Source organism: Myxococcus eversor, from assembly GCF_010894455.1.
Taxonomy (GTDB): domain Bacteria; phylum Myxococcota; class Myxococcia; order Myxococcales; family Myxococcaceae; genus Myxococcus; species Myxococcus eversor.
In genome coordinates this window covers 1-115,343 of the sequence record NZ_JAAIXY010000013.1, presented here as the reverse complement: position 1 = coordinate 115,343, position 115,343 = coordinate 1, and the positions used below count along the sequence as shown (strand labels likewise).

Here is a 115,343-nt window from a genome sequence, read left to right as displayed (position 1 = left end):
TTCTGGGCGAAGAGCAGGACGCTGTGCAAGCCCCGAGGCTCCAGCATCGACTCGCTCCTGAGCGAGTTCAAACCCACACAGGAAGCGCTCTGCGACACCTTCACGGACGCGGAGCTTCGCTCGCAATGCAAGTCGAAGCCGCCCTACGTCTTCGCCCCCGCCGGCGACAGCGCCAACCCGAGCATCTGGGTGCAGCGCACGGAGGAGGTCCAGGGCTACTTCCGGATGTCCATCGGCGCGTCCATGGCCATCTACGAGACGAGCCTGGAGAAGATGGAGAGTGTCGGTGAGGACATGGTGGGGCCGTCGCAGAGGGAGCTCGACGGCAGGAACAAGCGCCGCGCCGATGCCCGCGCTCGCGTGGGTGACGGCTTGAAGGCACGGGCCACGGCCGAACAGCGCGCCGCCAGCGCGGACCTGGCCACCCAGCGGGAGACGCTGGAGGAGTACAAGCACCACTTCGCGTCCTACCAGTTCGCCCTGGAGGCGCTGGAGCCGCAGGTCACCACCACCCTCGCCGCCTTCGTCACGTACCGCGACGGCGAGGCCGCCGTCTTCACGCAGCTCGAGGACATCTCGACCCGCGCCTCCGCCGCGACGCTCGCTCAGTTGGGCGCGCTCCAGGGGGAGCTGGTGGACCTGAGCCGCACGGAGAGCCAGCGCCCGCAGCAGCTCCAGATGGACGCTCGGCGACTGGTCCACTCGATGGGACAGATTCACGCCCGGCACCTGCTTGCCACCGAGCCCTTCTCGTCCTTCCTCGCGCGGAACAACCTGCCTCGGGTCAACCTCACCGAGCGCTCCGCCATCGTCCTCAACAACATCTCCAGCTACGCGGATGCACGGTATGCCCGCGTCGCCACGGCCGTGGCGAAGCTGCTGGAGGGAATGCGACTGCGCCGGGGCGCGCTCGTGACGTCCCAGGCGAACGCGGCCACCCGCCAGACACTCGCCACCGCGGCGACGCTCAAGGCCTCCGAGGCCTTCCTCGCCAATGCCAACCAGCGGACCACCGCGCTGTGGCAACTGCCTCCTCGCAGCACCAAACTGAAATACTTCTTCCTGGCGAGCAAGCACGTCGACTTCGAGAGCATCCTCCAGCTCGAGCCGCTGTGCGCCAACGTCTCCACCACCTCCACGCCTTGGATGGAGACGGGCTGCATCGCCCTGCGCCGGCAGTTCACCAGCGCTCGCAACTACCTGAACACGACTCTTCCCAACATGGTGCGGCTGAACGTCACCAACATGCGGAGGGCCGGTGTCTCCGAGGCGCTCCTCGTGGACGTGGAGACCCACCTCAACAACGCCAATCTCCGCCAGGCCGTGCTCGCGCATGACGTCGCGCTGCGCGCCTCGGACCTGTGAGGCCCGTCATGACTTCATCCATCCTTCGAGCACTCGCCCTGCTGTTGTCCTGCGCGGTCCTCGCGCCCGCCACCGCGCTCGCCACCACCTATCGCGACTACGTGATTGCCTGGCGGTCCACGTCCTACCGCAGCGAAGGCAGCTGTCAGGACACGAGCCGGCTCTATCAAGAGGGGCAGGCCAACTTCTCCATCAACTCGATGCCGCTGCCGACCCGGACGGTTGCCGGCAACTACCGGGTCGACGCCCACGGCAACGACTCCAACCTCTTCGCAGCCCCCTTCAACGCCACCCTGCTGCGCTGGGGTGCCAACCAGTTCTACTTCAACGTCATGCTCGCGCAGCCCGACCAGAGCTGCGTCATCACCGATGACGTCGTGCAACTGGAGACCGGTGGGCTGACGGCCCGGCCCCTCTTCCTCGTCAAGCGCCGTGGCACCGCCTACTCGGGCACCACGTCCGTGGCGCTGGACTTGAAGGAGATCAACCCCCGCCTGTCGGAGAACCTGGCCAACCTCGAGAAGGTGCTGGAGGACCGCAAGTGGCAGTTGTTGAGCATCCACGGGGACCTCGCGCTGGCCCAGGCGGAGCTCGACCTGCTCGCCGAGCTGAAGGGCGAAATCGACGAGCTGTCCAAGCGCCCGCTCGACTCCATCACCGAGGCGGACCTCAGCGACATCCTGTCGCGCTATGGGGGCGTGGACCCGCGCGTCCTCAGCCAGCTCCAGCAGTTGCTGCGGGACTTGAAGGAAGACCTGGCGGCGCTCCGCACGGAGATCAACCGCATCATGTCCGACTTCCGAGGGCAGATGGGCGGCCTGGATGACTGGCTCGCCGGGACACCTCCCACGGGCTCCCCGGACCTGGGCGACTCAGGGACGTATGACCCGGACCTGGACCCCGGCTCCATCCCCGAGGTGGAAGCGCCGGACCTGGACGTGGGTGACGACTTCGACCCGGACAACGACCCCTACCTCGCCTATGCGACGCAGGTGCTGCAGCAGTTGGAGACCACGCGGAGCGCCGGCGTGGTGGTCAACCGCGGCGGCTTCATGACCATCGTCCGGAGCTGGCGGCAGAACCAGGACATCTTCGAGAAGGCCATCCAGAGCCGCGCCAGCGTGTCGATGGAGGAGGTCGGTGCCTTCATCAACGCCCGCGACATGGTGTGGAACGTCGTGCGCGAGTACATGGACGAGGCCGGCTGGTTCCTGGACACCCCGGTGCGCCCGTCGACGAAGTCGCTCATCGCCTACCTGCGCAAGCGCCCCGAGGCAGCGCATCAGGCGGACGGCCTCCAGTCCAACCTCAACCTCTGGCAGGGCGACGCGCCGACGGCGCAGCAGAACGAAATCCTCAACACGCTCGACGGGCTCCACGGCGGCTGGCAGTCCGTGGAGGACGGCGCGGCGGCGGAGGACCCGAGCATCATCTCCACGCTCTTGAGCATCGGCGACTCGGCCCAGGTCATCATCAAGGAGGTGGCGCTCTTCGGCGTCGGCATGACGCCCGTCGGTGACTTCATCGACTTCTGCGAGGTCATCACCGGCTGGGAGACGTGCATGCCCAACGGGACGCAGCTGTCCACGGGCGAGCGCGTGTTCACCGCCATGGGCATGGTCGTCGGCACCGGCCGGTTCTGGCGCGCCGTCGGCAACGCGGTGACGCCGGTGGGCAAGGTCGTGGCGGACCGCTGCGAGGCCCTCATCAAGCGCTGGTACGACATCCCCGACAAGGTGAAGCGCGAGGAGCTGGTGGAGCGGCTGGGGCAGGAAGCCATCGACCACGTGGACGGCCTGTCCGGCAAGGACGTGGAGCGACTCCTCAATGGCCTGGGAGACTCCGCCGTCCAGCGCCTGGCCAAGCACCTCAAGAAGGCGGGACTGCTCCAGTTGGAGAAGCTGTCGATGCTCCAGATTCCCGCCGCGAAGAGGAGTCACGCGGTGGCCAATGGCGGGCACGTCAAGAGCATGGGCACCATGAAGGGCAAGACGGTGGCCCAGTTGGAGGCCGAACTCCAGGCCAGGGGCTTCACCAAGAACGCGGACGGAAACTGGGTGCACGACGACTTCTCCGTGGTCCGCATCTCCCCGGGGACGTCGACGAAGCCGCCGTACTTCCGGCGGGAAATCACCAGCGTGAAGGGAAACACCAACCGGGATGCCATCACGGTCAAGGTGACCGGCGTCACCATCGAGGATGACCTCGGGAGTGTCGAGTACGTCTTCAGCCTGCCTGAGTGGGCGGACGACACCATCGGCGTGAGCAAGCAGATACGCAACTGGTTCGCGTCCATGGTGAATCGCAACCCCAATGACCTGGACGAGTTCGGCCAGGAGCTGCTGGAGCTGGAGAAGTACTGGGGCAAGCAGACGCACTTCGACCTGTTGCCGTAGTGCATGATGACCCACCTCGAGGCCACCCCGGACCATGCGGGTGGCCTCGGGGTTTCGATGCGAGGTGGTGTGGTGATGAAGCAGGTGCTGCGTCCCGACAATGGCAACCGCTGGTCGCTCCTGGGTCGCTGGGGTACTCCCAGCCAACAGCGGGCCGAGTACCAGAAGGTCGGCTTCTCTCCGAGCGGCCACCTGCTGGTGACCCTGGAGCACCGGGGAGATGAGCGGCTGCGCTGGTGGCACTGGCAGGAGGGACGACGGGAGTCCCTGGCCGGAGAGGTTGTCGTTCCCAAAGGCGTCGCGATGCAGGCGCTGCCCGCGCTCGGGGGCATCGCGGTGACGAACACCCGCTTCGAGCTGGGCCTGTACGCCGAGTCCTGCGGCGCGCTCCTGCGTCAGGCGAAGCTCCCCGACCATGAGTCCTGGGGCCTCGTCGCCAGCGCGGATGGCACCCGGCTGGCCATGCATGACCAGGGGAGCGGCGTGCTCCTCTGGGACACCGGGACCTGGACGGCCCTGGGCAGGCTCGCGGGGCCACAGCAGGAGGTCGTGGGGCTCGCCTTCTCTCCCGACGGGCAGTGGCTCGCCGCCGCCTGTCTCCGGGGGCGGGTCGTCCTCTGGAACGCCAGGACGGGCCAGCTCGCGCACGTCCACGCGGAAGAGGAAGAACAGTTCGTGAATGTCGCCTTCGACCCCTCGGGCGAGCAGCTCGTCGCGACGACGACGGGTCCCCGCATCCAGCGCTTCCACGTGGGCGACTGGAGCCTGGGCGGAACGCTGTCGGGCCCCGTGCCGGGCTCACGCCACGCGGCCTTCAGTCCGGATGGCGGGCTGCTCGCGGTGACGAAGTTCGGCTTCCTCGTGCTCGGTGTGGACGAGGGCGCCCGGGTGTTCCGCTACGAGGTCGACAACGACTTCTATGGCAGCAACGCGGTCTTCAGCCCGGACGGGACGACGGTGGCGTGGGGCGAGCCCGACGGCACCGTGGGCTTGTGGGGCATCGCCTCCCCTTCCTGAGCGCTGACTGTCAAGGCAAGGCCTGGGCATCGCGGTGCTCGCGCAAGGCGCGCACGAGGGCCCACAGTCCCGCCTCGGCCGAGACCTGGCTGTCATTGAAGACGACGGACACGAAGACATCGTCCTCCACGACATAGGCCACCACCGAGGAGAAGCCCTTGATGCCTCCGCTGTGGCCAAGCATGAGGCCAGGGCCCGTCGGCACGTCGTAGAGCTGGACGCCTCGCCCGTAGAACATCGTGCTGCCCGGCTGCGTCGGCGGGTACATGACGTCCATGGAGTGCATGTCCTGGAACAGGCCTCGAACCGTCGCGGGCGCCAACACCTCGCCGGGCAGCAGCGCGTGCCAGAAGCGCACGAGGTCCTCCGCCGTCGAGGCCAGCCCGCCCGCGCTGTATGGGGTGGCGTAGTCGAGGTCGGTGACGGGAGCCCCCGCCACATGACCGACGACGACCTGGGTGAGGGGGAGGCCCGCTGCCCTGAACTCCGTGTGCGCCAATCCGAGCGGACGAAGGAGTCGGTCCTGGAGGAGGACGCTGAAAGGCTTGCCCTCCACCTGCTCCAGGATGCGTCCGAGCATGACGTAGCCCGTGTTGCTGTATGCCCAGTTCCCGCCCGGACAGAACTGGGGAGGCTGCTCGGCGGAGAGACGAATCAACTCCTCGGGGGAGCGGTAAGGGCCGTCCTCGAAACCGGGCAGGGCATTGAAGCTCACCAGGCCGTGGGTGTGTTCGAGCAGGTCCTCCAGGGTCATCAACTCAGTGCCGGGCACCTCGGGGAACCAGGTGGAGACCGGAGTGTCCCAGCGAAGGCGCCCCTCTTGAACGAGCTGGCCCGCGAGCATCGCCGTGAAGCTCTTCGTCACGCTGGCGACCTGGAACAGGGAGGCGGAGTCCACTGGTTCCTGCGTGTCGGTCCGCGACTTCCCACGAGTCGCGGTCCACAGTCCCTGTCCCGGCACGGCGACCGCGACGCTGGCGGCGGGGACCTGCCGGAGGACGGCGTCCAACGCGGTGTCCAGGGCCTGGGTGAGCCCCGCATCGAGGACTCCGGTGATGGGTCGCCGTGGAGCGAGCGTCGGCCAGATGGACTCAGGCGCGGTGCGCAGCGCCGGCCCCTGATAGGGCGACCGCTCGGAACAACGCTGAGGTCCTGGCGAGGAACTGGCGCAGCCCATGAAGAGGAAGCCCAGGAGGAAGGTCCAGCGTGCTTTCGAGTGCATGAGTGCGCGCGGTCTGGTCCCGTACGAGGACGCATGTCGAGAGAGCGGTGAGGGTCGACCTCATCGTACGTGAGGCTCCAGGGAGGAGAACGGGCGCCGGGCGCGAATGTCTCGCGTCACACCGGAGTCGGGCCATGGACCGCCAGGCGAGCGGGCGTCACCCCACGGTCCGAGGCGATCGCTCTTCGCGGCTCACCGCCTGAATCGCGCGGCTCACCGATGCCGGGTGGGGCTTCGCAGATATGCCCTGCTCGTCGCTGGAGGCTCGGGAATCCTTTCGCTCACGACGGGCGCCTCCGCGCCCTGCTCGAGGAGCCTCTTTCGCATGCGACTTCCCCGTTCCCTTCTTCTGCTGGCGCTCGTCACTCAGTGGCTCGTGCCAGGAACCATCGCCAGTGCCCAGACACCACGAGGCTCGCGGTCACAGCGTCACACCCGCGTCGACGCCATCTTCTCGCCCTGGAGCGGCAAGGCCTCGCCCGGCTGCGCGGTGGGAGTCTCTCGCAACGGCGTGCTGGACTACGCGCGGGGCTACGGCATGGCGAATCTGGAGTACGACGTCCCCATCACGCCGGGCTCCGTCTTCAACATGGCCTCCATCTCCAAGCAGTTCACCGCGTTCTCCATCGGGCTGCTGGCACAGGAGGGCAAGCTGTCGCTGGACGACGACCTCCGCCAATACGTGCCGGAGATACCCGCCTACGGCAAGACCATCACCCTCGCGCACCTGATGCACCACACCAACGGGTTGCGCGAGCAGGGCCAGCTGATGAGCCTCGCCGGCTGGCGCGGCGACGACCTGAGCACCGAGGCGGACGTCCTCTGGGCGCTGCCCCGGCAACGCGGTGTGAACTTCGAGCCGGGGACGGAGATTCTGTACGGCAATGCCGCGTACACGTTGCTGGCGGTCATCGTGCGACGCGTCTCCGGCAAGTCCCTCCGGGCCTTCGCCGATGAGCGGTTCTTCAAGCCGCTCGGCATGAACGACACCGGGTTCCAGGACGACCACAATGCCATCGTTCCCAGGCGCGCCACGGGCTACGAGCCCCGTGAGGGTGGCTGGCGAATCAGCATGCCCAACACCGACAACTACGGCCCCGGCAATCTGCTCTCCACCGTCGGTGATGTGCTGAAGTGGGAGCAGAACCTGATGGACGGGCGCGTCGGCGGGCCGGCCTTGACGGCGTTGATGCGGACCTCCGGCAAGCTGAACAACGGCATCGAGACGGGTTACGGCGGTGGCTTGCATCTGGGGGAGCATCGCGGCCTGCGCACGGTGCGACATGACGGCATGGCATCCGGCTTCCGCACGGAGGCCGTCCTCTTCCCCGACCAACGACTGGCCATCGTCGTGCTCTGCAACGGCAGCTCGATTTCATCCACGGACCTCTCGTGGAAGGTGGCCGAGGTGTATCTGGGTGACCTCCTGAAGGACACGATGCCGCCCGCCGTCGCGCTGCCGGAGGCGGAGTTGTCGGCGCTCGCCGGCAACTACTGGAGTCCCTTGACGGACGAGGTCGTGCGCCTGGAGTTCAAGGACGGAGCGCTGCGCGAAGTCGGCTCGACCAAGCCCTTCGTCCACATTGGAGAGGGCGCGTTCCGCCCCGGCGAGTCGAAGCATGTGTGGCGCTTCGCGACGCCGAAGCCCCAGGCCCCGCGCGAGCTGAGCATCAAGGACTCCTGGCCCACGACGAGGGACTTCATCCGCTTGAGCGCGCCCATGCCCACGGACCTGGCGGTGTTCGCCGGACAGTACCGGAGCGAGGAGGTCGACATGACGTACACGGTGCGCGTCACGGACGGAAAGCTGGCGGTGCGCTGGCCGCGACGGGACGAAGTCATGCTGGAGCCCGTGGGCGGGGACCGGTTCGTCGGCTCGCTCGGCGCCATGACTTTCACGCGGGCGGCGTCAGGGAGCGTCGATGGGTTGCTGGTCAGCAGCCGTCGCCTGCGTCGGTTTCGCGCGGAGCGGATGGAGCCGTCCGCGAACAAGGCGCCCTCCGTGGACCGGTCCGGCCCTTAGCTCCACCCCTTTAGACATCTTCGGCATCGGCTCCCTGTGAGGTCGTCAGCACGCGCACCACGCCCGAGTTCAACCTGGTCTCGGTGAAGACCACCGCCACGGCCACCCGGGCGCGCGTCACCTGCATTTGCTCCGCGGGGAAGAGCAAGACCCAGACCTGCACCCTCTCTCCGGAGCTCGGCTGCGAATGCAAGGAGGGCGTGCCCACGCTCCTCTCCTGCCCGAAGAAGTGACGCGCGGGTGCTCAACGCTGGACGGCGAGGATTCTCGCGCCAGGGACGTCCACTGCGTAGGTCGCGCCCATGTCGAGGACGATTTCCCGCTCGTGCTCGGCGCAGTTGCTCGGGCTGAAGGAAAAGCGAACGAACATGATGCCGCCTGGGCCTGGGGCGGTGGAGACGTTGAAGGCTTCACGCCTGTAGAGACATTGCTCCAGCGGTGTGGCTCCGCGATGTGGCTTGGCTCCCAACGGGCGGAAGTCCTCCGTCGCCAGGGCAATGGCCGCGGCGAGGGTGCCCGACAATTCGTGAAGCCCCTGGGCCGGCAGGTCGCGAGGAAACACCACCCGCGCCGCTTCCTCCGGTGGCGCCTGAACCGGGCGGGGCCCCGGGCGAAAGAGGGCACATCCAGGCAGGACCATCAGGAGCAGGAGCGTGCGCTTCATGCAGTCACCTCGCCAACGTCACTCGCTGCCGACGTCCGTGATTCGCCCATACCGCTTGTCCTCATTCTTGATAGGGCCGATCAGCACCCACCGCATTCCTCGCCTCACGTACGCCTCACCAGGACGAGACTCGTTGACGCAGGGAACCAGCTTCATGATGGTGCAGTCCGTGTCCGAACTGGACGCGGATCAGGAACCGCTGGAGGCCCGCCTGCCGGTCCTCGGGCGACATCTCGGAGGGGGCCCACGGATGGCTGTGGTAGTCCGCGATGGGAACCACTCGCCCGCGCTCGTCCACCACATATCGAGGTGGAATGCACCGCTTGCGGTTGCTGGGCCCGACCAGGACGGTGGCCCCCAAGGGGGAACCATAGGTCGCGTAGTAGATTCCATCCCCGGGCGACTGCTGCAGGCCGTCATCAATCCCAGCCGAATCCCAAGTCGAGCCCTCATCCGTTCCCCCTCAGGCGCGGGGTCTCTGGAACGGCTCCATCTGCGCCTCCAGTGCCCGCTGGAACGCGGGCCGGGCCTCGCATCGCTCCTTGTACGCCTTCAACGTGGGAAACCCGTCGAGCACGTCCGTGTGACGGAGGATGCGCAGCACCGTCACCATCATCAGGTCGCCCACCGTGAAGCGGTCCTCCAGGTACTCGCGCGTCCCCAGCCGTGCCGCGAGCTCACCCAACCGCTCCTGGAGCGCCTCCACCAGCGCGGGCCTGCGCAGCTTCGCCCACTCCTCGTTGGGGAAGAACAGGTCCACCTCCGCGAGCGGCTGAATCGCGATTTCAACGGAGTTGAGCGCCGCGAAGAGCCACGTCACCGCATGGGCCCTGCCCACCGCATCCGTCGGCAGGAGCACTTCGCACTTGTGCGCGATGTGCAACGCGATGGCCCCCGACTCGAAGAGGACGAGGCCGTCCTCCTCGAACACTGGCACCTGCCCGAAGGGTTGGAGCCCGCGATAGTCCGCCGAGGCCTGGACGGCGCTGTCGATGAGCTTCACCTGGTACGGCAATCCAGCCTCTTCGAGCGCCCACCTCACCCGAAGGTCCCGCACCAGACCTTGAGCGAACGGCGGGACCCACTTGAATGCGCTGACAGTCCTCATGCCCCAGAATCTCCTCGGCTCGGTGAGCGTCCATCAAACACGCCACACCGACACCGTCAACGCGCCCAGAGTCCTCGCTCCTCGGCGCCGCCGCTCACACCCCGGCCACGGGCACCTGGAGCAGCTCCGCGCCCCTGTACCCTCGTCGACACGTCGGGCGCGCGGCCCCACGAACGACGCGGACACGAGCGCCCCATCGTCACTCAGGCCGCAGTCGTGTCATCAGCCGGGTTGAGCCCGTGTTCAAGTCATGCTCTAGGCCCCGCACCATGCGCACGGAGAAGCTCCTTCCCCTCATCGGCTTGTTGCTCGTCGCTCCCTTCCGCACCGTGGAGGCCCGGCCCGTCCAGTCGGAAGTCCAGCTCTGGTACACCGTGTCGGCCCAGGGCGGCATCGGAGAGCACTTCCTCTACTATCTGGAGGCGCAGCCGCGCTTCAGCAAGGACGATGGCCGCGCCATCCTCCGCTCGGCGGGGGGCGTGCGGCTGCTCCAGGACATGTCCCTGTGGCTGGGACAGGCCTGGATTCCGCTCTGGGTCTGGGATGGAGACCCGGCCCTGCGGCAGGGAGAGAGCCGCCTCTTCCAGCAGTACCTCTACACCCCGAAGCTGGGTTCGGTGCGAGGCACGCTCCGGGCCCGCTTCGAGCAGCGCTTCCTGGCCGGGACGACGGAGGTCTCCCTCCGCGCGCGCGTCATGCTCCGAGGCGCACAGCCGGTGGCCGCGGAGGGGCGGCTGTCCCTGATTGCCTGGGACGAGGTCTTCTACCACCTCAACTCGGTGGCGGGCGGCCCCAGCGCGGGCTTCGACATGAACCGCGCGTTCGTGGGCGTGGGCTGGAAGTATGGAGACCACGCTTCGCTGGAGGTGGGCTACCTCAACGTCTTCACCCGCCGGCCCACCGCGCAGAGCGATCAGCTCATCCACACGCTCGCCGTCTCCATGCCCTTCAACTTCATGTAACAGTTCGACAGGGGTGAATCCCCGGGGACCCGCCGAGCCCTCAACCTGGGGTGGTATTGCCCCATGGGGCAGGTGCCCGATAACCAGACATCACTGTGTGGTTTCGAAACGCTTCGAAATACTCCGAAAATCCCCTGGAGCCACACGGGCTTAGGCCCAACGGCGTCAACGTTGTTTACACATCCGCCTCGGATGCCTGGAGCACGGATACTCCACGTTATACATCGTTTGCGGGTTTCTCGCCCTGCGAGACTCAATGGCCCATCAATTGCTCAAGGCCGGGAGCGCGTCAGGCCGCTGCTGGTGGACACCAGGCGGATGACGCGTCCCCCCGTAGTCTGAATGGACGAGGAATCTCCGATGCCCGTGTTCCAGAAGATGTTCAAGGGAGCTGCTGTCCTCGCGATGACCGGTAGCGCGCTGCTGACTGGCTGCGGCACCGACGTGCAGGTTGATGAGTCGCAGGTCGAGCAGGAAATCATCGCCAACCTGGTCGAGGCCGGCTTCCCGGCGAACGACATCATGGTGGCGGACGGCAACGTGTACGTCGGCCGCGACGCCCACGTGACGCTCGAGGCGTCCCGCGAGATGCTGCAGCAGCCCGTGGAGACGATGGAGCAGTACCGCACGACCAACCTGGTCAGCTCCAGCATCACCCGCATCTGCGTCGTCCCGACGTCCACGTTCAACAGCTACACCCGCCTGAGCCAGGGCCTGGACCTGGCCATCGCGAACTACAACGCGCTGGGTCTGTCCTTCTCCATGGTGCGTGGCAACGCGGGCGGCTGCAGCGCGACCATCACCGCGCAGACCACGTCCGGCGCTGGCGGCTCGGCGGGCTTCCCCTCCGGCGGCCGTCCCTACGGCACCATCAACATCGGCACCAGCCTCAACACCTACAGCGTGGGCGTGAACGAGCACGTCATCACCCACGAGCTGGGCCACACGGTCGGCTTCCGTCACTCTGACTACTACAACCGCGCCATCAGCTGCGGCGGCGCCGCCTCCAACGAGGGCACCGCGGGCGTGGGCGCCATCCACATCGCTGGCACGCCGACCACGGCCTCCACCGGTGGCTCGCTCATGAACTCCTGCTTCCGCTCGACGGAGACCGGTAACTTCACGGCCTCCGACCGCACGGCGCTGACCACCCTCTACTAGTCAGCCCTGGCGACCACCCCGCGGCGTCATTCTTGATGCCATGGGAGTCGACACCCGAGCCTCCGGTCCGCGACTCACGTCGGGCCGGGGGTTCGTGTTTTTTGACGGTCTCGGGTCAGCCCTCTTCGGAGCTCTGGGAAGTCACAAGCCAGCGCTCGGACTTCCCGCATCAGCCCTGCGCGAGTCGTGTATCGCGCGTGTTCCAGCCCGCGCGGCGAGGTGGTTGACGGCCCCCGCTTCATGACGGAGGACAGGGGAATGATTGAACTGCCCCCTGACGCCTCCATGAAGGACTACCAGCGCTACATCCACGAGCTGGAGGCCCTGCACGGCTGGCTGAAGCTGGACCTGGTCCACAACTGCTTCCTCATGGGCGAGGAGGTGGGCGAGGTCTTCAAGGCGGTGCGCCGCCACGAGAAGCTCTATGACGAGGGGCGCGGCACGCCCACCGAGCAGGCCCGTGCCCACGTCGGCGAGGAGCTGGTGGATGTCTTCAACTACCTGCTGGCCATCGCCAACCGCGTCGGCGTGGACCTGGAGCAGGCCTTCCGCGAGAAGAACGCGCGCAACCAGCAGCGCACCTGGACCTGATGCCCCGCCTGTCGGGAGAGGTCGGCCCGTCGGAGCCCACCCTCCCTGGTACGAGGCAGTCCACGCCGGGGATGAACCGACGTCCCGGGTGCTCGTAACGCAGCGAGCGACTCACATACCTTCGAGCGACGGTTTCCAGGTCCGGAAGGGACGGCGTCCATGGGTGTCTTCCCCCCCAAGCTCGACACAGACGAGAAGCATGCCCCCGTCGTGGAGAGTTCGCGAGAGATGACAGGCCGGCCCCCCGCGCCGTCCTTCGAGCAGCCCGCGCCCGACGTCTCCCGCTACGTCCAGCTCCAGGCCCGGGCCGCGCTCAGCCCCCGTGTCCAGGCCCAGCTCGGATTGCAGCGGATGATGGACAGCAGCCCCCGCGTGGTGGCCCAGGCTCGGACGGCGGAAGCCCTCTCCACGCCACCAGGCCGCGCCACCGGACTGCCCGGACCGCTGAAGGCGGGCGTGGAGCGACTCTCCGGGCTCCCCATGAATGGAGTGAAGGTCCACTACGACTCCGACAAGCCCGCGCAGCTCCAGGCCCTGGCCTATACCCAGGGCTCCGACATCCACGTGGGCCCAGGGCAGGAGCGCCACCTGCCCCATGAGGCCTGGCATGTCGTGCAGCAGATGCAGGGGCGCGTGAAGGCCACCACCCAGACCCAGGGCGCCGCCATCAATGACGACGCCGGACTGGAGCGGGAGGCAGACGTCCAGGGGCGGGCCGCCACCCAACGGATGCCCATCCACGAGGGAGGCACGCGCCCCGAGCCGGGGCCGTTCCAGGCGCCGCACCCCACGTCACGACCGCCCATCCAGGGCGTCCACGGACGGCCGGAGTCGGGAGGCAATCGACTCAACCTGAGGACCCTCAAGGACCGACGCCACGACGGCGAACAGCTCTACCTCTACGGCAAGACGAACACCTACTACGCCCGGGTCAGCGGCTCGGCCGAGACCGGCGACCTCCTCGTCAAGGAGGTCGAGGCCGCCGCGCTCCAGGGCGCCAAGGGCATCGGCGAGAAGCGGAAACTCTCGGAGACACGACCTCCCGTGGCGCCCGTTCTGGAGGAGCAAGACGACATGCTCCTCCAGGAGGAAGAACAGAAACAGGAAGCCAGTCCGGACGAGGGCGATGAGAACGCCCCGAGAAAACGCCAGAAGCTCGACAACAACGTCGCGGGTCAGCAATTGCTCGGCCTGTCCCGAGGTCTCACCCGCTTCGCGGAGGTCGGCTTCGAGGACGCGCTGACCCAACACCTCGCGAATGACACCGAGAACATGGACATCGCCCGCCAGGCCATCCAAGACGCCTGGCAGCTCCCGAAGCCCGACGACTCGGAGCGGGTCTGGACCACGTCCAGGCGTGAGCAGACCTTCGACTTCGATCTGAACATCAAGAACGCGAACAAGCTGTACGGCGGCTCCATCAACAAGACGAAGAAGAAGCAGCAACGTCACCGCCGCCTGGAGGAGAAGGCGGTCGACACGGATGGGTTCCAGCTCGATTCGCTCTATGCCGAGTCGAGTCGTGCCCACCAGAACCGCGTGGCCTCGGGGCTGGACTCCCGTGTCGCCACGGCCTTCTCCCTGGCGACCAATGGCATCGGAGACGAAGAGCAGGCCCGGCTGTTCGTCTTCGCGGGACTGCACGCCGACAAGCAGATGAGCCTCTTCGAGGCCTTCAAGTCCGGAGGTGTCCAGACACCCCAGCAGGGCGTCCACCTCTACCGGCAGGCCGTCCCCCCCGAGGTCGTCGAGGACATGCAGTGGAGGTATCCGGACGAGCTTCAGGCGCCAGGCTTCCAGTCCGTGCTCGAGGGGCTTGTCGCCCAAGAGGACGAGAGCACCTGGGGCCCGGGCCTGGGCGCGTTCCCCAGCGTGCTCCAGGACACGACGAAGAAGCAGGTCGAAGCGCTGCGGAGCAAGGGAGGACTGGTCAGCGCGGAGGAGTCAGCCCCCCAGGTTCCCGGCGTCCTCTGGGATGAGGTCTCCGCCAGGAACCAGCGGCTCATCCTCGGCATCCAGGACAAGCAGACCTACAACAGGCTCAAGGCGCGCTTCAGGTCCGCCGGGGATGTGGCCGCGTATGTGTCCACCCTGCTCACGAAAGGCGAGGACCACGACGCGGCCAAGACCGTGGACTGGTACAAGAACCTGGCCCTGGCCCTGATTCCACCCGAGGCGCGCCCGCGGAAGCTGCCCGGCGCGGACAAGAAGCTCGCCTCCAAGAAACGGACGACGCTGGCGGACAATGTCACGAAGGTCGCGGAGTACCTGGGCGCGTATGACTTCGGACTCCCGATTGAAGACAAACAGGCCGCCGCCAATCACCTGGTGGAGTCCGACCCCACCGGGGCTCACGGCATCAGCAAGTACATCTCCGGCGACTTTGGACAGCTCAGCGACGCGCTCGACGCCCCCTGGGACCTGGAGAACAACCAGGTGGTCCTGCGGCAGGTCCACGACGTGGTGCGAGGCGTGGAGGGGCTCCCCGTCCACGAGGGCTGGGTCTACCGCCGCGAGGAGGTAGCCGACCAGGAGGAGGACAAGAAGGTCATCGGCGAGGTCGTCTCCCCCGGGGTGCTCTGGAGCTCGTCCCTCTCTCCCAGGTTCAACACCCAGTTCGACCGCGCGGGGAAAGGCGTCATCTATGCCATCCACAGCCTGTTCACCGGCCGCGACGTCCAGCTCCTGGCGGGCCAGCTCAAATGGTTTCAACGGGAGGTCGTCTTCCCTCCCTATGCGCGCTTCGTCGTGGAGGACGTCCAACCCCATGGCAACGCCACCGTCTACACCCTGCGGGAGATCGCGCCGGATGCCCGCGTCGGCGAGTTGGACGAGCGGCCCCTCGACGTCGACGAGTCGCGCCGCGAGGACTCGGAGGTCCGCAGCTACATCGACCAACGCCACCATCAGCAGGCGGTGGAGAAGTTCCAGTCGCTGGAGCCCTGGACGCAGCAAGAGGCCGAGCACCTGGGCATCGAGGGGCTGACGACGGGCATCCACGCGCCTCGCGAGCTGTATGGCCTGCGGGGCTTCCGGCGCTGGCAGAAGTTGCTGCGCCGCTCCCTGGCGGATGAGTCACTGGCGCGCTTCTGGACCTCCGCGGGGTTGCTGGAGACCGCATCCGAACTCGCCGGAGAACCCGTGGCCCTCCGGGACAACTGGAGAGGCTGGGGACAGGACGACGACGAATACTCGCTGGCACCCGAGGGCGCCGACAATGCCACCACCCTGGGACTGCGCATCGGACGGTGGTTCGGCGCGGATGACCTGGCCGCCGGCTGGAAGGGGGCATTGAAGAACCTCCCCGCGGGCGACTACGTGGGCGCGGACACCTTCGCGCCGCTGGCCTCCGCGAAGTACCAGCAGGAGAAGCTCCGGGAGCATGGGAAGCAGAAGGCCCTCTGGATATGGCGACAGGATGTCCAGGCACTGGTCGACGCGGGGGTCCTGAAGAACGCGAAGGGACTGGTGAGCCCTGGCAAGGGAAAGGCCCAGGACTACAAGTACTCGGTGACGTATGGCATTCAATCCGCCGGGGAGCTGGAGGGGGCACTGACACACCTGCTGGACTCGACGCGCGTGGAGCTGGAGGGAGCTCTGACAAAGGCTCCCGCGGAGAGCGCGGAGGCGGTGACGCGAATCGCCGCGCGGCTCCAGCAACAGCTCGTCGCCATCCACCCCTTCGACGACGGCAACGGCCGCATCAGCCGGCTGTACATGTACAACGTCCTCAAGACCTACCTGCCTGACGACGAAGCCTATGGCAGCCTCCCCATCATCCCCGACACCGGCAAGGACCTGACCACCTCCGAGTCACAATGGGGTGACCAGCTCTGGAACGAGGTCCGCAAGGGCCGGTAACCCTCCGAGCATCTCCCTCGTCTGGAGACCTCGCGCCTCCGGACGCGAATGCGTCCCGGCGCGACGCAACGGCGTTACGACTGGACGCACCAGGTCGGCTCACCCCGAGCCCGCGCCACTACCTGACCGGGCGAGAACAGGGGAATGCGCGGTCTGGCGCATCCCTTGCTCTGCCCTTGTTGCATGAGACCCATGTATCAGTACGGTGCCGCGGACGTGCGTTATGGACAGAGCATCTCACTTGGCACGTCGAGCCCTGTCGACCTGAGCGGCAGCAGCTCCTACTCCATCGGGTTCTGGCTGAACCCGCGAGCCCCCGCCTACGACGGATTCCTGCTGCTGTCCGGCACGTCCTATTACATCGGGCAGCACGGGATGCTGCTCACCCTCAGCATCCCGGGCATGAGCACGCCGCAGCGCTCTGAAATCGAGCTGCTGCAGAACCAATGGCAGTACGTCCTGCTCGTCTTCGAGACCCAAGGCACCAACCAGGGCACCTACTCGTTGTCGGTGAATGGCACGCCGTTCATCGAAGGCACCCTCTCCCGGGTCACCGCGACCAACAGCCTGTTCAGCCTGGGCCACACGTCGGACGCGCAGTTCATCAATGTCGCGTTCTGGTCCACGGCGCTGCCCGAGGGTGAGCGCCTCCCCCTGTGGGACATCCCCTCGCCGAGCACGAACCTCGCCGCGTGTTACAGCTTCGCGGATGGCTCCAGCAATGACGTCTCCGGCAAGAACCGGAACGCGGCCACCTTCGCGGGCGGCGCGCAGGTCGTGATGGTCGCCCCGGCGCTGCGGTTGCTCAACACGGGAGTCCAACCGTCTCCTCGCGACGCGCTCACGGTGGTGGCGGACGGAGGCCCCTTCAGCGTGCAGGCCTGGTTCAACTGCGACGCGCCCTCCGAGTTCCAGGCGGCGTCCCGGACCCTGTTCTCGTGCAGGGACCGCGACACCGGCTACGGCTTCTCGTTGGGGGTGATGTGGAACGGCGGTGGGTTCAACCTCGAGCTCAAACAGGACACGGCGGGGGGCTCCAGCGGCTGGGGGGACAGCATCCAACTGCCCCCGGGCTCCTGGCATCACCTGGCGGCCACGTATGACGGGACCATGGTCTACATCTACCTCGATGGGACCCTGACCTTGACCATCGTGTGCACCATGCCGGTGCTCGCGAACCCGGTATGGATGTTCGGCGCCACGTACACCCCTGATACCGCGGGGTCCGCCGAAAACGAACTCCAGGGCTACCTCCAGGCGGCGGCGCTCTGGTCCCGCGTGATTTCAGCCAACGAAGTCCAGCAGTACATGTCGGAAGACCCCTCCGACTCCGACGGCTGCGTCGCGTTCTATGCCTGGAGCAGCCTCATGCTCGCCAACCAGGTGACAGGCAATCCGCCGGTGCTCCTCAACACGGCCTTTCCCGCCACCGTGGTCACCCCGCCGTCCGAGTCGCCGCCCCCGTCCGGAGGCTCCTATACCCAGGTGGAGATGGTGCAGCCCTCGGCGCGGCTGGAGCCCGCCGTCCGCTGGTCCCCGGACGAGGTGCCCTACCCCGCCAACAGCCCGCTTCCGCCCGACCAGGTCGAAGCCATCATCGCCGCCTATGAGCCGGTGCTCGCCTCCGTTCCTGGAGCGATGAAGGACCGCCTGCGCTCCCTGTTCCGCAACAACCTCTACCTCGGCCTGGCGAAAGGCAACGGCCCCGGAGGCATGCCGGTGGGCTCCATCGCCGGAAAGGTGGAGGGCGCCGCGTACGTCTTCTACCACCACACCGCCCAGGGGCCCGTGGAGTGCGGACGGATGGAGTTGACCGTCAACACGGAGTGCGTCGGCTGGGTCATCTCCGTGGCCGCGACTTCGCTCTGCCTGCTTCTGACGGTGGTGGGGCTGGGGTTCTCGGCGACCAGGGCCGTCTCCTCCTTGAGCAAGGTCATCGGAGAGAGCACGGCGCTGCTCAAGGATATCGGCGAAGCGGCCAAGGGCGCCACCAGCGGCAGCACCGTCATCAAGGTCATCAAGGCGCTCTACGTCGCGGGGACGCTTGGCAAGGTGGTGGGTGACATGTTGACCGGAAACTGGGTCTCCATCGCCCTCAACTGCGCGTCGCTCATCCTCATGGTCGTGGGCCTCTTCACCACCGGGGGCGCCTACCTCGCCGTCGTGCTGGCGCAGCTCGTCATCAACATCGCCGTCCTCATCGCCGTCATCGCGCAGAAGCCGAGCAACTGCTGCTGAGCCTTGATGAAACCCGGGCATGGGTCATTCATGCCCGGTTGACGCCGTGTGCGACGTCTCTGCTACACGGCGTGCATGCCCCTGAACCCAAGACATCTCGCGGGAAGGCTGTCATCCGCCTTCCTGCTCCTGCTGATACTCCATATCGCCTGTGACACGGCGCCCGCGGCGCCGGCGGTTTTGGCCCCCGGGGCTGTCGGCACACAGCAGGCGCCGCTGGACCCGCCCACCTGGTTCACGGATGTGGCCATGGTGGGCACCAGCGCTTGCTCCACCGGCCTCAACAACTACGGCGTCATCGACAACTGTTACAACGTGGAGAACCCGCAGCGGCCGAGCATCTTCCGGGAGCTGTCCCCCGCGTGGCGGCCCTATCGCTCCACCTATGCGTCGCCACTGACGCTGCGCCCGGCCGCGCTCTCCGGGGTGATGCAGCCCTTTCCGCCGAACGAGTACGACAACGGGTGGTCCACGCCCCGGATGCCGGAGAATGGCGACGCGGCGAATGCCATCCAGGTGCTGCCTTTCAACCGAGGCACCAACGACGGCCGCCTCTTCGTGCGCGGCGGCTGCCGTGGCTGCGCGGAAGGCTCCATCCTGTACTCGTTCCGTCCGGAGACGCTGGGCCAGGACTTCCGCTACGACTTCGCCAGCAAGGGCATCCGGTACGTGCAACCTCCGCACACGGTGGGCCTGCACCCCTTCACCTATTTCAACCCCATGGCCACCGGACTCACGGCGAAGAACAACGGTGACTTTCCCGACGCGCTCCACAGCACCACCTGTGAGAACTCGATGTCCGCCCAGCTCCAGGGCAGCCATGGGCGCAACCCCGTGGCGTGCACGGCCCGCTATGACGTGAGCACCGCCCCCGTCCCAGGCGACTGTTATGAGATGTCGCTCGTCTACGGAATGGTTGCCTCCGACGGCAAACGCTGGGAGCTTCGCTCGGTGGACCTCACCGTCTTCGTGCGCACGCCGAAGTCCACGGATGCGGGCAAGCCCGTCGACGGGGCGGGCACCGCGGGCTGGGGCCTCTGGGTCTACCCTCGCAACCCGGAGGGCGAGGTGAAGTCCCTGCCCACCTGGAACCTGCCGCCGTACCGCCCCTTCAACATCCATGACTCGCCATGGGGCGACATGAGCGCGGGCTCCACGTACAGCGTTCCCGGCACGCCGGACACCATCGACTGGCGGCGCCTGTTCACCGCCAACCCTGGCTTCCAGTGCTACATCGCGGTGCCGGTGTGGCCGCTCCCCACGCCCGTCTACGTGCGCAACACGTCCGCCTCCGCGCCCAAGTGGTGCCAGTTCTTCGACCGGCAGAGCTACCGCTCCTCGTTCCAGGTCGAGGACGACGAGGACGGCGTCATCGGCAACGGTGGGACGTGGAATGGCGTGACGGGCTGGGGCACGAACGAGCGGCCCTATGCGTTGTTCGAGCCCGCGACGAGCGGTGACGGACGGCTGTTCGTCGTCAACATGAATGGCCTGTACTACGCGGCCTCCGACGACGTGTGTCGCGCCTCGAGCTGGGGGCACTTCAAGCCCATCAGCATGATGCCCATGGACCCGCTGGTGAACAGCCGCTACGAGCTGGCGAAGTCCCAGGTGGTCAACGGCCGGCCGCAGCCCTTCCGGGACACGCTGGGCAATGCCATGCCCTTCGGCGTGCGAAACCAGTGGGCCTACCCGTGGTTGGACCGCGAGGGGAAGAACCTGTTCTTCGCCGCGAAGAACAATCCCCATGACGGCTACTACGCGCGGCAGGTGCTGCGCGAGGACCGCTACAGCACCATCTCCCAGACGGATGTCACCTGGGGCCCGCCGTCGGATGCGACCCGAGCGACCTTCAATCCGGACCGGGCGCCCGCGCAGGCCGTCAGCGTGCTCGGCGCGTGGACTCGCGGCAAGGCGGTCATCCTCGACAACGGGCTGAGCATCACCGACCTGGCGGGCCACACCGACGACCAGTACCAGCGAACCTATGATCTGCGCCTGTACTCGGGCGCGGACGTGTCACTGACGCCCCGGGGAAGCTCCCAGATCTTCTCCTTCGAGAACCAGCTCAACCACTTCGACGGGATGCGGCCCACCCTGCCCTTCGACGTGGTGTGGAACGTCCAGTCGAACACGCAGCGCAACACCGAGGTGGCCTTCGACGACTACCTCAACAAGCGCGCCTTCGTCGTCGCGCACATGAACGCGGCCATGCGCATGGACGTGTCTCCGTATGGGCCCTGGCGCGCGGAGACCTTCGCCCAGGACGGCTTCATGCCCGTCAAGGACGCCTGGGCCTATGTGCGCGGCGGCCAGCTCGCCGACTTCCGCTTCAAGCGCAACCCGCTGGCGCAGAACGCCGCCACGGGCAGCCCGCTGCTCGGCACGGATGGACCGCAGGCCCCCACCTCCGTGCGCCTGCGCGGCGGCGCGCGCATCGAGCCCGTGGCCCTGGGCGGCGTCAGCGGCAAGGGTGTCTGGCTGGATGGCCTGAATGACCTCATGGACATGGGCTATCCGGTCAACGGCGCCCAGCGTGACTGGCTGCTCGGCATCTGGCTCGACTCACGTCAGGACAACGTGCTCAGGCCCGGCGCGACGCTCGTGCGGAGCCTGCCACGCACCCTCTTCTACTTCTCCGACAACTCGTGGGTCGGGCTGGTCCAGGTGAAGGACAACACCGGCAATGTCTGGCACGAGCTCTCCGTGTACAACGGCGCGACGGGCGCTTCGTACACCGTCAACCTGGGCTCGTTGGTGCAGGCGGGGCGCTACTTCCACTTCGGCATGAAGATTCACACCGTCGGAGGCCAGCGGACCCTGGCGTTCTACATCGATGGGACGTGGCACTCGACGCTGACCGTCGCGCCGGGGGACGTGGGCTTCGACCCGATGTTCAACTCGATGAATGGTTGGACGTGGATGACGGTGAGCGACCCGGGACCGGCCTTCGTACCGGGCCAGATGCGGCTGCCCTTCTTCGGCTGGGTGGATGAGCTGCGCATCTACGCCCTGGCACCGGGCGACGCGCAGCGGCCCTGGACCGAGGAGCTCGTCTGCAACCAGGCGCTCGGCACGACGGTGGACCTGTCGCGGCGGGAGCCCGAGCCGTGGACTCCGACGCTGGAAGCGCTGCGCTCTCGGGCGGCGCTGTATCCCGGGATGCGGCGGTCCATCTGCGAGCAGATGCGGCTGGGCACCTACTCGGAGCCGCTCGACTACCCGGCCCAATACGGAGAGCACCTCTGCATCGACCGGGTGCACAAGAATCCGCACCCCACTCCCGGCCTCGCCGCGCGGTGCATGCGCGCCGGGATGCTGGCCATGCCCGCGCTCCATTCGGCGATGCCCCGCCCGGACACGAGCGGCAACGCCTTCTGCCTCTCATGCCACACGGGGACGGCCACCCTCCCAGGGCTGCGTCTGGGTGCGCTGACGGCGGGGACGGGGCCGCGGTTCCAGGACAGACGGCGCCAGCCGATGAATGTCCCGGCGGTCATGGGCGGCGTCGTCCCGCCCTGGCTGACCACGGGCATCAACCAGCCAGACGGAACACGCACGCTGGACCAGCACTTCGACCACTTCCCGGCACCCTGACGTCGGTGAAGACAGACGCCCCCGCCCTGGCTCTACGTCAGGGCGGGGCGCCCTCACTCCATCAGGGGCCCTGGGGGAGCCGACCCGTCTTCAGGCTGTTCTGGTAATCCACCTGCCACTTCGAAGGGAGCCGCGCGAGCAACTCCGCCGTCACAGCCGCGCGGTCCTTGAACTCGTAGGCGCGCTGCATGCTCACGTCGCCGACCAGGAAGCCGTTGGCATACAGCGTGCTGCCCTTGGCTTCGCGGCGCTCGTTGAGCGAGGTCCGGTCCAGCTTCAGGTTGTGCACCGCGCCCTTGAACATCTCGCGGTCCGCCTTCACCAGCGTGGAGACACCCGAATCAGTGACGACGCGGTTGCCGACCTTCAGCTCCTCCGCCCACACCACCCCTTGGTCCGGCGTCATCACCGGGTGCGTGCCCGTGAGGAGCAGGTCATGGCCCGCTTCGTCGCGGAGGTGGACCATCGGGATGCTCTCGGTGCCCACCGTCGTATCCGCCACGCGCAGCGCCTGGCCAGAGCCATCCGTCACCACGCGGGTGCCCTTGGCGATGCTCTCGATGGGGGCGCTCTTGCCACCCGCGAGCTTCACCTGGGTGCCTTCCGCCAGGCAGCTGTAGGAGATTTGAATCTTCGGCACGCACGCCATGCCCGGCGTGAAGGTGGGCGACGAGGAGAACTGCTTGACGACCCGCGTCGGCCTCCCCCCTCGGTTCATCGTCACGTCGATGCTCATGAACAGGTCCACGTCCTCGTAGGGCCTGAAGAGGATGCCGGTGAAGACGCCCTGGTTCTGGGGAATGGACCACCGCACCTGTCGTGGGTCCGCGGGGTTGATCTGCAGCCAGCTGAAGAAGGTGCCAAAGGCCATCTGCCGAGGCCCACCGCTCTCCTCGACGAGCTTGGCGTACGTGTCCACCGTGTTGTTGATGCTGGTCACCGGGAAGGGGAAGGTCATCGTTCCCTGGAGGGGAATCTGGACCTGCTGGATAGCGACCATCGGGTAGTCGCAGTCCCCGTTGTTGCGCTGCAGGCAGATGGTGACGATGTTGTCCGGCCTCGCGACGGGCGCCAGGTCCTGAGGATGGATGATTTCACATCCCGGGGACGGAGCGACGGTGAGGGACTTGAAGACGACCTGCTCCTCGCCGTTGAACGAGACGATGCTCGCGGAGTCCACGAAGAGCAGCGCGTTCGGGTCCGCCGGGAGCACTCCGGTGGCGCGGGCCCACAGCTTGCGGCCATCAGCATAGACCTCGCCCCATCCATAGTCGGACACCTGTTGCTTCTGGAATTCATCCCAGACCACCACGTCCAGGAAGCTGTAGTCCGCCCCACCCTGGACGGTGGAGAACGCGGTCGCCTCGAACGTCCTCCCGTCCGGCCCGACGATGACCTTGCCAATCATGTGGTCCCTCGGCACCTCCGGGGCGGCCTGGGCGCTCACGCCGTGCTTGCGCGCGGCGTGACGCTCTCGCACGGATTGGAGCATGGCGAAGAACTGCGGATACTTCTCCGGCGTCTTGCCCGCCGCCGCCACGCGGGAGCGGAGGAAGCGGTACTGGGCCTCATCGGACAGGTCCAGCGCGACGACGCCATCATGCTTCGCCGCCAGCTCGCGCACGTAGGTCAGGTCCCCGGGGCGCAGCTCGTTCGAGCTCGGCATGTCGGTGCGACTTTGTCCTGACTCCTGCGGACTCTCCTTCTGGCATCCGGCCAGGGCGAGCCCCAGGGTGAGCAACAACGACAAGGGAGCGGCATGTCTGCGAAGACGTGATGACATGGTCTACCTCCGGGATGGATGGGTGACTGGAAAACAGATACCAAGATTTGGAATCCATCAAAATCCGGACAACCCCCGCAAGTTCCCAAACCGGACAAAGACACCACAAACAATCATAGACAGACAGAGTCCTGGTGGAATCCCACGAGCTGACATGGGGGTTTCCACGGGGTCTGCATCGACATGTGCGGCCCGACACGCCCCGCACCGCGACACTTCACAGGAAGTGGCCGACCAGTGAGTTGAAGTTCACCACGAAGTAGATCAGCGGAACGATGTTCCCCAGGACCAGGGTCGGCGCCAGCCAGACCAGTGCCAGAAGGACCGAGCCTTCGTTGAGATACACGAAGAAGTTGAACAAGAAGAGCCCCAGATAGAGGTCCATCGTCACCTGACGGCCCCATCTCAACGCGAGGACGCGCTTCAGGGACGTCCAGAACGACTCTGTCCGACTCGCGTGAACGGTGTAGCCGGAGAACAGGATCAGCAGTGCGAGCGCGAGCCAACGAATCCTCTCCATCGAGTTTTTGTACTTCGAAATCCCGCGGGCGGCCAGCAGCGGAATGGGATGCCTCTCGGGTGGACGGAAGGCCGCGTCCAGGGCTTGATGGAGGCTCAACGCCGGGGTCTCCGCCCATGTCCGCTGAAATGCCAACCGATGTCCGCACGCTCCTGGACCAGCTCCGCACCCTGCATTCCCGGATGCCGGTCCATCAGTTCGCCCCACTGACGGGACGCACGGCCGAGGGGGATGCGCTGCTCTATGGCGTGACGGGCTATGCGGACGAGACGCTGTTCCTCTATGGGTACTGCGTGGGGAAGACCGAGTACTGCTTCCTCTACGACTCGCCGTGGGACGATCTACACCGGGGCATGTTCGGGGGTTTTCGTGAGTGGTACGACGACCTCGTGATGCCCCGCGCCTTCCGGATGCGCTACTGCGTCTCGGAGCCCAAGCAACACGAGGTACTCGACCCGCTGCTCCAGCCGATGATGGAGCGACCGCCCCGCTACCTGGGGACGCGCGCCGCCGTGCTCCACCCGCTCACGGCGACCGCGGAAGAGGTCCTCCGAGACATCGACCGCTGGGACGAGCGACTGCGCTACCTGCGTCGTGCCCAGTCCCTGGTGCCCCAGGATGCGTCCCAGGTGGAGGGGTGGACCCCCGCGGTGGCCCGGTTTGGGGGGCTGGTGGGGCATGGCGAGGGGGAATATGCGCACTACCGCTACACGGCGGGCGAGACTACGTACGCGTTCGCGGTGAAGACCGTGGCGCCCATCTCGAAGATGACCCCGAGCGACCACTCGCCCTCCTCCACGCGGAAGGAGCGGCGGGCCCATCTGGCCCTGGCGCGACAACAGCAACAGGGCTTCCGGAAGCTGTCGAGCGGACAGGAAATCGAGGTGCGGTTCAATCCCAAGGACCCCGCGGAACACGTGCTCGGGGCACCGCTGCCGCACATCACCCTCTCGACGGTGGCGTTCCAACTCGAACCCATCGTCCTCGCCCGGTCGAGGTAGCGCCTCAGTAGTCGAAGCGCGAGGTGATGATGCCGTCGAGCCGGTAGAAGGAGTTGTCCACGTCGATGTTGTAGGGGCTTCCCACGGGATGACTGAGCCCCTTGGCGTAGCCCGGGCACGCGGCGCACACGAGCACGCCATCGAGCGTCACGTTCCAGAGGCCCTGCACCACGTCGTTCGTCGGCAAGCCCTGGAGGGCCACCAGGTGGAGCTCGAGGACGGTGGCGATGCCACTGGCATCCGCCGTGATCCGCGCATTCGCGAACGCGGGCCCCGCGCCTTCCTTCCAGCTCACCACCGAGGAATTGAGGACGGGCGCGAAGAGGGTGCCTTTGATGACGGCGGCGCCGCCCTTCGTCGACCAGATGCTGTGCACGCCCTGACTCGCCGCGGCCACCAGCCCCGGAACCATGACGACCGCGAACAGGAGGGCAACGACCGCTGGGCGAAGCTTGCGCATGGACGCACCTCGAACCGCGAAGACAGGATTTGAAAGCGAAGGACGCGCGCAGTGTTCGCCCGACGGCCTGCAATGTCAAACACGCCCCCGACAGCGTCAGCCCTCCGTGCCCGTCGAGCAGTCGAGGTGGGGCGGCTGCCCACAAGCCAACCCCATGGCGCGGTGCGTGAACCTGTGGTGGGGAGTCCACCCCACCGTGGCCTCCAGTCACCGCCACCCGGGGCCCGAAAGACAGTCGGGTGTAGAGGAGAGTCCACCCCCGTTCTCGGGGAATGACAGACATCTCTCCCCGTGATTCATTGTGTCAGCCGATGCTATTGTCTCGGGCATGCACTGGCACCTGCACTTGAAGAGCGCGGCCCTCGCGGCCGTGCTGTTCGCGACGTCCGGGCTCGGCGTGCCCGACGCGCACGCGCAGCAATGCGAACCCGAGCCGACGTCTCCGGTCGACCCACCCCAGGACCAGATGAGCGACACGCGCCTGCTGCGGCGAATCGTGCTCGGCCTCACGGGGACGACTCCCACCCTGGAGCAGTACGAGGCCATGGCCGCGACGGCCTCGCCCGAGGCGCGCGCCTCGCTGCTGCGTTCGACGCTCGACGAGGTGCTCGCCTCTCCGAAGTTCTACGAGCGGATGCTGCGCTTCGGACACGAGTGGATCGCCGTGGGCGCCTACACCACGGGCGCCAACGGCGACGCGTACCAGGGCGACATGTCAGGACACCTTCACCGGTGCGCCGACAACACCCCGCACCCGGGCGCGTACTACGCGGTGAACGAGTTCGCCTCGGGGGACCCGGGGCAGCAGTGCTCCGACAAGGATGGGAGCGGGAATCCCGCCGTGCCGGTGGTGCACACCGTCGAGCCCTGGTGGGCTCCGGGGACGATGGTCCAGGTGCTGGGCCTGGCGGGCTCCGACGTCAAGACCGTCACGGACACCGCCACGGGGAAGGTCAACGACTGTGGCATCGCCTACGGCGGCTACTACGACCCCGTGCTGGTCCGGGGCTGCGGGTGTGGCCCCAATTTGATGTGGTGCTCGCCGCTCGCCGGCCTGAACTCCACGGGCACCTCGAGCCTCAGTGGTCAGCGCCGCCACCCCTACGAGGAGCCCGCGCGCCTGTTCGCGCACCTGGCATGGCATGACCGGCCGCTCTCGGACCTCGTCGTCGGCAACTACTCCGTCGGCACCAACTGGCTGCGGGCGCTGTACATCCGCTTCGGCCGGCAGATGGGCAGCACCTCCGTGGACCAGAACACCACGTGGTGGCGTCCGGACGTGGGCAACGCCCCGCGCGACCCGCTGCATCCGACGCCGAACGACCCGCTGGCGTGGCGCGAGTTCGTGGTGGAGGAGCTGGAGCCCTTCCACCTCTCGCTCACTCCCGACAAGACCCGCTCCGGCAGCATGGAGCGCACCTATCGCTTCGACCCGCGCACGACGAAGGACGCGCCCCTGGGCCTGCCCGCCGCCGGGGTGCTCACGATGATGGGGTCCATGTCCTCGTTCCCGCGCGAGCGCGTCCGGGCCGCGCGCTTCCTGGAGATCTTCGCCTGCCAGAACTTCTCCCCGCCTCCCGCGGACGTGCACTTCCCGCCGCTGGAGATCGACCCGGCGACCGGCGGGACGTGCCTGCACTGCCACAAGACGCTGGACCCCGCGGCCATCGCCTTCAAGCGCTGGGACTTCACTCCGTTCCCGAGCTACTACGTGCCGTGGCCCTTCATCGGGGGCATCGGCAACCAGCGCGTCACCGCGGAGTGGCTGTCCGGACAGTATCCGCACATCGGCAATGCGCCGGGCCAGCGCTGGAAGAACGCCTTCGTGCCCAACACGGTGCTGACCCCTGTCACGCCGGAGCAGCTCAAGGCGAATCCGGAGGCGGTGCTGCTCGACACGATGCCGGAGTCGTACACGCTGCTGGGTGAACATGGCGATGGCACCATGGGCCCGCTGGGCTTCGGCAAGCTGCTCGTCCGCTCCGGTGAGTTCGACCGCTGCGCCGCGCGCAAGCTCTACGCGATGTTCATCGGTCGGGAGCTGAATCCGGCCACGGAGAAGGGCTTCATCGACAAGCTCGCGAGGGAGTTCGTCTCCAGGGAGCGCAAGCTGCGGCCCTTCCTCCGATATCTCTTCGAGCAGTCCGAGCTGCGGAGGGGCCTGTGATGCGCACGCTGAGTTCGTTCCTGGGAGCCGTCGCGCTCGTCGCGCTCTCACTCAACCTGGGGGCTTGTTTCGGAGATGTCTCGCAGGGCGGCGATGACAAGCCGGACGCGGGTGACAGCTGCGCCGCGGCGAGCGACAACGACGCGGTCCGCCTCGCGCTCGCGCCCGCCTGCGAGGGCTGCCACGTCAACGGCAACAAGCCCTTCTTCGCCTCGCTCGCCGCGTTCGAGAGCGGGCTCGTCTACGACGAGCGGTTCGTGAAGCGTGGGGACCCGGAGGGCAGCCTCCTCATCAAGATGCTCAAGGGCGTGGCTCCCGGCAGCTACGCCCAGATGCCGCCGGGCCAGCCCTACGAGCAGCTCGTCGCCAGCGGCCGCGTCACGATGACCATCGCCCAGGTGGAGGCGTGGATTCGCGACCTGAAGGCGCCGCCCGTGCAGTTGGATACGCCGTCACCCGTGGAGTTCAAGGTCCGCCGGCTGGCCGCCGACGAGATGGTGGTGAGCCTGATGGACCAGTTGGGGCTTGCGCTCGAGGACTTCGTCAGCACGAGCGACCCCCACTGGCGCGACCAGGCGTACGTGGTGAACTGGAACAAGTTCTTCGTGTGGCCCGGTGACTGGGCTCCCGGCATCTCGGGGCAGTACGTCTCCGACCCGCGCTCCGTCGAGCGCTTCGAGGCGCTCGGCGGCGGCAACTCCCTGGAGTACCGCAAGAAGGACCCGAGCTTCGGCCCCTCCGCCGGGCAGGCGCTGGTCCAGATGTCCCAGGCCTGGTGCGGGCGCGCGGTGGACAAGCCCAACAACAAGGCGGTGCTGCGCTTCGCAACGCTCGCGGACACCTCCACCAAGAGCCCGGACGCCGTGCAGAAGAACCTGCGCAACCTCTACCTGCGCATGCTGGGACAGCCTCCCGCGGACGCGGAGCTGAAGGAGCTGTACGAGCAGGTCTACCTCCCGCTCGAGGCGCAGAGCACGCGCCTGGCCTGGGTGGGCACCTGCGCGGCGCTCATCCGTCACCCGCTGTGGATCACCTACTGAGCCGAGGACCCCATGCCGACTACTTCTCGACGCACGTTGCTCAAGTGGGCCCTCGGAGCCAGCCAGCTCGCCCTCCTCGAACGCGCGGGGCTCCTCGGTTCTGGAGTCGCCCAGGCCGCGGACGCGGACGTCCCCTCCCGGCTCGTGGTGCTCTATGTCCCGGGCGGCTTCCGTCCGGCGTACTGCTTCACGCCGATGGAGGACTCGGAGATTCCGCTCTGCGTCCCGGGGCCCTCGGGCTTCATCAGCGAGCCCGTCTTCTTCGAGGCGAGCAAGGTGGTGAACCTGGCGCCCGCCAACGGCCCGTACAAGCCGCTGCGGACGTGGCAGTCCTGGAATCCTCAGGACCCGGCGGCGCGCGGCTCCTTCAGCCCGCTCATGTATGGCTACCAGCACTTCGCGCTGCATGAGCAGTTGAGCGTGCTGCATGGCATCGACCAGGGCACCAATGACCACGCCAGCGCGTTCATCTCCGCGATGTGCGGCGTCGCGGGCGCGGACTACCGGGCGCCCGCGATGCACTCGGTCATCGCGAACCACCTGTACGCGCGGCACCGGGAGACCCGGCCCCTGCCGTTCGTGGTCGTCTCTGGAGAACGGGGGGTGCCGTCCGGCATGGGGTTGCCCTCGCACGCCTCTCCGGTGGGCGTGCCGTCCATCGACGCGCTCAAGCCGATGCTCTCCGGGAAGCCCGCGGACAACGCCTGGTGGACGGGGCTGGATGCGCGCACCGAGGGCGCGGAGCTGGATGCGAGAGGCAGGCCCACGGGGGCCGCGCTGAAGACGACCACGGTGGAGCGCTACTCCCTGGGGCGCGCGCAGCCGCTCCTGGGCCGCTCGACGGCGAAGGTGGACAACTACCTGGAGGGCCTGCATGGCTCGCTGTCATCCGTCTCCCGCGTGCTGGCGACGGATGTGGTGTCCCTGCTGGAGGGCACCAAGGGCATCGACACGCTGAAGACGAACCGGCCCGCGTACCTGTCGAGCTACTTGAACGAGTCGTTCACCTACACGTTCGGCAACGCGAACTTCCACCTCGTCGGGTTGGACCCGCGCATGGACATGGCGCTGCGCCTGCTCAAGTCGGACCTGTGCACGTCGGTGCATGTCTCGCTGCGCATGGACTTCGACACGCACAGCGGCTCGGGGCATGCCTTCAGCTGCGCGCATGGCCGGGGGCTGATGGATTGCGTCGCGCGCTTCCTGGGCGAGATGAAGGCCACGCCCGCTCCGGGCAAGCCGGGCAAGACGCTGCTCGATGACACCCTGGTGCTGGTGATGAGCGAGTTCGGCCGGAGCTGGGCCTCACGCTCGGGGGATGGCAGCTACAACCTGCCGGATGACCATCACCCCTTCACCTCGGTCGCCTTCGCGGGCGGAAACGTGGCGGCGAATCGACAGGTGGGCACGTATACGACGCGCGGGCTCGGGGTCCCGGTGGACATCATCGAGGAGACGGGACAGACGCAGAAGCGCGTCCCCCGGTCCGCGGACGTCGTCACCACCGCGCTGCGCATCATGGGGATGGAGGCGCACGAGTTCTTCATCCCTGGTGGCTATGGCGAGGTGGTGGGACTCCGGAAGGGGTAGCGGCGGTGAGCAGGGCGAAGAGGCGACGCCAGCGGACATCGAGCAGTCACTCGTAAGCTGTCTGCCTGGCGATACCCCTCACATCATCTCTGTCTTGCTAATCCAATACGAACCCCAACAAGCGTTACAACGCGGGCCCCGAGGGAGAGCGCGTCCGCGGCCAGTGATTCTGACGGACGCCTGACACGAGCCCCTGGGTCGCCTCGCCCACATGAGCGAGGCGACTCGGGCACGGGAGCCACTCTGGAGTCACGCCGGACTCGGCATTGAGCGTCAGACGCGAGAGCGAAGGAAACACAGGGCCACCGTCTAGCCATGAGTCCCTCTCGACAAGACGGAGTCCTCCATGCGTCGTCTCCTCGCCTTCGCGCTCCTGGCGCTGCCGTGCCTGGTCCTCGCGGCGCCGGTCAGCCGGTTGAACCTCAACTCCAGCAGCGACAACTCCCGGACCTTCGCCGGCATCACTCCGGACCGGCCCGTCCTCCAGCTCTTCATGAACCATGTGGACCGCGCGACGGACGTGTCGCTGCTGTTCTCGGGCGCGGTGTATGCCTCCAAGCAGGATGACTGGCTTCGCGTGCGCATCCTCGATGGCTGTCTCAACGAGGTCTTCACGCAGCAGTACCCGCTTGGCCTCACGCTCGGCCCCAACCAGCGCAACTGGTTCAACTTCCCCCTGGGAGTGAATCTGACGCACGGCAGCTACTACTACCTGGAGCTGTCCACGCGTTACGGCGGCTGGGACGGCAGCGCGCAGCTCGTCGTGAACAACGCCCGCTACGAGCATGGCCGGCTGTTCGCGCCGGGCTCGGTGCAGGCGCTGGGCTTTCCCGGGAAGAAGGACGACGTGATGTTCATGCTGAACGGCACCGTCGAGGAGGCGAAGTCCTGGTACCCGACGGCCACCACCAACGTCCTCTGCCCCGGCCGCTGCCAGGTGCTGGGCACGGAGAAGCAGACCCACGGAGCGCGCAACCAGTTCAATGTCATCGTCCAGGAGACGGGAACGGCGGGTGCCACCGGCTCGTTCTGGAGTGACTACAACTCCGACCCGGCGCTGCTGTCGCTCAAGGAGAACGTGCGCCGCGTCCTCGAGGAGGCCAGCGGCCCGCCCATTTCTGGCGGGCGCCAGACGGCGCCGCTGTCCCAGACGGTGCCCTTCAACTCCTACTACGGACAGATGAACTTCTACGTCGCGGTGGAGAATCCGGCGACGGACCCTCGCGCGGCGAAGGGCTTCTTGTACTGCGCGAACATCGACGCGCAGGTGACCGTCAAGACAGGCTCCTATGGGGAGTATGGAGCAACCGCCTACAGCGGCGACCTGCCCAGGCCCTCCGGGGGCGCGCCGTGGCAGCACGACTTCTCGCGCGGCATCCTCCAGCACGAGCTGCTGGGCCATGGCATCGGCCAGCTCACCGAGGAGTACATCCTCGCGGGAGACACCGGGGCGATGGTGCAGACGACCTTCTCTCCGAACATGGACTCCATCGGCTGTTCCTCCTGGTGTGGCTCCTCGCTGACAGTGAACCAGCTCATCACCCAGATGGCGGCGGACCCGAACGCCGCCTGCTGGACCTACGATGCGACGACCTGCCGGGCCCGCGAGGCCCCAGGCAGCAGCCCTCGCTGCCTGACCTTGAGCGGCTTGAGCAACCCAGGCCTCGCCTGGTTCGGCGGGAGGGCCTGCGCCCCGGTGACGGTGACGAACTACAACATCGGCCAGTCCTGCACCGGGAACACCGGCTGCTACATCGGCAAGACGAATGGCGGCGTCATCGTGGTCAACGCGGCGCAGCCCGGGGGCGACATCATGGGCGCGAAGGGACGCTCGACCGCGGCGGCCCAGGGCTTCAGCACCGCGATGGAGAACCACCTCCGGGACATCATGGACTGCTTCTTCCCGACGACCTGCGCGGCCTACCCGGAGGCGCGCTGCCTGGCGTTCCAGACGAAGTGGAGCGCGGGTGGAAACCGCGAAGTCTTCGCCACCCGCGCCAACGCCTGCGAGAGCGGCTGGTATCGCCGCCGTTAGCCGTTGGAGGTCCTCCGCCGCCTCCCTGGGATGGGGCTCTTGCGGTACTGTGCGCGACACAGTACTGTGCTCCGCATGGGTCAGGCGGAACCGTTCCACAAACTGGAGCTCGAGCTGCGCCGAGGGGTGGTGGTGTTGGCCACCCTCTCGCAGCTGCGTGGGCCTCGCTACGGGTACGAGCTGAGACAGGCCTTGGCGGAGAAGGGAATGCCGATTGAAGAGGGCACCCTGTACCCGTTGCTGCGCCGCCTGGAGACGCAAGGCTTCTTGCGGAGCGAGTGGAGGCTCGAAGACGGTCCCCCCCGGCGCTACTACGCGCTGAACGCGGACGGCCGGAAGCTGCTCCAGAACCTCACCGACGCCTGGCAGGGGATGAATGACGCAATGGACCGGCTCCTGAAGGAGGACCCTCAATGAACGCGAATGACGTGCTCGAGTCCTACATCACCGATGTCGCCGTGCGGTTGCCACACAAGCAACGCGACGATGTGGCGTTCGAACTGCGTGAATTGCTCACCGAGGAGCTTCAGGCCCGGGCCGCCGCGGATGGACGCGACGCCGATGCGGCCATGGCCACGGAGTTGCTCCGTGCCTTCGGTCGGCCAGAGGCGGTGGCGGCGCGCTACCGCCCCGCGCTGACCATCATCGACCCCGCCGACGGGAGCCGCTTCCTGCGGGCGACTGTCATCGGACTGGCCGTCATCTGGTCCACCGGCCTGCTGACGCGGCTATGGCAGCCCATCCAGTCGGGACAAGGTGTGCTCCAGGCGCTCGGCCAATGGTGGGTGCACACGGTGGTGGCTTCGCTGTGGTGGCCAGGCATGTTGGTCGTGGGGTTCGGTCTCGACGCCTGGACTCGCCGCCGGTGGCCGCTCACCTCGAAGTGGGAGCCTCGTGCGGGCGATAGAATCCAGGGAGGCCGCGCGGCGATGGCCCTGAGCATCGTCGGCATCCTGTGTGGCGTGTTCGTGCTCCTCGAGCCGAGTCGGGTGCTGGATGTCTTCTTCGGTGGCCGGGCAGCCCCGGCGGCCTACGAGGCGCTCACCTACACCGACGAATTCCGTCAGCGCCCGGCCACCTGGCTGCTGCTCGGGCTCCTCCTGCTCAATGTTCCCATGCAGTTCGCCGTCATCCTGAGCGGGCGCTGGTCGGCGGGCATGCGGCGCATGGAGGTGGGGCTGAGCCTGGCCACTTGCGCGGTGATGACATGGACCGTCCTGGGGGGACCCATCCTCCGCACGGACGCCAGCGACCAGACAGCCAGGTTCCTGATGGTCCTCATCATCGTCTTCGTGCTGCTTCACTTCGGCATCCGGCTGTTCCGGTCCGTGCGTCCAGCACCAAGCCTCCACGGCACGCATGGCTGACGGGGCCCAAGCCTCCCCCACCCTCAAATGCCTGGGGGTGGTCCGTCGAGACGGACACCGCGCGGGGTTCGCACCGAGCGCGTGAGGCTCTCGACGGAGACCGGGTGGCCGCGCCCGCTCCCGACGGTGTCATCGCGATGCACGCTTGCATTGACGATGCGAGACACCCCGATGCCGTTGGTCCGCGCGTCAAGGAGCCGTTCAAACACAGCCGAAGGCGGCACCCGGTTCCAGCGGTGCCGCCACACATCCCCTACCGTCTCATGAGCCCCGGGGGTCAGATGTCCAGCTGCCAGAGCTGGTTGTCCGCCCGGCCCTCGCGATGCATGGGGTAGGTGATGAGCCGCCCCGAGCCATCCGTCTTGCCGCCCTCGATATCCAGCACGAGGCCGCTGAGCTGGCTCTGGATGAAGTAGGTGCCACGGACGCGACCGGGCACGAGCTGCCACACCTGATTGAGCCCGCCGTGAGCCTCCCACATGACAACGCGGGTTCCCGCGGCCTTGTTGGCGCCCTCCACGTCGAGCACGAGCCCGTTGAGCTTGCTGCGGATGAGGTAGCCGCCCCGCGTGGGCACCAGCTCCCACTTCTGGTTGTCATTGCCCTCGCGGTTGGACTTGGGCCGGTGGGCGATGAGCCCCGTGCCGGGCGAGCGGTCATTGCCCGCGATGTCGATGACGAGCCCCGCGAGCTTGCTGCGGATGAAGGTGCTGCGCTGGGGACGCGTCTCTCCCCGGCCATGGCCCCAGTCCCCTCCGCCGTGGTCCCGGTCCGGACGCCCGGGCGGCGGCGGAGGCGGCGTGGGGCGCGACTCGCCCTGGCACCAGCCCGCGGAGCTGCACGTCCGCGCGCCATCGCAGTGCGAGTCATTCTGGCAGCGGTTGGGCCCCGGGCGGTTGCGCGACTCATCGTGGCGGTAGGCCGGCCCCGGCCCCGCCGCGGCCGTCAAAGGCAGGAGCAGCAGCGCGAGCGCCATCCATCCCCTGCCCTTCGCGGACGACCGGATTTCACGCGCACCCGCACCCTCGGAACCACTCCGAACCGCCAACATGGGACATCTCCTTGTTTGAAGTCTCCAGTGGAGGGGCGACTCTCGCCGCCCGCTCACCCTGTGCTGTATCTGACGGGGGCCCGGGAGTTTCATTCACCGACGGGCACGTGCGCCTGGAGGAACAGTCCCACCCGCCCTCGGGCGAGCTGACGGCCGAAGCCCCCATCCCAGATGTCGAAGCCGTGCTCCGCGTACGGCAGCGTGAAGAGGACATGGGGCACGCCCACCTGGGCAAGTCGAGCCGCCATCGCACGCGAGGCGTCGAGCGGCACGACGCTGTCCGCCTCCCCATGGACCAGGAGTGTGGGGGGAGAGCGTGGTCCGATGTGGTTGACGGGTGAGAGCAGCTCGTACAGCGCTCGGTGGCCTTCCAGCGGCACTCCCGTGAAGCCCTCGAGCGCGACCTGGTCACCCACCGCGTGGGCCACCAGGTCGCCAGGCGCGTAGAAGCTGATGATGGCCGCCACGGACGAGTCCCCGGAGGCACAGGAGGACGGGAGGCGCGAATCGCCCTCGGAGTACCCCGCCAGGGTCGCGAGGTGCCCACCCGCGGACTCTCCGAACAGGACGAGCCGGTCCGGGTCGATACCGTAGGTGGCCGCGTGGTCCTTGACCCAGCGGATGCCACACTTGACGTCCCCCGGCGCCTTCAAACCCGTGGCGGGGGGAAAGAGCCGGTAGTCGAGGGCGATGAACACATACCCCCGCGAGGAGAAGAAGTCGGCCCAGGCGCGGCCATATGCGCGCCCTCCGCCACTCCAGCCACCTCCGTGCAGATAGAGCACGGCCGGGCGGGCCTTCGATGCGGGGGCTCCCGGCAGGAAGACGTCTGCGTGCAACTCGTGTCCGGCGACCACGGCGAAGCGAACGGTCTGACTGGGGAGGGGTCGGGCTCCGACGAGGGGACGGAGATACTCCCGGAGGTCGAGCGGAATGTCGGCCGCCCTCGCCATCCGCCACGCGGAGGCGGCGGGCCACACCGCGAGGAATCCGACCAGCAGCGCGGATGCGGCCGTCCCCCAGCGCAGCCACCTCCACGCGTCCGTGTGAGCGCTCCAGACGGACACCAGCGCCGTGAGGAGCGCCGGCAACAGCATCACCAGGCTGTATTCCCTCAAGATTCCCTTGAGGAGGTGGACGAGCGTGGGCGCCCCGGTGGGAGCGAAGAAGACCGCCGCGAACAGCATGCAACCCACGAGGTGAAGGAGGGCCAGAAGGGTCGGCATGGAGGAGGCGAATCTCGCGGACCCTTGATGACCTCGTCCATGAAGAAGAACTGGGAGGGAGAGCCTGGAGCACCTGAACGCGGAGGGGCGCGAACACTCGCCGCCCTGTCCGCGCGCCCCTCCTCCGCATTGAATGTGTCGCGGGCTACTCGATGGGAGGCGGGCAGGTGTCGGGGCAGTCGAGTCCGAAGGTGCAGCCATCACACGAGAGCGGTGGCATGACGGTGATGGTCAGGGGGAGCGTGCTCTGACCGAACGGCTGGTTGCCCTGTACGAGTCGCCACTCGAACGGGTAGGCCCCCGTCAGCGAAGGGGCGACGGCGGTGAAGACGAAGGTGGCGTCCTGGCCTGGCTTGACGACCTCGTAGGGCATCAGCGGGACTCGGGCCACTCCCCAGGACACGTTGTCCGGCGGGTTCTGGGAGCCCAGTTCGACGGGCGTCTGGGCGTTCCAGCTCTGGGTGCCCCAGTTCTTCATCCGGACGGAGAACTGGAAGGTCTCACCTGGGGCCACGGCGGCGGGAACCAGGGTCTGCTCCACGAGCTCCGAGGCGAACGCGGGGGACTTCACGTTGACGGTGAGGGTCAGCTCCGGGCCGAACGCCACGCCGTTTCGTTGCATCCTCCACCGGTAGCTGAAGCGTCCCGGCGTCAGGGGCGCAGTGGGCGTGACGGTGAACGTCTTGTTCTGGCCCAGGAGGATGGCGTCCCCCGGAGTGAGGACCAGGTTCGGTGCCCCATCGAGCGAGACGCCGTGCGTGCCGTTGGCCGCGCTCCAGAGCGTGGTGCCGGTATTGGTGACGGAGACAGAGGCGTGGAAGGGCTGCCCGGCGACCACGGTGGGCACCCTTCCGTTGGAGTCGCGCTGGAGGGCGCCGAGGGCGGAAGTGTCCAGGAAGCCGCCCAGGATCCGCTGGCGGAAAGGGAGGAAGGTTCCCGTCTGCAAGTCTGAGATGAGGAAGCGGGGCTCATCGGGTGGAGCGGTGGGGTCCGGGACTTCGTTGGTGTGGACGAAGGAGGTCCGGATGTTGGGAAAGGTGCCGATGATGCCTCCCAGGTCCGCGAAGCTGCTGCGGTTGTGGCAGCCGGCGCAGGACAGCACCTGGGCGCGTGAGACCACCTGTTCGGGCGTCAGCGAGCTGCCGATGCGCTGGAGCTCCGTGGAGATGGCGGTGGCGAAGCGGTTGCCTGGAGGACCGAAGAGGAACTCGTTGAGGTAGTCGTCCGAGGAGAGGAACGACTGCGCATCGCTCTGGGCGGCGTTGTAGATGTCGGGGACCTCGTAGTTGAAGCGGTTGATGTCATCGACCGCGAGGCTCGCCACCTGGGTGATGAAGTGCTCGCGAAAGCTCACCGCGAGCGGGGATGTGTTGAAGATGTTGAAGAAGTCGCCGCGCGGGTTGACCTTCACCGTGACGGGCACGAAGCGCAAGGTGCAGCCGGTGGGGCCGCACTGCCGCTTGAGCTTGAACTCACGGAGCATCCACGGGGCGGGCGGTCCCTGCTGGATGAACTGATTGGTTCGAATCTGTCCCTCGCCCAAGGGGTTGTTGCCGTAGTGATTGGCATGGACGACGGGGACATGGCCGGGGCTGCTCGCGTCCAGGAAGAATGACCTCACGAGGCCACGGCGGGCGATGGGGTCCGTGAGGGTGGAGAAACCCGCCCAGGTCTGGGCGATGGGGCGGCAGCCCTCCAGGCCCAGCTCGCGGCGAGGGTTGGGGAGGACGGCCTCGAAGATGACCAGGTTGCGGTCCGCGGGCGGGCGGGCGAAGACCATGCGGTATTCGCCGCAGTTGGCGCCGTCGGGAGGGGCCAGGTCGAAGCGGTTGAAGAGACCGATGAGGTTGTAGCGGTCCAGGACGGAATCGGCGCCGAGGATGGCCTCCCGGCCCTCCGACGGACGACAGGCATACGGCGCCCCATTGAGCGTGAAATTCTGGTCGCTGCAGTGCGCGCCCCCAGGGAGGTCGGACTCGCCCGGTGCGGGGTTCTGGGTGTCCCAGAGCTGGCGGAAGAGCTGCTCGGCGGTGAAGCCCGTGTTTCCGGCCTGCTGGACGAGCTGGTTCATCACCATCCGGAGGGTGATGGTGGAGACGGTCGCGAAGTCGGTGATGGCGAGCGAGCGGCGCGGGTCCAGCACCGTGGCCGTGGTGGAGGGTTGGTCGGCCAGGGGCGACGTGTGGAGCCCTCCACGCTCGGAGTGGGGAGAGGCCGCGAGGGAGGCTCCCAGGCTCGCGAGGAGCAAGCTGGCGCCCGCGAGGCGCGAGGCGGTGAGCCACCGGAAGAAGTGGCTCGGGGGCGGAACGGCGGAACGGGAGTGTGGCTGATGCATGGCTGTGGCCTCGGAGACACCGATGTCCACGCGCCATTACGCCAGCAGGCATCAACCTGGTTGATGGGCGCGGCTTCATGGGAGGCGGAGGCGGCTACGGTCGCTTCGAGGTCTTCGCCGCGTACGATGCGGACGACGCTGTGCTCATCCACATTCCCTGCTGACAGCCTTTCACCTCGAGCGCGTCGGGGCCGTGGGCCCGCGCTCGATGCCGAGTTCCAGCAGTGCCCCCTCGAACCGAGGCTCCCAGCCTGGAAAATGAGACCACCGTTCCTTGGCAATCCGAGGATGTTTGAGGTCATGCGCGCTCTCAACCTCCGGCCCCAGTACCTTGCTGTCGAAGATGCTGTGCCGATAGACGTACGTCGCGTTGCCGGTGTCAGAGAACTCAATCACCGAGTATTCGTCGAAGCGCAGACAAAAGGCGCTCACCTCCCCCCTCGAGAAACGCCTCGCCCTCCTGAAAGCCGCCTGCTGCTCGGCGGGAAGCGTTCGCACGTTCCGGAGCAGTGCATCGTAGGCATCCGGAGCCAACCAACAGGTCGTCGACTGGATGGCTCCCAAGTAGCGCAACCAGAAGGAATGCCGGTCCCCCTCGTTCATGGCCTTTTCGAAGAAGAACTCGAGGTCTTGCCGGATGAGCGCCGACAGAAACGCCTCGAACGCCTGCTTCGAGCGACCACGAACCGCGCTCCACGCCCCCGTCAAGGTGGACAGCCGAGGGTCTCCGAAGACGCTGTCCTTCGCGATGAGCCGCTCCTCGATGCGGGACTGCACGTCCTTGCGGACACGGCCCCGCGCGCGACACTCCAGCATCGCCGCGATGACGGCGACACGTGCCTCTACCGGGGCGCCCAGGACAGTCTGGCCCGCGATTGAGTTCGGCAACCATGCCCTCCCTGCCTCGGAGTCGAGCAGAAAAAGCAGCGCCTCCGACGAGTCCTCTCGTGCGCTACACCGTTGCAGCAGGTACTCCGCAGCGACATGTCCCGCATAGCCGACCGCGGGCCGCAATCCAGCATGGCCCAGCAGGCCGACGACTTCGCGCAACGGACGGTCTGCCCATCTGGCCGCGACGCTATTCGGTCCCTCTGGTCCAAGTGCCCGTTCGATGGACACCGGCAAGCGCCACCGAAGCAATGGCGCGTCCTTCGGACAGCGCCCTGCCAGGTGCGCCCATTCGTGCCTGTGCTTGGAATCCCCATCCGCCAAACACCAATCTCGGAGCCGTTGCCGCACGAGCCGGGGCCACCCTTCCGGGAAGAGCGCCAGGAACTCCGCCATGTTCTTCGGTTCGACCCTGCGCCACAACCAGGGCACGGCTCGCCGCTCACGACGGGAAAACCCCGAGAAGTTCCCACCCTTCACTTTCTCGAGCAGCACCTCCACGTCGAGCGACTCGAACATCCGCTGGACACGACCAGGCTCCCTTTCATCCGTGAGCCGATGAGCCTCATCCAGACTGGAATGAAGCTGTCGAATCCCCTGCTCCACCTGCTGCTGAAACGTGCCGAGGCCCGCCAGCGCGTTTCGCTGCCGTTCCTGCACACTCGCAAGCCATGCATCCAGTCCCATCGGGCCTCCTACAGACGTAGATCGCCACGCACACGAATGACGAGCCGCCGGTTTTCCGGCTCGCCGCCATCCGTTCCAGGCCGTGGCGCGGTCTGTCCCCTCCCGGAGACGACGAAACTCGAATCGAAGCACTCCCGCTCGTCGCCCGCGTCGCGGAGCTGCTTGCGCACCGTGAAGAACACCTCCTGCGCCCGTGCGGCGCTGGCCCTCACGTTGTTCTCGAAGCTGTACTGCACCACCCCTTCCCGGACTCCGCACTCCCAACTCGTTCCCAGGAAGGGACGGTCATCGGTGTGTCCTTCCAGGATGATGGAAGGCTCGGCGCCCGCGTCCCGCATGGCAGCCACCGTCTCGCAGACCCGATGGATGAGAGGAACAGCGCCACGTTCGAACTGCTCGACATAGGCAGGCGGCGTCCGGCACTGCCCGAGGCCGAACTGCATGTTCTTGAATTCGATCTCCAGGGCATTCACCCCTCCATCCAGCCCGCTGAGCGCGATGAAGCCGCCGTCCAGCGTGGCATCCAGCGCAATCAAGTCCTCCCGCAGCGCGATGAGTGACTTCTGGACGCCCTCTTTCTGCGAGTCTACCTTCTCGATGGCGGCCTCCTTGTCCCGGATGGCGGCCTCGCGCTGCGCATTCGCATCAAGAATGAAGATGACCGCCAGCAGCAGAAACACCACCGCGACGCCCGCCATGAGGTCCGCCAGCGACTTCTCACTTCCATCCCCGGAGGCACTCATGCTCGCCGCACCTGCGTCTTCAACACCTTGCTCAGTTCCTGGACCGTCTCGTTGAGGTCATCGACGCCTTGAGCAAGCTCCCCCGACGTCTTCTCCACCACGCTCCCCAGGTCCTGCATCACCTTGGTCCATTGGCCACTCAGCGTCTGCGCCTGGAGCTTGACGGACTCCTCGTAACCGCGCGTCAGGCCATCGAGCACGGGCTGGACGCGCTCGAGTGCCTGGCGCTGCGCATTCAGGAGGTTCTCCTCCACCTTGACGACTTCTCGACGGCCCTGGGTGACCTGGTTGAACTCCTTGGCGGTCTCGATGAGCTGGCGAGTCACCTGCTCCATCTGAGTGGCGGCCCCCCGCGCCTTCTCATGCGTCTCACCGGCTCCCCGGGTCGCGGAGGCGAGCTGGAGCGCCGTGCTTCGCAGTTGCTCCGTGAGCTGACGAAGCCCGTCCTGGGTCGTCCCCATGACCTTGGCGAATTCCTCGGACCGGCTCTGGAAGCTGCTCATGTCCACGTTCGCAGCCGAGCGAAGTGCTTCCACTTGTCGAGACAGGAAGCTCGCCTGTTCTCCTGTCTGCTGCTGGAGATGTTGGGTGCTCGCGTCCATACCCGCGAGCACCTGCTCGAACCGGCCCACGACAGACTCCACGCTGCGCTCCAACTGCCCGAGCACCTGCTGATTCTCCACCCCCAATCGATGCGATGAGTTCGCCGAGGCTTCGAGAACATGGGCGGTGGCCTTCACCAGTCCATCCCGCACCTGGTCGAAGCTCTCCACGACAGAGGCAACACGATCCCCCAGCACGTCAATGGCATGCTGGTTCTCCGCACCCCACTGCCGAGCCTGCGTCCCCATCATCTGGGACATGGCCTCGAACTGCTGTTCGAGCCGCGGAAGCACCCCCATCAACTCCTGCATCTGGCGCCCCATGTCCTGGGACTGGGAATGGAATCCGCCCGACACGGCGTCTCGGAGCTGTTCTAGGATGCGCCCCAGGTCATGCTCTTGCCGTTCGGAGAGCGACCGCTGGATAGCCCCCAGGCTGTCGCGGACCGTGGACATCTCCTGCTGGAGCGTCAGCGCGAATCCCGAGGCAATGGAGCGGTGGAGATCGGCTGCGATGTCCCGCACGGCCTTCTCCACCGCCGTGAGCTGTCGGGTGATGACGTCGCCAACCTGCTCCTTCATCATGGTGCCAAAGCTCGCCTGGACCTGGGTACCGATATCCTGGAGAGAGACTTCGACACTCTCCAGATGGAGGAGCCGATCCGAGAGTTCGCGGCGAGTCTGGATCAGCTCAGTCTTCAGCGCGTCCAGCGCGTCTCCCCTCGCTGTCGCGAGCACGATGCCGTGGGCCTCCAGCGTCTGGGTGGCGGACTCGAAGCGAGGTCGCATGGCATCCAGTCGCGCCAGCAACCGGCCCTCCTGAATCGACGCGAAGGATTGGAAGAAGAACGACCCCAGCAGGCCCGTCGCCGAGACGAAGAACTTGGCGCCCATCTGGCCGATGGCCGCCGAGAGCAACACTGCTTGCGTGGCCCCCGCCGCGCTGCCTCCCAGCAAGGCCTCCCTGACGGGACCGACCAGCACCATTCCCAGCAGGCCGAACGTCATGACCAGGGCGATGCCCGTCAGGCTCTTTCCCAGCGCGTGGCCCCAGGAGTGCCGGAACAGCGCCCGGCACGTCTCGCGCAACCCTTGCGACGGTTCCGCCCGGATGAGGGCCGGCAGTGGTACTGGCTGACCTCCAGGAGGGAAGACGAGCTGCTCGCGAATGGCCCGCCACAATGCCCGAGCCTCCTCCTGCGGCCCTGGCTCCTGTCGCCGTCCTTCGAGCACGTCTTCCAGATGCGTATCCAACAACTCGATGGCGCGCCGAAGCTTTCGCCTCCGAACCTCCACCAGGATGGGGGCCAACAACGAAAGCACAGCAATGCCGCCCACGGCATACCGTAGCTCCGCATCCCGCCAGAGCGTTGCCAAGATCTCCATGCTTCAGCCCTCCCCCTCTTCCTCTTCACACGCCCGCTGGAAGATCCCCTCGTACCGCTGAGCGTCGTCGTCCGTGGGCGACAAGAAGTCCCGCGCGATGGCGCGCTTGCGTTCGACCAACTCGTGAAGCCGCAGGTCGAAGCCAGCGTCTGGCCGGCCCCGTCTGTGGAGCAGCGGGTAGTAGACATGGACGGGACGTACCTGCCCGATGCGATGGGCGCGGTCCGTCGCCTGGTCTTCTTTCGCGGGGTTCCACCAACGTCCGTAATGGATAACGTGGTTCGCCGCGACGATGTTGAGCCCGGCGCCCGCCGCCAACGGGCTCAGAATCAAGACCTGGAACCCCTTCGCCCGGGAGAAGGCGTCGATGTTCTCGAGCGCCGCCTTCCGACTGCTCGGTTCGCCGTTGAGGATGTCGACACGGCCCAGGCGAAATCGCTCCGAGATGAGCTGTGCCAGGAGGTCCTGCATCGCCCGGGAGAGGACGAAGACCAGGGCCTTCTCGGCCCCCGTGCCACTCCCCTGGCTTTCGATCTCCGACAACAGCTCCAGGCAAAGCCGCGTCTTGGGGCTCTCCCGCAGCGCGGTGGCGGATGACAGGCCCCGTGCATCCGACAGCAGCGCGGGATGCTGATAGAGCTTCTGGAGAGCGGAGAGGGCCCAGAACGAGCCTTCCGAGGACATCTTCCGCGCGATGAGCCGTTCATGCGACTCCTGCTCTTCCGTCATCTCGACGAGCCTGCGATGCGGACTCTTGGGGGGCAGATCCTTCAGTGCCTCCGCCTTCTCCCGCCGCAGCAGGGTGCAGCCCGCGGAGGGATAGCGCAGTCGTTGGCGCAGCGTCTGGGCGGCCTGTTCGCCCTGGTGGTCTTCCCGGAACGAAGCGCGAGTGCCGAATACGCGGGGTTGCTGGCACTGGAGCGCGTCGTAGATGGCCCATACATCCAACAGCTCGTTCTCCACCGGCGTGCCCGTCAGGCCGACCGCGAACGAGCGCTTCAACGCACGGGCGGCACGCGAGCGCAGCGTGTCCGGGTTCTTGAGGTTGTGCGCCTCGTCGAACACGACGACATCGAAATCCACCTTCAACAACGAGCGTTGGTAGGCCCCCAGCGTCTCGTAGTTGGTGAGCACCAGGTCCTGCCGCGACAGGAAGGCGCCATTGAGCTCCCCCTCGCGTTTGATGGCTTCCAGACCGGGCCCATGGAGGATGAAGGGAGCCCAGGCGGACTCGACGAAGAAGCGCTCCAGTTCCTGGCGCCAGTTCTCCAGCAAGATGGTCGGGCATACGACGAGCTGAGGCTTCAGCCGTGTTCCAGGAGGAAGCTGCTCTTGGAGCGTCATGCGTCGCAGCGTGAGGAAACACGCGACCTGGAGTGTCTTGCCCAGTCCCATGTCGTCCGCCAACAGGACACCGGGCGTCGCTTCCCGCGCGCGCCGCCACAACCACTCGAGGCCCTGTCGCTGATGAGGCTTGAGCTCCACGCCCGGCACCATCATGGAGCGCAGCGACTCCCAGGGCACGGGGTCCTCGTCGACGGACTGTGATTCCCTGGTAGCCGAAGCGTCCAACTCACGCACCTTCACGGCTTCGAGGGGTTTCTTGGCTCGAGACGAAGGAGCCGGGTCCGTGCTGGCGTTGGGAGCCGTTTCGAGTTCCGGCTCCGACAGCTGGAGCGCTGTCATCAATTGACGCCGCAGGTCCTCGCCCGACGCGATGTGGGTACCAGCCACGACGAGCGGCTTCGTGCCCCCTCGTGCCAGGGCGGCCTCGTTCGCGGCGAAAAGCTCCAACGCGAGTTCCCGCGAGTCCAACCGCAGGGGCACGACGTCACGACCGTCCGGCGAAGCGGCGCTCAACGTGAGCGAGAAGTCGCCCCCCTTGTCACAGGGGTCGATCCATTCGAGCCCCGAACCCTCGACACCCACGGCGGGGTCGCGTCCGCGAAGGACCTCGAAGCCCAGCACGCGCTCGGAGTAGTGCGAGAGGTCGACGATGGCGTCCGCGTTCAACCCCTCGGGGATGATGACCGTGGGGTCCTCCATCTCCCGTTGGACGTCCGCGACGAGGCGGCGCTGGAGGGGCCGGACGTTCTCCAGGATTCGTTCGGCGCCCTCGGGAAGGACCAGCGGCCGACGGGCGTCGTCCCCGGCGATTCCTCCCGCCTGAAGACTCGTGAGCGGCAATGCGGTCTGGGTCCCATCCGGATGGACTGCGTAGGGCTGCAGCGAGACGATCTCCGTCGCTTCCGGGTCCTGCTCCCAGCGCAATCCCACGCGGGCGACGGGTTGGGGCTGGAATCGGCTCAGGTAGCCCCGCGCTGTGTATTGGAAGCGGCCGGGCAGAAGCCGAGCCACCTCTTCCAGGACGCCGCGAACGCGCATCACCCGCGCGAGCTGTTCCTTCCGGGGGGCATGGGTTGCCAGTTGGGCCTCCACGCACGCCCAGGCGGCGGACGGCCCCAGCAGGATGGGCTCGCCGTGCTCGGCCGGAACGAACCAAGGGACGGGCTGGGGCGCGTCGGGGAGCAGCGCATCTGAGACTCGAACCCGGTATCGGGCCCCCGCTCCACCCGGGACGCCCACCACCTCACAGCCGATGTCCTGTTTCCCGAGCCCGGCCAGGTCCATCAGGAGGTCCTGGAGGACCGCCCATTCCTCATGCAGCGCTCCGCGCTCCTCGTCATCCCCGCCCCCATCCACGGGCTTTCCCAAGGCAGCCCATTCGCCCTGGGAGAAACGGAGCTGGTGTCCATCGAGCCAACCTCGCGCCCGCCACTCGACCTCACGCAGGCCGACACGGAAGGCGAGTTCCGTTGGCAAGTCACGCAGGGAGATGCACAACTGCCCCGCGTCGATGGACCAACGCAGAGACGTGCCGCGAGGCGCGGACGACCGTTGCTCGGGAGACTGCATCAGGATGCCCCCGCAAGCGGCATTGCTTGCACGCACGAATCAGAAACAGCTCTCGCGCGTGGGCACACTACCACTGCGGGGTGATAGCCAGGAGGAGGAAACTCGGCATTCTCCTGGCGTGCACCGCACGGTGTCGTGACTCACCCAACCAGGCAGAACTCCATGGACATTGAATCTGTCAACTCCGGCAACTCCTCGTCAGCGACTCGCTTCTGCTTGCCCCTCCCTGGGGTCGCGGATGCACCCGGTCCCGTCTCCCGGTGCAATCGCAGCCTCCGATTTACCGTTGCACGGCTCACGGAGCGGATGCGGCGCTCCACCTTTGGAGTTGAGGCAACGCTTCCGCTCACGTGCCGATGGGGCACCACGCATCCATGACACCAGACAAAGAGGATGCCCCGCCGAAGCACGACCGTCGTAGAGCTATCGCCACCACCATCGTGATGCTCGTGCTGACTCTTGCCCTCACGCTTGACTCCTCGCATTCCCCCATTGATGCATCGACGTCTCCATCCGGGACATCCACCCCCAGAACGACTCCTCCACCTCGTGAATCCTCGCCGCCAGGAGCGGTCCTACAAATCGAGGATGCCTCGGTGTCTCGACCCTCGATGTTGCTGCAGGGACGGGTCGTCTCGGCGCAGACCGGGCTGGGCATTCCCGCCGCCACCATTGTCGTCCTTCGGCAGGGCAGAGCCGAATCCCTTCAGAGCAACGCAGACGGCGATTTCGAATTCGTACCTTCGATGCCGGGCGACTACGTCATCGTGGGGGCGTCTCATCCTGACTTCCACCCCTTCGCGCCCGCCCATGGAAACGATGGCTTGAACCTCCGATTCGAACCGGGGACTTCATTCGAGAACATCACCCTCGTCCTTGCCCCACTGTTCTTCTGCGACGGCGTCGTGAAAGACGAACAGGAGCGTCCGGTACCGCACGCAAAGGTCCGCTTCCTGTCCACAGGCAGGTGGGACCCAGTGAGCGCACCGTCCCAGAGAATCTTCGAGGCCGACGAGGCAGGCCACTTCCATATCCCCTTGATTCCAGACGCCCTGATTCAAGCGGAGTTCGGGCAGGCCCACTCCAAGGTCGAGTGTCTGTGCCTCATCACCGAGTGCCCGCTCCAGCTCGACTTGAGTAATGAAACGCCTGCCGCGAACCTGCCCTACATCGAGGGCATGGTACTCGACACACAGGGCAACCCCATCCCAGACATCCGCATCAGTGCCACATCGGCAGCTCTGCGGCGAGCGCGAAAAGATGGCGACTCCCCCTTCAATGACGGAGGCATCGACGAGGGTCAGCTCAGCACGTTGCTGGAAATTTGGACTCGCGATGAAGCCGTCACCGATGAAGGCGGCCACTTCGCGATCGGCCCGCTCTCGAACGAATCCTACGACGTCTTCATCTCCACTGCCCCGGAAACAGCGATCACAGCGATGGCCGGTGCCAAGGAAATCCTCCTCACACTCCCTGAGACAGGGCAGGTTCGAGGCCATGTCTTCTCAGAGGAAGACGACAGTCCCGTTGCAAGGTTCTCGTTCGTGGTCGAGAAGTACCGCCCCAACGGAGAGCTTGCAGGAGGTCTGCTCGGGGACAGATTTCGCCAGAGCAGCATGCTGCACGACGCCTCGGGCTACTTCGAGCTTCGCCGGTTGGTGCCTGGAAAATATCGCGTTCACGTTGAGGCGCTCGGATTCTCCTCCAACACGCAGACCGTCGAGTTAGGCGCCAGAGATACGGCTCAACTTTCCTTCGCCCTGAAACGGACCCGTGCCATTCACGGCATCGTCACGGACGCGAAGACCGGTCGCCCACTGAGTGGCGCCATCGTCACAGCCTGGAGGTCGCCGCTACAAGGCGATTGGTCGGACGCCGTGGCCATGAGCTCCATCAACGCCCACCCCCTCCTGGCTCGAACCACCAAAGACGGCTCCTTCACACTGGCATCGGGAGACGAACCACTCTGGATCAGCCACGAAGGCTACAACCCGTGGGTGCTTCGGGAGCGCGCACAGGCGGGACGTATCGTGCGTGCCATGCTCTCTCCCCTTGAGAACGGACAAGCCCCGTTCGAAGAGTACGGAGGCGTAGGCATCGCCTATGCGCAAGCCCCGGGGCTCGACGACACGTGGCAGGTCCAGAGGGTGGCCCCAGGAAGCCCGGCGGAGCGCACAGGCATCAACGAAGGGGACATGCTCCTCGCCATTGATGATGTCTCCGCCATCGGAATGGACATGAGGGAGGTCAGCTTCCAAGTCCGGGGAGAGCCTGGGACCCTGGTCCGGCTGCGCCTCTCTACCGGAAGCCCAGGTCGTGAATATGAAGTCGTGCTCACGCGGACACGCCTCCCTGAGTAACTGTCCTAAAATCGAGCCCTTCTCGACAAGCGCGAGCCGCCCTTGGCATGCCGAGAGACAACGGACGCCAAGAATCACGCCTGGCCACCCGCTACCGGCTGTTTCTTCGTGACTTGGACCAAGCGCAAGCCGCGCTACGATTCACGCTTCGAGACGCGGGAGGCCCCTGTATCAGGCCTCCCGCGCGTCACCTTCCCGTGACGAGGTCAGCTCACGGCAGGGCGGTGGGGACCACGCAGAGGTTGACCGAGGCGGAGCGGACGCCTCCCAGCGGGTCGCTCGCCGTCATCATGACGAGGCAGTTGTTGCAGGGCCCCGCTGGGAGCGCGGTGGGCGTGAAAATCGAGGTCAGGGCGTTGGGCGCGGAGAAGTTCCCCGCGCAGGTCGCCGTCCATCGGCAGGTCACCGCGCCACCGTCCGGGTCGACCACGTTGGCGGTCAGCAGGGTGCTCTGTCCAAACACCAACCGCCGCTCGTTGGCGACCACGTTGCTGACGAGGAGTAACGAGTTGAAGGTCACCCGAACCGTAGCGGCCCCGACGACCTGCCCCGGAGGCGTGACGGTGATGGTCAGTCGCACCGCGCTGATACCGCCGCGCTGGTCGCGCACGAGCAGCGTGAGATGGACGGACTGGACCGTGAACGTGGCCGTCCAGGTAGGGTGGGGGTTACTTCCGCCGAGGGAAGCCGTACTCATACAGCAGTGGGCGCAGCTCCGCGTACTGCTCCCAGGTGGCGAGCTGCTCGGCGATGTGCTCGGGGATGGCATCCAGTCGGGCTCCCGCGCGAATCCAAGGATTGGGACGCTGCGCGTTCCTGACAGCGCGAGACCTCGGCGCTCCGGCCATTTTCCGGGCAGCGCTTCGAGGGATGAGAGGGACGGACATGCTGCGTCAAATGGCGGGAGTGCTGGCCTTGCTGCTGGTGGGTTGTGGCACGGAGCTCGAGGTCGTGGAGGACACTCCCCTGCAGTCACAGCGGGAAGGCCTCATCGTTGGCGGCAATGACCTCATCCCCGTGGCGGCGGATGGCTCGAACATCCCGGCGAAGTACCGCCCGCTGCTGGATGCCTTCGGCCTGCTGAAGATCGGCGGGGCGGGCTTCTGCACCGCGACCCACCTGGGCAACGGCGTGGTGATGACGGCAGGCCACTGTTTCGCCGCGGGCTCCAGCGAACAGTGGAACCTCGCATGTCCCACGGACACCACGGTCTCCTGGGGAAAGCGCGCGGGGACCGGCCCATATCTGGTCTCAAGCTGTACCCGCATCCTGTCGATGCAGAACTCGGGCGCCTGGGACTACGCCTTCATCGAGGTGAGCCCGCGACCCTTCGCGGCGGTGGGGTTCCAGTCCAACGCGGGCGGTATCAACAATGCGGTGGGCTCCACTGGAACCATCTTCAGCCACCCCCAGGGCAGGGACCTCGAGTGGTCACAGACGTGCTACATCCCGCCTCTCGCCGCCGGCTTCCTCCACTCCTGCGACACGGAGTCTGGAAGCAGCGGTGCCGCAATGATTGAAGATGACTCGCTGCAGGTGGTCGGGCTGAACCACTCGAACAATGGCATCCACAACCAGGGCATCTACCTGGACCACACCTCCATCGGGTGGCTCTGGCGGGCGCACCGCCCCACCGGGGAGCTGAAGGCATGGGGCGGCAAGTGCCTGGACGCGCAGGGCGGCGGCACCGCGAACGGCACCCCGTTCCAGCTCCACTCGTGCAACGGCTCCTCGGCGCAGACGTTCCGGCGGGAAGGGCTGGCCTTCGTCGGCAACGCGGGCAAGTGCCTGGACGCGCCCTCCGCGACCGTCGGTGCCACCACCCAGCTCTTCGACTGCGTGGGGAGCACCAGTCAGCAGTGGCGGATGGAGAACGTGGAGCTTCGCCACCTCTCCGGCAAGTGCGTTGACGTCCCCTATGCGTATGACGGCTCGGGGACCTGGCTCTTCGACTGCTATGGGGGCCCCAACCAGAAGTGGACGGTGACGGATTCAGGCCTCATCCGCGCGCCAGACGGTCGGTGTCTGGATGTGCCGTGGAGCACCGCGAATGGCACACCGGTGTGGGCCTATGCCTGCCATGGCGGCGCGAACCAGCGGTGGACGTTCAACCCGGGCGGGGAGATTCGCGGCCTCGGGGGGAAATGTCTGGACCTCGCCAACGGAGATACGACCAACCGCACCCCCTTCCGGCTCTGGGACTGCAATGGCTCGTCCGCGCAGAAGTTCCATCTGCGCGGGGAGATTCGGGGGCCGGGCGGGCTGTGCCTCGACAACCCCTGGAGCACGTCCGATGGGACGCTGCCGCTCGTGTGGAGCTGCCACGGGGGTGACAACCAGAAGTGGGAGCACCGCTGGTAGGGCGTCCACCCGGTGAGAGGCGCACTCTGACCTAGACGAGGTGCGCCACTTCCCGCTCCCGCGCGGAAGCCTCGCAGCCTTGAGCCTCCACTTCCCCGCTGCTTCGCGGGGAGCCCCGGGGCGCGTCAGCGGGTGGGGAGCAGGCCCTTGCGGCGCCAGTCCTCCAGGTGGAGGGACATCAGCGCGGGGTCCATCTGACGGAACACGAGGCCGAGCTCGGAGATGGCCTCCCTCGCTTTCCGGGTATCGTAGACAGGCTGGCCTTCGTGGAGCTCCCAGCGCGTCGCGCTCCCGCCGTAGACCCGCTCGTAGAGCATGGGCACCAGGGCGCAGAGAGGGTTCTCCGCCGCGCGAGGGTCTCGCATGAGGCGATCCACCCACTCCTCATAGGGGACACGGCTGAGGGGCTGTCCGCACTCCGCGAGGAGGGAGTAGAGCCCGTCCATGTCCATGGAGTCGCGAGGTCCGGGAGGAACCAGGTGATAGGCCTTGCCGACCGCGCCTTCGCGCGAGGCGATTCCTAGCAGGGCGCCGCTGACGAAGTCCACGGTGACCATCTCCTTGCTTTGACGAGGAAGGATGGGACAGCAGCCAATCTGGATGCAGCCGCGGATGAAGCGCGCGACGAAGTCATCCGGATTCCCGATGCCTGTCTCCCCATGGCCCATGACGAAGCCAGGACGGTAGACGTTGACCGCCAGGCCTCTGTCCCGGGCTTCCCACACACGCTTCTCCGCCACCCACTTGCTGGCGGCGTATCCCACGTCATGGCGCAGGCCTTCGAGGTGCCCGTCCAGGCCCTCGTCCTCGCGAAGGACGCGCATGTCATTGAAGTAGCCGGCGGGGCCGAACACGGCGATGGTCGACACGTAGTGCAGCGGTGTCGGTCCGAGTGCGGCCAGCCGCAGCACCTCCGTGGTTCCGTCCACGTTGCCGGCCCGGAGCCCCTCGTAGGACTTCACGAAGTTCACATGCGCGCCGACATGGAAGATGGCCTCGGCTCGCTCGGCGAGTGAGCGGTGTCGCTGGATGTCCATTCCCAGGTTCGGGGCCCCCAGGTCTCCGAACACAGGCTCGATGCGTGGGGCGAAGCGGTCCTCCCACAGCTCGTACTTCTCCAGGGCCTGGCGAATGCGAGCAAGCGCCGTCTCCGAGTCCTTGGCGCGTACGAGGCAGGCCACCTGCGCCTTCGTGGTCCGCAAGAGGTCGCGCAGGACGTAGGCGCCGAGGAAGCCCGTTGCGCCCGTGAGGAAGATGCAACGCATGTCCGTCAAGGGCTTCCCCTTCGTCACGGCCCTCCCTGGAGCGAGGACGATGTCCGCGGGCAGTCGCGCTTCCTCGCGCCAGGCCTCGGGCCCCGAGATGGCGTGGCCTTCGTCCTGGATACCCGCGAGCGCCCGTCGCACCGCTTCGATGAAGTCGCCCAGGGTGCGCGCTTCATGCAGGGCATACGCCGAGAGGCCCACGCCGAACTTCTCGCGCAGCCGCAACACCAGGCGTCCCGTCATCAGGGAGTTCCCCCCCAGCCGAACGAAGTCGTCGCCGGGAGAGGCGGCCTCCACGCCGAGCAGTTCGGCCCAGATGGTGCTCACTCCCGCGACGACGGGGTCCTCCGAGGTCGTCGTGCTCCGCGTGAGCGCGGGTCCGCTTCGCGGCGACACGAGCTTGGGCAGTGCCGAGCGGTCGGTCTTCCCATTCACCGTCACGGGGAGCCGCTCCAGCAGGACGAAGCGAGCGGGCACCATCTGCTTCGACACCCTGGCGTGCATGAAGTCCCGCAGTGCCTCCTCGACGTCCGAGGTGGAGTCCTTGGGGACGACGAAGGCCGCCAGGGACTTCTCACCATCCGGCCGCTCCTGGAGCGTCACCACGGCGTCCCGGAGCAGCCCGCTCTGCAAGAGCGCCTTGGAGACCTCTTCCAGTTCGATGCGGTGGCCGAGAATCTTCACCTGCTGGTCGTTTCGGCCCAGGTATTCCAGCGCGCCATTTTCATCCCACCGCGCCAGGTCTCCCGAGCGGTAGATGCGGAGGGCCTGGCCTTCCTTCAATCCAGACACCGTGGGGAAGCGCTCCCGGGTGAGCTCCGGCTGGTGGAGGTATCCACGTGTGACGCCCTCTCCCGCGAGGCACAGCTCTCCCGGTTGTCCCGGCGCCACGGGGTGCAGGTGCTCGTCGAGCAGGAAGACCTCGGTGTGGGCAACGGGCTTCCCGATGGGAATCGCGCCGCTCAAGGTGTCCTGGAGGCGCACCAGGTGCCCGGTCGAGTAGATGGACACCTCGGTGGGACCGTAGGCGTTGAAGAGTTGCTCCGGAGGCTGGCTCTCGAGCACCACGCGGAAGGTGCGGGCATTGGCGCGCTCCCCGCCCACTATCAACCGACGAAGCCCGCTGAAGGCGTCAGGATAGGCATGGGCCACCAGATTGAACACGGCGGTCCCGATGCTCAGGATGTCGACGCGCATGTCGCGCAGGGCCTCGCGGAGGGCATGGGCATCCAGGAGGGTCGCCTTGGAAATCACCACGACCGTGGCCCCGTTGAGGAGCGCGCCCCAGATTTCGTGCAGCGACATGTCGAACGCCAGGTTCGACGTCTGAGCCACCCGCGCCCCGGGATGGATGCTCAGCATGGAGTTGTCGACCATCAGTCGTCGGATGCCCTTGGCGAGCACCTCGACGCCCTTGGGACGGCCCGTCGTCCCGGAGGTGTACATGACGTAGAGTCGTCGCTCCGGATTGTCGCGGGGCCCGGAGAACGACTCGGGCTCGCGCGCCACGGCGTCCGCGTCACGCTCCAGGCATATCCGCGGGAGGTCCCCCACCGCGCACTTCGTCTCCTCCGTCACCGTCTCGGCGAGGAGCACCTGTGCCCGCGAGTCCTCCATGATGTAGGCGATTCGCTCGCGAGGATACTGAAGGTCCAGCGGCACGCAGGTGGCCCCCAGCTTGATGAGGGCCACGAGGGCCGCGATGGCCTCGATGCCTTGCCGCATGGCCATCGCGACGGGCGTCTCCTCGCCCACGCCTCGCTTGCGCAGCGCATTCGCGAGCTGGTTGGCACGACGGTCCAGGGCGTCATAGGTGATGCGCTTGACGCCCCAGTGGATGGCGATGGCTTCGGGCCGGAGACCGACTTGCGCGTGCCACAAGTCGGCGAGTCCTGCCTGGATGGGATGGCTGACCGCAAGGGTATTGCCCTCGGACCTGGAGTCGATGCGTGTCATTGTCATGGCATTCCCAATGGATGACTGGGGTGGGACGACCGGGCGGGCCATCAATCCGTGAACAATAAAGCATGGGCCGACGAAATTCCCAGGGCTTGTTGTTGATGATTGAAGGAGAGAGCAGTGCGGGGTCATCTCATCCCCGCAATGTCTGTTCATGCGGGGCGCGTCTGCACGGAGGCGAAGGCCGGGTATCGGCGCGGCGGGCTTCCGCACCGCGCCCCACCTGGGAATGGGCGCGATGTAGCCCCACGGGTCGTCCCCCCTTCCCAGACGTCACGCGGTGGAAGACAGCCCCGCATGTCAGGCTCGGGACCTCAGCGCGAGGAGTGATTCGTGAAGGCCTTCGAGCAGCAGGGCGACGTCTCCAGGGTCGAGCAGGCCACCACCCGCGACGAGCGGACCGACACAGGTGCGCCGGAGTCCCCTTCCACACATCCGCGAGTGGCGGCCTTGCAAGCGATGGGGGCGCGGCTCAATCAGGGCCCCCGCGTGGTGGCGCAGGCGAAGCTGGCGTCGAGCCTGGGGGGACGCTCCCCGACCGCCCCCATCCAGCGTGTCGGAGGCGCGAAGTTTGGACTGGGCGTGGAGGCGGCGGCCCGCGAATCCACGGGGCACCAGCGGCTCCGCGAACTCTATGCTGAATACAAGCAGGAGGTCAGGACTGGAAAGCAGAACGCCCTCACCGCCTTCGGCGGACATGAGGGCGACATCGACGCCCAGACGACCTACAGCCAGGCGCTGGCGAACGCCGAACTCACTCCCGAGGGACTGAAGTCACGTCTCGGCGACGATGAGGCCTTCAGCGTGGAGGGAGACGTCATCTCGTACCAGGGCGCGCCCTTGGCCAACATCCTCAGGGGAGGCGCGGCATATGCGCTCACCACTCCCGCGGCGGGGGGCGTCGCCAACGTCTACAAGAAACACACGCTGGAGGGGCTCAGCGCCAAGGACTATGTGCGGGTCCGTGGGAGCATGCTCCGCCGCAAGGCCTGGCGCGGCATCACCCCGCCCGAGCGCAAGGATCTCAAGGAAGGCCGGGCGCTCACGCCCATCAACCGGGGCCACGTCACGGAGGGTCAGCTCGGGTACAACTTCGATGACAGCACGGGAGCACCGACAGAGCGGGTCTGGAACCAGGCCGAGGGCAAGGTGAGCGACCTGGAGTGGCTCAACAACCACGCGCACACGGCACTGCAAGCCATCCCCAACAACCCCAGACTGCTCTCCTTCCTGCAGACCCGCAAAGGCGTGGGCAAGCTGCTGTCGGCCAGGTCCACGCCTGGAGACATCACCTCCAACCATGGCGTGGGTTTCAGCGGATATGGCGAGGTGGAAATCGACCTGGCCCGGGTTCCCGTCGCGAACTTCTTCCACCACTACAAGGACCAGCCCTTCGGTGCGAATGAACTGGCGGGGCTGGTGAGGAGGCGCGAGCCCTCGGGTCCCCTGCAGTGGGAGACCGAACGCGCCAACGAAACGGTCCTCCGCAACCGGGAGCTCGTCCTGAGCGCGATTCCCAATGCCGCGGTGACGGACCTCCGGGAAGCCCCCTCCCGGACTGCCTATGAAGCGGAATTCGACCGCGCCTACATCCCGTACTACCAGGAGACATACAAAGAGGCGGTGAGCGAGGCAACGGGGCTCGAGGAGCCCGCGCCCCGTCCGGCGCACGACGCCATTCCCTATATCCAAGACCACTTCACGCAGATGCAGGCGCGGACGGATGGCGGCTACGTCGCCAGGGAGGCGAGACAGCGCGGTGGCGCGGATGCTCGCCAGCGTGTCGCCTACATCGTCGCCTGGCGGAAGGCCTACGGCAGTGCCTGGAAGCAGGCCTATGAGAATGCGGCCTGGGAAGCGGTCGTAGTGGACGAGGAGGGGAACGCTCCCGAGGTGGAGGTTCCCAAGCCACCCGAGCCGCTGCAGGTTGAAGCCGGGCTCGGCGCTGTCGCCGGACTGGCCGATGGCGGCGCCGCGGGAACACGCGATGGCGAGGAGGCGGCGCGGGCCGGCCCGTCCTCCAGTTCCAGTGAGTCCAAGCAGCAGGATGAGGACGACAGGGATACCGACGCGCCCAAGTCCAAGCCCAACAAGCCGGCCGCGCGGGCCGGGAAGCGCAAGAAGAAGAAGGGCGACCGCACCTGAGAGATGCCCTTGACCGGAAGGACCTCCAGCCAGCGGGACTCGAGTCGGCGTTCCATCAGGACGCGCGGGCGTTTCGTCAGGACGCCGGGCGGCGTCTGCCCTCTGGGCTCCTGTCGACAACGGGCCTGGAGCCGTGGATGGCATGCGCCTTGCCCTGCGACTCACCGCGCCCCCTCTCTTCCCCGAGCCGACCATGTCTGAGTATGCAGGGAGTCGTCGAAGTGCGTCCCTGGATGCGTTGTTCGTCGAGACGCCCAAGTCCACGCTGCTCGAGCCCAGGAAGCAGTTGGAGGTCGGCAGGCCGCTCAAGCAGTCGAGCCCCCAGCAGAAGGCGCTGCTCCACCGCCTGATGGCGATGCACCCCGTCGACCACCTGTTGATGGGCGCCTCCGGAGGCGTCGCGTTCGCGGAGTCGGCCAGCCAGCGTGCGCAGAGCCTGGGCTTCACCAAGCCCGCGGACGTGCTCAACTACCTCGACCTGATGGTCATGTTCGGGCACCGCTTCGACATCGACCCTCAGCTTCCCTGGGTGGGGCCCGCGCTGAGCAAGAAGTCGATGACGGTGCTCTTCGAGAGCGCGCTGTCCTACCTGGGCGTCGTCTCCGGGGACACCGGCAACCTCTACATCAAGGCATTGCTCCGGGCGCGCAAGCTCTCCCCTCACTCGCTCCTGGACAGGGTGGGCATCTCGGAGGGCGAGGCGTCGCGCCTGCTCTCCACCCTCCACCCCGAGAAGAGCAGGGTGATGGACTCCCAGATGCAGTCCCTGTCCACGCTCGCGCAGGCGCTCGTGGCCCAGCACAGCAAGGGCGTACGTCCTCTCTATCTCGTGCTCATGTTCCTGCTGGGGAGTCACTTCGAGACCGACCCGAGGTATGCGTGGGCTGGCGTGATTCTCCGCGACTCCCAGACCAGTGAGTCCCTGCGCTACAAGAACCTCTACGCGGAAGCCTCATCCAGACTCCGCCTCGCGCTCCACGCGCGCGGTGGGCTCGAGACGCTCGCCGAGGAGGTGCGCTGATGGGCTGCTGTTTCGGCAGGAGACGAGCGCAGCGCCTGCGTCCCGTCGAGGTGGAGGAGCCGCCCCTCGAGCAGCCGTGGGTGACGGAGGAGTGGGCGACCCGGACGATGTGGACGCTGGCCGAGCGGGGCGAAGCCGATGATGTCTTCGACATCCTGACCGTGTTCACGAGCGACTGCGCATTCATGGACTCGTTCGAGCGCATCGACCAGGACCAGCTCCTGGTGAACATCCACGAATGCATCGGGCAGATGAACGAGGCGTTCCAGCACAGTGGCATCGCCGTGAGAGGGCGCCTGGTGGCCATCGAGCGGTTTTCGCCTCCGCCTCCCTTCATCAGCACCGGCATGTACCGGGACGCGTTGCTGGGGGAGCCCGCGAACGGCGAGGAGCGCGTGCGTCGTCGGCAGGAGCCCATCCCGAAGGACATGGATGGCTACTACGGGACCATCCGCGAGACGTGCCTGACGCTCCGGGAGCGCTATCGGCCGCACGTCATCCTCTTCGTCTCGGGGAACATGGGAGACCCCATCAGCGGTGGCATTGGCGTCACGAGGTGGGACGAGTCCATCGTGGTGGTACCGGCCTCCAAGCTCCTGGATGAGCACGCGCCCGCACACGAGATTGGTCACCTTTTCGGGTGTGAGCACAACCGGGAGGCCGTCACGGTGCGCCTGGACGCATCCTGCTACGGCTACATCGCGAACCACTGGCGCACCATCATGGCCTACAACACCACCAATCCCCGCCGCGAAGTCCCCGTCATCGGACGGTTCAGCAATCCCGACGTCATCTACGACGATGGAGAGAATCCGCCGCACGCCACGGGTGACGCGGGCGCGAACAACGCCGCGCAAATCAATACATTTGCTCCGACGATTCTCGGGATTCGCGACTGAGGATGTCGTTCTCCCCCTGGGGAGGTATGGCCGGCGATGAGGCTCCGAACGATGCTTGGGTGACTCCTCAGCTGTTCGTCGAGGGGGAACTCCTTCGGCACAGCGGGTGTGCCGACATCCCGGAGGTATCACTTGAACGTTGCCATCAAGACGATTGCGGTTGTTGGCGTTGTCGGCCTGGGGTTCTCCACCACCACGGTTCGCGCGGAGGCCACCCTGTCTCGGGAGGCGTCCCCGGTGTCGGGCGTCATCCGCGAGGCGAGCTGGACCTGGACGGACTTTGGCGGCCAGGCGATAGGCTGGGCCGCGGGTGGCGCGGCGGGTGGCGCCGTGTCGGCCGCGATGGTCGGCTCTCCGGTGGGCGCCGCGTGTGGTGGAGCGGTCGGCGCGGTGGCCGGTGCGGCGTCCGGCGCGGCGTACTACGCGGGGACCCAGGCTTGGAACTACATGATGGGCGACAGCGCGGAGGCGTTCGCTTCCTTCGTGCCGGCGACAGCGCTGGATTGATTCTCCTGTTTCCACACTGTCATGCTCCGTCTGCTCACTCGCTGTGGTCATGTGCTGGGTCGCGCCACGCGTGTCATCACGCTCGTGGGGCTCGTCCTCCACTTCGCGCTGACGCTCCTGTACGTGTTCCCGCTCAACCCGGTGAAGATGGAGCTCGGATTCCTCGCCAACCTCACCATCGGGACCTACTTCCCGCAGAACTGGAGCCTGTTCGCGCCCACGCCGGTACAGAGCACTCAAGTGCTGCTCGTCCGCTGTCTGAGCGCCGAGGAGGTGCCCGCGGACTCCACGCATCCCTTGCCCACGGAGGGATGGGAGGATGTCTCCTCCGCGCACTTCAAGCAGGCCCAGCGGCACCGGCTGTCTTCCTATGAGAGGCTGGTGCGCCCGCTGCAGAACTCGCTGCGCACGTATCTCAATGGCGGGCCAGACCTGTACTCCTTCCACGAGGCCTGTGAGAAGGGAGACACCGAGGCGTGCAAGGCGAGGGATATCGCCATCAAGCCCCGCCGAGAGCTGGCCGCGCGGATGTTCCGCCGCGTCGGCTCCGTGTTCTGCCGCGAGGCCTTTCCGCTGAGGCGACTGAGCGCCGTCGCCCTCCGCTTCCGCGAGCGTGGCGCGGTGCCCTGGTCGGCCCGCGCGGAGGGAAAACCCAAGGAGCAGGACTTCGAGCTGGGGCTCTTCAAGCTCGATGAGACCGTCTCATTGCCAGGCATCTACGAGGCGCAGGGGACATGAAGACCCTGTCGAGACAGGCCTGGAACTGGCTCGCGCTCGAGCCCCACCAGCGACAGGGGCTGCGGGCGTTGCAGATCTGCCTGGGGCTCATGCTGCTCTTCCGGGCCAGCACGGAGGGCCGCTTCGCCGCCTATCTCTGGGGCCCTCAAGGCCTTGGCGAGGGAACCAGCGGCGACTTCCTGAGCGCGCCGGTGGCGCGCCTCGCGGATGGGATTTTCACCGTGGCCTGGGGACCCGCGGCCCTCGTGGTGCTCATGGGCGCCGCGGCCATCAGCCTCGTTTTCGGCGGGTCCACGCGACTCGCGACGGCGGTCGCGCTCCTGTCCTCCCTGTTCCTCGCGGCGCGGCTGCCAGAGCTGGGGGATGGGGGAGACAACGTGGCCCGTCTGGTGTTGACGTACATGCTGTTCGCCCTGCCAGCAAACAAGGTCCACCGGAGTGGTTCCTTGGAGGTCTGGCTTCACAACATCGCCATCCTCGCCATCGGGCTCCAGATTGGCGTGCTCTATCTGACAGCGGGCTTCCTGAAGGCGACGGGAGACAAGTGGAGCAATGGCACCGCCATGTACCTCGTGAGCCAGGTGGAGTGGTTCTCGCACCCGTCGATGCGCCAGCTCTTCCACAATCCCTATCTGACGACGGTCGCCAGCTACACCACGCTCTTCTATCAACTGTGGTTTCCCATCGCAGTCCTGACGCGGCTGCGGCTGCCCTTCCTGGCCGTCGGCCTGTTCCTGCACCTGGGTATCGCGGGCTTCATGGGCCTCGTCTGCTTCTCGCTGGCGATGATTGGCCTGGAGCTGTTCCTGATTACAGACGAGGAATATGCGCGGTGGGCCAGTTGGCGAGCGCGGCTCTGGCGAGCTTCGCGAGCGAGGCTTCGGGCCTTCGTACCCGCGACGGAGGAGTCCTGATGCCAGGCGTGGAGCTCAGTGGAGTGTCGTTTCGTCATGGGCGAGGGCCGGCCGTATTGGACCAGGTGTCACTGGAGGCGCGCCCCGGAGAGGTGCTGGGTTTGCTCGGAGCCAATGGCGCTGGGAAGACCACGCTCTTCCGCGTCGTGGCGGGCCTGTTGAAGCCTCGGACAGGTCAGGTGCGCGTCGCTGGCGTCGACGTCGCCACGAACCCGGGCGAGGCCAGCCGGCGGCTGGGCTTCGTTCCGGACGAACCCCTGCTCTACCCGCGTCTGAGCGCGCTGGAGAACCTCAACCAGTTCGGCGTGCTGTGGGGAGTGCCCGCCGCGCAGGCCCGTCCCCGGGCCGAGGCCCTGCTGCGAGAGACGGGCCTGTGGGAGGAGCGCGATGCCTGGGTGGAGGGCTACTCGCGCGGGATGCGTCAGAAGCTCTCTCTCTGTTGCGCGCTCCTGCACCGGCCAGCCGTCCTCGTGCTGGACGAGCCCTTCAACGGGCTCGACCTGGGGGCGAGCCTGTGGCTGCGGGCGTTGCTCCGAGCGCGGGCCGAGGCGGGTGACTGCATCCTGCTGAGCCACCACCAACCCGAGGTGCTCGACGCGCTGGTGGATCGGCTCGCGGTGCTGCGTCGCGGCCGGGTGATGGACCTGGTCGACCGCGTGGAGGTGGCACGACAAGGCGGCACGGCCAGGCTCTACCAGCGCGTCTGCGGTGACGAGACGCGCCGCGCGGTTCGGGAAGGAGTCCCATGAACTGGGCCCTGGCGGCCGGTTGGGAGGCCCGACATGCGCTGCGCCAGTTCGTCCCCTGGCGTTGGACCCGGTGGTTGCTGGCCCTTCTCGGGCTGGCGCTCGGGGTGGGGCTGTCCGTGTTCGTCCTCTTCCTCGCGCCTCCGTCTCCGCGAAGGCTCGAGGTGGGCGTGGTGGGCGGCTTCGTGGGCTTCAACCTGCTGCTGGCGACAGGCGCGGCCGGCGTGGCCCTGTCCCGGTTGATGGGCAGGCCACAGGGCCCCTGGTTGCTGGCGCTATCGCCGGTGGGTGCGCGGGATGCACTGCGAATCGCGCTGACGCCCACCCTGCTCGCCGCGCTGTGCCCCCTGACTTGCGCAGGCCTGCCCTTCGCGCTGCTGGCTTCGCGCGCGGCGCCGTGGGTGGCCGTCAGCATGCTCGTGGCGGGTGCTTGCGCGCTGGGGTGGGCCCTGTGCGCCTCGGTCCTCCTGGCGACCTTCCTGGGGCGGCGGCTCGGGAAGGAGCGAGGCGCCCGCGCCCTGGGGGTGCTCTCCGGCTGGCTGGCGTTCGTGGCCATGATGGCGTTTGGAGCCTTGGTCCGGATGGAGTTGGGGACGCCCGCGCTGGTGCTGTTCCTCGTCCTGACGCCCCCGCTGCTGCCACCGCTGTGGGAGCGCGCCCTGCTCGGATTCATGGAGATGCTCCGCGGGACGGAGACGCTCCGACGCGCGCCCGAGCCCAGGTGGGGACGTGGAGGCTGGGGGCGACTCGCGCGGCGCTCGCCCTGGGCGCCCGCGCTGCTGGCGCTGGTTCCCGCCACGGTGGTGGGGTTCGGCAGGCCCGAGTTGCACGGGACGCTTTGCGCGCTGCTGGTGGTCGCGGGCGTCACCGCGGTGCTGGACCGCGTCCTCGCACCGGAGCTGGCGCTTCCGGACCGGCTGCGTCTGGCTCCCCGGGGGTCCCTCCTCCGCGCGCGACTGCTGAGTTCGTGGGGCGTGGCGGCGCTCGCCCCCGCGCTGGTCGTCTGTGTCGCGGTGGGCTGGGGGCGTTGGTACTGGCTCGCGGCCATGACGGGGGCGGGAGTCCTGGTCCCGTTCACCTACCTCATCCTCAACCGAGGCCCCCGTATGGCGGGCCAACTGGGGTTGCTCGTCATGGCGCTCACGGCGTCCTTGCTCTGGGGAAGAGGATGAACTGTCTGCGTTGCAACGTCCGCATGACGCCCGCGTCCATGGGGTTGCTCCGGCTGCGTGTCACCCCGCCGGGTCGCTCCCGGATGCGCAAGGGCGTGGAGACGTCCGTCCACGTGTGTCCGCGCTGTGGCCACGTCGAGCTCACGGTGAGCACCCCTCAGTCCTTCGTCGTCCCCGAGGAGTGACGTGCGCAGGATGACAAGCATCGCCGTCGCGGTGTGCGTCGCGGCGCTCGCGGGACTCGTGCTGAGCCATCAGCAGGGCCCGGCGCCCGCACCGCCCATGGCAGGGCAGGCGGCGGCCCGGCCCGCCCCGGCCTCGACCTCCCGGCCCTCTCCCGTTCGCGAGGCCCCTCCCCTCCTGCGACTGGAGAGCCAGGAGCCCCATGGCCCAGCGCGGCTGGAGGGGCAGGTGATTGACGCCGCGCGACTGCCCGTCGAAGGAGCACAGGTGAGCTTGGGAACCGTCCCGCTTCGCACCGTGCTCACGGAGCGCGATGGCACCTTCTCCTTCGAGCGGCTCCAGCCCCGGAGCTACACGCTCCAGGCGCGACGAGGAGCGCTGGCAGCGGAGCCCGTGGAGGTCCGACTGACGCCAACTTCGGAGCCCGTCATCCTGGTCCTCCGTCCCACGGTTCCCGTGGAGGTGTCGGTGCTGGACGCCCGGGAGCGCCACCCCTTGGAGGGCGCGCGGGTGGAGGTCGAAGGCCAGGAGGGCGTCGCGGTGATGACGGGTTCCGACGGAAAGGCGCTGCTCCAGGGGCTCGCCGCCGGACGCCACGTCATCCGGGCCTCGGTCGAGGGACATGCCCCCGAACGCGCGACGGTGCTCCATACGCCCCAGGCCGCGAGCGTGAGCCGGGTGACGCTGCTCGTCCAGGTCGGAGCGCCCGTCCTGGGAGAGGTCGTGGATTCCGAAGGAAGACCTGTCCTCGGAGCGAGTGTGCGCGCGCTGCGGACCGGCAGTGCCCTGCCCGAGTCGGAGAACATCGTGGAGGAGGTCCTCACCACCTCGGAGGGAGTCTGGAGGATGAGGGCACTGCCCGAGGGCACCTTCCGCTTCATGGCGACCCATGCCCGGTTCGCACCATCCTTGTCGGAGCAGGTGACACTGGAGGGGCTCGCATCGCCACCGTCCGTCCGCATCGTGCTGCGGCCTGGCGCGGTGCTTTTCGGGCAGGTGGTGGAACGCTCGGGTGCACCGGCTCCGTTCGCGCGAATCCAGGCACGCCAGGGCGGGGCGGGCGGCCTTCCTGGCACACGGCATGGCACCTTCGCGGATGCCAGTGGCCGCTTCGAGTTGAGGGGGCTGCCGCACACCCGCTTCCAAGTGGATGCCCAGGGCGAGCGCGCCTCGTCACTCTCCCAGGACGTCGACCTGGGCTCGGGAGCGGCGGAGGTGACGCTGCGGCTGGAGGCGGAGGGGAGCATCGCGGGCGTCGTCGCGGCGTCGGACGGTGCGCCGGTCGCGAGCGCCCAGGTCGTCGCCATTCCCGAGGACCGGGCCGCGCTGGGTGCGCTGACGGAGTCCCACAGCGGCCGGTACGCCTCGGATGTCAGTGACGGAAGCGGCCGCTTCCGACTGCCGGGCCTGGCGCCGGGACGCTACCGCCTGCGCGCCTCCGTTCACCATTCCGTGCAGTCCTCGTCGTTCTGGCTGGCGACAGGCGTCATGGCCAAGGTGGGAGACGAGGACGTGCGCATCCTCCTCGAGTCGCCGGGAACGCTGCGTGGACGGGTGGAGCTCTCGGACGGAGAGGTGCCCGAGTCCTTCTCGGTGGCGCTCACCTTGTCGCAGCCCACGGCGTTCCAGGGAACACAGGGAGCCTTCGTGCTCGCGGACGTGCCCCCTGGCCACTACACGTTGACCTTCCTGTCGCGCGGGTCCGCGCCTCGCACGCTGGAGGGCGTGGAGGTCGGGGCTGGCGCGGACACGGATTTGGGCCTCGTGGTGCTGGAGGAGGGGCGGAGGCTCCGCGGTGTCGTGCGCGATGCAGAGGGTGTCCCGGTCCCCGGCGCGGAGGTTCTCGCGGGCCCCCAACTGCTCGGTGATGGCAGCCAGGCCGGTCCGGCGCCCCTGCGGAGCGTCAGCGATGCGAGTGGACACTTCGCCCTCACGGGGGGCGGTGAGGCGGCGTTGACCGTGATGGCCGAGCATTCCACGCGGGGGCGCTCTTCGCCCCTCGTCGTTGCGGCGGGCGCGGCCTCCGACGCGCTCGAGCTGACGCTCCGGCCGCTCGCGGGACTGGAGGGGACGGTGACGAGACAAGGGCACCCCGTGGGGAACGTGGCGGTGGTGGCCGCTCCGCGTGGCAGCAGCACGGGCCGCTTCATGGTGATGACCCAGGCGGATGGTCGCTATCGCTTTGCTCGCCTGTCCAAGGGGCAATACGTCGTGACGGCGGCGCTTCGCGAGGGCTCGACGGAACAACTGCTCCAGAGCGTGCTGGCCCAGGTCGAAGAGCGCGGAGCGCCACGGGACATCCAGGTGGCGCTGGGAGGACATGCGCTGTCCATCCAAGTGTTGGAAGCCGACGACCAGCCCCTCCAGAACGCCCAGGTCTACCTCGGCACGGGGCCGCTGGGAGCAGTCACCCTGGAGCAGCTCGAAGCAGTCCTGGCGGCCCGTGGCGAAGGTCAGACCCGCATCCTGCTGCTGATGAAGGGGCAGCCGCTGACCGTGACGGCTCTGGCCCCCGGGGCCTACACGTTGTGCGTCGTCCCGGTGAGGGGAAACCTGGATGACCCGACCTGGGCCCAGCGCGTGCGTGACGGCGCGAGCCAACTCCCCGTGTCCTGCGAACCCGTGGAGATAGGCGCGACTGGCACGCCACGGCCGGTGGTTCATCGGCTGCCGCCCGTGCCGAGTCACTGAGCGGAGCCCCCCATCAGCCACGGCTTCCATCGGCGGTGCAATCACAGCCACCAGCCGACCACGAGACAGGCACATCCAGCGTCATCGGCTGAGCAAGTTCTTGAAGGCATCGAAGCGGAAGCATTGAAACGCCCCGCTCACCATCCGCGAAACCACTGGGCCGAGAACGGGCCCGACGCCTACGCAATGACAACACCCGTACCAACTGACAGGGAGCGCGGGTGCGGTTCGAGCCGGAGTGGATCTTCGTGATGCGGAAGGAGTACTCAGCGGAGAGCAGGACCCGCCGGGTGCGCTGGGATGTCGCGCGAACTCAGAAGGGCGCACCCCCGGTCCGCACATCGAGCGCCTGACTGTTGATCGTGGTGAAGAACCGACGCATGGCCTCGCCGCGCTGGTCCGGCGTCATGTCGACGAGCGCGGCGCGGAAGGCCTGGCCATCCTCTTTCGTCCAGCGCCGGACCTGGAGCGCGGCGTCGATGAGCCGCTGTCCCTCCTGGACGGCCGCGAGGCTCCGAGGGGACGGCTCCGTGCCCATGGAGGGCGCGCTGGGGGCCGGGGTGGAGGACGCCTTGGATGGGGGCTCCACATCACGGTGCGCGTCCGGCGGAGCGGCGGTCCGCGCCAGGAGCGTGTCGAGCACCGCGCGCTGGCTCGCGAGTTCCTGAAGGACCCGCTCATTCGCATCTGGGGCGCTCTGCCGTCCGGCGAGGAACGCGGTGGCGGAGGTGCCCAGGAGGAGGAGCGCGAGGATTGGTTTTGACGGAGGTGGCATCGGTGGAGGCTGCGCGCGGGGATGCGCGCGATGGACGCGCGCATCCCCGAGGTCTTCAGACTACGGCTGCTTGGGCGCGCCGAGCGACGCGTTCGTCACACTGAGGGACGTGCAGCCGGAAAACGCGTCCCAGGTGAAGGTGATGTAGGAATCACCATTGATGGACTGCGCTGTCGCCAGCAGGTCCGCATTGGTCGAGGAACATCCCACGTAATTGCTGGAGGTATCCATCGCGAAGCAGGCGACGGTGGGGGCGCTCCCCACGTACGTGGTGATGCCGCAGCCAATGAACTGCTGGGTGTCCGCGGTGTTTCGAGCGTCGCCCAGAGAGCCGGATGCGGTCCTCGCGACCGTGTTGACGAGGACGGTATTGGTGTTCTTGGCGCCTGCCCAGGCCACCGTCCCGATGAGGGCTGAGATGGCGATTCCCACGAACTTCGCGGTGTGCTTCGTCATGGATGTCTCTCCTGGAGGAAACGAGATGTCTCTCCATGCCGGGAAATGACACATACACCCAGTGAAGGCAAACTTTAGAGACACGGGGTTTCGTGAGACACCCCGGGTCTGGATTGCATCGCCTGGGTCCGCGATACGGGCTCGACTGGGATTGAGATTGCATTAAGGTGGCGTCTGTTCCACTCACCCGACGAGGCCACTCATGAAGCACTCTCTTGCTGTGACGGCGGTGTTGCTCAGCCTCTCTCTCCTGGGCTGTGGCGGTCCGGTTTCCGAGCCCACGATGGAGCCCGAGGCGGTGTCCGAGAACGGCGAGTCCTCGACGGTCTCCCAGTTTGGGACGTGCACGGCGCAGTGTTCGGGAGGCCAGAGTGTTTCCTGTTCGGGCACCACCTGTTCCCAGACGGACTACCAGGGCGTGACGTGCGACGGTGTGTTCACCGCCTGCCCGGCGCCCCCGGCGTGCACGGGCTACCCCTCGTGCAGCGCGCTCGTGGGCAAGCGTTGCTTCATCGAAGGCGAGCCGCAGACCTGCTGCGCCGGCACGTCCACCTCCGAGCTCTACTGCGTGTATTCCAACGGCAGACTCATCTTCGTGTACTGACGAGCGTCCAGGTCCTCGGACCTGAGTGACGCCGGAAGGACACACCGCGGGCCCATGAAGCGCGAGGCCCCAAGAAAAAGCCCAGCAACCTCACGGCTGCTGGGCTTCTCACTGTGGAGGCGGAGGGAATCGAACCCTCGTCCGAAAGCCTTCGGTTCTTCGACCCTACGTGCGTAGTCCGCGATTTGCTACGTCCTCAAGACTCCCACGGACGGGATTCCTGAAGCCGGTCCTGGAAAGGTCTCGCCACCTCGGGCCCAGGCACCCTTGGCAGCCAGCCCGCATTATGACGGTCGATCCCAACCCCACGGGCCGAGAGCTGGGGGACCGCACGCTAACAGCTGTTTTTAGGCAGCCAGCGCGAGCTCAACGTTGTCGTTGGCTTTTGTGTCTTTGCCGGGTTGGATTTACGAGCTACCTGACAAGCTCGGCACGCGTCTCGAACTTCTATGCCCCCGTCGAAACCGGGTCGCCCCCGGGGTGTTGACTGACTGCTTGCTGCACTTGCGGTCACCGCTTCGACCGCGTCTTCCTCACATTAACCGCTGACGGCCGCGCGTCAATCCTCCTGAGCGTCCACCACCGCACCTTCTCGCACGAAGGCGGACACTCGGCCTGGAAGTCGCTTCCCCTCCTGCTTCACCGGCGTAGGGTCGCCTCCCCGCTCGGTCAGCCCTCGCGCTCCCCAGCGGCCACGAGGACCCCGAATGAGACGACTGCTTCCCCTCCTCCTGCTCGTACTGGGCACCGCGCTCCCCGCGCTGGCGCAGAAGAGCGCCGCCACCCAGACGTTCCCGTACACCCTCCAGACGGACAAGCTCCCCAACGGCCTCACCGTGGTGCGGGTGCCCTACCCGTCGAAGGGAATCATCGCGTACGTCACCGTGGTGCGCGTCGGCTCGCGCAACGAAGTGGAGGCCGGCAAGACGGGCTTCGCCCACTTCTTCGAGCACATGATGTTCAAGGGGACGAAGCGTCACCCCGAAGGCGAACGCGAGCGCATCCTCGGTACGTTCGGCTTCGACGACAACGCCTTCACCACCGACGACATCACCCTCTACTACTCGTACGGGCCGACGGCGGGACTGCCCCAGCTCATCGACATCGAGGCGGACCGCTTCCGCAACCTCGAGTACTCCGAGCCGTCCTTCCGCACCGAGGCGCTCGCGGTGCTCGGCGAGTACCACAAGAACGCCGCGGCTCCGTACCTCAAGATGGAAGAGGCGCTCAACGCCACGGCCTTCACCAGGCACACGTACCGCCACACCACGCTCGGCTTCTACGACGACGTCAAGGCCATGCCGGAGGCCTACCAGTACAGCCGCGACTTCTTCGAGCGCTGGTACACCCCCGACAACGCCATGCTCTTCATCGTCGGCGACTTCGATGACGCGCAGGTGATGAAGCTCGTCCGCGAGCACTACGGCCCGTGGAACCGCAAGACGTCCACCATCACCGTCCCCACCGAGCCTCCGCAGACGCAGCCGCGCACCGTCCACGTCGACTGGCCCCAGCCCACGCAGCCGCGCCAGGTGCTCGCGTGGCACACGCCCGCCGCGTCCGCCAACACCGCCGACTCCGCGCTCCAGACGGTGCTCGTGGCCTACCTCGTCGGCCCCACCAGCCCCGCCTACAAGCAGCTCGTCCTCGACAAGCAGCTCGTCGAGGCCATCGGCAGCGACTACTCCGAGCACCGCGACCCGCACCTGTTCACCCTCACCGCCACCCTCAAGGACGAGAAGGACCGCGAGCGCGTGCGACTGGCCCTGCTCAAGGAGGTCAGCAACCTGGCGGCCGGCAAGGTCGACGCCGCCCGCGTCAAGGCCATCCAGGACAACGCGCGCTATGGCGCCCTGATGGGCCTCCAGACGCCGCGCGAAGTCGGCATCCAGCTCGGCTGGTACGCCGGCATCCTCGGCACTCCGGATGGACTCCAGCGGCAACTCGCGAACCTGGCCAAGGTGACGCCCGCGCAGCTCTCCGACTTCACCAAGCGCTACCTCAAGGCCACCAACCTCACCCAGCTCAGCCTCACCCCCAAGGTCGACGCCGCCGGAGGGACGAAGTGATGAACACCAAGGCCCTGCTGTCCCTCACCGCCCTCCTCTCCGTCGCCGGCTGCGCCTCCACGCCGAAGCCCGCGCCCGAGACGACGCCTCCTCCCGCGACGGAGACTCCGGCCACGCCTCCCGCCGCCGAGAAGACCCCGGCGCCGCCGAAGGACGTTCCCGCCGTCCCCTTGAAGCAACCCGAGCCGATGGAGCTGGTGGTCCTCGCCCGCCCTGACACGCCCATCGTCACCTTCAGGCTCGTCTTCCACACGGGCTCCATCGATGACCCGAAGGGCAAGGAAGGCCTCACCGCGCTCACCGCCTCGCTGATGGCCGAGGGCGGCACGCAGAAGCTCACCTCCTCGCAGCTGCTGGAGGCGCTCTTCCCCATGGCCGCCGAGCTGGAGGTCTCCACGGACAAGGAGTTCACCACCTTCGCCGGCCGCGTCCACAAGGACTTCCTGCCGCGCTACCTGGACCTCTTCACCGACGTGCTGCTCGCGCCCCGCCTGGACACGTCCGAGCTGGAGCGCCTGCGAGCCAACGCCGTCAGCGACGTGGAGAACGGCCTGCGCAGCGCCAACGACGAGGGGCTCGGCAAGGTCGCGCTCGATGCGCTCATCTACGAGGGCCACCCCTACGCGCACTACACCGGCGGCACCGTGCAGGGCCTCAAGTCCATCACCCTGGACGACGTGAAGGCCCACGCCCAGCGCGTCTTCACGCAGGACAGGCTCGTGGTCGGCCTGGCCGGCGCGGTGGACGACGCGCTCAAGCAGTCACTGCTCTCGCGCCTGGGCACCCTGCCCGCCACCGGCGCGCCTCGCGTGACGCTGCCCACGCTGCCCACGACCTCGGGCCGCACCGTCATCATCCAGAAGCAGACGCTCTCCACCGCCGTCAGCATGGGCTACGTCAACCCGGTGCGCCGAGGTGACGCGGACTTCTTCCCGCTGGCCTTCGCGCTCACGCACCTGGGCGAGCACCGTCAGTCCATCGGCCTGCTCTTCAACGAGCTGCGCGAGAAGCGCGGCCTCAACTATGGCGACTACGCCTACGCCGAGCACTTCATCGAGGACCCGGGCACCACGTACAACCGCACCAACATCGCGCGCACCCAGCAGGACCTCACCCTGTGGATCCGCCCGGTGGAGCCCGCCAACGCGATGTTCGCCACGCGCGGCGCGGTGTACTTCCTGGACCAGCTCGTCAAGGAGCCCATCCCCCAGGAGCGCTTCGACCTGATGCGCGGCTTCCTCCAGGGCTACTCGCGCCTCTGGGAGCAGACGGACCCGCGCCGGCTGGGCTACGCCATCGACTCGCTCTTCTACGGCACGCCTGACTTCCTGGAGCAGTACCGCCAGGCCCTCACGAAGATGACGCCCCAGTCCGTGCAGGAGGTGCTGCGCCGCCGCCTCCACCCCACGGGCCTCAACTTCGCCTTCGTCGCCCAGGACGCGGAAGGCCTCGCCAACGCCCTGCGCGCCGGCCAGCCCTCGCCCATCACCTACGCGTCCGACAAGTCCCAGGAGCTGCTGGACCTGGACAAGGTCATCGTCCCCTTCAAGCTCCCCGTGAGCCCGGACGCCATCACCGTCATTCCCGCGCAGTCCTTCATGGAGAAGTAGCGCAGGGCTGTATTTCGGCCCGAGGGGTGGGTCATTTGTTTCCGCCCCTCGGGACCGGATGGTATGAGCTGCCATCATGCGAGGCACCAGCTCCGGCCACTCTCCACGGTGGCGGCCCCTGAGCGGTTCCGCCGTACGACTCGTCCTGATGGGCCTGGTGTTGGCCTCGGCGGCGGTCCACGCGGAACACGACCCCTTCTCCCGAGGCTTCGACGCCGTTCCGGTCAAGCCCACGCCCGCGCAGAACAGCGGCATCGCGCTGGAGGGCACGACGAACAACGAGCCCGTCGGCAGCTTCCGCGGTGCGCTGCTCTTCGACTTCAACTGGCGCATCCTCGCCCTGAAGGATGGTGAGGAGAAGCTGGGCGACCTGCTGCCGTACCGGCTCGACGCCCACCTGCTGTTCGCCTACCAGCTCCACGAGCGGTTGGAGGTGGGCATCGACCTGCCCTTCACGCTCATCCAGGGCGACAACTTCCACCTCCTGGGTGAAGTGCTGAACGCCCCGAACTTCCCGGGCGCCGCCGGGGTGAGCCGCACCACGCTGGGCGACCTCCGACTGGTGCCGCGCGTCCACCTGCTGGACCGCGAGAAGTTCCCCGTGGGCCTGTCGCTCATCGCCGAGGTCCGCGCGCCCACGGGTTCAGCGGACAGCTTCACGGGCGAGCGGGGCTTCGTCTTCGCGCCGCGCCTCGCGGTGGAGCAGCGCTTCGAGGTCCTGCCCATCCCCATCCGGGTGGTGGGCAACGCGGGCGTGAAGCTGCGCAAGCATGCGCAGTACCTGAACCTCCTGGTGGATGACGAGCTGACGCTTGGCGCTGGCGTCATCGGCGAGCTGCCCAACATGGGGCGCTTCACGGACGTGCAGGCCACGGCGGAGATGCACCTGGGCACGCCGCTGGTGCGCCCCTTCAACTTCGACCAGTCCGACTCGCTGAAGACGCCGTGGGAGCTGCTCGTCGGCGCTCGCGCGAAAATCTGGGGCAACTGGGGGCTGGAGCTGAACGTGGGCCGCGGCCTCAACATCTCCAGTGGCTACGGACGTGAGGCCCTGCGCGTCATGTTCGGGTTGCGCTACGACGAGCGCTTCCAGGACTCGGATGGCGACAACGTGCCCGACGTGAGGGACCGCTGCCCCAACGAGGCCGAGGACAAGGACGGCTTCCAGGACAGCGACGGCTGCCCCGACCCGGACAACGACGGCGACGGCGTGGTGGACGGCGAGGACAGCTGCCCCGACGTGAAGGGACTCAAGGAGCGCAAGGGCTGCCCCGAGGTGGACACCGACGGCGACGGCATCACCGACGAGTTCGACAAGTGCCCGGACAAGCCCGGCCCCAAGGACTACGACGGCTGCCCGGACACGGACGGCGACGAGGTGCCCGACAACGAGGACGACTGCCCCGAGCAGTTCGGACCGCCGGAGAACAACGGCTGCCCGTTCGACTCGCCGCCGTACGTGTTCGTCGAGTCGGACCGCATCCGCATCAAGGGCAACGTGCTCTTCGAGACAGGCTCCGCCGTCATCCAGAAGCGCTCGTATCCGCTGCTGGACGAGGTGGCGACGGTGCTCCGGAAGAACCCCACGCTGGGTCCGGTGCTCATCGAAGGCCACACGGACAACAAGGGCTCGCGGCAGCTCAACATGGGCTTGTCCGACAAGCGCGCGCGCTCGGTGCTCGAGTACCTGGTGTCCAAGGGCATCGACCGCAAGCGCCTGACCTCCGCGGGCTTCGGCTTCGACAGGCCCATCGCCACCAACGACACCGCGCTGGGTCGCGCGAAGAACCGCCGCGTCGACTTCAAGCTCGTGCGCTCCGAGGTAGAGACCGAGGGCCGGGAGACCGTCGTCCCGGCGGGACAGCAGCCTCCCGCGGGCACGACGACGCCCACGGCGAAGCCTCCGGCCACGGATGCCAAGCCGGCGACGACGCCCGCCACACCGGCTCCCGCCGCGAAGCCTCCGGCCACCGACGCCAAGTCGGCGACGACGACGGCTCCCACCGCGAAGCCTCCGGCCACGGATGCCAAGCCGGCGACGACGCCCCCCACGCCCGGCAAGTAGCAGGGCCACGCACCGACGAGAACCCAGGCGCCCTTGTCCCACGAGGACATCGGCGCCTTTCTCGTGCGCGCCGTCGGTTCTCGATGAGGAATGAGGCGCGGCGGTCCCCGAGGACATCGGGCCTCGCGCAGGCGAACTCGTCGGGCAAGGGCCCGGCAACGGGCTCCACGTCACGATGAAGCAGCAGGGCCTGGCAGACCTTGAGCCCGGCGTCGGGCCAACACTCCACTCAGCAGCCTCGTGACGGTGTCACTCCGTCACGACGGCCGCGAGCACCACTACTGCTTCAGCGCCCGCTCGATGCGACGGCGCAGGGCATCCTCGGACAGGGCGCCTCGCTGCGCGTCCGTCACCTTGCCCTCGCGGTCCAGGAAGTAGAGCGTCGGCAGCGCGCTGACCTGGAAGGCCTGCGCCATGTCGTCCCCGGCGTACACCACGTAGGGCTTCAGGTCCGGAAGGTTGTTCCGCATGAAGTTGTCCACCAGCTTGGGCGCCATGTCCCCGTCATCCCGACTGGCCGCCAGGAAGACGAGCCCCTGGGACTCGTACTCCTTCGCCAGCTTCACCAGCGCGGGCATCTCCTCGCGACACGGCGGACACCACGTCGCCCAGAAGTCCAGCATCACCACCTGGCCTCGGAGGTCCTCCAGCTTCAGCACCCCACCCTCGTGGCGCTGGAGCTCGAACGAGGGCGTGGCCGCGCCATCCGGAACCAGCTGCGAGCGCCGGGCCTCCAGCACCCCCAGGTACACCACGCCCGCCATCCCCAATCCGGCGATCAGGGCCATGAACAGCTTCGTCCCGCCACCTGTCGGCTTCGCGGGCGGCGGCGCGCCGATTCCTTCCTGCGTCACGAGTATCCACTCCTGGTCAGGCGGTCATGCACCTGACGCAACACCCAGCGCACTCCGCTCCGGGCCACCGGTCTCCGCGACACCCACCGCGCCACGTCCGGCCCCCAGCGATAGTAGCTCCGGATGAACCCCCGCCCGAGCGGGCTCTTCCGCAGGACGTCGTCCCGGTACGCGCGGAAGGCCACCAGCTCCGGCGCGCCCTCGCCAAACGCCACCGTCGCCACGAAGCACGACGACGCGGGGCTCACCCACATGAGCCGCTGGTTGGTGAGGTTCACCACCACCTTCAGCTCCCGCGCCTCCGTGTAGAGGAACGCGAGCAAATCCCTGCGCGCGGCGGGGAACTCCTGCCCGCCTGCTTCCTCGAACTCGATGCGCGAGGAGTTGGTGGTGCCCACCTCGTCCACCGTGAAGAAGTAGCGCTTCGAGCTGCGGCGGACCTCCACCTCCAGCCCTCGAAGCTCACCGAAGTACGCCAGGAACGGCGTGCCGCACACCGGGCAGACGAAGCGGTTGTACGCGTGGCTCGTCAGGAAGGCGTAGTCGCCCACGCGCTTGCAGCCCGTGTTGGGACACACGAGCTTCACGCTCGCCTGCGGCGCGGGCCGGGGGTCGAACCGCGAGCCTCCCGACGGCTTGTCGAACACGGGCGGAGGACGCGGCGGCGCCGTCACCAGGTGCCGCGTCGGATGCGCGGCCCGCTCCAGCTCCAGCGCGCGTCGCCAGGCCGTCTCGGCCGCCTCCAGCCGCCCGCTCGCGGTGTGGCACAGCGCCTCGCCATGCGCGAGCAACGCGGCCACCAGCTTCTCCAGCGCGGGCGCCATCGACGGGTCCCTGCCCGCCGCCAGCGCCTCCGCCAGCACCCGCTCCATCTCCGGCAGCAACGCCTGCGCCGCCTGACGTGAAGGGTCCTCGGCGCGGCGATACACCGGCGGCTCGGGAATCCGACTGAACAACGACGAGGCGGCGGCCCGGACGCGCTCCACCACCGCGTCTCCACGCCCCACGTCCATCTGTGCCGCCCTGGCTCGGGCGGCCTGAAAGAGCTCTTCGGGCTGCAAGCCGGCGGACATTAAGTGCCCGAGGTCCCCCTGTCAGTGCGGATCACATCCACGCGGTCGGAAACTCGCCACCCACTCCTGCCCGATGTAAGAAGACGTAGGAGGCTGTGAGCATGGGAGCTTTGAAGTTCATCGTCTGGACGGTCTGCGCGGTGGGGCTCGGCATCTTCCTGTCGTCGGGAGAGGTGGACGGCCGCACGCCCCTGCAGCACATGGAGAAGGCCTGGAAGCGCGCCGTGAAGCCCGACGCCATGGACCGCGTGAAGGACGGGCTGGAGGACGCGTACGAGGACGCGAAGGGCGCTGTCTCCCGCACGACGGACGCCCCCGCCCCGCGCGAGCGCATCAGCGCGGAGGACCGGGCAGCGGTCAACCGCATCATCGCGCAGAAGAAGTAGCCTGGCCGACAGGTCCGCTTCCGCGACAGGTCTCCCCTCCCTAGGTTGCGTGGGTGGTCGGGTGGTCGGTCGGGGCGGAGGCGGGGCATGGGCAGGGCTCCTTTCATCAAGAGTGTCGTCATCCTCACCGCGCTGGTGTGCGCACTGGCGACCCCAGCGCAGGCCGCCGGGCGCGGTCGCGGACGTCTGTGGCTCGAGGCCCAGAACCGTTCGCTGGACAACCAGCGGGCCACGCTGAGCGACGTGGCTCGCAAGGCGATGCCGTCGGTCGTCTCCATCACCACCCGGCAGATGACGGAGGAAGCCGCGGTGTCGGGCGAGGAGCCGCAGAAGGGCATCGGCTCCGGCTTCATCATCCACGCCGACGGCTACATCCTCACCAGCGCCCACGTGGTGGAGGGCGCGTCGGAGGTGGTCGTCTCGGTGATGCACCCTCGCGGCTACGCGGAGGAGTACGTCGCGCGCGTGGTGGGCGAGGACGCGCGCACCGACTGCGCCCTCCTGAAGATTGAGGCCCCGCGCCGGCTTCCGGTGCTGCGGCTGGCGTCCGCGTCACACGTGCGCTCGGCGGACTGGATTGTCGTCATCGGCAACCCGTTCGGCCTGTCGCACTCCGTGACGGTGGGCGTGGTCAGCTACATGGGCCGCACCGACGTGACGCCCAATGGCCGCGACGGTGACTTCGACTACATGCAGATGGACGCGTCCATCAACCCGGGCAACTCCGGCGGCCCCGTGCTCGACTTGCATGGCGACGTGGTGGCGGTGGCCAACGCCGTCAACGTGGCGGGCCAGGGCATCGGCTTCGCCATTCCCATCGACATCGCGAAGACGGTGATTCCGCAGCTGCGGGCCCACGGGCGCGTGCGCCGGGGCTGGCTGGGCATCAGCGTGCAGGACTACTCGCCCGAGGTCGCCGAGGCCTTCAACCTGGGCCACGGCCAGGGCGTGGTGGTGACGGAGGTGGTGGAGGGAGGCCCGGGCGAGCGCGCGGGGCTGCACCACGGCGATGTCATCATCGGGCTCGACACGCGGCGCGTGCGGCGGGCTCACACCCTGCGCTGGCAGGTGGCGGCCCGTGGCGTGGGCCATGATGTGCGGCTGCGCATCCACCGGCTGGGCAAGCCGATGCGGCTCAAGGTCCGGCTGGAGGAGATGCCGAGCGAGGAAGCTCCCGCCCCCACCCTGGCCTCCTCCCGGCGGCAAGGGCGGCGGCCGACCCGGGGCCAGTCCTCCGTGCTGGACGACCTGCTGTCGCCCGTTCCCAGGGCGAAGACGCTCCCACCCACGGCCCCGGAAGCGGAGCCCGCCGGCCCGGGTTCCGAGGACGGCGCTCCGGCGCCTTGACACCCGCGCGGACACCGGTCTTCCGGCGTCTCCTTGCGTTCGGGTGGCATGGGCGCTAGACAGTGCGCCTTTTTCGTACCCGGCGGATGGTCCACGTGCTCGTGGCGCCGAGGTACCCGTATCGTTTCGCAGGAGAGGTTCCACAATGGCCGAGGCCACCCCGACGACCCAGAAGAAGCTCACCCACTGGCCCCGCACCGCCAAGGGCAGCGGCAAGAAGGCGTGCACCGTGGAGGGCTGCAAGCGCCCCTACCGCGCCAAGAGCTACTGCTTCTTCCATTTCAAGCAGTGGCGCCAGGGCGACCTGCCCCACTCGCGCTACCGCACCTGCTCCAAGGACGGTTGCCGCACCAAGACGTTCAAGGCCGGCCTGTGCGAGAAGCACCACGGCGAGACGTACAAGAAGGACGCGGCTTAAGTTTCCGCCGTCGTTCTCGCAGCGGCGCCGGGGTCTTCTCTCCTCCCTGACTGAATCTCCAGGGAGAGGTGCCCCGCGCCACCGCGAGACCTGGTTGCTGGAAGGCCGTGAGCTCTTGCTCCGCCTCGCACCGGGTCTGGCTCCACCCGTTTCAACCATCCGCTCCAGCGCGTCGAGTCAGGTGAGAGACGGGGTGCCAACCACGCACACTCCCGGGTCCACGGGCGCGTCCGGGGAGGAACGTCGGGGAGTTGCTCCCCAGGACGCATGCCTCCGAGTTTAGCTGGTTGATCCTGGTGCAGATCGGTATATTCCCGCGCGTATGCGTCGCTGGCTCCCTGGGTTGCTCCTCTCGCTCGTCTCCGTGCTCACCGCTTGTGGCGGTGCGGGCACGCCCGTGCGCGCGACCATGAGTGCCCGTCAGGCGCTGTCGCATCCGCCAGAGTTCCTGGAGTTCGAGTCCCCCGCGACGCGCCTCGAGATGTTCCGCGAGGTGGCCCGTCAGTCGGACCTGGAGGCCGGGCAGGCGGCGCAGGCGCTGGTGCTCTTCCCCATCAGCCAGCACGGTGAGCTGCTCGCCGCGCCCGGCTTCGACTCGCGCATGGACCTGTTCCAGGCGCCTGACGCGGGCAAGGCCATCGAGCTGGTGCTGGAGGCCCGCGCCGCGGAGCGCTGGCCGGAAGACCGGCGGGAGAGCCTGCAGGGGCTGTCCGAGCGTGAGGCGGCGGAGCTGGTGGCCCGCACGCTGCTGGCGCACTGGGGCATCCAGCCGGAGAGCGCGGTCCAGGTGGACCGGGCGTCCGGCGCTCCGTATGCGGTCGCCTACGTGGACGGCATCCTGCGCGTCAACCCGGCGTTCCTCTACCTGGCGGCCTCCTACGGTCCTGCTTCCATGCCGGCCACGCTCCAGTAGAGTCCCGCGCCTCAGCAACAGGCCCACCCTTCTCTCGCCGTGCCCCACTTTCCAGAGGGGCGGGCCGCGAGGCGCCAGTGAATACCTCCGCTCTTCACGCTCAGCTTCCCCATACGCTCCAGCAGACGAATCTGCCGGCGCTCGGTCAGCACTACCGCGGCAAGGTCCGTGACACGTACCGGAGCGGCGACACGCTCGTCCTGGTGACGACGGACCGGCTCTCCGCGTTCGACCACGTGCTCACCACCATCCCCTTCAAGGGCGAGGTGCTCAACCGGCTCGCCGCCTTCTGGTTCGAGCGCACGAAGCACATCTGCCCCAACCACGTGCTCGACGTGCCGGACGCCAACGTCACCGTGGCGCGCGCCTGCCAGCCCTTCACGGTGGAGGTGGTGATTCGCGGCTACCTGACGGGCAGCCTGTGGCGCGACTACGAGAAGGGCACGCACACCGCCTACGGCCTGCCCTTCCCCGAGGGCCTCCGCAAGGACGCGGCCTTCCCCGAGCCCATCATCACCCCGTCCACCAAGGCGGAGTACGGGCTGCACGACGAGCCGATCTCAGAGAAGGAGATTCTCGCGAAGGGCCTCGCCAGCGCACGCGACTGGGCGCGCATCACCGAGGCGGCGCGCGGCCTGTTCGCCGAGGGCCAGAAGTGGGCGCGCACGCGCGGCCTCATCCTCGTCGATACCAAGTACGAGTTCGGCAAGGTGGGCGACGACATCTACGTCATCGACGAGATGCACACCCCGGACTCCAGCCGCTACTGGGTGGCGGACGAGTACGAGGCCCGCTTCGCCAAGGGCGAGGACCAGCGCATGCTGGACAAGGAGAACATCCGCCAGTGGCTCATCCGCGAGCGGAACTTCTCCGGCCAGGGCACGCCCCCGCCCATCCCCGATGACGTCCGCGTGGAGTTGGCCACCAAGTACGTGGCGGCCTTCGAGCAGATTACGGGGACGACGCTCGCGCTCGAGCCGGGAGACGTGCACGCGCGAATCGAACAGAACCTGCGCCAGAAGGGCTACCTGAAGTAGCCCTCCCAGCGGGACGGCGGGGCGCTACTCGCTCCGGCCGAAGACGCGGCGGAAGACGTCGTCCATGTGCCGCGTGTGGTAGCCCGGGGAGAAGCAGTCGTTGATCTCCTCGGGCGTCATCATCTTGCGCAGGTCCTCGTCCGCGAGCAGCGCCTGCCGGAAGTCCACGCCCTCCTCGTAGAGCTTCATCGCGTTGCGCTGGACGATGACGTAGGCGGCCTGTCGGTCCATGCCCTTGCGCGCCAGCTCCAGCAGGAGCCGCTGCGAGTTCACCACGCCGCCGAGCAGGTCCAGGTTCTTCTTCATCTGCTCCGGGTAGACGCGCAGGTCCTCCATCAGCCGGGCGAAGCGCATCAGCATGAAGTCCGCGAGGATGGTGGCGTCCGGGCCGATGACGCGCTCCACGGAGGAGTGGGAGATGTCCCGCTCGTGCCACAGCGCCACGTCCTCCATGGCGCTCACCGCGTAGCCGCGCAACAGGCGCGCCAGGCCCGTGAGGTTCTCCGAGAGGATGGGGTTGCGCTTGTGCGGCATCGCGCTGGAGCCCTTCTGCCCGGCGGTGAAGGGCTCCTCCACCTCGCGCACCTCGGTGCGCTGCAGATGGCGGATCTCCACCGCGAACTTCTCGATGCTGGAGCCCAGCAGCGCCAGCGAGGTGAAGTACTCCGCGTGCCTGTCACGCTGCACCACCTGACTGGAGGCGGGCGCGGCCTTCAGGCCCAGCTTCTTGCAGACGTGCTCCTCCACGGCCGGAGGCAGGTGCGCGAAGGTTCCCACCGCGCCGGAAATCATGCCCGTGGCGATGGTCTCCCGCGCGTGCAGGAGCCGCGTGCGAGCACGGCGGAGCTCGTCGTACCAGATGGCCAGCTTGTGGCCGAACGTCACCGGCTCCGCGTGGATGCCGTGGCTGCGGCCCATCTGGAGCGTGTGCTTGTGCTCGAAGGCGCGCTTCTCCACCGCCGCCATCACCCGCTCCAAATCCTGGAGGATGAGGTCCACGGCGTCGCGCAGCGTCATCGCCAGGGACGTGTCCAGCACGTCCGAGGACGTCATGCCCAGGTGCAGCCAGCGCGCGCTGGGGCCCACGCGCTCCTCCATGAAGGTGAGGAAGGCGATGACGTCGTGCTTGGTGGTGCGCTCGATTTCGTCGATGCGCGCGGCGTCCTCGAGCGTGAAGTCTCCGGCCTTCTGGAGGCAGTCCTCCAGCGCCTCTCGCGGGGCCAGTCCCGCCTCCACCATGCCCTCCAGCGCGGCGAGCTCCACGTCGCGCCACCGGCGCAAGCGGGCCACGTCGTTCCAGAGGTTGGACATCTCCTGTCGGCTGTATCGGGGAATCACTCGTAGACCTTCACGGCAAAGTCCTTCCGCGCCGCGAACCGGAGCAGCTCCAGCACGGACTCGGAGGACGGGCCCAACTTCCGGGCGGTGGTGAGATTGATGGACAGGTCCAACCCCTCCGGCTGCGCCACCGCCAGCGCGCCCGGGTCGACCTTCTCGTGGATGATGCGGTTGGCCAGCCGGCCCGCTTGCAGGCCAATGGCCATGGGGCTGGGGGACAGCGCCAGCGACGCGCCCTCCTTCACCTGGCTCGGCGTGAGCGCCACCAGCGGCAGCCGCTTCGACTGCGCGAAGGCGATGAGTTCCTGCACCACGGCGGCGTTGCCCACCGTCTTGTCCGCCACCATCAGCAGCGCGTCCACGCGGCCAGCGGCGCCCTCCAGCACCTTGCCCACCTTGCCGGGCGAGTCCACCTCCAGCGGGAGGATGGACAGGCTCCGGGACCCGGCGGACGTCTGCGCCTGCGTCACCGTGCCGGCGGAGAAGCGCGGGTCATGCACCATGCCCACGCGTCGGGTCTTGGGCGCCACCGCGAGCAGCGCCTCCAGCTCCGGGCCCAAGTCACTGGTGAGGGAGATGCCGGTGACGTTGGGGCCCTCCAGGCCGTACTTCTCGAAGTACGGCACCATTGCGAAGAGGACGGGCACGTCCTCGCCCAGCGAGCGGCGCGCGGCGTTGGCGGCCAGTGGCCCGAGCGCCAGCACCAGCGCGGGCTTCTGGGCCGCCAGCTTCTTGAAGATGCGCGCGGCGGTGGCGGGACTCTCGTCCAGCGTCATCTCCTGCACCTCCGCGCGGGCCTCCGCGGCGAAGCCGGCGATGACGGAGGCATAGGGCGCCAGGTTGGCGGACTTCACCGCCACCACGCGCGGACGGGCGGCGCCTTGAGCCCCCGCGGCCCCTGGCACCACCAGCAAGAGCAGGAGCGCGAGGGCCCGCCAGCTCATGGCTTCACGCTCGCGCAGCAACGGAAGCCCACGGAGAGCGAGGTCTTCTCCCGAGCGCTGAAGACCCTCGCGCTGCACCTCGATGCGAGCTGCGGGTCGTTGAACGAGCCGCCCTTCTGCACGGCGCCCCGATTGGGAATCACGGTGCTCGTCCACTCCGCCACGTTTCCGGAGAGGTCCGACACGCCGTAACCCCGTGACACGCATTGAGAGAAGGCCCCCGAGGGAGCGACCGCGGGAGGGGTCTCCTGCATGGAGACCTTCGTGTTGCACATGCCCGGAACGTACTCGTCGCCGTAGGCGTAGCGCGCGTTGCCCGGTCCCTTGCATGCCTTCTCCCACTCATCGGCCGTGCAGAGCCGCTTCTCCGCGGCCTCACACAGCCCTCGCGCCTGCTCCCAGGTCACTTCCACCCGAGGGGCGCCGCCCTTCTTCCTCGAGCCCGAGTACTCGAACTCATCCACGCAGAAAGAGCCCACCTGGATGTTCTCGTACTCGGGCTCATCCACCTGCGCCTCGCTGTCGTCCCGGGCCCTTCCACGTCGGAAAGACCCACCGCTCACCAGTCGCATTCCCTCCGGGCACTCTCCCGCCAGCGCGACGAGCGGAGGAGCATTGGCTTCCGGCACCACCGGGCGAGCGGACGGCCCTCCCAGGGGAACCACCGGCGCGGTCCGCTGGGTCGACCGCAGGTGGCGCAAGAGCAGGTAACCGCCACCGGCGCCCAGCGTGAGCCCTCCCACCGTCAGCACCACCATCCAGATGAACGCCGAGCGGCGACGCGAGGACGAGGACTTCGACGGACGCGTGGACCGCTGGGTGGGAGCGATGCGCGGCGCCGAGCGCGCCGCCGAGGTGATGGGCGAGTCCACCGTGCGAGGACCCGACAGCGCCGGAGAGGACTCCAGCGTGCGCGCCGTGCGGATGGCCGGCACCGGCACGGCGGGCGCGGCGTCCAGCGTGCGTGCCAGGGGGCGCGGCCCGGAGGACGCGGGGGAGGACTCCAGCCCGCGCGCCGACCGCGGCCCTGAATCGGAAGGAGCGGGCTCTTGTCCCGCCGAGTCTAGTCCCTTGGCCTTGGGCGACGGGCGCGGCGGGGCGGCGGGCGCCGGACCCGAGGGACGCGGCGCGGGCGCGCCACCCCGGGCGGCGACAGGCTCGGGAGGCAGGCGCCCACCGTGAGCGGGCTCGGCGGCGCCCCTGGCGGAGCGTCCACCCTGCGACGACTCGGAAGCGGAGCGCCCGCTCTGCGGAGCGTCCATGGCGGCCCGCGCGGCGGACGCGGTGATGAATGGCAGCGCCTGCTCGGTGAGGTGCTGGGACGAGCCAGGGTTCGCGCCGATGATGGCGGCCAGCGTCGCCGCGTCGAGCGGCTGCGTCGCGTCCGGCGGAGGAGGCTCCTCCTCGACGTGCGCGGCGGGCTTCGGCGACGTCACGATGCCGGTGGGGACGGGCATCATGTCCGTGGGCACCGGAGGCGGTGGACGCGCGGACATCCGCACCGCGGCCGCCTGCGCCGAGCCCACGGGCGGAGGCACCGAGCGCACGTGCGTGGCGACCGCCGCGGGGGCACGCGCGAGGATGCTGGCGAACTCCGCGTGCAGCTCGCCCGCCGTCTTTGGCCGGGCCAGCGGGTTGATGTTGAGCGCGCGCCGGTAGAGCGCCTCGAAGGACGTGGGCAGGTCCGGGTGCAGCGACGTGAGGCCGGGCACCACGCCGTCGGACGGCACCAGTCCCGTGAGCATCTCCCCCATCACCACGCCCAGCGAGTACACGTCCATCCGCGTGTCCAGCTCACCGCCCGCGACATACTCGGGAGCGACGTAGACATCCGCGCGGTGCCCCTTCTGCGCCTGGACGAAGGGAAGCTGCGGCACGGCGAGCCCGAGCCCGTAGTCCGTCACCTTCAGCAGGTCCGGCAGGACGATGACGTTCTCCGGCTTGAGGTCGGAGTGCGGACCGAAGCGATGGGCCGCGTCCAGCGCCGCCGCCATCTGCGCCAGCAGGGGCTCCACGTCCTTGAGCGAGAAGAGCTGCCCGCGCGAGGCGCGCTGCTCCATCATCCGCCGCAGCGTCATGCCCTCCAGCAACTGCATGGTGAAGAAGGGGCGCTCACCGTCGAGCCCTTCTTCGTAGACGCGCAGCAGGTTGGGGTGGTTGAGCTTCTTGCCCACCCGCATGGAGAACGCGAACTGGGTGCGCTCCTCGGGCTGCTGGACGAGGCGCGGGTGCACCGTCTTCAGGGCGACCTCGACGTCGATCTCCTCGTCCTGGGCGCGGAAGACGAAGCCCATGGGGCCGGAGCCCACCACCTCTTGGATGGCGTAGCGACCAGCGACGACGTCCCCCGCCTTGTAGGGGGCGCCTTCCAGGCCACGCTTGCGGACGACACCGGCCGATTGTCGCGCGGCCGCGTCGTACTTCATCCCGCAGGTGGGACAGGTGTCGGTCGTCTCGGGGACGTGGCTGCCGCAGCGGTAGCAGAGCAAAGCAGTCGGACTCCTGGGGCCGGTCGAAGGCGGACCGCGAGCGGGGGATGCGGTCCGGCCTCATATTCTGCACGCTCCCCTGTCATCAAGGAACGATGCCGTCGGCTTCCCTTTGCTAACGGCCGGTGGAACCGAAGCCGTTCCCCCCCCGTGACGTGACGTCGAGGACGTCGACCTCTTCCAGCCTGGCGGACGTCACCGGCGCCACCACCAGTTGCGCCACCCGGTCGCCCCGACGCAGCGTGAAGGGTTCGCTGGAGAGGTTGACGAGGATGACCTGCACCTCCCCCCGGTAGTCCGCATCCACCGTCCCAGGTGAGTTGAGCAGGGTGATTCCGTGGCGCAGCGCCAGCCCCGAGCGAGGCCGCACCTGCCCCTCGTACCCTGGGGGCAACCCCAGCGCGAGGCCCGTGGGCACCGCCAGCCTCGCCAGCGGCGCGAGCACCTGCTCCCCTTCGATATCCGCTCTCAAATCCAGCCCGGCGGCGAGCTCCGTCTCGTAGCGGGGAAGCGGCAAGGGCTCCGGATGGGCACGCACGCGGCGCACCTGCACGATGAGGGACGAGGCCATGGCGCGGATGTACCACAGCCCTGCCCCGTCTCCAGTTCGCGCGCCGACGTCACGGGTTGTCCGCGAAAACGACGACAGCCCAGGGAAGCCGAGAGGCGCTGGAACGCGCTCCAGCCTCGAAGCCCGGCGTCGGGAGCCGGCCGCTCAGGGTGCGCTGTCGTGGGACACAGCTCGAACGGAGGCGCGGAACTTGAGCGGGTCCATGGGTCGGGAGGCCAGCTCCAACTGATAGTGGAGATGAGGCCCCGTGGAGCGACCGGTGTTGCCAGAGCGAGAGATGAGCTGCCCGCGCGTCACCCGCTCCCCCACCCGCACCAGCAGCTCCGAGTTGTGGCAGTACGCCGTCGTCACGCCCCGGCCATGGTCCAGCACCAGGACGCGGCCATTCACCGCGTCCTCGCTCGCACGCCGCACCACGCCCTCCGCCACGGCCGACACCGCCGTCCCCGTGGGCACGCTCAGGTCCACGCCCGTGTGCATCCGCCGCATGCCCAGCACGGGGTGGTACCGCTCGCCGAACGGGCTCGACACCCGCGCGCTCTCAGACACGGGCCACGCGAGCCCGAAGGCGGTGGACAACGCCAGCGCCTGAGCCGCGCCCACCGAGGCCGTCTCGAAGCCGGGAGGAAGCTGCCGGTTGAGCGCCTCCAGCGTCGGCACGCCGCCTTCGGCCACCACGCGTTCCTGGGCGTAGCGCGCGGGGACGCGGCCGACGAAGAGGGCCGTGAGTCGAGCCTCCTCTCGAGGGAAGTCTCCCTCCAGCGCGGCGTGGAGCCTGCGCGCGGCGATGGGCCCCTCCACGGGGTCCAACAGCCGGTCCAGGGGAATCCCCAGTTCCTGGGCCAGCGCCGCGGAGGGCTCCCGCGCACGCGCATCCAGGCCCTTCAAGGCGAGGTGCGTGCCCCAGGCCAGCGACTCCGCATCCGTCAGCGGCCGCACCAGGGACACCTCGGGCGCCAGCATGGGCGCGGCGAGCGAGGTGCCCGTCATGCCATCGTAGTACGCCAGCAACGGCCTTGCGGTGCTCTTCGTGGAGAAGGCCCAGGCGGAGGCCTTGCGCACCAGCGCGCCCGCGGGCGTGTGGTGGTACGCCGTCCACACGCACAGCACCGCCATGCAGAAGTCCAGCAGTCCCCTGGCGCGGCTCGCGAACATGGCGGTCCTCAGCGCAGGAAGGAGAGGAGTGGAGTGGCGTCCAGCACGGCGGCCAGTGCCAGGGGCACCACCACCGCGCATCCCAAGAGGCCCCGGGTGAAGGCCCGTCTGCCGCGCTCCTGAGCGCAGGCCGCGTCCGCGTGCTGGAGGTTGCGCAGCACCGCGCGCCACCCGAGCGTGGCCAGCACGCCCACCAGTGCCCCCAGCGCCAGGCCCCTGGCGACCCAGTCCGAGACCTGGTCCCCCATCAGCTCACGCCACGACAGGTACACCGTGCCCTGCATCAGCTTCGCCACCGTGCACGCGCCGGCCACCACCACCGCGGCGGTGGACAGGGGCCGGAGCCAGCGCATGGGCGTGGGCTGGCGCAGACAGCGTCGCCACAGCGCGCGCCATGAGGGCATCTCCGCCGGGCCCTCCAGCGCCGCGCGCCACGACTCGGCGGGCTTCACCGCGGCCGACTTCGCCTCGCGGTAGCCCAGGGCCGGCAGCGCCAGCACCAGGTCCGCGGCCAGCTCCCAGGTCAGCGCCAGGATGCGAGCGATGCGCGTGCGCAGCTCCAGCGACACCCACTCCACCATGGGCGCCGTCACGTCGTAGCGCCCCACCAGGCCATCGAAGGCCGCGTCCACGCGGTCCACCACCGCCACCAGCCGGTCGTCCAGCGTGTCCGCCGCCGCGTGCACGCCCACCGCCACCAGGGCGAGAAGGCCCAGGGGCATGAAGGCCCACCGGAAGGAGCCCAGCAGACGCGAGACGTCGGTGATGAAGCCGGTGGAAGGCTGTGGCGTGGCGGACGGCGGACGGGGCGGCAACGGGGCCTCCGGAAGGCGGGGCTCGTGCCTCCAACGCACGGCCCCCACCCCCAGGTCTAAGCCAGTGCCGTCCCAAACGAAAACACCCCCTCCCGCGCGGTGGCGGAAGGGGGCGTTGGCACGACTCCGAGCCTCACGAGGAGGCTCGGACGCGAGGCGTCAATCAGGCCTTCGCGTCGGGCTGGGTGGCCTCGGGGGCCGGCTGTGCGGCGACAGCGTCAGCGGCACCCTGCTGGGTCGCCGCGCGCTCCGCCATCGCCTCCTTGCGCGACAGGCGAATCTTGCCCGTCTTGTCGATGCTGACCACCTTCACCAGCACCTCGTCGCCCTCCCTCAGCACGTCGGAGACGCTCTTGACGCGCTTGTCGGACAGCTCGGAGATGTGGATGAGGCCGTCGGTGCCCGGGAACAGCTCCACGAAGGCGCCGAACTCGGCGATCTTCCGCACGGTGCCCGTGTAGATCTTCCCGATTTCCGCCTCGCGGGTCAGCGCCTGAATCATCGCGATGGCGGCCTTCACGGCCTCGCCGTTCGCGCTGGCGATGTCCACCCGGCCGGAGTCCTCGATGTTAATCGCCGCGCCCGTGCGAGCGATGATGTCCTTGATGACCTTGCCGCCCGGCCCGATGACGTTCTTGATGAACTCGGGGCGAATCTGGATGGTGGTGATGCGGGGCGCGTACTGGCTGATTTCCTTGCGGGGCTGCGCCAGCGTCTTGAGCATCTCGCCCAGGATGTGGATGCGGCCCTGACGCGCCTGCTCCAGCGCGCGGCTCATGATCTCCGTGGTGAGGCCGGTGATCTTGATGTCCATCTGGATGGAGGTGATGCCCTTGCTGGTGCCGCACACCTTGAAGTCCATGTCGCCCAGGTGGTCCTCGTCACCGAGGATGTCGGACAGGATGGCGATCTTCTCGCCCTCCTTCACCAGGCCCATGGCGATGCCGGCCACCGGCGACTTGATGGGGACACCCGCGTCCATCAGCGCCAGCGTGCCACCGCACACGGAGGCCATGGAGGAGGAGCCGTTGGACTCGAGGATGTCCGACACGAGGCGAACCGTGTACGGGAAGGACTCGCTCTTCGGCACCATGTTGCGCAGCGCGCGCTCCGCCAGCGCTCCGTGGCCGATTTCACGACGGCCCGGGCCGCGCAGCGGCTTGGTCTCGTTCACGCTGAACGGGGGGAAGTTGTAGTGCAGCATGAAGCGCTTGAAGGACATGCCTCCCAGCATCTCCAGCCGCTGCTCGTCATCGCTGGTGCCCAGCGTGGCCACCACGAGCGCCTGCGTCTCGCCGCGGGTGAACACGGCGCTGCCGTGGGTGCGCGGGAGCACGCCCACTTCGTTCGTAATCGAGCGAACCACGTCGTGACCGCGGTCGCCGATGCGGCCGCCGTTGACCGTCATCTCGCGCATGTGCTCGTACTTGAGGTCTTCCACCACCTGCTTGGCGTGCTTCTCCACCAGCGGGGAGTAGGCCTCCGCGAGCTGCTCCTTGAGCTTCGCGATGGTCTCCTTCTTCGTCTTGGAGAGCGAATCGTAGCGGGCGCCCTTCTCCTTGATGGCGTAGCCGGCCTTGATGCCGTCCATCGCCAGCTCGCGCACCTTGGAGCGCAGGCCCTCGTCCACGGTGGCCGGCTTGTCGAACGAGCGGACCTGCTTGTTCAGCTCGCGGCGCAGCTCGTCCTGCAGGTCCAGCGCGGGCTGGGCGGCCTGGAAGCCGAAGTCCAGCGCGGCGACCATGTCCGCCTCGGACACCTCTTCCGCGCCGCCTTCCACCATGACGATGGCCTTGCGGCTGACCGCCATGACCAGGTCGAGGTCGCTCTGCTCACGCTGCTTCGCGGTGGGGTTGGCCACCAGCTGACCGCCCACGCGGCCCACGCGAATGCCTGCGAGGGGACCGTCGAACGGGATGTCCGACACCCACAGCGCCGCGGAGGCGCCGGTGATGCCGTGCACGTCGCCCTCGTTCTCCGGGTCCGCGGAGATGACGCTGGCGATGACCTGCGTCTCGTACGCGTAGCCTTCCGGGAACAGGGGACGCAGGGAGCGGTCCACCACGCGGGAGGCCAGCGTCTCCTTCTCCGTCAGCCGGCCCTCGCGCTTGAAGTAGCTGCCGGGGATGCGGCCCGCCGAGTACAGCTTCTCCTGGTACTCCACCGTCAGCGGCAGGAAGTCGATGTCCTTCTTCTCGCGCGCGCTCACCGCCGTCACGAGCAGCATGGTGTCGCCGTAGCGCACCACCACGGAGCCATCCGCCTGCTTGGCCAGACGACCCACTTCAATGCTCAGCTCGCTCTCGCCAATCTTGACGCTCTTCTTCAGCATGTCCTTGCCTCGGTATTCTTCGGGCGAGGACCCCACCGCACGCACCTGGCCCGCAAGGGACCTGGCACCCCGGGAGGGCCCTCGGGGTGTATGAGCGGTCGCCAAGGCCCGAAACAGGCACATGACAGGCAACCGCCAGCCTGTACTGCGGAAGGGCGCTTGCGGAGCGCCGGAGGGATGTCTCGGAACTTTTGATCCCTGATCGCACCGGCCGACACCGTGTCAGCCGGTCCGAACGGAAACCAAAACCTCCGTCGGCACCACTCCCTTGCCCGCCACCACCCACCGCTTCTCAACTGCTCTTCGCGCTGCCAATTCCCTGCGTCTGAAACGCGCGGGGCGCTGGTTGAACCAGCGCCCCGGGTCCTACCGAGATGCCTACTTGCGGATGCCGAGGCTCTCGATGAGCTTCTTGTAGCGGGTGACGTCCTTCGACTTCAGGTAGTCCAGAAGCCGGCGACGCTGACCGACCAGCTTCAGCAGACCGCGGCGGGAGTGGTGGTCCTTCTTGTGCGTCTTGAAGTGCTCGGTGAGCTGGTTGATGCGCTCGGACAGCAGCGCCACCTGCACTTCAGGGGACCCGGTGTCCGTCTCGTGGGTCCTGAACTTCGTCACCAACTCCGACTTGCGCTCCTGATGCAGCGACATGTGATTCTGTCCTTCGTACCCCGCTCCGGAGTGATTCCACTTGAGTCGCCCAGGTCCGCGGAGGGGTACAGACCGGGTCTCATGCTCCACTTCTAACGAGCGGGGGGCTTATAAGCTTCACCCTACCCAGGGTCAACCTTGGACGCCTGCCCGTGCGCCTCACGAGAGGTGGAGCGTGTGAAGACGCACAGCCGGGGGGCAGCCGGGCCTAGACGAGCACTCGCAGGTAGCGCAGCCGTCCACCCACGCCCTCCGCCACCGCCAGCAGTGCCCCGTCCGGGCCCGTCACGCGCAGCCGGCCCGGACGCAACGAGGAGGGAGCCACCTCCACCGGCACGCCGTGGGACACCCGCTTGGCGTCTTCCGCCCCCACCCGCACCTCGGGCAGGTCGACCAGGGCCTCGGCGATGGGCACCAGCCGCGAGGCCAGCGTCCCGTCCTTCAACAGGGCCGGCACGTCCGCGAGCGGCAGCGCCCGAGCCAGCACGAAGGGACCACTGGCCGTGCGCCGCAGCGCCTCCAGGTGGGCCCCGCAGCCCAACACCCGACCCAGGTCGAAGGCCAGGGTGCGAACGAAGAACCCCTTGGAGCAGCGCACGGACAGGTGGAGGCGGTCCGCGGAGAAGTCCCGCAGCACCAGCTCGTACACCGTCACGTGACGGGCGGCGCGCTCCACTTCCTCGCCAGCGCGGGCCAGCTCGTACAGTCGCTTCCCAGCCACCTTCACCGCCGAATACATGGGCGGCACCTGGTCGAAGCTTCCTCGGAAGCGCGCCAGCGCGGCCTCCAGGAGTGCGGGCGTCAGCGCGGGCACCTCCCCACGCGCCGTCACCTGCCCCTGTGCGTCCTGGGTGTCCGTCTCCGCGCCCAGGCGCACCGTGGCGTCGTAGGCCTTGTCGCCCTCGGTGATGAAGCCGGCCACCTTGGTGGCCTCTCCCAGACACAGGGGCAGCACTCCGGTGGCCATGGGGTCCAACGTCCCCGTATGACCCACCTTCTTGATTCTCAACAGCGAGCGCACCTGTCGCACCACGTCGAAGGACGTGGGGCCAGAGGGCTTATCGATGACGAGGACGCCGTCCATGTCGCGCCAATCTTGTGGGCCCGGGGCTGGAACTACCAGCCTTCCTTGCTCCGGACCTCGCGAAGCAGACGGTCGATCTTGTCCCCCTCGCCCACGGACTCGTCGAACGAGAAGAAGATCTCCGGCGAGACGCGCAGGTTGACGGCGGACGTCACGTGGCGGCGCACGAAGCCCTTGGCCGCCTCCAGCCCCTTCTGCGTGTCCGAGCGTTCCTCGGCCGTGCCAATCATCGAGTAGAAGACACGGGCCACGCGGAGGTCCGGGGAGACCTTCACCCCGGTAATCGTGATGTAGCCGATGCGCGGGTCTCTCAGCTCGCCCCGGGTCAGCAGGTCGCCGATGGCCACCTGGATTTCCTGCCCCACTCGCTCGGGTCGGGAATGCGTCGTCATTTCTTCTCCCAGTCTCGCGGGTTGCGCAGGGAGCGGGCTCGAACCCGCGCCTCGTCCAGCGTCATCCGTCCACCGCCCGACGGTGACGGGCGGCCCGTACCGGGGTCGCCGTCGTTGTCGCCGTCATGACGGCGCTCCCACTCACCCAACCCCTCGGCCTCCGCCAGGGAGGCCCGCTCGCCCCGCAGGAAGCGAGCAATGGCCGCCTCCGACTGGGCCGCCGCCGCTTCCGGCGACAGCGGTGCTTCGTCCTCGTCGTCCAGGGCGGACTGCTCGGCCCCGGCACCCGCCGTACCGCCGGCGGCGAAGAGCTGATCTCCAAAGGCGAAGATCTCCGTCTCCCGCGACATCAGCGGGGCGACGTACATCTCCTCGATGAAGTGGATGACCTTCTCCAGTTGCTCGTCCACGTGGCGGCGGTCATTTCCCACCACCGAGAGGGCGAGCGAGGCCTTCTGCCAGAGGTCCTGGTCGTCCACCTCGGCCACGGCCACGTTGAAGCGAGCCTTCACCCGGTCCGTCACCCGGCGCAACACCTGTCGCTTGGACTTCAGCGACCCGCTGTCCGGAATCTGGAGGGTGAGACGTGCGACACCTACGAACATGCCAATCCCCCGACCCCGGGGGACCTGGCGACTGCGCGAGGCCCCCAGGGCGAAACCTCCCCGGGAAGGTGGGGCCTTCCCGGGGGCGAGAGGACACGCGGCCGAAGACTAGGTGAGGCTCTGCCGGGTCTCTTCGATCTCGTAGGCCTCGATGATGTCGCCGGCCTTGAGGTCGTTGAAGTTCTCGATGCCGATACCGCACTCGAAGCCCTGAGCGACCTCCTTGACGTCGTCCTTGAAGCGCCGCAGCGACGCCATCTTCCCGGCGAACAGCTGCTTGTTCTCGCGGATGAGGCGAACGATGGCGCCTCGCTTCATCACACCGTCCAACACCGCCGCGCCGGCGATGGTGCCCAGGCGAGGAACGTTGAAGGTGCTGCGGACCTCCGCGCGGCCCAGCTTCTTCTCCGTGCGGATGGGCTCCAGCAGGCCCTCCATCTCCAAGCGCACCCCGTCGATGAGCTCGTAGATGATGGTGTAGCTCTGCAGGTTGACTTCCTGAGCCTTGGCCGCGGCCTCCGCACCCGACTCCGGGTGGACGTTGAAGCCGAGCACCACGCCCTTGGAGGCGGCCGCCCGCATCACGTCGCCCTCGGTGATGGCGCCCACACCGGAGTGGACGACCTCCACCTTGACCTTGTGGGTGGAGAGCTTCTGGACGGCCTGCTTGACGGCCTCGGCCGAGCCCTGCACGTCCGCCTTGATGACGACGCGCAGTTCCTTGGGACCGCCGCCCGCCTTCGTCTTGGCGAACAGCTGCTCCAGGGACTCACGGCTGACCTTGCCGAGCTCGGTCTGCCGCTCCTTCATGTTGCGGTGCTCGGCGATCTGCTTGGCCGCCTTCTCGTCCGCCACCACGTTGATGGCGTCACCCGCGCTGGGGACACCGGACAGGCCGATGACCTCCGCGCAGTAGCCCGGCTTGACTTCCTTCACCATCTCGCCGCGGCTGTTGTTCATCGCGCGGACCCGGCCGTAGTGCGAGCCGGTGACGACGGCGTCGCCCAGCTTGAGCGTGCCTTCCTGCACCAGCACCGTGGCGACCGGGCCACGGCCGCGGTCCAGCTTGGCCTCGATGATGGCGCCGACCGACGGGCGGTTCGGGTTGGACGTGAGCTCGAGGACCTCGGCCTGCAGCGCCAGGTTCTCCAGCAGCAGGTCCAGGTTCTGCTTCGTCTTGGCCGAGACGGGAACCATGATGGTGTCGCCGCCCCACTCTTCCGGGACGAGCTCGTGGGCGGCCAGGTCCTTCTTCACGCGGTCCGGGTTGGCGCCGGGCACGTCCATCTTGTTGATGGCGACGACGATGGGGACTTCCGCCGCCTTCGCGTGCTTGATGGCCTCCACCGTCTGCGGCATCACGCCGTCGTCGGCGGCCACCACCAGCACCACGATGTCCGTCACGTTGGCGCCGCGGGCGCGCATGGACGTGAAGGCCTCGTGGCCCGGTGTATCCAGGAAGGTGACGTCACCCCGCGCGGTGGTGATGCTGTACGCGCCGATGTGCTGGGTGATGCCGCCCGCCTCGCCCGACGCCACATTGGCGCTGCGGATGGCGTCCAGCAAGCTCGTCTTGCCGTGGTCGACGTGGCCCATGATGGTGACGACCGGCGGACGAGGACGCTCGTCCTCGGGACGGGCCTCCACCTCGGGCAGGTAGTCCTCCACCTCGAAGCCCACGCGCTCGATCTTCCAGCCGTAGTCGGCGGCGATGGTCTCCGCCGTGTCGGCGTCCACCAGCTGGTTGGCCGTGGCCATCTTCCCCTGCGCCATCAGCTTCTTGATGAGCTCCGCGCTGCGGATACCCATGCGCTGGCCCAGGTCGGACACCGAGATGCCCTCCTGCAGCTTGATGACCTTCTTCTCCTCGGCCATCTGGGTGATCTGCGTCTTGGCGCCCTTCTTCGTGGGCTTCTTCTTCTTGCCACGGATGGGGATGGTGACGCGGCCCCAGACCATGTCCGTCAGTTCCTGCTTGGACACGCTGGTCGTATCGCCACTGGTGCGCTTGCGCTGGCCCCGCTCCTTGTTCTTGGAGACGTCCACCAGCTCGCGGCCCCGGCCCAGATGGTCCGGAACCACCTTGTACTCACGGCGCTCGGGGATGCCCGCGCGACCCGGCGCCATGGGGTACTGCTTCGCCTGGCCGGCCGTGGGGGTGACGCGGCGCACCTGGATGAGCGGGCGCGAGATGACGACGGCCTGCGTGGCCGTGGGACGCGCCTGACCACCCGTCGGAGACACCTGGGCGTGAGGAACGCCGCCCACCATGATGGTGGGACCCTGCGGCGCGGGAGCACCACCGGCCACGCCCTGCGCTCCAGGAGCGGAGCTGGGACGCACCGGCCCCTGGCCGGGACGCGCGCTCTGGCTCTGGTACGTCGGATAGCTGGGACGACCGCCCGGACCACCGGGACGCCCACCCGGACCGCCCGGACCACCGGGACGCCCACCCGGACCGCCCGGACCACCGGGACGCCCACCCGGACCGCCCGGACCACCGGGACGTCCGCCAGGACCACCCGGGCCACCCGGACGACCACCGCCCGGGGGACCGCTCCGCTGCCCATAGCCCGGCGCGGGGCCCCGAGACACGACGGTCGCGGACGAAGACGGCGGGGAAGACGTCCGGACAGTCGGCGGAACCGGCGAGCGCGGAGGGGGTTGGGGCAAGTGGGTACTCTCCTGAGAAGGGGAACGTTGCTGCGCGACGGCAGCAGGGGGAGCGGCGGGGGCGCGAGGCGCCTCGACCGGGGCCTTGGGAGCCTCCGTGGCAACCGGAGGCGTGGCGACCTGAGCGGGCTGCTGCTCGGTCACCGGGGGAGCCGTCGGAGCCGCGGGCGCGGCGCTGACGGCGGGAGACTCCTCCACGGTGGGGGCCGGAGCCGTCTCGACAGAGACGGGCGGGGGCTCCACGGCGCGGGGCGCCTCCTCGGGAGGCGGGGAAGCCTCCAGGGCGGGGTGATGAGCGGACTCGACAGGTCCGGAATCGTAGTGGTCATTGGAGTCGTGGGACTGCGACTCCATGCCCGCTTCGGCGGAGCCCGCGGGCGGGCCCACCTTGCGGCGCACCACGAACCCCTTCGCCGTCACGGGAGGCGCTGCCTGCTTCGGCTTGCGCTTGTCCAAAATCTTCTGGACGGCGGCGGTCGCCTGGTCGTCATCGAGGGAAGACGAATGGCTCTTGACGTCGTAACCGAGCGCGGACAGCTCCGTTACGACCTCCTTGTTGTCGAGCTCAATGCCGTGGCCCTTGAGCTCCTTGGCGATTTCGTGGACGCGCTTCTTCGACATATTGCCCTTGTTGGCCTGCCGCACCCGGCGACTCCGGGGCGCAGCACCCTAGCTCAAACCCGAAAATGTGTGCGAGTGGTCCTTAACACCCACTCCCCCCCAACACCCCTCCGCCCTCATGGCGCAGGCTCCTATGCCTACCCGAGCTGTGACGGGTCTACCAACCCCGCCTTCCCGCGAAAAGCCCGACCAAACGCCTTCCGCTTCAACGCTGCCGTCATACAACCGACACCGCACAGGTAGGCGCCCCTTCCGGGCAGCAGCCGCTCCCTGTCCACCACGATGGCACCCCCAGGCCCTATCACGAACCGGGTGAGCTCCGCCTGCGGTCGCTTGGACCCGCATCCGACGCACATCCGGACCGGGACTGACCGCGCGCTCTGCTCCGCTGGTACCGAGCGACCTTCTGGGCGCCCCACGTCCCCTCTCCTCTTCTTCCTACCAGCTTACGGCGACTTGGTGGCTTCCGCGCCACCGTCCAGGGTCGCCGTCGTAATCCCGCGCTCGGCGTTGAGTTCCGTGCGCAGCTTGGCCTCCTCCACGAGGTAGTTCTCCGCCGCGCTCTTGAGCTGGCGCGCCTTCTTGATGCCCACGCCCGGAACATCGCCCAGCTTCGCCAGGTCCTTCTCGTTGGCGATGTCCTCCACCGTGCGGTAGCCGGACGCCATGAGCTGTTCGATGGTCTTCTCGCCAACGCCGCGCACACGGGCCATGCGCTCGGCCTGGGACAGTTCGTCGGGGTGGCGGCGCGCCTCGGCCAGGCGGGCCTGCTCCCTTTCATAATCCATGCGGGACAGCTCCGCCTGATCATAATCCATGCGCTTCCGGGCTTCCTCCTGCATGGTGGGGACCCGGGCGGGGTCCACGCCGGGGATCTGCGCCAGCATCTCCGCGTTGGCCTCGGCCACGTCCCGGGCCTGCCGGAAGCCGTGGGCGTAGAGCGTCTCCACCAGCATCTCGTTGACGCCCGTCAGCGAGCCCAGCGAACGGCCGGCGAACTCGCGCATCTCGCGCACGCGGCTCTCGCTGTTGATGTCCAGCTTCCAGCCCGTCAGCTGGGCCGCCAGGCGCACGTTCTGGCCGCGCCGGCCGATGGCCAGGCTGAGCTGGTCGTCCGGGACGATGAGCTCCATGGCGTGGTTCGACTCGTCGATGATGACGCGGCTGACCTCCGCGGGCGCCAGCGCCGAGCACACGAAGCGGGCCGGGTCCTCGTCGTACGGGACGATGTCGATCTTCTCTCCGCGCAGCTCCTGCACCACCGCCTGCACGCGGCTGCCCTTCATGCCCACGCACGCGCCCACCGGGTCCACGTCCGAGTCCCGGCTGGAGACGGCGATCTTCGCGCGGCCACCCGGCTCGCGCGCGGCGGCCTCGATGACGACGATGCCCTCGGCGATTTCGGGCACCTCCATCTCGAACAGCTTGGTGAGCAGGTTGACCGAGGCGCGGCTGAGGACGATCTGCGGGCCCTTGGACTCGCGCAGCACGTCCAGCACGTAGGCCTGGACGCGGTCGCCCGGACGGTAGGTCTCACGGGGAACCTGCTCGCGCACCGGCAGCACGGCCTCCGCGCGGCCCAGGTCCACGATGATGTTGCCGCGCTCGAACCGGCGGGCGATGCCGGTGACGATCTCGTTCTTGCGGTCCTTGTACTCGTTGAAGACGTTCTCGCGCTCCGCGTCCCGCGTGCGCTGCAGGATGACCTGCTTGGCCGTCTGCGCGGCGATGCGGCCGAAGCCGCGGCGGAAGGTCTTCAGCCGGAGGATGTCGCCGTACTGGTCGTCCTGGGCCTTGGCCTCGTTGGCGTCCTCGTCCCGGTAGAAGATCTGGAAGACGAGCTCGTCACCGGGCTCCACTTCCATGCCCTTCTTGTGGGCCTCCGCGAGGATGATCTGATTGACCGCCTGAACCGGGTCGGTGATTTCGTCGACCACGACGATGGCCTGGAACAGCTCCACCACGCCCTTGTCCGCGTCGTACTTCGCCTCGAGGTTGCGGTCCTGGCCAAAGTGCTTCTTGGCCGCGGTCTTCATCGCGTCCTCGAGGGTGGCAATCAGCACAGCCCGGTCGATGCCCTTGTCCTTGGCGACCTGGTCCAGGACGAGGTTGAGATTGACGTTCGGGTTGGCTTGCTGCGTAGGCATGGTCTTCTCCTGAATGGGCCACGGGCCCCCCGCGCGGCAGGGTGCCCTGTATGTCGACGTCTAGAACTCGAACTCCAGGTTCGCCTTGGCGATATCCTTGAAGAGGATGTGAAAGGTTCCGGCGCCTTCCACCTCCACCGAGATACCGTCGCCCGCCACCCCGGTCAGCGTGCCAGTGAAGCTCTTGCGCGGCGGCTCGCCCACCGGCCCGAACGTCTTCACCTTCACCTTCTGACCTTGGACTCGCTCGAAGTGGTCCGGCTTCCTCAACGGCCGGTCCACCCCGGGGCTGGAGACCTCCAGGCTGTACTCGTGGGGGATGAAATCCTCCACGTCCAGCACCGGGTCCACCGCGCGGGACACCTGACTGCACTCGTCCAGTCCCACCCGTCCCCCTGGCTTGTCGATGAAGAGCCGCAACACCCAGCCCTCGCGCTCCCGGACGAACTCCAGGTCCACGAGCTCCAGGCCCTCGCCCGCAACGAGGGGTTCGAGCACCGAAATGGCCCGTTCCTCCACCGTCTGCTTGAGGTTCTTCTCCGACATAACCGGGAAACCAGTCTCCAAAAACGCGAAAAGCGGGCACAGGGGCCCACTTTTCGAGATGCACATCGAAAAATGTCGGCGCGTCCGTAACACACGCCCCAGCGGGGTGTAAAGGAAGGACGCTCCCTCTCGGGTCCCGTGAAACCTGCCCAACAGGGCAAGGAATTCCCAGGGGTTCCGAGCGCCGGACGGGCGTTATAACGCGCCCATGCACCTCATCGCAGCCGCCCAGATGGTGTCCACCGCGGACAAGGCCTTCAACGTGGAAGTCGCCACCCGGCTCGTCCGGCGCGCCTCTGACCTGGGCGCCCGCCTGGTGGGACTGCCAGAGAACTTCTCGTGGATGGGGCCCGAGCCGGAGCGCCAGGGCGCGGCGGAGGGCCTGGACGGTCCCACCCTGTCCCGGATGGCGGAGCTGGCGCGCGAGCGGAAGGTGACGCTCCTGGCTGGCAGCGTCCTGGAGACCGGCGCCCCCGGAGGGCGGCTCTACAACACCAGCGTGCTGTTCGGCCCGGACGGCGAGCGGCGGGCCGTCTACCGGAAGATGCACCTGTTCGACGTGGAGGTGGGGGATGGTGCGACCTACCAGGAATCCGCGGCGGTCGCGCCGGGGACGGAAGTCGTGGCGGCGGACACGGAGGTGGGTCGGCTGGGGCTCTCGGTCTGCTACGACTTGAGATTTCCAGAGCTGTACCGCCGGCTGTCGAAGGACGGGGCGACGCTGCTGGCGGTGCCCGCGGCCTTCACCCTGATGACCGGCAAGGACCACTGGGAGGTGCTGCTGAGGGCGCGCGCGATTGAGAACCAGGCGTACGTGCTGGCGCCCGCCCAGGGTGGCCGGCACTCGGCCCAGCGGCAGACATATGGCCACGCCATGGTGGTGGACCCGTGGGGGTTGGTGACGGCGAGGGCTTCGGAGGGCGAGGGCCTGGCCGTCGCGCCGGTGGACCCGGAGCTCCAGTCGCGCATCCGTCGCGACCTGCCCTGCCTGCGACACCGCCGATTGGATTAGCCTGGGGAACGCTGATTTCCGGACGGACCCCTTCTCGTGAATGGTCGACGTTGGCTCCCCATGCTGCTCGCGCTCGCGCTCCTGGCTTCGCCGCTCGGCTGCACCGCCGAGGACGCGCCCGCCGTGCCCACGACGTCCTCCGCTCCGGCGCCCACGCCTCGCGCGCACCTGCGCGGGCTGAAGGGGAACGTCCAAATCAAACGCGCCACCGCAGACGAGTGGAGCATCGCCAGTGATGACGTCCCCTTGTTCGAGAACGACAAGGTCCGCACCGAGGCGGGCGCGGGCGCGGACCTGGTCTTCAGCGGCAACGGGAGCACGGTGCACCTGGGAGGCGACTCGCTCATCGGCATCGCCGAAACGCGGCCGAGGCCCGGCCGGCCCCGCACGGACCTGACGGTGCTGCGCGGTCGCATCGACGCGGAGCTGGAGCGCCCCTCCACGCAGTCGCTTTCAGTGAATACCCCCGCGGCCACCATCCAGGCGGGAAGGGAGATTGTCTTCCAATGAGGACGGCCCTGTTCCTGCTCGCATGGTTGAGCGCGTTCCCCCCGGACACCACGGTGGTGGGCCCCCAGGAGTCCCTGCGGGAAGTGGCGGAGCGCGTCTTCGGTGACGCGAGCGCCACGGCCGAATTGCGCGCGCTCAATGGACTGGCCTCGGATGCCGTCGCCCCCGGCACGCGGCTGAAGCTTCCGGGCCAGGAGCGGGCCCTGGCGCTCAAGGCGCTCGAGACCGCGCGCACCCTCGTCGCCCAGGCGAAGGGCGAGGCAACCCTCCCGGAAGCCGAGGCACGCCTGGGCGAGGCCGAGGTCTACTTCCGCACCGCGCGCTATGCGCAGGCGTCCGAGGCGGCCAACGCGGCCGGCACGCTGGTCTCCACCGGACGCGCCCCCCACCCCTCCGCCTTCAGCGTGCACGTGGAGCCGGATGCGGGCACCACCACCGTCAGCGTCACCCGCGGCCCCCCCGTGCGCGTGGAGGCCGAGGGCGTCACGCGGCCCGTTGCCTCGGGCGAAACCGTCCTCGTGGAGAAGGGTCAGCCTCCCGTCGCGCCCACCCCGCCCCTGGCGGTGCCCCAGCCCGAGCAGCCCAAACAAGGCGCGGTGCTGAAGCGACGCGCGGACGCGAAGAAGCAACTGGGGCCGGTGAAGTTGACCTGGGCGGCGGTGCCCGGCGTGGAGCGTTATGAAGTCGAGGTCGCCCGGGATTTGGAAGGCGCGGCCGTCGTCACGCAGACGACCACGACGCCCGAGGTGACGATGCCCGCGCTGGCCGCCGGACGTTACTGGTGGACGGTGCGCGCGGTGGGCGGGGCGGGTCGTTCCGAGCCGTCGGCGGTCCGCCGGTTCGAGCTCGTCCCCGAGCGACTCCCAATCAACGTCAAGAAGGGCCCGTGGCAGTAGGCCCTGGAGGAGCCGCCCCGTGCGTCTGTTCAAAGCCATCCTCCTGTTGATGCTCGTCGTCAGCATCGTCCCCACGCTGATGGTGGGGTGGCTGTCCGTCTCCCACACGCGCGAGTTGCTGGTGCGCGACGCGCAGGAGCTGGCGCAGGAGCGGGTGAAGCAGCTTCGGCTCAAGGCCGAAATCTTCCTCGGCGAGCCCACCGAGGCCGTCATGGGCCTGGCCCGCGTGCCGAACTTCTTCGCCCTGCCCCTGCAGGCGCAGCAGACGCATCTGGCGTCGGTGCTCTCTCAGCGCCGCGAGGTGCTGGCCATCACCGTCTTCGGTCCGGACGGCAAGCGCCTCCCCGGACTCCAGGCCTTCTCGCGTCACGACGTGCCGCCCACCGCGCTCGCCTCGCACGAGGAGCGCGGCCGGGCACTGCTCGACGGAGGCATGGAGCGCCCGCGCTACTCCGACGTGGTGGCCACGGGAAGCGGTGGGCCGGTGCTGACGCTGGCCTTCCCCGTGGGAGAGCCCGTGAAGGGCTTCATCGCCGCTGACCTGTCGCTCGCGGGCCTGCGGCAGATGCTGGAGCAGGAGCGCGTGGGCAGCACCGGCTTCGCGTACCTGTCCGACAACCGCGGGCACCTCGTCGTCGGCGGAGGAGGTGTGGCGGCGCTGGGCGGGGACGTCTCCCAGCGCAGCCCGGTGGCGCACCTGCTGAGGCAGCTGGCCAGCACTCCGGACGCGGAGCTGTTCCACGTCGGCAACTTCGGCGAGGGCCGCGACGCGGTGGTGGCCGCGTACACGGTGCTGCCCGAGACAGGCTGGGCCATCGTCTCCGAGCAGCCGGTGGTGCACGCCTATCGACAGGTGGAGGCGATGGAGCGCCGCATCCTCATGGGCCTGGGCGCGGCCATCCTCGTCGCGCTGGTGCTGGCGGCCCTCTTCTCGCGCAACCTCACCCGCCCCCTCAAGGTCTTCACCGACGGCGCCCTGGAGCTGGCGCGCGGGAAGTTCGGCGTGGAGGTGAAGATTCCGCAGAAGAACGAGGTGGGCGAGCTGGCCCAGACGTTCAACTACATGAGCAAGCAGTTGCTCGCGTACGACATGGAGAACCGCGGCCTCTACGAGAGCCTGGAGAAGGGCTATCTGGAGACCATCGTCGCGCTGGCCAACTCCATCGACTCCAAGGACGCGTACACGCGCGGCCACAGCCAGCGGGTGGGTGACTTGTCGGTGGAGATTGGCCGCGAGCTGAACCTCACCGAGCGCGAGCTGCGCCAGCTCCAGTACGGCGGCATCCTCCACGACATCGGCAAGATTGGCATCGTCGAGTCCATCCTCTGCAAGCAGACGAAGCTGACGGACCAGGAGATGGCCATCATGCGCGAGCACCCGGCCATCGGCGACGCCATCATCGGCCCGGTGAGCTTCCTGGGCGCGGTGCGCGCGTGCGTGCGCCATCACCACGAGCGGTGGGACGGCAACGGCTATCCCGACAAGCTCCAGGGCGAGGGCATCCCCCTGCTGGCCCGCATCGTCGGGTGCGCCGACACGTTCGATGCCTGCACCTCCACGCGCCCGTACCAGAAGGCCATGCCGCTGGAGAAGGCGATGGAGATTCTCGACAACCTCACCGGCGCGCAGCTGGACCCGCAGGTGGTGGCGGCCTTGCGGCGGGTGATTGCCAAGAAGGGCGTGCGCCTGGAAGGCCACCGGCTGCCCGTCAAGCTGGCCTCGTGAGGCGCGCGCCCGCCGCCCGGAAGGGTGCTAGGGAGGGCGCATCGCTGTTGCGACTTCGAAAGGTACGACGTTGAGCTTCTGGGACCGCATCAAGCCCTCGACTCCCTCCGCCACCGCGACGGACGCCCGCCTGTCCGCCGACGGCTCCCATCTGGAGCTGACGTGGGATGACGGCGCGAAGACGGGCGCCTCCGCCCAGGCGCTCCGCCAGCATTGCCCCTGCGCTGGCTGCGTGGACGAGTGGACGAATCAGCGCACGCTGGACCAGACGAAGGTGCCCGCGGACCTGCGCGTCAAGGAGGTCCACCCCGTGGGCAACTACGCGCTGACCTTCGCCTTCAGCGACGGCCACACCACCGGCATCTATCCCTGGAAGCTGCTGCGCGACATCACCCAGTCCCCCACCGCCTGAGGGCGGCCGCCCCGGAGAGCCCGCCATGAACGAACGCTATCGGCTCGTCAGGCCCCTGGCCTCCGGAGGCATGGCGGAGTTGTTCCTCGGCGTGGCCCGGGCCGCGGAGGGCTTCGAGCGCACCGTCGCAATCAAACGCATCCTCCCGCACCTGGCCCAGGAGCCCGACATCGCACGGATGTTCCTGGCCGAGGCCCGGCTGGCCACGCAGCTCCAGCACCAGAACATCGCCACCGTGTTCGACGTGGGCGAGAGTCCCTCGGGCCTCTTCCTGGTGATGGAGCTGGTGGACGGTTGGGACTTGGGCGTGTTGCTGCGCCTGGCCGCGAAACAGCGTCAGCCTTTTCCTCCGCACCTGGCCGCGTTCATCACGCTCCAGGCGCTCGCGGGCCTCCACCACGCCTACCGCAAGCTCCACGAGGGACGTCCGCTGCTCGTGGCCCACCGGGATGTGTCTCCGTCCAACATCCTCGTGTCCCGCGAGGGCGAGGTGAAGGTGACGGACTTCGGCATCGCGCTGTTGAGCGGTGCGTCCTTCACCGCGCCGGGACTCTTCAAGGGCAAGGAGGCCTACAGCGCCCCCGAGGTCCTCCAGGGCGCTCCCGCCACCGCGCTGAGCGACCAGTTCTCCCTGGGCATCGTCTTCCACGAGCTGCTCACCGGCGCGCATCCCTTCGCGTCCACGATGCAGCCCGGCTCTCTCGCCGTGGCCATCACCTCACGCGATGTCTCGCCGCTGCCGCCAGAAGTGCCCGCGCCCCTCGCCGCCGTGGTTCAGCGCATGCTGGCCCGCGCACCCGAGGCTCGCTTCGCCTCGCCGGAAGCCGTGGCTGAAGTGCTGGCGCGGTGGCTCGCCCAGTCGGGTGAACCCGCGAGCGCGCATGCCCTCACCGCGTTCCTGACGACGCTCCCCCTGCCGCCCACGCTGAAGGAACAGGGTGAGACGGCGAGCGGCCCGACATCGCAAGGACGCGGCACGCCGGCACCCGCTTCGGCGGCGGCGGCCTCCTTCTCCCCAGGCATGGACGAGCCCTCGGAGCTCGCGGGCATCGAGCTGAGTTCGAGTGGACGGCTCATCCACCGTTGCATCCGCTGCGGCTCGCCACTGCCCGCTCCTCGCGCGCCCTGCTCCGTCTGCGCCGCGCGGCTCGCGCCTCCGGCTCCGGGGGCCTTCGCGGCATCGGACGAGAATGCGTCTCCGTTCCTCGCGGCGGGTGCGTTTCCTTCTTTCGAGGACGACTCCTCGTTCCAGGACGCGCCCGTCGGGAGCGGTGCCTCGACGTCCTCCGGGGCGCCCCACGCACCGAAGACGCGGCTCTTCGGGGTGACACCACCGGGTCCGCAGGGCAGTGCCCCCGCTGTCGCCGCGCGTCGCCCCCCGCCGATGGAGGCGGCGTCCGCCACCCAGTCCATCGCCGACAGCATCGAAAGCACGGCGCGCAGGCCCTCCGCACCGAGCGTGACCAGCGCTGGTACCGAGGCCCTGGAGCTGGAGGAGCGCGCTCCGCGTCCCGAGAGCACCTTCGATGCGATTCCCGCCTCTGCTGTCCCGAGACGCTGGGGTCGACGCATCATCGCGCTCCTGGGTGTCGCGGCGGCGGTGGGCGGCAGTGTGTGGCTCTGGCCTCAACGCAACCAGGTCTCCGGGCGACTGATGGCCAGCGTGAATCGGCCCATGGCCGCGCCCGTGCTCATGCTCATGAGCGAGCCGTCGGGCGCGACGGTGCTCGTGGACGACAAGCCCGTGGGGACGACTCCGCTGGCGCTCGACAACGTGTATCCGGCGGGCCCTGTCTCCGTGCAGGTGCGCCTCAAGGGCTACCGCACGTGGAAGGGCACCTTCCCGGGAGCCGAGGCGGCGCAGCTCGAAGTGAAGCTAAAGCGCTGACCCGTGTGCCCCCAGAGGTCCTCGCGCGTTGCTCCGTGCTCACGCACGCGACACGCACGAGGCCACGGACTCGTGGCCCTCGCGCTTCGTCACTTCACCAGACGCAGATGCCCCCGACGCGGCGGAGGCGAGTCATCCTTCGGCCCTTCGGGCGGCGGCGGGACTTCTGACGAAGGCGGTGACGCCACCACCTCGTCGACGGGCGGCTCGGTGGGCACTTCGCGCAGGAAGGTGCGCGGACGCTCGGCGGCCACCGGTACGGGCACCGGGAGCGGCTGCGGCGGAGGACGCGCCACGGCGGACTGCTGCAGCAGCTCCGGCGGCATGTCCTCCATGAACATCCACGACTCCTTCGTCACGTGGCTGGCGATGGCGAACAGCGCCGACCAGGGCACCGCCACCGTGAAGCGCGAACCCGAGAAGCTCAGCGTGCAGCGCACTCCCCACTCGGTCACCGTGAGGTCCGGTGGGTCGAAGCGGTACGACAGGTTGAGGCGCAGATGGGCCTCTCCCCGGAGTGATGCGGGAACGAGCACGCCCGGCCTTCGCGCGTCCAGGTGGATCATCACCATCCCCTGGTCCAGCGAGGCGAGCAGCCGCTCCTTCTTGTCCAAATCCTTCGTGTCTTCCATCCGGTGGTACGGCGGTAAGAAATGCGGTCGCGCTCAACGGCGGCGCACGGCCCGGTCCATCTCCCGCTTCGTCTCCCGTTCCTTGATGTCGTGGCGCCTGTCTTCGTGTGTCTTGCCTCGACAGAGCCCCAGCTCCACCTTGGCGCGCCCCTGCTTGAAATACAGCACAAGCGGGATGATGGAATAACCACGCTCCCGCACCTTGGTGGTCCAACGGTCAATCTCGGCCCGGTGCATCAGCAGCTTCCGGCCGCGCGTGGGAAAATGGTCGAACACGCTGGCGGACTTGTAGGAACCGATGTGCGCATTGAGCAAGAAAAGCTCGCTGCCCTTGGGGAGGGCGTACGCGTCCGAGAGGTTGGCCTCCCCTTGTCGCAGCGACTTCACCTCGCTTCCCGTCAGCTCCAGACCCGCTTCCACCTTTTCGTCCACGGTGTAGTCGAAGCGCGCACGCCGGTTCTCGGCCACGACCTTGATTCCCTGCTCGCCGCCAGCCGGCCCCTTCGACTTTCCACCCGATGCCATACGTGTCCTGGGTCTCCTAACCGCCAAGCGCCATGTTGTCGATGAGGCGTGTATTGCCGCTGAAGGCCGCCACGAGCAGGCGAGCGGCCTGCCCCGGGACCACCGAGGTGAGCGGCGTGAGGCGCTCGGCGTCCACCAGCTCCACGTAGTCCTCCCGCAGCCCGGCGGAGGTCAATTCGTGCCGGACGGCCCCCGTCAGCGCCTGGGCCTCCCGCGTGCCGCCCTGCAGCAGCGTCAACGCGGCCCGGAGTCCTCGCGACAGGGACAGCGCTCGCTGCCTCTCCTCGGAGGACAGGTAGGCATTTCGGCTGCTCATCGCCAGCCCGTCAGTCTCGCGAACCGTCGGCATCCCGACGATGTCCGCGCCCAGGTGCAGGTCCCGGTTGAGCGCCCGGATGACCTGGAGCTGCTGATAGTCCTTCTCCCCGAACAGTGCCGCGTCGGGTCGGAAGAGGGACAGCAACTGGGTGACGATGGTGGCCACGCCCCGGAAGTGTCCCGGACGACGGGCGCCACACAGGCCCTGGCTCACCTCCGTCACCTCGACGTAGGTCTCATAGCCGGGCGGATACATGACCTCGGGCACCGGCGCGAAGACGACGTCGGCGCCCGCTTCGCCACACTTGGCCAGGTCGCCTTCGAAGTCGCGCGGGTAGCGCGAGAGGTCCTCGCGGGGACCGAACTGGGTGGGATTGACGAAGATGGAGACGGCCACCACGTCGGCGCGACGGCGCCCCTCGCGGATGAGCGAGAGGTGCCCTTCGTGCAAGAAGCCCATGGTGGGCACCAGCGCGAGCCGGCGCCCCTCACGGCGCAGTCCCGCCGCCCACGTCTTCACTTCGGCCACGGTGCGTAGGACGGCGGGCGCCATGGCTAGACCGGAATCCCGTAGACGGGGCCGACCTTCTCCTCACCCTCGGCGGGAGCGGCGACTTCGCCCTCCGGGAGCAAGCCCGCGCCCACGGCCGCGGGGGCCACGAGGCGGATGCTCTTGGTCGCCTTGAACGAGTGGTCCTCGTCCGGGAACGCGCCCTGGCGGACCTCGGTGAAGAACGCGCCGGTGGCCTCGGTGATGGAGCCGTGCAGGTTGGCGTAGCGCTTGACGAACTTGGGCTTGAAGTCCGGGTTCATTCCCAAGAGGTCGTAACAGACGAGCACCTGTCCGTCGCAATAACGTCCCGCGCCGATGCCGATGGTGGGGATGGACAGGCTCTGCGTAATCGTGCGCGCCAGCTCCAGCGGCACGCCCTCCAGCACCAGCGCGTAGGCGCCAGCGGCCTCCAGGGCGAGCGCATCGTCGAGAATCTTGCGCGCCTGCTCCTCGTCGCGGCCCTGGACGACATAGCCGCCCATCTTGTGGACCGACTGAGGCGTCAGGCCCAGGTGTCCCATGACGGGGATGCTGGCGCGGACGATGGCGCGGACGGTGTCGGCGAACTCGGCGCCACCCTCCAGCTTCACGCTGCCCACGCCGCCTTCCGTCACCAGCCGGCCCGCGTTGCGGACCGCTTCGTGGGCGGAGACCTGGTAGCTCAAGAAGGGCATGTCTCCCACCACGTGCGCCCGCTTCGCGCCCCGGGTGACGGCCGCCGAGTGGTAGACCATCTGGTCCATCGTCACGGGCAGCGTGGAGTCATGGCCTTGAATGACCATGCCCAGCGAGTCACCGACGAGCAATACGTCCGCACCCGATTGGTCCAGGATGTGGGCGAACGTGGCGTCATAAGCGGTGACCATGCAGATCTTCTGGCCGATCTGCTTGAAGCGCTTCAGCGAATGGATGGTGACCTTGTCCTTCACGGTTCACCTCCTGATGGGTGAGGGTGGATACGGCTCAAGCCGCCTCGCTGCCCCTCGCCGTCCCCACTGGGGATCGCCGGAGGCCGCGAAGTCGGCCCCCGCACTCTAACGCCGCCCGGGCGCCCGTGGGACTTCATCAGCGGCCAACCCGACAGGAGCCCGAAATCAGGGCCGCCGGGAGGCCCTGGGCACGTAATGCTGCGTCCCCGGCTTCGCCTTCCGGATGGCCGCGAGCAAGTCTTCCCGGTCCGCCTCGTTATTCACGAAATCGATATCCGAGGTGTCCACCACGAGGAGCGGAGTCTCCGTGTAGTGGAAGAAGAAGTTGTTGTACGCGTGGACCAGTCCCTCCAGGTAGGTGGAGTCGAACTTGCGTTCGAACTCGCGGCCCCGCTTCTTGATGCGCTGGAGCAGCACGTCGAGGCGGGCCTGGAGGTAGACGACGACGTCGGGCTTGGTGACGCGGGGCCCGAGCGCCTCGAAGACGCGCTCGTAGAGGGCCAGCTCGTGAGCGTCCAGGTTGAGGTGGGCGAAGATGCGGTCCTTGGCGAACAGGTAGTCGCTGACCGTGACGGAGCGGAAGAGGTCCTGCTGGAACAGCTCCTGCTGCTGCCGGAAGCGCGACAGGAGGAAGAAGATCTGCGTCTGGAAGCCGAACTTCTGCCGGTCCGTGTAGAAGTTGGAGAGGAAGGGGTTCTCCTCCACCACTTCGAGCACGCGCCGCGCGCTCAGCCGCTCCGAGAGGATGTTGGAGAGGCTCGTCTTTCCGACGCCAATGGGCCCCTCGACCACGATGTACCGGTAGTCCATCCGCCGAGGCCTCCCGACCCGGAATGCGCGGTGCGGCCCATGCCCGCCTCTGACGAGGACGCGGGGCCTCGCGTGGGGGCGCGGATAACACAACATGGCCGCATGGATCGGCAATTTTCCACGACCCGGGTGGTGACGGGAACCCCCAGGGCTCGCTTGACGCTGTGGGGGGCATCCCCTACGGTCCGCACCGATTCCATGGTGTGTGCGCGGGGTGCCCTTCAGTCATGAGTGGAAGGCAGCGGGCGAAGACGGTGGTGCGGCTCGAAGAGGCCCGCCAGAGCGCCGCGCCCAAGGCACCGGACGAGCAGCCTCCCATGGAAGCAGACCCGCTCTACGGCGTGGTGCTGCTGAAGACGGCGCTTGAATTGAAGCGGCGCAAGGACGGCACCGTGGAGGAGATTCTCCGCGACGTGCTGGCCCGCATGCGCATCCCCGAGGCGGAGTTCCGCGCGTTCCTGGAGCAACAGGGCGGACTGCTCCAGGCCCTCGGAACGCGCTGCCGGTAGCAAGGCAGACAGGCGAGCAGACGCCCGCCCCCTCCCCTACTCCTCCGCCCCACCTTCGTCGTCGGACAGGTCCACCTTGGGCGTCACCGTGCCCGGCGCCACGGGGCCGAGCGCGCGCTCTATCGCGGCGAACTCCTCCGGCGCGAGCGTCTCCGCGCGGCGCATCGGGTCGATGCCCGCCGTCTCCAGCGCGGCCAGCATCACCGCGGGAGTGGCGAGCGCCTTGTCGGACTTGAGGGAGTTGAGCAGCGTCTTGCGGCGCTGGGCGAACGACGCCTTCACCACGCGGGTGAAGCGCGCCTCGTCGATGATGGGCGCGCGCGGCGTCTTGCGGCGCGTGAGCGACAACACCGCGGAGTCCACCTTCGGTGGCGGATGGAAGCGCCAGGCCTCCAGCGTGAGGACGTTCTCCGCGTCGAAGTGCAGGCCGAGCAGCACGGTGAGCAGGCCGTACTCGCGCGTGCCGGGCTCGGCGGCGAGCCGCTCCACCACTTCCTTCTGCAGCGTGAACACGGCGCGGGAGACGCGGGCGCGCTGCTCCAGCACGCGGAAGAGGATGGAGCTGGAGAGGTGATACGGGAGGTTGCCGACGACGGCGACCTCGGGCGCACCCGCCACTTCGGCGAAGTCCACGGTGGCGGCGTTGCCGGCCACCACGCGCACGCCGGGGATGGCCTCCTTCTCCAGCACCGTCACCATGTCCCTGTCCCGCTCCACGGCGGTGACGAGCGCGCCGGTGGCGGCGAGGAAGCGGGTGAGGTGGCCCAGGCCGGGCCCCAGCTCGACGACGGGCTCACCGGCGCGCAGGTGCAGCGCGTCCGCGATGGCCTCAAGGGCCTCCTCGTCTCCGAGGAAGTTCTGGCCCCAGCTGTACTTCGGGCGAAGGCCATGGCGCTTGAGGATGTCTCTGGGCGATTCCAACCGGGTGTCCTTGCTCACATGCGCCAGGCGGGGTCTGCCGCCAGACGGAAGTCTCCGCGCAGACCGCGGCGCCAGGCCTCATACCCCGCGACGGCGATCATCGCGCCATTGTCCGTGCACAACCGCACCGGCGGCAGGAACATGCGCAGTCCCCGCTCCTCGGCGCGCTGCTGACACAGCGCCCGCAGCCGCGAGTTGGCGGCCACGCCTCCACACAACACGAGATTCTTGTGGCCCAGCCTGCGCGCGGCGGCCACCAACTTCTTCGACAGCACGTCCGCCACCGCCTCCTGGAACGAAGCGCACAAGTCGTTCAGCGCCTGTCCCTGGGGCACGCCGTGCTTCTGCACGTGGTGGAGCACCGCTGTCTTCAACCCGGAGAAGGACACGTCGAAGTTGTCCCCCGGCAGCGCGCGCGGGAAGCGGATGGCCGCCGGGTCACCCTTCTTCGCGAGCTCGTCGATGGGCTGTCCCCCCGGATACGGCAGCCCGAGGATGCGCGCCGTCTTATCGTACGCCTCGCCCGCGGCGTCATCGCGCGTGCTGCCTACCAGCTTGTAGTGGCCGAACGCCTGCACGTCGTAGAGGCTGGTGTGCCCCCCCGAGACGACGAGGCCGAGGAACGGCGGCTCCGGCGCGTCCTCCAGCAGCCGGATGGCCAACAGGTGGCCCTCCAGGTGGTTGGCGCCGACGAAGGGCTTGCCGGTGGCGAGGCTCAGCCCCTTGGCCACCTGGAGCCCCACCAGCAACGCGCCGATGAGGCCCGGGCCGGAGGTGACGGCGATGAGGTCCACGTCGTCGAGAGTCTTCTGCGCGCGCGTCAGGGCCTCGTGGATGACGGGCATCACCTGGACGATGTGGTTGCGCGACGCCAGCTCCGGCACCACGCCGCCCCAGCGCCGGTGGATGTCCACCTGGGTGGAGACGACGTCCGACAGCACCCGCCGCCCGTCCTCCACGACGGCGGCGGCGGTCTCATCACAGGAGGTTTCCAGGCCGAGGACGAGCAAGGCGACTCACTTCACTTCCAGCAGGACGGGGAAGGCACCGCGAGGTCCGCCGCCCACTCAGTTGCCGAGCGTCTTGAGCATCGTGCGGACCTCGTTGGCGGATGCCCCCGAGGGTTCCAGCATCAAATACTTCTTGTAGGCGTCGGCCGCCTGGGAATTCTTCCCGATGGACTGGTAGGCCATGCCCAGCGACAGCCAGGCCCGTGAGTGCTTCTCGTCGTCGCGCACGACATCCGCGAGCAGCTTCGTGGCCTCGCGGAAGGCCGCCTCGGACTCGAAGCCGTTGACCAGGGAGATGCCCAGCCCGGCCTTCGCCTCCGTGGAACCCGGCTTGAAGACCAGCGCCTTGCGGAAGAACGCCGCCGCGGACTTGTACCGACTGCCGACGATGGCGGAGCGCGCCTGCTTGAGGAGCCCCGCGTACTCCACCTCCGGGTCCACCGCGGCTTGCACGGTGCCGGAGTCCGCCGCGGTGGGCGGCGCCTCCACCACGGCGGTGCCCGCGTCGGGCTCGGCGGCCACGGGCGTCCCGACGACGGCCGTGCCGGAGTCAGTGGCGGCGGGCACCACGGCGACGGTGCCGGAGTCCTTCGCGGCGGGCGCCTCGACGACGGCGGTGCCCGAGTCGGCCTCGGCGGCCACGGGCACAACCACGTCCGGGGGCTTCGGCGGCGGGGCCTGGACGGCCTCCACCTTCGGCGGTTCGGGAGGCGGCGTGTCTTTCGGCTTGTCGCCTCGACCTCCCATGACGACCACCGCCGCCACCGCGCCGATGAGGGCCAGCGCCCCCACGACGTAGAGCCCCGTGCGCTTGGGGCGAACGGGCGTCCCTTCCGAATCAGAGGAAGCCAGGCTCGACGGCGTCACCGTGGGCGCGGGCGACGGAGAGGCGGTGATGACGGGCGTCGGCGACACCACGGGCGTTGGCACCACCGGGGTGACGAGCGACGGAGGCGGCGCGGACGGCGTCGGCGGCTCCTCGGGGATGGAGGGCGCGGCGACGGGACGCGCGGGAGCCCCATGCCCCGGGTACGGGGGCAGCGCGAGCTGCTGCGGCGGCGTCGCGGGGACCTCCTCGACCTCCGCGATGGTGTCGACATCGGCGGCGGACTCGTTGCCGCTCACCAGTGTCACCTCGGAAGACGGAGGCGCGGGCGTCGGAGGAGGCACGGGCGGGAAGGGATTGGGCCCCACCGCCGCGCCCCCGAAGATGGGCGCGCGCGAGGACGTCACGGACTCGGCGGAAGCAGCGCTCGAGGCCGAGGCCTGTGCCGAGGAACTCCCGTTCGACCCGAAGCCACGCGGCCCCGGCGACCACACCGAGCCCGGGCCCCACGTCGTGGGCGCGCTGATGCCCTCCGTGTCCACGCGGCTCCAGTCGAGCAGCAGGCTGCGGTGCGCGTGCTCCACCGCGCGATGGGCCGGAGGCGGCTCCACGAGGAAGGACGAGCCCTCGGCCACCGCGGGCGGCAGCGTGGGCGCGTCACCATCCATATCCGCCGGGTCCTCGGCTACGGGACCCTGACGCTTGGGACGCGCGTGGAAGACGACGACTTCGGCGGGCATCGCCGGCGTGGGAGCGAGGTGCTCCTCGGGCGGCGCCGTGACGGGCTCCTCCTCCACCCCCGCGGGCGGCGCGAGCACGCTGGGCGGCATGACGCGCACGGCGGGCGGCTCCGGGGCCACGGGCTCGACGGCGACGGGCGGCTCGGGCTCCACGGGCGCGGCGACCGGGGCCTGGGGCACGGGCTCCACGGGTGCGCTCACCGGCGGGGCCGCGTTGAGCCACTGCTCGATGCCGGGCTTGCTGCTCTGCACCGGCTCCAGCGGCGCGTTGCCCAGCTCGCGGATGAGGCCCTCGAAGTACAGCTTGCTGATGATGCCCAGCGCGGCCAGGTCCTCGAAGTCCGAGTCCTCCACCACGCGGCTCAGCGCGCGCTTGCCGTCGAACAGGCGCAACAGCCCGTTCACCTCGTCCGGAATCTCGGAGAGGCGGTCGGCGAGCTGGTGGTAGTCAATCTCGAACACCGTCTCCAGCGGAGGCAGCTGCTCGAGCATGCGCCCCCACTCGTCCAGGCGCCGCATGCCCTCCATCAACAGGCCCTGCGTGGAGATTTCGATGCGCTCGGGCCTGTCCAGCGAGGTGAACTGGACGTCGAACTGACCCTCGAACGTATTGAGCAGCCGGTAGAAGGCGTTCTCGCCCTTGAGCCGGCCCAGCTCCGCGTCGATGACGCGACCTTCCTTGAAGTAGACGGTGCCGGTGCGCTCGCCCTGGATGGAGATGACGCCCGTCTTGCGGCCAATCTCGAACGTCTGGACCAGGTCCACCACGCCCATGTCGGCGAGGCTGCCGGCGAAGCCACCCTTCGTCGTCTCCCGCTTTTCGATCCTCTCCTTCTCCGCCTTCTGGAGGATCATCTTCACGCGGGTGACGATCTCTTTGATGTAGATCGGCTTGGTCAGGTAGTCGTCGCCGCCGAGCTCCAGGCCGCGCACCTTGAACTCGACCGACTTCTGGCTCGTCAGGAAGACGAACGGGATGAACTTGAAGCGGTCATCCGACTTGAGCGTCTTGCACAGCTCGAAGCCGTCCATCTCCGGCATCTTGGTGTCCGCGAGCACCAAATCCGGTGGGCTGATCTGCACCTTCTCGATGGCGTCCTTGCCGTGGATGGCCGTCGTCACGGAGAAGCCGGCCTTCTTCAGGCTGACCTCCATCACGCGAAGACTCTTCGCGTCCCCATCCACCAGGAGCAGGTGCTGCTTGGCCACGTTACTTGCCTTTCATCACGGAGGACGATTCGCGGAAGAGCCCGGCGCGGGGGAGCATCCTGCCCGCTTTCCAGGCATGTCAATGGGTTGGAGCCCCGGGGAAGCTGACTGCCCCCCGATCAACCAGGGGGTGCGCGCAGGCCCCAGAGGGTAGCGCGAGCCCCCGGCCGAGGCTCCCATCCGCCGGGGTACGATGTGGGGCGCCGGAGGCGGCCTCAGCGGAAGAATCCCCCCTTCTTGGGTGGGTTCTTCTTCCGCATGTCGATGAGCCGCAGCTCCTGGTTCGCCTCCAGGTGCTTGGAGTTGGAGCGCACCGCGTCGCGGAAGTGGCGCTCCGCACGGTCCATGTCGCCCTCCACGCGGGCGATGACGCCCAGTTGGTAGTGGGCCCTGTCACAGTTCGGGTCGGTGCGGACCGCATCCGCCATCATCTGCTTGGCCTTGGCCATGTCCGCCTTGCGCGAGGGGTCCATGTAGATGGCCCAGGCGCGCGCGGCCAGGTAGGTCGCCTTGGGGTCCAGCGCGTAGGCGCGCTCGTAGTGGTCCGACGCGGTGAGGAAGTCGCGCTTGCGGAAGTACACCTCGCCCATCTTGTAGAGGTCGTCGGGGCTGCTCTCCGGCCGGCCCGGAGCGGGGCGGGACGACGAGGACGACGAGCCCTGGGAGGGGGGAGCCCTGGGCAGGGACTGCTGGGCCTGGAGGTTCTGGATGTAGGCCTTGCGGCGGGCGTCGTCGTAGAGGACCTCGTAGGCCTCGCGGATGCCCTCGAAGACGGAGGTGATCTTCTGCGCGAGGTGCGGCAGCGTCGGTGGCAGGCGGTCCGGGTGGAAGACCTTGGCCAGGCTGAGGAACGCGGACTTGACGTGGTCCCTCGTGGCGTCCTGGGGGACGCCCAGCACGTAGAAGTGGTCCTTGCGGGCCTGGATGTCGGCGAAGCGCTGTTCGATCTGCTGGGCGTGGCGCGCCTCGTCCGGCTTGGGGGGCTCGGTGGGAGCGGCCGGGGTGGCGGTGGGGCCGGGCTCCGCCCCGGGCGTGGCGGTGGCGGTGGCCGGGGGGCCTCGGTTCCCGAGGACGCCCATGTTCTCCATCGCACGGCGCAGCAGGCGCTGGCGCCGCAGCTTCGCTGCCTCGTCGGGGTTGGAGGGATCCGCTGCCACGTCGTCCTCGTCGAAATCCCAGTCGTCCAGATCACCGGACGGCTCGGACCACGCAGTCTCGCCAGTTGGGCCGGTGTTGTCACCGGGGAAGGTCTCGAAGTCGGATTCAATGGTCGCTTCGACGATGCCTTCGACAGGCGGTTCGTCGTTCGCCTGATTGACATCCGAGCGGACGAGCGTCTCCAAGTGGGCATCGACTTGCTGGAGCGCGGCCTCGAAGGAGGCGGTCAGCGTCTCGGCGGCCTCGTCCTTGTCGAAGGAGACGATGCGCCAGAGGTCGTCCTCGGTGGCCTTCCTGGTCGGTGTGGGACCCAGGCGCAGCGGCGGCGGCGCGGCGGCGGGTGCGGGGCGCGTGGCCCACAGGCTGTCGTCGGTCTCCGGCCCGGCGGGCTCCTCGGTGGGGCCGGGCTCGGGGTCCGCGGGCATGAGGACGGGAGGGCCGGCCTTGGCGACGGGGGTGAGAACCGGAGGGCCCGCGACGGGGGTCAGGACCGGAGGGCCCGCGACGGCGCGCGGCGGCAGGGAGGGCGGTGCGGAGAGTGGATCTCCGGAGGGGACCGTGACAGCCCAGAATTCGGGCTCTGGCTCGGCCTCGAGCAGAGGCAGTTCGGCCTCGGACTCGGCGGGTGGGGTGAGGACGGTGTCCTTCGCGCGCCAGGACTCGTCCTGGACGGGGACCCGGTCTCGCGTCCGGGTGGGGGGTACGGTGCCAGGGGGCTCGTCCGCGAGCCAGGGTTCGAGCGGCTGCGCCCTGGAGCGCCGCAGGGCCTCCTCCATGTCGTGGAGGAGCTCCGCCTGGGCACGGTCCCTGGCGGAGCGCAGGGCCTCGCGGCTCTCGGCGTGGAGGGGGAGGTCCGCCTGGGCTGAAGACGCCGCGAGCGGCGGGACGTTGGAGGCGCGGGGGAACGGGTTCGGAGGTGGGGCTTCGTCGGGGTCCGCCGGGATGATGTCACCGACGTCGAGGGTCAGGGCGTCGATGTCATCCGAGGCATCGGAGGCGGGAGTCGACGGGGCTGAGAGGTCGACGACCTGGGCCTGGCGGGCCTCTTCGGCGAGGCGCTGTTCTTCCGCGAGGCGGGCCTGTTCGGCCTGACGCGCTTCCTTCGCGCGGCGTACCGCGTCCGCGCGACGACGTTCGACTTCGAGACGGACTTCCTCGGCGTGACGCGCCTCTTCCTCGAGCCGTGCTTCCTCGGCGAGTCGCTCTTCCTCCGCGCGGAGCTGGGCGTCTTCCGCGATCCGAATCTCTTCGGCGAGTTGAGCCTCTTTGACGCGACGCTCTTCTTCCGCGAGCCGAAGCTCTTCGGCACGGCGTTCTTCCTCGGCGCGGAGCTGGGCTTCTTCAGCCAGCCGAGCCTCTTCCGCGCGACGCTCTTCCTCGGCACGGGCCCGAGCTTCTTCCGCGCGACGCTCTTCCTCCGCGCGGGCTTGAGCCTCTTCGGCCAGTCGAGCCTCTTCGGCCAGCCGCGCCTCTTCTGCGCGACGCTCTTCCTCGGCACGGACACGAGCCTCTTCGGCCAGTCGAGCCTCTTCGGCCAGCCGCGCCTCTTCTGCGCGACGCTCTTCCTCGGCACGGACACGAGCTTCTTCAGCCAGCCGCGCCTCTTCGGCCAGCCGGGCTTCTTCTGCGCGACGCTCTTCCTCGGCGCGGACCCGAGCCTCTTCAGCCAGCCGAGCCTCTTCAGCCAGTCGGGCTTCTTCCGCGAGCCGGGCCTCTTCAGCCAACCGAGCTTCTTCGGCTAGTCGAGCTGCTTCCGCGCGACTCTCTTCCTCGGCACGGACCCGAGCCTCTTCAGCCAGTCGAGCCTCTTCCTCGGCGCGGACCCGAGC

General features: G+C 68.1%; 91 protein-coding genes and 1 other RNA gene (1 of these 92 running past the window's edge). 46 read left to right on the top strand and 46 right to left on the bottom strand.

The features are described from left to right. The 3 genes in view from G4D83_RS25625 to G4D83_RS25615 are tightly spaced (at most 8 nt apart) and all read left to right on the top strand, a layout consistent with a single transcriptional unit that may run on beyond the window. Positions 1-1,365, top strand: the 3' portion of a protein-coding gene (locus G4D83_RS25625; RefSeq protein WP_163867456.1) for a hypothetical protein. It extends 174 nt beyond the left edge of the window; the window shows 1,365 of its 1,539 coding nt (coding positions 175-1,539); its start codon lies beyond the left edge, outside the window; its stop codon occupies positions 1,363-1,365. Positions 1,366-1,373: 8 nt separating this feature from the next. Beyond that, the gene (locus G4D83_RS25620) at positions 1,374-3,761 is read left to right on the top strand and encodes a coiled-coil domain-containing protein (protein ID WP_163867455.1); all 2,388 of its coding nucleotides are present in this window, start codon (positions 1,374-1,376) and stop codon (positions 3,759-3,761) included. 3 nt (positions 3,762-3,764) lie between these two features. Continuing rightward, complete coding sequence (locus tag G4D83_RS25615; RefSeq protein WP_163867454.1) at positions 3,765-4,778, top strand: WD40 repeat domain-containing protein; 1,014 nt, start codon at positions 3,765-3,767, stop codon at positions 4,776-4,778. 10 nt (positions 4,779-4,788) lie between these two features. Here the strand turns inward: G4D83_RS25615 and G4D83_RS25610 are convergent, their stop codons facing one another. After that, complete coding sequence (locus G4D83_RS25610; protein WP_163867453.1) at positions 4,789-6,000, bottom strand: serine hydrolase domain-containing protein; 1,212 nt, start codon at positions 5,998-6,000, stop codon at positions 4,789-4,791. 325 nt (positions 6,001-6,325) lie between these two features. Between G4D83_RS25610 and G4D83_RS25605 the strand changes: the two genes are divergently transcribed. Then, positions 6,326-8,023, top strand: coding sequence for a serine hydrolase domain-containing protein (locus tag G4D83_RS25605; RefSeq protein WP_163867452.1), 1,698 nt, complete (start codon positions 6,326-6,328; stop codon positions 8,021-8,023). 10 nt (positions 8,024-8,033) lie between these two features. Here the strand turns inward: G4D83_RS25605 and G4D83_RS25600 are convergent, their stop codons facing one another. From G4D83_RS25600 to G4D83_RS25590, 3 genes are all read right to left on the bottom strand, one after another. Beyond that, on the bottom strand, positions 8,034-8,186 hold the full coding sequence (locus tag G4D83_RS25600; protein WP_163867451.1) for a hypothetical protein: 153 nt from the start codon (positions 8,184-8,186) through the stop codon (positions 8,034-8,036). Positions 8,187-8,267: 81 nt separating this feature from the next. Further along, positions 8,268-8,687 (bottom strand): hypothetical protein, encoded by a 420-nt coding sequence (locus G4D83_RS25595; protein ID WP_163867450.1) that lies wholly within the window; start codon positions 8,685-8,687, stop codon positions 8,268-8,270. A 463-nt stretch (positions 8,688-9,150) separates the two neighbouring features. Further along, the gene (locus G4D83_RS25590) at positions 9,151-9,795 is read right to left on the bottom strand and encodes a glutathione S-transferase family protein (RefSeq protein ID WP_163867449.1); all 645 of its coding nucleotides are present in this window, start codon (positions 9,793-9,795) and stop codon (positions 9,151-9,153) included. Between the two features lie 269 nt (positions 9,796-10,064). Between G4D83_RS25590 and G4D83_RS25585 the strand changes: the two genes are divergently transcribed. From G4D83_RS25585 to G4D83_RS25560, 6 genes are all read left to right on the top strand, one after another. Further along, the gene (locus tag G4D83_RS25585) at positions 10,065-10,757 is read left to right on the top strand and encodes a DUF2490 domain-containing protein (protein WP_163867448.1); all 693 of its coding nucleotides are present in this window, start codon (positions 10,065-10,067) and stop codon (positions 10,755-10,757) included. Positions 10,758-11,117: 360 nt separating this feature from the next. Further along, positions 11,118-11,918: a M57 family metalloprotease gene (locus tag G4D83_RS25580; protein WP_163867447.1), complete on the top strand. Its 801-nt coding sequence runs from the start codon at positions 11,118-11,120 to the stop codon at positions 11,916-11,918. A gap of 258 nt (positions 11,919-12,176) precedes the next feature. Then, positions 12,177-12,509, top strand: coding sequence for a MazG nucleotide pyrophosphohydrolase domain-containing protein (locus G4D83_RS25575; protein ID WP_163867446.1), 333 nt, complete (start codon positions 12,177-12,179; stop codon positions 12,507-12,509). Between the two features lie 159 nt (positions 12,510-12,668). Then, positions 12,669-16,370, top strand: a complete 3,702-nt coding sequence (locus tag G4D83_RS25570) for a Fic family protein (protein WP_163867445.1) — start codon at positions 12,669-12,671, stop codon at positions 16,368-16,370. Positions 16,371-16,562: 192 nt separating this feature from the next. Beyond that, complete coding sequence (locus G4D83_RS25565; RefSeq protein ID WP_240356578.1) at positions 16,563-18,608, top strand: LamG domain-containing protein; 2,046 nt, start codon at positions 16,563-16,565, stop codon at positions 18,606-18,608. A 75-nt stretch (positions 18,609-18,683) separates the two neighbouring features. Then, positions 18,684-22,205, top strand: a complete 3,522-nt coding sequence (locus G4D83_RS25560; protein ID WP_163867443.1) for a hypothetical protein — start codon at positions 18,684-18,686, stop codon at positions 22,203-22,205. A 61-nt stretch (positions 22,206-22,266) separates the two neighbouring features. Here the strand turns inward: G4D83_RS25560 and G4D83_RS25555 are convergent, their stop codons facing one another. Together G4D83_RS25555 and G4D83_RS25550 are read right to left on the bottom strand one after the other, a co-directional pair. Then, positions 22,267-23,988, bottom strand: coding sequence for a Hint domain-containing protein (locus tag G4D83_RS25555; RefSeq protein ID WP_163867442.1), 1,722 nt, complete (start codon positions 23,986-23,988; stop codon positions 22,267-22,269). Between the two features lie 217 nt (positions 23,989-24,205). After that, complete coding sequence (locus G4D83_RS25550) at positions 24,206-24,508, bottom strand: hypothetical protein (protein ID WP_163867441.1); 303 nt, start codon at positions 24,506-24,508, stop codon at positions 24,206-24,208. A 116-nt stretch (positions 24,509-24,624) separates the two neighbouring features. On the opposite strand from G4D83_RS25550, the gene G4D83_RS25545 reads away from it, so the two are divergent. After that, the gene (locus G4D83_RS25545; protein ID WP_163867440.1) at positions 24,625-25,509 is read left to right on the top strand and encodes a DUF3592 domain-containing protein; all 885 of its coding nucleotides are present in this window, start codon (positions 24,625-24,627) and stop codon (positions 25,507-25,509) included. 4 nt (positions 25,510-25,513) lie between these two features. Here the strand turns inward: G4D83_RS25545 and G4D83_RS25540 are convergent, their stop codons facing one another. Next, positions 25,514-25,969: a hypothetical protein gene (locus G4D83_RS25540; protein ID WP_163867439.1), complete on the bottom strand. Its 456-nt coding sequence runs from the start codon at positions 25,967-25,969 to the stop codon at positions 25,514-25,516. Between the two features lie 328 nt (positions 25,970-26,297). Here G4D83_RS25540 and G4D83_RS25535 point away from each other — a divergent pair, with 328 nt between their 5' ends. The 6 genes from G4D83_RS25535 (at position 26,298) to G4D83_RS25510 (ending at position 34,168) form a co-directional block, all read left to right on the top strand. Then, the gene (locus G4D83_RS25535) at positions 26,298-28,136 is read left to right on the top strand and encodes a DUF1549 domain-containing protein (protein WP_163867438.1); all 1,839 of its coding nucleotides are present in this window, start codon (positions 26,298-26,300) and stop codon (positions 28,134-28,136) included. Further along, positions 28,136-29,176, top strand: a complete 1,041-nt coding sequence (locus tag G4D83_RS25530) for a hypothetical protein (RefSeq protein ID WP_163867437.1) — start codon at positions 28,136-28,138, stop codon at positions 29,174-29,176. The genes G4D83_RS25535 and G4D83_RS25530 overlap by 1 nt, the downstream gene beginning before the upstream one ends. A 12-nt stretch (positions 29,177-29,188) precedes the next feature. Further along, entirely contained in the window at positions 29,189-30,766 is a 1,578-nt protein-coding gene (locus G4D83_RS45640; protein WP_176434150.1) for a DUF1501 domain-containing protein, read from the top strand. 346 nt (positions 30,767-31,112) lie between these two features. Next, a complete protein-coding gene (locus G4D83_RS25520; RefSeq protein WP_163867436.1) occupies positions 31,113-32,801 on the top strand; it encodes a S8 family peptidase in 1,689 nt (562 codons plus the stop codon). A 75-nt stretch (positions 32,802-32,876) separates the two neighbouring features. Then, positions 32,877-33,218, top strand: coding sequence for a PadR family transcriptional regulator (locus tag G4D83_RS25515; RefSeq protein WP_163867435.1), 342 nt, complete (start codon positions 32,877-32,879; stop codon positions 33,216-33,218). Further along, positions 33,215-34,168, top strand: coding sequence for a hypothetical protein (locus G4D83_RS25510; protein ID WP_163867434.1), 954 nt, complete (start codon positions 33,215-33,217; stop codon positions 34,166-34,168). Before G4D83_RS25515 ends, G4D83_RS25510 begins: the two co-directional genes overlap by 4 nt. A 277-nt stretch (positions 34,169-34,445) precedes the next feature. Here the strand turns inward: G4D83_RS25510 and G4D83_RS25505 are convergent, their stop codons facing one another. The 7 genes from G4D83_RS25505 to G4D83_RS25470 all read right to left on the bottom strand — a co-directional run bounded on the left by G4D83_RS25505 (position 34,446) and on the right by G4D83_RS25470 (position 46,002). Next, positions 34,446-35,219, bottom strand: a complete 774-nt coding sequence (locus tag G4D83_RS25505; protein ID WP_163867433.1) for an RICIN domain-containing protein — start codon at positions 35,217-35,219, stop codon at positions 34,446-34,448. 89 nt (positions 35,220-35,308) lie between these two features. Continuing rightward, positions 35,309-36,445 carry an alpha/beta hydrolase gene (locus tag G4D83_RS25500; RefSeq protein ID WP_163867432.1) on the bottom strand — a complete coding sequence of 379 codons (1,137 nt, stop codon included), beginning with the start codon at positions 36,443-36,445 and terminating at the stop codon, positions 35,309-35,311. Positions 36,446-36,590: 145 nt separating this feature from the next. Continuing rightward, positions 36,591-38,780, bottom strand: coding sequence for an NBR1-Ig-like domain-containing protein (locus tag G4D83_RS25495; RefSeq protein ID WP_163867431.1), 2,190 nt, complete (start codon positions 38,778-38,780; stop codon positions 36,591-36,593). Positions 38,781-38,951: 171 nt separating this feature from the next. Further along, complete coding sequence (locus tag G4D83_RS25490; protein WP_163867430.1) at positions 38,952-40,355, bottom strand: EH signature domain-containing protein; 1,404 nt, start codon at positions 40,353-40,355, stop codon at positions 38,952-38,954. A gap of 8 nt (positions 40,356-40,363) precedes the next feature. Then, positions 40,364-41,053 carry an OmpA family protein gene (locus tag G4D83_RS25485; protein ID WP_240356576.1) on the bottom strand — a complete coding sequence of 230 codons (690 nt, stop codon included), beginning with the start codon at positions 41,051-41,053 and terminating at the stop codon, positions 40,364-40,366. 41 nt (positions 41,054-41,094) lie between these two features. Then, positions 41,095-43,086 (bottom strand): coiled-coil domain-containing protein, encoded by a 1,992-nt coding sequence (locus tag G4D83_RS46395; protein WP_240356574.1) that lies wholly within the window; start codon positions 43,084-43,086, stop codon positions 41,095-41,097. Between the two features lie 3 nt (positions 43,087-43,089). Continuing rightward, complete coding sequence (locus tag G4D83_RS25470) at positions 43,090-46,002, bottom strand: DEAD/DEAH box helicase (protein ID WP_240356572.1); 2,913 nt, start codon at positions 46,000-46,002, stop codon at positions 43,090-43,092. A 611-nt stretch (positions 46,003-46,613) separates the two neighbouring features. Here G4D83_RS25470 and G4D83_RS25465 point away from each other — a divergent pair. Further along, positions 46,614-48,362, top strand: a complete 1,749-nt coding sequence (locus G4D83_RS25465) for a carboxypeptidase regulatory-like domain-containing protein (protein ID WP_163867428.1) — start codon at positions 46,614-46,616, stop codon at positions 48,360-48,362. A 211-nt stretch (positions 48,363-48,573) separates the two neighbouring features. On the opposite strand, the gene G4D83_RS25460 is transcribed toward G4D83_RS25465, so the two are convergent. Both G4D83_RS25460 and G4D83_RS25455 read right to left on the bottom strand, forming a co-directional pair. Further along, entirely contained in the window at positions 48,574-49,059 is a 486-nt protein-coding gene (locus G4D83_RS25460; protein WP_163867427.1) for a hypothetical protein, read from the bottom strand. After that, positions 49,031-49,210: a hypothetical protein gene (locus tag G4D83_RS25455; protein WP_163867426.1), complete on the bottom strand. Its 180-nt coding sequence runs from the start codon at positions 49,208-49,210 to the stop codon at positions 49,031-49,033. The genes G4D83_RS25460 and G4D83_RS25455 overlap by 29 nt, the downstream gene beginning before the upstream one ends. Before the next feature lie 37 nt (positions 49,211-49,247). On the opposite strand from G4D83_RS25455, the gene G4D83_RS25450 reads away from it, so the two are divergent. Then, positions 49,248-50,723 carry a ricin-type beta-trefoil lectin domain protein gene (locus G4D83_RS25450; protein WP_163867425.1) on the top strand — a complete coding sequence of 492 codons (1,476 nt, stop codon included), beginning with the start codon at positions 49,248-49,250 and terminating at the stop codon, positions 50,721-50,723. 125 nt (positions 50,724-50,848) lie between these two features. On the opposite strand, the gene G4D83_RS25445 is transcribed toward G4D83_RS25450, so the two are convergent. Continuing rightward, positions 50,849-53,950, bottom strand: coding sequence for a non-ribosomal peptide synthetase (locus tag G4D83_RS25445; RefSeq protein WP_163867424.1), 3,102 nt, complete (start codon positions 53,948-53,950; stop codon positions 50,849-50,851). A gap of 330 nt (positions 53,951-54,280) precedes the next feature. Between G4D83_RS25445 and G4D83_RS25440 the strand changes: the two genes are divergently transcribed. From G4D83_RS25440 to G4D83_RS25395, 10 genes are all read left to right on the top strand, one after another. After that, entirely contained in the window at positions 54,281-56,092 is a 1,812-nt protein-coding gene (locus G4D83_RS25440; RefSeq protein WP_163867423.1) for a hypothetical protein, read from the top strand. Positions 56,093-56,285: 193 nt separating this feature from the next. Beyond that, complete coding sequence (locus G4D83_RS25435; protein ID WP_163867422.1) at positions 56,286-57,113, top strand: hypothetical protein; 828 nt, start codon at positions 56,286-56,288, stop codon at positions 57,111-57,113. After that, positions 57,113-58,012, top strand: coding sequence for a M12 family metallo-peptidase (locus tag G4D83_RS25430; RefSeq protein WP_163867421.1), 900 nt, complete (start codon positions 57,113-57,115; stop codon positions 58,010-58,012). Before G4D83_RS25435 ends, G4D83_RS25430 begins: the two co-directional genes overlap by 1 nt. A gap of 132 nt (positions 58,013-58,144) precedes the next feature. Next, positions 58,145-58,519, top strand: coding sequence for a hypothetical protein (locus G4D83_RS25425; RefSeq protein ID WP_163867371.1), 375 nt, complete (start codon positions 58,145-58,147; stop codon positions 58,517-58,519). 21 nt (positions 58,520-58,540) lie between these two features. Then, on the top strand, positions 58,541-59,257 hold the full coding sequence (locus G4D83_RS25420) for a DUF5819 family protein (RefSeq protein ID WP_163867420.1): 717 nt from the start codon (positions 58,541-58,543) through the stop codon (positions 59,255-59,257). Continuing rightward, positions 59,254-60,171: a hypothetical protein gene (locus tag G4D83_RS25415; RefSeq protein WP_163867419.1), complete on the top strand. Its 918-nt coding sequence runs from the start codon at positions 59,254-59,256 to the stop codon at positions 60,169-60,171. The genes G4D83_RS25420 and G4D83_RS25415 overlap by 4 nt, the downstream gene beginning before the upstream one ends. Positions 60,172-60,194: 23 nt before the next feature. After that, a complete protein-coding gene (locus G4D83_RS25410) occupies positions 60,195-60,920 on the top strand; it encodes an ABC transporter ATP-binding protein (protein WP_163867418.1) in 726 nt (241 codons plus the stop codon). Beyond that, positions 60,917-62,089 carry a hypothetical protein gene (locus G4D83_RS25405; protein WP_163867417.1) on the top strand — a complete coding sequence of 391 codons (1,173 nt, stop codon included), beginning with the start codon at positions 60,917-60,919 and terminating at the stop codon, positions 62,087-62,089. Before G4D83_RS25410 ends, G4D83_RS25405 begins: the two co-directional genes overlap by 4 nt. Further along, positions 62,086-62,274, top strand: a complete 189-nt coding sequence (locus G4D83_RS25400; protein WP_163867416.1) for a hypothetical protein — start codon at positions 62,086-62,088, stop codon at positions 62,272-62,274. The genes G4D83_RS25405 and G4D83_RS25400 overlap by 4 nt, the downstream gene beginning before the upstream one ends. 10 nt (positions 62,275-62,284) lie before the next feature. Then, positions 62,285-64,963, top strand: a complete 2,679-nt coding sequence (locus G4D83_RS25395; RefSeq protein ID WP_163867415.1) for a carboxypeptidase-like regulatory domain-containing protein — start codon at positions 62,285-62,287, stop codon at positions 64,961-64,963. A gap of 313 nt (positions 64,964-65,276) precedes the next feature. Here G4D83_RS25395 and G4D83_RS25390 read toward each other — a convergent pair whose 3' ends face one another. Both G4D83_RS25390 and G4D83_RS25385 read right to left on the bottom strand, forming a co-directional pair. Then, positions 65,277-65,738, bottom strand: a complete 462-nt coding sequence (locus G4D83_RS25390) for a hypothetical protein (protein WP_163867414.1) — start codon at positions 65,736-65,738, stop codon at positions 65,277-65,279. Positions 65,739-65,798: 60 nt separating this feature from the next. After that, the gene (locus G4D83_RS25385; RefSeq protein ID WP_163867413.1) at positions 65,799-66,194 is read right to left on the bottom strand and encodes a hypothetical protein; all 396 of its coding nucleotides are present in this window, start codon (positions 66,192-66,194) and stop codon (positions 65,799-65,801) included. Positions 66,195-66,396: 202 nt separating this feature from the next. Here G4D83_RS25385 and G4D83_RS25380 point away from each other — a divergent pair, with 202 nt between their 5' ends. After that, a complete protein-coding gene (locus G4D83_RS25380; protein ID WP_163867412.1) occupies positions 66,397-66,798 on the top strand; it encodes a hypothetical protein in 402 nt (133 codons plus the stop codon). A 111-nt stretch (positions 66,799-66,909) separates the two neighbouring features. On the opposite strand, the gene ssrA is transcribed toward G4D83_RS25380, so the two are convergent. Then, positions 66,910-67,275, bottom strand: a transfer-messenger RNA (tmRNA) gene (gene ssrA, locus G4D83_RS25375). 230 nt (positions 67,276-67,505) lie between these two features. Here ssrA and G4D83_RS25370 point away from each other — a divergent pair. The 3 genes from G4D83_RS25370 (at position 67,506) to G4D83_RS25360 (ending at position 72,542) form a co-directional block, all read left to right on the top strand. Next, complete coding sequence (locus G4D83_RS25370) at positions 67,506-68,867, top strand: M16 family metallopeptidase (RefSeq protein WP_163867411.1); 1,362 nt, start codon at positions 67,506-67,508, stop codon at positions 68,865-68,867. Further along, positions 68,867-70,477, top strand: coding sequence for a M16 family metallopeptidase (locus G4D83_RS25365; protein ID WP_163867410.1), 1,611 nt, complete (start codon positions 68,867-68,869; stop codon positions 70,475-70,477). The genes G4D83_RS25370 and G4D83_RS25365 overlap by 1 nt, the downstream gene beginning before the upstream one ends. Positions 70,478-70,553: 76 nt before the next feature. Beyond that, positions 70,554-72,542, top strand: a complete 1,989-nt coding sequence (locus G4D83_RS25360) for an OmpA family protein (protein ID WP_163867409.1) — start codon at positions 70,554-70,556, stop codon at positions 72,540-72,542. 278 nt (positions 72,543-72,820) lie between these two features. Here G4D83_RS25360 and G4D83_RS25355 read toward each other — a convergent pair whose 3' ends face one another. Beyond that, positions 72,821-73,330 carry a TlpA family protein disulfide reductase gene (locus G4D83_RS25355; protein ID WP_163867596.1) on the bottom strand — a complete coding sequence of 170 codons (510 nt, stop codon included), beginning with the start codon at positions 73,328-73,330 and terminating at the stop codon, positions 72,821-72,823. Between the two features lie 62 nt (positions 73,331-73,392). Continuing rightward, positions 73,393-74,469 carry a BRcat domain-containing protein gene (locus G4D83_RS25350; protein ID WP_163867408.1) on the bottom strand — a complete coding sequence of 359 codons (1,077 nt, stop codon included), beginning with the start codon at positions 74,467-74,469 and terminating at the stop codon, positions 73,393-73,395. A gap of 95 nt (positions 74,470-74,564) precedes the next feature. Between G4D83_RS25350 and G4D83_RS25345 the strand changes: the two genes are divergently transcribed. From G4D83_RS25345 to G4D83_RS25325, 5 genes are all read left to right on the top strand, one after another. Next, positions 74,565-74,855: a hypothetical protein gene (locus G4D83_RS25345; RefSeq protein WP_176434168.1), complete on the top strand. Its 291-nt coding sequence runs from the start codon at positions 74,565-74,567 to the stop codon at positions 74,853-74,855. A gap of 87 nt (positions 74,856-74,942) precedes the next feature. Next, on the top strand, positions 74,943-76,202 hold the full coding sequence (locus G4D83_RS25340) for a S1C family serine protease (RefSeq protein ID WP_163867406.1): 1,260 nt from the start codon (positions 74,943-74,945) through the stop codon (positions 76,200-76,202). Positions 76,203-76,347: 145 nt separating this feature from the next. After that, a complete protein-coding gene (locus G4D83_RS25335; RefSeq protein WP_163867405.1) occupies positions 76,348-76,620 on the top strand; it encodes a vegetative protein in 273 nt (90 codons plus the stop codon). Positions 76,621-76,942: 322 nt separating this feature from the next. After that, positions 76,943-77,533, top strand: coding sequence for a hypothetical protein (locus G4D83_RS25330; RefSeq protein WP_163867404.1), 591 nt, complete (start codon positions 76,943-76,945; stop codon positions 77,531-77,533). 77 nt (positions 77,534-77,610) lie between these two features. Further along, entirely contained in the window at positions 77,611-78,570 is a 960-nt protein-coding gene (locus tag G4D83_RS25325; RefSeq protein ID WP_163867403.1) for a phosphoribosylaminoimidazolesuccinocarboxamide synthase, read from the top strand. 24 nt (positions 78,571-78,594) lie between these two features. On the opposite strand, the gene purB is transcribed toward G4D83_RS25325, so the two are convergent. The 15 genes from purB to G4D83_RS25250 form a co-directional block, all read right to left on the bottom strand. Continuing rightward, positions 78,595-79,908, bottom strand: coding sequence for an adenylosuccinate lyase (gene purB, locus G4D83_RS25320; protein WP_163867402.1), 1,314 nt, complete (start codon positions 79,906-79,908; stop codon positions 78,595-78,597). Beyond that, positions 79,905-80,852, bottom strand: coding sequence for an ABC transporter substrate-binding protein (locus G4D83_RS25315; protein ID WP_163867401.1), 948 nt, complete (start codon positions 80,850-80,852; stop codon positions 79,905-79,907). Before G4D83_RS25315 ends, purB begins: the two co-directional genes overlap by 4 nt. Continuing rightward, on the bottom strand, positions 80,849-83,341 hold the full coding sequence (locus G4D83_RS25310; protein ID WP_163867400.1) for a protein kinase domain-containing protein: 2,493 nt from the start codon (positions 83,339-83,341) through the stop codon (positions 80,849-80,851). Before G4D83_RS25310 ends, G4D83_RS25315 begins: the two co-directional genes overlap by 4 nt. Before the next feature lie 115 nt (positions 83,342-83,456). Next, positions 83,457-83,912, bottom strand: coding sequence for a dUTP diphosphatase (dut, locus tag G4D83_RS25305; protein ID WP_163867399.1), 456 nt, complete (start codon positions 83,910-83,912; stop codon positions 83,457-83,459). Positions 83,913-84,056: 144 nt separating this feature from the next. After that, a complete protein-coding gene (locus tag G4D83_RS25300; protein ID WP_163867398.1) occupies positions 84,057-85,067 on the bottom strand; it encodes a M23 family metallopeptidase in 1,011 nt (336 codons plus the stop codon). An 8-nt stretch (positions 85,068-85,075) separates the two neighbouring features. Further along, entirely contained in the window at positions 85,076-85,882 is an 807-nt protein-coding gene (locus tag G4D83_RS25295; RefSeq protein ID WP_163867397.1) for a hypothetical protein, read from the bottom strand. Positions 85,883-86,045: 163 nt separating this feature from the next. After that, the gene (gene pnp / locus G4D83_RS25290; protein WP_163867396.1) at positions 86,046-88,214 is read right to left on the bottom strand and encodes a polyribonucleotide nucleotidyltransferase; all 2,169 of its coding nucleotides are present in this window, start codon (positions 88,212-88,214) and stop codon (positions 86,046-86,048) included. 378 nt (positions 88,215-88,592) lie between these two features. After that, on the bottom strand, positions 88,593-88,862 hold the full coding sequence (rpsO, locus tag G4D83_RS25285) for a 30S ribosomal protein S15 (protein WP_141644273.1): 270 nt from the start codon (positions 88,860-88,862) through the stop codon (positions 88,593-88,595). A 208-nt stretch (positions 88,863-89,070) separates the two neighbouring features. After that, positions 89,071-89,946 carry a tRNA pseudouridine(55) synthase TruB gene (truB, locus tag G4D83_RS25280; protein WP_163867395.1) on the bottom strand — a complete coding sequence of 292 codons (876 nt, stop codon included), beginning with the start codon at positions 89,944-89,946 and terminating at the stop codon, positions 89,071-89,073. Between the two features lie 32 nt (positions 89,947-89,978). Then, a complete protein-coding gene (gene rbfA / locus G4D83_RS25275; protein ID WP_141644243.1) occupies positions 89,979-90,338 on the bottom strand; it encodes a 30S ribosome-binding factor RbfA in 360 nt (119 codons plus the stop codon). After that, positions 90,335-90,943, bottom strand: coding sequence for a DUF503 domain-containing protein (locus G4D83_RS25270; RefSeq protein ID WP_163867394.1), 609 nt, complete (start codon positions 90,941-90,943; stop codon positions 90,335-90,337). The genes rbfA and G4D83_RS25270 overlap by 4 nt, the downstream gene beginning before the upstream one ends. A 108-nt stretch (positions 90,944-91,051) precedes the next feature. Next, entirely contained in the window at positions 91,052-94,237 is a 3,186-nt protein-coding gene (gene infB / locus G4D83_RS25265; RefSeq protein WP_163867393.1) for a translation initiation factor IF-2, read from the bottom strand. A gap of 137 nt (positions 94,238-94,374) precedes the next feature. Continuing rightward, a complete protein-coding gene (locus tag G4D83_RS25260; RefSeq protein WP_240356567.1) occupies positions 94,375-94,593 on the bottom strand; it encodes a YlxR family protein in 219 nt (72 codons plus the stop codon). Positions 94,594-94,683: 90 nt separating this feature from the next. After that, positions 94,684-96,384, bottom strand: a complete 1,701-nt coding sequence (gene nusA / locus G4D83_RS25255; protein ID WP_163867391.1) for a transcription termination factor NusA — start codon at positions 96,382-96,384, stop codon at positions 94,684-94,686. A 60-nt stretch (positions 96,385-96,444) separates the two neighbouring features. Then, entirely contained in the window at positions 96,445-96,930 is a 486-nt protein-coding gene (locus G4D83_RS25250) for a ribosome maturation factor RimP (RefSeq protein ID WP_163867390.1), read from the bottom strand. A gap of 208 nt (positions 96,931-97,138) precedes the next feature. On the opposite strand from G4D83_RS25250, the gene G4D83_RS25245 reads away from it, so the two are divergent. The 6 genes from G4D83_RS25245 to G4D83_RS25220 all read left to right on the top strand — a co-directional run bounded on the left by G4D83_RS25245 (position 97,139) and on the right by G4D83_RS25220 (position 103,374). Then, positions 97,139-97,942 carry a carbon-nitrogen hydrolase family protein gene (locus G4D83_RS25245; protein WP_163867389.1) on the top strand — a complete coding sequence of 268 codons (804 nt, stop codon included), beginning with the start codon at positions 97,139-97,141 and terminating at the stop codon, positions 97,940-97,942. A gap of 60 nt (positions 97,943-98,002) precedes the next feature. Further along, entirely contained in the window at positions 98,003-98,452 is a 450-nt protein-coding gene (locus G4D83_RS25240) for a FecR domain-containing protein (protein ID WP_176438020.1), read from the top strand. Beyond that, complete coding sequence (locus G4D83_RS25235; protein WP_163867387.1) at positions 98,449-99,348, top strand: peptidoglycan-binding protein LysM; 900 nt, start codon at positions 98,449-98,451, stop codon at positions 99,346-99,348. The genes G4D83_RS25240 and G4D83_RS25235 overlap by 4 nt, the downstream gene beginning before the upstream one ends. 19 nt (positions 99,349-99,367) lie before the next feature. Continuing rightward, entirely contained in the window at positions 99,368-101,074 is a 1,707-nt protein-coding gene (locus tag G4D83_RS25230) for an HD domain-containing phosphohydrolase (protein WP_163867386.1), read from the top strand. A gap of 70 nt (positions 101,075-101,144) precedes the next feature. Continuing rightward, positions 101,145-101,486 carry a DUF971 domain-containing protein gene (locus G4D83_RS25225; RefSeq protein ID WP_163867385.1) on the top strand — a complete coding sequence of 114 codons (342 nt, stop codon included), beginning with the start codon at positions 101,145-101,147 and terminating at the stop codon, positions 101,484-101,486. 25 nt (positions 101,487-101,511) lie between these two features. After that, positions 101,512-103,374, top strand: a complete 1,863-nt coding sequence (locus G4D83_RS25220; RefSeq protein WP_163867384.1) for a serine/threonine-protein kinase — start codon at positions 101,512-101,514, stop codon at positions 103,372-103,374. Positions 103,375-103,463: 89 nt separating this feature from the next. Here G4D83_RS25220 and G4D83_RS25215 read toward each other — a convergent pair whose 3' ends face one another. The 5 genes from G4D83_RS25215 to G4D83_RS25195 form a co-directional block, all read right to left on the bottom strand. Further along, positions 103,464-104,006 (bottom strand): ClpXP protease specificity-enhancing factor SspB, encoded by a 543-nt coding sequence (locus G4D83_RS25215; protein ID WP_163867383.1) that lies wholly within the window; start codon positions 104,004-104,006, stop codon positions 103,464-103,466. A 33-nt stretch (positions 104,007-104,039) separates the two neighbouring features. Further along, a complete protein-coding gene (gene smpB, locus G4D83_RS25210) occupies positions 104,040-104,531 on the bottom strand; it encodes an SsrA-binding protein SmpB (protein ID WP_163867382.1) in 492 nt (163 codons plus the stop codon). Between the two features lie 16 nt (positions 104,532-104,547). Continuing rightward, entirely contained in the window at positions 104,548-105,402 is an 855-nt protein-coding gene (gene panC / locus G4D83_RS25205; RefSeq protein ID WP_163867381.1) for a pantoate--beta-alanine ligase, read from the bottom strand. Positions 105,403-105,404: 2 nt separating this feature from the next. Beyond that, positions 105,405-106,331: a 3-methyl-2-oxobutanoate hydroxymethyltransferase gene (panB, locus tag G4D83_RS25200; RefSeq protein ID WP_163867380.1), complete on the bottom strand. Its 927-nt coding sequence runs from the start codon at positions 106,329-106,331 to the stop codon at positions 105,405-105,407. Positions 106,332-106,496: 165 nt separating this feature from the next. Beyond that, positions 106,497-107,141, bottom strand: coding sequence for a deoxynucleoside kinase (locus G4D83_RS25195; protein ID WP_163867379.1), 645 nt, complete (start codon positions 107,139-107,141; stop codon positions 106,497-106,499). A 227-nt stretch (positions 107,142-107,368) separates the two neighbouring features. Here G4D83_RS25195 and G4D83_RS25190 point away from each other — a divergent pair, with 227 nt between their 5' ends. After that, positions 107,369-107,650: a hypothetical protein gene (locus G4D83_RS25190; protein ID WP_163867378.1), complete on the top strand. Its 282-nt coding sequence runs from the start codon at positions 107,369-107,371 to the stop codon at positions 107,648-107,650. Positions 107,651-107,686: 36 nt separating this feature from the next. Here G4D83_RS25190 and rsmA read toward each other — a convergent pair whose 3' ends face one another. From rsmA to G4D83_RS25170, 4 genes are all read right to left on the bottom strand, one after another. Then, positions 107,687-108,571, bottom strand: coding sequence for a 16S rRNA (adenine(1518)-N(6)/adenine(1519)-N(6))-dimethyltransferase RsmA (gene rsmA, locus G4D83_RS25185; protein WP_163867377.1), 885 nt, complete (start codon positions 108,569-108,571; stop codon positions 107,687-107,689). A 14-nt stretch (positions 108,572-108,585) separates the two neighbouring features. After that, the gene (tsaD, locus tag G4D83_RS25180) at positions 108,586-109,581 is read right to left on the bottom strand and encodes a tRNA (adenosine(37)-N6)-threonylcarbamoyltransferase complex transferase subunit TsaD (RefSeq protein WP_163867376.1); all 996 of its coding nucleotides are present in this window, start codon (positions 109,579-109,581) and stop codon (positions 108,586-108,588) included. 57 nt (positions 109,582-109,638) lie between these two features. Then, positions 109,639-112,356, bottom strand: a complete 2,718-nt coding sequence (locus tag G4D83_RS25175) for a response regulator (RefSeq protein WP_163867375.1) — start codon at positions 112,354-112,356, stop codon at positions 109,639-109,641. A gap of 215 nt (positions 112,357-112,571) precedes the next feature. Further along, positions 112,572-114,290, bottom strand: a complete 1,719-nt coding sequence (locus G4D83_RS25170) for a J domain-containing protein (protein ID WP_163867374.1) — start codon at positions 114,288-114,290, stop codon at positions 112,572-112,574. Positions 114,291-114,674: 384 nt separating this feature from the next. Between G4D83_RS25170 and G4D83_RS25165 the strand changes: the two genes are divergently transcribed. After that, positions 114,675-115,256: a hypothetical protein gene (locus G4D83_RS25165; RefSeq protein WP_163867373.1), complete on the top strand. Its 582-nt coding sequence runs from the start codon at positions 114,675-114,677 to the stop codon at positions 115,254-115,256. Positions 115,257-115,343: the final 87 nt, after the last annotated feature.

What these genes read in the sequence shown, in the direction of transcription:
- G4D83_RS25620 (WP_163867455.1), top strand. Translation starts at nt 1,374, where the DNA reads ATGACTTCATCCATCCTTCGAGCACTCGCCCTGCTGTTGTCCTGCGCG.
- G4D83_RS25615 (WP_163867454.1), top strand. Translation starts at nt 3,765, where the DNA reads ATGATGACCCACCTCGAGGCCACCCCGGACCATGCGGGTGGCCTCGGG.
- G4D83_RS25610 (WP_163867453.1), bottom strand. Translation starts at nt 6,000, where the DNA reads ATGCACTCGAAAGCACGCTGGACCTTCCTCCTGGGCTTCCTCTTCATG.
- G4D83_RS25605 (WP_163867452.1), top strand. Translation starts at nt 6,326, where the DNA reads ATGCGACTTCCCCGTTCCCTTCTTCTGCTGGCGCTCGTCACTCAGTGG.
- G4D83_RS25595 (WP_163867450.1), bottom strand. Translation starts at nt 8,687, where the DNA reads ATGAAGCGCACGCTCCTGCTCCTGATGGTCCTGCCTGGATGTGCCCTC.
- G4D83_RS25590 (WP_163867449.1), bottom strand. Translation starts at nt 9,795, where the DNA reads ATGAGGACTGTCAGCGCATTCAAGTGGGTCCCGCCGTTCGCTCAAGGT.
- G4D83_RS25585 (WP_163867448.1), top strand. Translation starts at nt 10,065, where the DNA reads ATGCGCACGGAGAAGCTCCTTCCCCTCATCGGCTTGTTGCTCGTCGCT.
- G4D83_RS25580 (WP_163867447.1), top strand. Translation starts at nt 11,118, where the DNA reads ATGCCCGTGTTCCAGAAGATGTTCAAGGGAGCTGCTGTCCTCGCGATG.
- G4D83_RS25575 (WP_163867446.1), top strand. Translation starts at nt 12,177, where the DNA reads ATGATTGAACTGCCCCCTGACGCCTCCATGAAGGACTACCAGCGCTAC.
- G4D83_RS25570 (WP_163867445.1), top strand. Translation starts at nt 12,669, where the DNA reads ATGGGTGTCTTCCCCCCCAAGCTCGACACAGACGAGAAGCATGCCCCC.
- G4D83_RS25565 (WP_240356578.1), top strand. Translation starts at nt 16,563, where the DNA reads ATGTATCAGTACGGTGCCGCGGACGTGCGTTATGGACAGAGCATCTCA.
- G4D83_RS25560 (WP_163867443.1), top strand. Translation starts at nt 18,684, where the DNA reads ATGCCCCTGAACCCAAGACATCTCGCGGGAAGGCTGTCATCCGCCTTC.
- G4D83_RS25555 (WP_163867442.1), bottom strand. Translation starts at nt 23,988, where the DNA reads ATGTCATCACGTCTTCGCAGACATGCCGCTCCCTTGTCGTTGTTGCTC.
- G4D83_RS25550 (WP_163867441.1), bottom strand. Translation starts at nt 24,508, where the DNA reads ATGGAGAGGATTCGTTGGCTCGCGCTCGCACTGCTGATCCTGTTCTCC.
- G4D83_RS25545 (WP_163867440.1), top strand. Translation starts at nt 24,625, where the DNA reads ATGTCCGCTGAAATGCCAACCGATGTCCGCACGCTCCTGGACCAGCTC.
- G4D83_RS25540 (WP_163867439.1), bottom strand. Translation starts at nt 25,969, where the DNA reads ATGCGCAAGCTTCGCCCAGCGGTCGTTGCCCTCCTGTTCGCGGTCGTC.
- G4D83_RS25535 (WP_163867438.1), top strand. Translation starts at nt 26,298, where the DNA reads ATGCACTGGCACCTGCACTTGAAGAGCGCGGCCCTCGCGGCCGTGCTG.
- G4D83_RS25530 (WP_163867437.1), top strand. Translation starts at nt 28,136, where the DNA reads ATGCGCACGCTGAGTTCGTTCCTGGGAGCCGTCGCGCTCGTCGCGCTC.
- G4D83_RS45640 (WP_176434150.1), top strand. Translation starts at nt 29,189, where the DNA reads ATGCCGACTACTTCTCGACGCACGTTGCTCAAGTGGGCCCTCGGAGCC.
- G4D83_RS25520 (WP_163867436.1), top strand. Translation starts at nt 31,113, where the DNA reads ATGCGTCGTCTCCTCGCCTTCGCGCTCCTGGCGCTGCCGTGCCTGGTC.
- G4D83_RS25515 (WP_163867435.1), top strand. Translation starts at nt 32,877, where the DNA reads ATGGGTCAGGCGGAACCGTTCCACAAACTGGAGCTCGAGCTGCGCCGA.
- G4D83_RS25510 (WP_163867434.1), top strand. Translation starts at nt 33,215, where the DNA reads ATGAACGCGAATGACGTGCTCGAGTCCTACATCACCGATGTCGCCGTG.
- G4D83_RS25505 (WP_163867433.1), bottom strand. Translation starts at nt 35,219, where the DNA reads ATGTTGGCGGTTCGGAGTGGTTCCGAGGGTGCGGGTGCGCGTGAAATC.
- G4D83_RS25500 (WP_163867432.1), bottom strand. Translation starts at nt 36,445, where the DNA reads ATGCCGACCCTTCTGGCCCTCCTTCACCTCGTGGGTTGCATGCTGTTC.
- G4D83_RS25495 (WP_163867431.1), bottom strand. Translation starts at nt 38,780, where the DNA reads ATGCATCAGCCACACTCCCGTTCCGCCGTTCCGCCCCCGAGCCACTTC.
- G4D83_RS25490 (WP_163867430.1), bottom strand. Translation starts at nt 40,355, where the DNA reads ATGGGACTGGATGCATGGCTTGCGAGTGTGCAGGAACGGCAGCGAAAC.
- G4D83_RS25485 (WP_240356576.1), bottom strand. Translation starts at nt 41,053, where the DNA reads ATGGCGGGCGTCGCGGTGGTGTTTCTGCTGCTGGCGGTCATCTTCATT.
- G4D83_RS46395 (WP_240356574.1), bottom strand. Translation starts at nt 43,086, where the DNA reads ATGGAGATCTTGGCAACGCTCTGGCGGGATGCGGAGCTACGGTATGCC.
- G4D83_RS25470 (WP_240356572.1), bottom strand. Translation starts at nt 46,002, where the DNA reads ATGCAGTCTCCCGAGCAACGGTCGTCCGCGCCTCGCGGCACGTCTCTG.
- G4D83_RS25465 (WP_163867428.1), top strand. Translation starts at nt 46,614, where the DNA reads ATGTTGCTGCAGGGACGGGTCGTCTCGGCGCAGACCGGGCTGGGCATT.
- G4D83_RS25460 (WP_163867427.1), bottom strand. Translation starts at nt 49,059, where the DNA reads ATGAGTACGGCTTCCCTCGGCGGAAGTAACCCCCACCCTACCTGGACG.
- G4D83_RS25455 (WP_163867426.1), bottom strand. Translation starts at nt 49,210, where the DNA reads ATGGCCGGAGCGCCGAGGTCTCGCGCTGTCAGGAACGCGCAGCGTCCC.
- G4D83_RS25450 (WP_163867425.1), top strand. Translation starts at nt 49,248, where the DNA reads ATGCTGCGTCAAATGGCGGGAGTGCTGGCCTTGCTGCTGGTGGGTTGT.
- G4D83_RS25445 (WP_163867424.1), bottom strand. Translation starts at nt 53,950, where the DNA reads ATGACAATGACACGCATCGACTCCAGGTCCGAGGGCAATACCCTTGCG.
- G4D83_RS25435 (WP_163867422.1), top strand. Translation starts at nt 56,286, where the DNA reads ATGTCTGAGTATGCAGGGAGTCGTCGAAGTGCGTCCCTGGATGCGTTG.
- G4D83_RS25430 (WP_163867421.1), top strand. Translation starts at nt 57,113, where the DNA reads ATGGGCTGCTGTTTCGGCAGGAGACGAGCGCAGCGCCTGCGTCCCGTC.
- G4D83_RS25420 (WP_163867420.1), top strand. Translation starts at nt 58,541, where the DNA reads ATGCTCCGTCTGCTCACTCGCTGTGGTCATGTGCTGGGTCGCGCCACG.
- G4D83_RS25415 (WP_163867419.1), top strand. Translation starts at nt 59,254, where the DNA reads ATGAAGACCCTGTCGAGACAGGCCTGGAACTGGCTCGCGCTCGAGCCC.
- G4D83_RS25405 (WP_163867417.1), top strand. Translation starts at nt 60,917, where the DNA reads ATGAACTGGGCCCTGGCGGCCGGTTGGGAGGCCCGACATGCGCTGCGC.
- G4D83_RS25400 (WP_163867416.1), top strand. Translation starts at nt 62,086, where the DNA reads ATGAACTGTCTGCGTTGCAACGTCCGCATGACGCCCGCGTCCATGGGG.
- G4D83_RS25395 (WP_163867415.1), top strand. Translation starts at nt 62,285, where the DNA reads ATGACAAGCATCGCCGTCGCGGTGTGCGTCGCGGCGCTCGCGGGACTC.
- G4D83_RS25390 (WP_163867414.1), bottom strand. Translation starts at nt 65,738, where the DNA reads ATGCCACCTCCGTCAAAACCAATCCTCGCGCTCCTCCTCCTGGGCACC.
- G4D83_RS25385 (WP_163867413.1), bottom strand. Translation starts at nt 66,194, where the DNA reads ATGACGAAGCACACCGCGAAGTTCGTGGGAATCGCCATCTCAGCCCTC.
- G4D83_RS25380 (WP_163867412.1), top strand. Translation starts at nt 66,397, where the DNA reads ATGAAGCACTCTCTTGCTGTGACGGCGGTGTTGCTCAGCCTCTCTCTC.
- G4D83_RS25370 (WP_163867411.1), top strand. Translation starts at nt 67,506, where the DNA reads ATGAGACGACTGCTTCCCCTCCTCCTGCTCGTACTGGGCACCGCGCTC.
- G4D83_RS25365 (WP_163867410.1), top strand. Translation starts at nt 68,867, where the DNA reads ATGAACACCAAGGCCCTGCTGTCCCTCACCGCCCTCCTCTCCGTCGCC.
- G4D83_RS25360 (WP_163867409.1), top strand. Translation starts at nt 70,554, where the DNA reads ATGCGAGGCACCAGCTCCGGCCACTCTCCACGGTGGCGGCCCCTGAGC.
- G4D83_RS25355 (WP_163867596.1), bottom strand. Translation starts at nt 73,330, where the DNA reads ATGGCCCTGATCGCCGGATTGGGGATGGCGGGCGTGGTGTACCTGGGG.
- G4D83_RS25350 (WP_163867408.1), bottom strand. Translation starts at nt 74,469, where the DNA reads ATGTCCGCCGGCTTGCAGCCCGAAGAGCTCTTTCAGGCCGCCCGAGCC.
- G4D83_RS25340 (WP_163867406.1), top strand. Translation starts at nt 74,943, where the DNA reads ATGGGCAGGGCTCCTTTCATCAAGAGTGTCGTCATCCTCACCGCGCTG.
- G4D83_RS25335 (WP_163867405.1), top strand. Translation starts at nt 76,348, where the DNA reads ATGGCCGAGGCCACCCCGACGACCCAGAAGAAGCTCACCCACTGGCCC.
- G4D83_RS25330 (WP_163867404.1), top strand. Translation starts at nt 76,943, where the DNA reads ATGCGTCGCTGGCTCCCTGGGTTGCTCCTCTCGCTCGTCTCCGTGCTC.
- G4D83_RS25315 (WP_163867401.1), bottom strand. Translation starts at nt 80,852, where the DNA reads ATGAGCTGGCGGGCCCTCGCGCTCCTGCTCTTGCTGGTGGTGCCAGGG.
- dut (WP_163867399.1), bottom strand. Translation starts at nt 83,912, where the DNA reads ATGGCCTCGTCCCTCATCGTGCAGGTGCGCCGCGTGCGTGCCCATCCG.
- G4D83_RS25300 (WP_163867398.1), bottom strand. Translation starts at nt 85,067, where the DNA reads ATGTTCGCGAGCCGCGCCAGGGGACTGCTGGACTTCTGCATGGCGGTG.
- pnp (WP_163867396.1), bottom strand. Translation starts at nt 88,214, where the DNA reads ATGCTGAAGAAGAGCGTCAAGATTGGCGAGAGCGAGCTGAGCATTGAA.
- rpsO (WP_141644273.1), bottom strand. Translation starts at nt 88,862, where the DNA reads ATGTCGCTGCATCAGGAGCGCAAGTCGGAGTTGGTGACGAAGTTCAGG.
- truB (WP_163867395.1), bottom strand. Translation starts at nt 89,946, where the DNA reads ATGGACGGCGTCCTCGTCATCGATAAGCCCTCTGGCCCCACGTCCTTC.
- rbfA (WP_141644243.1), bottom strand. Translation starts at nt 90,338, where the DNA reads ATGACGACGCATTCCCGACCCGAGCGAGTGGGGCAGGAAATCCAGGTG.
- G4D83_RS25270 (WP_163867394.1), bottom strand. Translation starts at nt 90,943, where the DNA reads ATGTTCGTAGGTGTCGCACGTCTCACCCTCCAGATTCCGGACAGCGGG.
- infB (WP_163867393.1), bottom strand. Translation starts at nt 94,237, where the DNA reads ATGTCGAAGAAGCGCGTCCACGAAATCGCCAAGGAGCTCAAGGGCCAC.
- G4D83_RS25260 (WP_240356567.1), bottom strand. Translation starts at nt 94,593, where the DNA reads ATGTGCGTCGGATGCGGGTCCAAGCGACCGCAGGCGGAGCTCACCCGG.
- nusA (WP_163867391.1), bottom strand. Translation starts at nt 96,384, where the DNA reads ATGCCTACGCAGCAAGCCAACCCGAACGTCAATCTCAACCTCGTCCTG.
- G4D83_RS25250 (WP_163867390.1), bottom strand. Translation starts at nt 96,930, where the DNA reads ATGTCGGAGAAGAACCTCAAGCAGACGGTGGAGGAACGGGCCATTTCG.
- G4D83_RS25245 (WP_163867389.1), top strand. Translation starts at nt 97,139, where the DNA reads ATGCACCTCATCGCAGCCGCCCAGATGGTGTCCACCGCGGACAAGGCC.
- G4D83_RS25240 (WP_176438020.1), top strand. Translation starts at nt 98,003, where the DNA reads ATGCTGCTCGCGCTCGCGCTCCTGGCTTCGCCGCTCGGCTGCACCGCC.
- G4D83_RS25235 (WP_163867387.1), top strand. Translation starts at nt 98,449, where the DNA reads ATGAGGACGGCCCTGTTCCTGCTCGCATGGTTGAGCGCGTTCCCCCCG.
- G4D83_RS25220 (WP_163867384.1), top strand. Translation starts at nt 101,512, where the DNA reads ATGAACGAACGCTATCGGCTCGTCAGGCCCCTGGCCTCCGGAGGCATG.
- G4D83_RS25215 (WP_163867383.1), bottom strand. Translation starts at nt 104,006, where the DNA reads ATGGAAGACACGAAGGATTTGGACAAGAAGGAGCGGCTGCTCGCCTCG.
- smpB (WP_163867382.1), bottom strand. Translation starts at nt 104,531, where the DNA reads ATGGCATCGGGTGGAAAGTCGAAGGGGCCGGCTGGCGGCGAGCAGGGA.
- panC (WP_163867381.1), bottom strand. Translation starts at nt 105,402, where the DNA reads ATGGCGCCCGCCGTCCTACGCACCGTGGCCGAAGTGAAGACGTGGGCG.
- G4D83_RS25195 (WP_163867379.1), bottom strand. Translation starts at nt 107,141, where the DNA reads ATGGACTACCGGTACATCGTGGTCGAGGGGCCCATTGGCGTCGGAAAG.
- G4D83_RS25190 (WP_163867378.1), top strand. Translation starts at nt 107,369, where the DNA reads ATGAGTGGAAGGCAGCGGGCGAAGACGGTGGTGCGGCTCGAAGAGGCC.
- G4D83_RS25170 (WP_163867374.1), bottom strand. Translation starts at nt 114,290, where the DNA reads ATGGAGGAGGCCCTGCGGCGCTCCAGGGCGCAGCCGCTCGAACCCTGG.